The 113,120-nt window shown below is 64.5% G+C and carries 108 protein-coding genes, 1 tRNA gene and 1 riboswitch (2 of these 110 running past the window's edge); of the genes, 36 read left to right on the top strand and 73 right to left on the bottom strand.

From position 1 onward, the window contains the following. The 3 genes from AC1ROB_RS05470 to AC1ROB_RS05460 all read right to left on the bottom strand — a co-directional run. Nucleotides 1-1,713 carry the 5' portion of a branched-chain amino acid ABC transporter ATP-binding protein/permease gene (locus AC1ROB_RS05470; RefSeq protein WP_492973319.1) on the bottom strand. It extends 765 nt beyond the left edge of the window, so the window shows 1,713 of its 2,478 coding nt (coding positions 1-1,713); the start codon lies at nt 1,711-1,713; the stop codon falls past the left edge of the window. Between the two features lie 4 nt (nt 1,714-1,717). Beyond that, nucleotides 1,718-2,590: a branched-chain amino acid ABC transporter permease gene (locus tag AC1ROB_RS05465; RefSeq protein WP_492973320.1), complete on the bottom strand. Its 873-nt coding sequence runs from the start codon at nt 2,588-2,590 to the stop codon at nt 1,718-1,720. A 72-nt stretch (nt 2,591-2,662) separates the two neighbouring features. Continuing rightward, nucleotides 2,663-3,877 (bottom strand): ABC transporter substrate-binding protein, encoded by a 1,215-nt coding sequence (locus AC1ROB_RS05460; RefSeq protein ID WP_492973321.1) that lies wholly within the window; start codon nt 3,875-3,877, stop codon nt 2,663-2,665. A gap of 263 nt (nt 3,878-4,140) precedes the next feature. Between AC1ROB_RS05460 and AC1ROB_RS05455 the strand changes: the two genes are divergently transcribed. Beyond that, nucleotides 4,141-4,569, top strand: coding sequence for a nuclear transport factor 2-like protein (locus tag AC1ROB_RS05455; RefSeq protein WP_492973322.1), 429 nt, complete (start codon nt 4,141-4,143; stop codon nt 4,567-4,569). A gap of 4 nt (nt 4,570-4,573) precedes the next feature. Here AC1ROB_RS05455 and AC1ROB_RS05450 read toward each other — a convergent pair whose 3' ends face one another. Then, a complete protein-coding gene (locus AC1ROB_RS05450) occupies nt 4,574-5,269 on the bottom strand; it encodes a GntR family transcriptional regulator (RefSeq protein ID WP_492973323.1) in 696 nt (231 codons plus the stop codon). A 122-nt stretch (nt 5,270-5,391) separates the two neighbouring features. Continuing rightward, complete coding sequence (locus AC1ROB_RS05445) at nt 5,392-5,892, bottom strand: GNAT family N-acetyltransferase (protein WP_492973324.1); 501 nt, start codon at nt 5,890-5,892, stop codon at nt 5,392-5,394. Between the two features lie 79 nt (nt 5,893-5,971). Here AC1ROB_RS05445 and AC1ROB_RS05440 point away from each other — a divergent pair, with 79 nt between their 5' ends. Then, nucleotides 5,972-6,751: a COG3650 family protein gene (locus AC1ROB_RS05440; RefSeq protein ID WP_492973325.1), complete on the top strand. Its 780-nt coding sequence runs from the start codon at nt 5,972-5,974 to the stop codon at nt 6,749-6,751. 46 nt (nt 6,752-6,797) lie between these two features. Then, entirely contained in the window at nt 6,798-7,508 is a 711-nt protein-coding gene (locus AC1ROB_RS05435; RefSeq protein WP_492973326.1) for an RluA family pseudouridine synthase, read from the top strand. Here the strand turns inward: AC1ROB_RS05435 and AC1ROB_RS05430 are convergent. Genes AC1ROB_RS05430 through AC1ROB_RS05420 form a run of 3 tightly spaced genes read right to left on the bottom strand, consistent with a single transcriptional unit; the run spans nt 7,486 to nt 10,020 of the window. Further along, nucleotides 7,486-7,611, bottom strand: a complete 126-nt coding sequence (locus AC1ROB_RS05430; protein ID WP_492973327.1) for a DUF2474 family protein — start codon at nt 7,609-7,611, stop codon at nt 7,486-7,488. The genes AC1ROB_RS05435 and AC1ROB_RS05430 overlap by 23 nt on opposite strands. Beyond that, complete coding sequence (gene cydB / locus AC1ROB_RS05425) at nt 7,595-8,602, bottom strand: cytochrome d ubiquinol oxidase subunit II (protein WP_492973328.1); 1,008 nt, start codon at nt 8,600-8,602, stop codon at nt 7,595-7,597. Before cydB ends, AC1ROB_RS05430 begins: the two co-directional genes overlap by 17 nt. After that, a complete protein-coding gene (locus AC1ROB_RS05420; RefSeq protein WP_492973329.1) occupies nt 8,599-10,020 on the bottom strand; it encodes a cytochrome ubiquinol oxidase subunit I in 1,422 nt (473 codons plus the stop codon). Before AC1ROB_RS05420 ends, cydB begins: the two co-directional genes overlap by 4 nt. A gap of 262 nt (nt 10,021-10,282) precedes the next feature. Between AC1ROB_RS05420 and AC1ROB_RS05415 the strand changes: the two genes are divergently transcribed. Together AC1ROB_RS05415 and AC1ROB_RS05410 are read left to right on the top strand one after the other, a co-directional pair. Continuing rightward, nucleotides 10,283-11,716 (top strand): DHA2 family efflux MFS transporter permease subunit, encoded by a 1,434-nt coding sequence (locus tag AC1ROB_RS05415; protein ID WP_492973330.1) that lies wholly within the window; start codon nt 10,283-10,285, stop codon nt 11,714-11,716. A 3-nt stretch (nt 11,717-11,719) separates the two neighbouring features. Next, complete coding sequence (locus AC1ROB_RS05410) at nt 11,720-12,523, top strand: hypothetical protein (RefSeq protein WP_492973331.1); 804 nt, start codon at nt 11,720-11,722, stop codon at nt 12,521-12,523. Here the strand turns inward: AC1ROB_RS05410 and AC1ROB_RS05405 are convergent. Then, nucleotides 12,520-13,263, bottom strand: coding sequence for an SDR family oxidoreductase (locus tag AC1ROB_RS05405; protein WP_492973332.1), 744 nt, complete (start codon nt 13,261-13,263; stop codon nt 12,520-12,522). The two genes, AC1ROB_RS05410 and AC1ROB_RS05405, sit on opposite strands and share 4 nt — an antisense overlap. A 109-nt stretch (nt 13,264-13,372) precedes the next feature. Between AC1ROB_RS05405 and AC1ROB_RS05400 the strand changes: the two genes are divergently transcribed. Both AC1ROB_RS05400 and AC1ROB_RS05395 read left to right on the top strand, forming a co-directional pair. Further along, a complete protein-coding gene (locus AC1ROB_RS05400) occupies nt 13,373-14,287 on the top strand; it encodes a LysR family transcriptional regulator (RefSeq protein ID WP_492973333.1) in 915 nt (304 codons plus the stop codon). A gap of 102 nt (nt 14,288-14,389) precedes the next feature. Beyond that, the gene (locus AC1ROB_RS05395) at nt 14,390-15,544 is read left to right on the top strand and encodes an aminotransferase (protein WP_492973334.1); all 1,155 of its coding nucleotides are present in this window, start codon (nt 14,390-14,392) and stop codon (nt 15,542-15,544) included. Nucleotides 15,545-15,595: 51 nt separating this feature from the next. Here the strand turns inward: AC1ROB_RS05395 and AC1ROB_RS05390 are convergent, their stop codons facing one another. The 5 genes from AC1ROB_RS05390 to AC1ROB_RS05370 all read right to left on the bottom strand — a co-directional run bounded on the left by AC1ROB_RS05390 (nt 15,596) and on the right by AC1ROB_RS05370 (nt 21,102). Further along, nucleotides 15,596-16,108: a 6,7-dimethyl-8-ribityllumazine synthase gene (locus AC1ROB_RS05390; RefSeq protein WP_492973335.1), complete on the bottom strand. Its 513-nt coding sequence runs from the start codon at nt 16,106-16,108 to the stop codon at nt 15,596-15,598. Between the two features lie 100 nt (nt 16,109-16,208). Then, a riboswitch (FMN riboswitch) is annotated at nt 16,209-16,369 on the bottom strand. Between the two features lie 103 nt (nt 16,370-16,472). After that, nucleotides 16,473-17,585: an NADH:flavin oxidoreductase/NADH oxidase gene (locus AC1ROB_RS05385; RefSeq protein WP_492973336.1), complete on the bottom strand. Its 1,113-nt coding sequence runs from the start codon at nt 17,583-17,585 to the stop codon at nt 16,473-16,475. A 60-nt stretch (nt 17,586-17,645) separates the two neighbouring features. After that, a complete protein-coding gene (locus tag AC1ROB_RS05380; protein ID WP_492973337.1) occupies nt 17,646-18,272 on the bottom strand; it encodes a TIGR02466 family protein in 627 nt (208 codons plus the stop codon). Further along, nucleotides 18,272-19,711 (bottom strand): glutamine synthetase family protein, encoded by a 1,440-nt coding sequence (locus AC1ROB_RS05375; protein ID WP_492973338.1) that lies wholly within the window; start codon nt 19,709-19,711, stop codon nt 18,272-18,274. The genes AC1ROB_RS05380 and AC1ROB_RS05375 overlap by 1 nt, the downstream gene beginning before the upstream one ends. Nucleotides 19,712-19,770: 59 nt before the next feature. Beyond that, nucleotides 19,771-21,102: an aromatic ring-hydroxylating dioxygenase subunit alpha gene (locus AC1ROB_RS05370; protein WP_492973339.1), complete on the bottom strand. Its 1,332-nt coding sequence runs from the start codon at nt 21,100-21,102 to the stop codon at nt 19,771-19,773. A gap of 114 nt (nt 21,103-21,216) precedes the next feature. On the opposite strand from AC1ROB_RS05370, the gene AC1ROB_RS05365 reads away from it, so the two are divergent. Continuing rightward, complete coding sequence (locus tag AC1ROB_RS05365; RefSeq protein ID WP_492973340.1) at nt 21,217-22,005, top strand: IclR family transcriptional regulator domain-containing protein; 789 nt, start codon at nt 21,217-21,219, stop codon at nt 22,003-22,005. Here AC1ROB_RS05365 and AC1ROB_RS05360 read toward each other — a convergent pair. Further along, nucleotides 22,002-22,496 carry an aromatic-ring-hydroxylating dioxygenase subunit beta gene (locus AC1ROB_RS05360; protein WP_492973341.1) on the bottom strand — a complete coding sequence of 165 codons (495 nt, stop codon included), beginning with the start codon at nt 22,494-22,496 and terminating at the stop codon, nt 22,002-22,004. The two genes, AC1ROB_RS05365 and AC1ROB_RS05360, sit on opposite strands and share 4 nt — an antisense overlap. Nucleotides 22,497-22,498: 2 nt before the next feature. Further along, complete coding sequence (locus AC1ROB_RS05355) at nt 22,499-23,776, bottom strand: aromatic ring-hydroxylating dioxygenase subunit alpha (protein ID WP_492973342.1); 1,278 nt, start codon at nt 23,774-23,776, stop codon at nt 22,499-22,501. 143 nt (nt 23,777-23,919) lie between these two features. Between AC1ROB_RS05355 and AC1ROB_RS05350 the strand changes: the two genes are divergently transcribed. Both AC1ROB_RS05350 and AC1ROB_RS05345 read left to right on the top strand, forming a co-directional pair. Beyond that, nucleotides 23,920-25,590, top strand: coding sequence for a long-chain fatty acid--CoA ligase (locus tag AC1ROB_RS05350; RefSeq protein ID WP_492973343.1), 1,671 nt, complete (start codon nt 23,920-23,922; stop codon nt 25,588-25,590). A gap of 189 nt (nt 25,591-25,779) precedes the next feature. Then, the gene (locus AC1ROB_RS05345; RefSeq protein ID WP_492973344.1) at nt 25,780-27,504 is read left to right on the top strand and encodes an MFS transporter; all 1,725 of its coding nucleotides are present in this window, start codon (nt 25,780-25,782) and stop codon (nt 27,502-27,504) included. A 116-nt stretch (nt 27,505-27,620) separates the two neighbouring features. Here the strand turns inward: AC1ROB_RS05345 and AC1ROB_RS05340 are convergent, their stop codons facing one another. After that, on the bottom strand, nt 27,621-29,204 hold the full coding sequence (locus AC1ROB_RS05340; RefSeq protein WP_492973345.1) for an ABC transporter substrate-binding protein: 1,584 nt from the start codon (nt 29,202-29,204) through the stop codon (nt 27,621-27,623). 115 nt (nt 29,205-29,319) lie between these two features. Here AC1ROB_RS05340 and AC1ROB_RS05335 point away from each other — a divergent pair, with 115 nt between their 5' ends. Continuing rightward, complete coding sequence (locus AC1ROB_RS05335; protein ID WP_492973346.1) at nt 29,320-30,825, top strand: M20 family metallopeptidase; 1,506 nt, start codon at nt 29,320-29,322, stop codon at nt 30,823-30,825. Here the strand turns inward: AC1ROB_RS05335 and AC1ROB_RS05330 are convergent. The 10 genes from AC1ROB_RS05330 to AC1ROB_RS05285 form a co-directional block, all read right to left on the bottom strand. After that, nucleotides 30,822-31,628 carry an aspartate dehydrogenase gene (locus AC1ROB_RS05330; protein WP_492973347.1) on the bottom strand — a complete coding sequence of 269 codons (807 nt, stop codon included), beginning with the start codon at nt 31,626-31,628 and terminating at the stop codon, nt 30,822-30,824. The genes AC1ROB_RS05335 and AC1ROB_RS05330 overlap by 4 nt on opposite strands. Beyond that, nucleotides 31,625-33,463, bottom strand: a complete 1,839-nt coding sequence (recQ, locus tag AC1ROB_RS05325) for a DNA helicase RecQ (protein ID WP_492973348.1) — start codon at nt 33,461-33,463, stop codon at nt 31,625-31,627. Before recQ ends, AC1ROB_RS05330 begins: the two co-directional genes overlap by 4 nt. Before the next feature lie 66 nt (nt 33,464-33,529). Then, nucleotides 33,530-34,540 (bottom strand): alpha/beta fold hydrolase, encoded by a 1,011-nt coding sequence (locus AC1ROB_RS05320; protein ID WP_492973349.1) that lies wholly within the window; start codon nt 34,538-34,540, stop codon nt 33,530-33,532. Further along, nucleotides 34,540-35,358: an isocitrate lyase/PEP mutase family protein gene (locus AC1ROB_RS05315; RefSeq protein ID WP_492973350.1), complete on the bottom strand. Its 819-nt coding sequence runs from the start codon at nt 35,356-35,358 to the stop codon at nt 34,540-34,542. Before AC1ROB_RS05315 ends, AC1ROB_RS05320 begins: the two co-directional genes overlap by 1 nt. 35 nt (nt 35,359-35,393) lie before the next feature. After that, a complete protein-coding gene (locus AC1ROB_RS05310) occupies nt 35,394-36,458 on the bottom strand; it encodes a TauD/TfdA family dioxygenase (RefSeq protein WP_492973351.1) in 1,065 nt (354 codons plus the stop codon). A 107-nt stretch (nt 36,459-36,565) separates the two neighbouring features. Next, the gene (gene hydA / locus AC1ROB_RS05305) at nt 36,566-37,987 is read right to left on the bottom strand and encodes a dihydropyrimidinase (RefSeq protein ID WP_492973352.1); all 1,422 of its coding nucleotides are present in this window, start codon (nt 37,985-37,987) and stop codon (nt 36,566-36,568) included. A gap of 14 nt (nt 37,988-38,001) precedes the next feature. Continuing rightward, nucleotides 38,002-38,706 (bottom strand): GntR family transcriptional regulator, encoded by a 705-nt coding sequence (locus AC1ROB_RS05300; RefSeq protein WP_492973353.1) that lies wholly within the window; start codon nt 38,704-38,706, stop codon nt 38,002-38,004. 7 nt (nt 38,707-38,713) lie between these two features. Next, nucleotides 38,714-39,409 carry an amino acid ABC transporter permease gene (locus tag AC1ROB_RS05295; protein WP_492973354.1) on the bottom strand — a complete coding sequence of 232 codons (696 nt, stop codon included), beginning with the start codon at nt 39,407-39,409 and terminating at the stop codon, nt 38,714-38,716. Nucleotides 39,410-39,481: 72 nt separating this feature from the next. Next, the gene (locus tag AC1ROB_RS05290) at nt 39,482-40,306 is read right to left on the bottom strand and encodes an ABC transporter substrate-binding protein (protein ID WP_492973355.1); all 825 of its coding nucleotides are present in this window, start codon (nt 40,304-40,306) and stop codon (nt 39,482-39,484) included. 52 nt (nt 40,307-40,358) lie between these two features. Next, nucleotides 40,359-41,273 carry a dihydrodipicolinate synthase family protein gene (locus tag AC1ROB_RS05285; protein ID WP_492973356.1) on the bottom strand — a complete coding sequence of 305 codons (915 nt, stop codon included), beginning with the start codon at nt 41,271-41,273 and terminating at the stop codon, nt 40,359-40,361. A gap of 126 nt (nt 41,274-41,399) precedes the next feature. On the opposite strand from AC1ROB_RS05285, the gene AC1ROB_RS05280 reads away from it, so the two are divergent. Genes AC1ROB_RS05280 through AC1ROB_RS05260 form a run of 5 tightly spaced genes read left to right on the top strand, consistent with a single transcriptional unit; the run spans nt 41,400 to nt 48,130 of the window. Next, nucleotides 41,400-44,342 carry an FAD-dependent oxidoreductase gene (locus AC1ROB_RS05280; RefSeq protein WP_492973357.1) on the top strand — a complete coding sequence of 981 codons (2,943 nt, stop codon included), beginning with the start codon at nt 41,400-41,402 and terminating at the stop codon, nt 44,340-44,342. A 9-nt stretch (nt 44,343-44,351) separates the two neighbouring features. Further along, nucleotides 44,352-45,080 (top strand): amino acid ABC transporter ATP-binding protein, encoded by a 729-nt coding sequence (locus AC1ROB_RS05275; protein ID WP_492973358.1) that lies wholly within the window; start codon nt 44,352-44,354, stop codon nt 45,078-45,080. Between the two features lie 2 nt (nt 45,081-45,082). Further along, nucleotides 45,083-46,117, top strand: coding sequence for a phosphotriesterase family protein (locus AC1ROB_RS05270; RefSeq protein WP_492973359.1), 1,035 nt, complete (start codon nt 45,083-45,085; stop codon nt 46,115-46,117). Continuing rightward, the gene (locus AC1ROB_RS05265) at nt 46,114-46,785 is read left to right on the top strand and encodes a GntR family transcriptional regulator (protein WP_492973360.1); all 672 of its coding nucleotides are present in this window, start codon (nt 46,114-46,116) and stop codon (nt 46,783-46,785) included. Before AC1ROB_RS05270 ends, AC1ROB_RS05265 begins: the two co-directional genes overlap by 4 nt. A gap of 31 nt (nt 46,786-46,816) precedes the next feature. Continuing rightward, nucleotides 46,817-48,130, top strand: a complete 1,314-nt coding sequence (locus AC1ROB_RS05260; RefSeq protein ID WP_492973361.1) for a M20 family metallopeptidase — start codon at nt 46,817-46,819, stop codon at nt 48,128-48,130. Between the two features lie 15 nt (nt 48,131-48,145). Here the strand turns inward: AC1ROB_RS05260 and AC1ROB_RS05255 are convergent, their stop codons facing one another. From AC1ROB_RS05255 to AC1ROB_RS05190, 14 genes are all read right to left on the bottom strand, one after another. After that, a complete protein-coding gene (locus AC1ROB_RS05255) occupies nt 48,146-49,051 on the bottom strand; it encodes a carbohydrate ABC transporter permease (protein ID WP_492973362.1) in 906 nt (301 codons plus the stop codon). Then, on the bottom strand, nt 49,044-50,006 hold the full coding sequence (locus AC1ROB_RS05250) for a carbohydrate ABC transporter permease (RefSeq protein ID WP_492973363.1): 963 nt from the start codon (nt 50,004-50,006) through the stop codon (nt 49,044-49,046). The genes AC1ROB_RS05255 and AC1ROB_RS05250 overlap by 8 nt, the downstream gene beginning before the upstream one ends. A 72-nt stretch (nt 50,007-50,078) precedes the next feature. Next, a complete protein-coding gene (locus AC1ROB_RS05245; protein ID WP_492973364.1) occupies nt 50,079-51,311 on the bottom strand; it encodes an ABC transporter substrate-binding protein in 1,233 nt (410 codons plus the stop codon). Nucleotides 51,312-51,405: 94 nt separating this feature from the next. Continuing rightward, nucleotides 51,406-52,464 (bottom strand): ABC transporter ATP-binding protein, encoded by a 1,059-nt coding sequence (locus AC1ROB_RS05240; protein WP_492973365.1) that lies wholly within the window; start codon nt 52,462-52,464, stop codon nt 51,406-51,408. A 564-nt stretch (nt 52,465-53,028) separates the two neighbouring features. Beyond that, the gene (locus AC1ROB_RS05235; RefSeq protein ID WP_492973366.1) at nt 53,029-53,697 is read right to left on the bottom strand and encodes an aspartate/glutamate racemase family protein; all 669 of its coding nucleotides are present in this window, start codon (nt 53,695-53,697) and stop codon (nt 53,029-53,031) included. Beyond that, nucleotides 53,684-54,484 (bottom strand): ABC transporter permease, encoded by an 801-nt coding sequence (locus AC1ROB_RS05230; protein ID WP_492973367.1) that lies wholly within the window; start codon nt 54,482-54,484, stop codon nt 53,684-53,686. Before AC1ROB_RS05230 ends, AC1ROB_RS05235 begins: the two co-directional genes overlap by 14 nt. Continuing rightward, entirely contained in the window at nt 54,477-55,325 is an 849-nt protein-coding gene (locus AC1ROB_RS05225) for an ABC transporter permease (RefSeq protein WP_492973368.1), read from the bottom strand. Before AC1ROB_RS05225 ends, AC1ROB_RS05230 begins: the two co-directional genes overlap by 8 nt. Before the next feature lie 2 nt (nt 55,326-55,327). Continuing rightward, complete coding sequence (locus tag AC1ROB_RS05220) at nt 55,328-56,368, bottom strand: extracellular solute-binding protein (protein WP_492973369.1); 1,041 nt, start codon at nt 56,366-56,368, stop codon at nt 55,328-55,330. A gap of 26 nt (nt 56,369-56,394) precedes the next feature. Beyond that, entirely contained in the window at nt 56,395-57,504 is a 1,110-nt protein-coding gene (locus AC1ROB_RS05215; protein ID WP_492973370.1) for an ABC transporter ATP-binding protein, read from the bottom strand. Beyond that, nucleotides 57,501-59,003 (bottom strand): amidohydrolase family protein, encoded by a 1,503-nt coding sequence (locus AC1ROB_RS05210; protein WP_492973371.1) that lies wholly within the window; start codon nt 59,001-59,003, stop codon nt 57,501-57,503. The genes AC1ROB_RS05215 and AC1ROB_RS05210 overlap by 4 nt, the downstream gene beginning before the upstream one ends. A 64-nt stretch (nt 59,004-59,067) precedes the next feature. Next, a complete protein-coding gene (locus AC1ROB_RS05205; protein ID WP_492973372.1) occupies nt 59,068-60,078 on the bottom strand; it encodes an isopenicillin N synthase family dioxygenase in 1,011 nt (336 codons plus the stop codon). After that, nucleotides 60,075-61,007, bottom strand: coding sequence for a polysaccharide deacetylase family protein (locus AC1ROB_RS05200; protein ID WP_492973373.1), 933 nt, complete (start codon nt 61,005-61,007; stop codon nt 60,075-60,077). The genes AC1ROB_RS05205 and AC1ROB_RS05200 overlap by 4 nt, the downstream gene beginning before the upstream one ends. Nucleotides 61,008-61,011: 4 nt before the next feature. Next, nucleotides 61,012-61,908 carry a phytanoyl-CoA dioxygenase family protein gene (locus AC1ROB_RS05195; protein ID WP_492973374.1) on the bottom strand — a complete coding sequence of 299 codons (897 nt, stop codon included), beginning with the start codon at nt 61,906-61,908 and terminating at the stop codon, nt 61,012-61,014. Continuing rightward, nucleotides 61,901-62,992 (bottom strand): ring-opening amidohydrolase, encoded by a 1,092-nt coding sequence (locus AC1ROB_RS05190; RefSeq protein WP_492973375.1) that lies wholly within the window; start codon nt 62,990-62,992, stop codon nt 61,901-61,903. The genes AC1ROB_RS05195 and AC1ROB_RS05190 overlap by 8 nt, the downstream gene beginning before the upstream one ends. Before the next feature lie 326 nt (nt 62,993-63,318). Here AC1ROB_RS05190 and AC1ROB_RS05185 point away from each other — a divergent pair, with 326 nt between their 5' ends. Together AC1ROB_RS05185 and AC1ROB_RS05180 are read left to right on the top strand one after the other, a co-directional pair. After that, on the top strand, nt 63,319-64,608 hold the full coding sequence (locus tag AC1ROB_RS05185) for a Zn-dependent hydrolase (RefSeq protein WP_492973376.1): 1,290 nt from the start codon (nt 63,319-63,321) through the stop codon (nt 64,606-64,608). After that, a complete protein-coding gene (locus AC1ROB_RS05180; protein WP_492973377.1) occupies nt 64,595-65,371 on the top strand; it encodes a GntR family transcriptional regulator in 777 nt (258 codons plus the stop codon). The genes AC1ROB_RS05185 and AC1ROB_RS05180 overlap by 14 nt, the downstream gene beginning before the upstream one ends. Before the next feature lie 155 nt (nt 65,372-65,526). On the opposite strand, the gene AC1ROB_RS05175 is transcribed toward AC1ROB_RS05180, so the two are convergent. Then, nucleotides 65,527-65,617 (bottom strand) — tRNA-Ser (locus AC1ROB_RS05175). Nucleotides 65,618-65,708: 91 nt separating this feature from the next. On the opposite strand from AC1ROB_RS05175, the gene AC1ROB_RS05170 reads away from it, so the two are divergent. Then, nucleotides 65,709-66,026, top strand: coding sequence for a hypothetical protein (locus AC1ROB_RS05170; protein WP_492973378.1), 318 nt, complete (start codon nt 65,709-65,711; stop codon nt 66,024-66,026). A 39-nt stretch (nt 66,027-66,065) separates the two neighbouring features. Here AC1ROB_RS05170 and lepA read toward each other — a convergent pair whose 3' ends face one another. The 3 genes from lepA to AC1ROB_RS05155 form a co-directional block, all read right to left on the bottom strand. Continuing rightward, entirely contained in the window at nt 66,066-67,868 is a 1,803-nt protein-coding gene (gene lepA / locus AC1ROB_RS05165; RefSeq protein ID WP_492973379.1) for a translation elongation factor 4, read from the bottom strand. 15 nt (nt 67,869-67,883) lie between these two features. Then, nucleotides 67,884-68,363, bottom strand: coding sequence for a PaaI family thioesterase (locus AC1ROB_RS05160; protein ID WP_492973380.1), 480 nt, complete (start codon nt 68,361-68,363; stop codon nt 67,884-67,886). A gap of 399 nt (nt 68,364-68,762) precedes the next feature. Then, on the bottom strand, nt 68,763-68,993 hold the full coding sequence (locus AC1ROB_RS05155; RefSeq protein ID WP_492973381.1) for a DUF3606 domain-containing protein: 231 nt from the start codon (nt 68,991-68,993) through the stop codon (nt 68,763-68,765). Nucleotides 68,994-69,113: 120 nt separating this feature from the next. Between AC1ROB_RS05155 and AC1ROB_RS05150 the strand changes: the two genes are divergently transcribed. Next, a complete protein-coding gene (locus AC1ROB_RS05150) occupies nt 69,114-70,226 on the top strand; it encodes a sensor histidine kinase (protein WP_492973382.1) in 1,113 nt (370 codons plus the stop codon). Nucleotides 70,227-70,311: 85 nt separating this feature from the next. Here the strand turns inward: AC1ROB_RS05150 and AC1ROB_RS05145 are convergent, their stop codons facing one another. Continuing rightward, the gene (locus AC1ROB_RS05145; protein WP_492973383.1) at nt 70,312-71,382 is read right to left on the bottom strand and encodes a tartrate dehydrogenase; all 1,071 of its coding nucleotides are present in this window, start codon (nt 71,380-71,382) and stop codon (nt 70,312-70,314) included. 55 nt (nt 71,383-71,437) lie between these two features. Then, a complete protein-coding gene (locus AC1ROB_RS05140; protein WP_492973384.1) occupies nt 71,438-72,418 on the bottom strand; it encodes a tripartite tricarboxylate transporter substrate-binding protein in 981 nt (326 codons plus the stop codon). A 214-nt stretch (nt 72,419-72,632) separates the two neighbouring features. Here AC1ROB_RS05140 and AC1ROB_RS05135 point away from each other — a divergent pair, with 214 nt between their 5' ends. Both AC1ROB_RS05135 and AC1ROB_RS05130 read left to right on the top strand, forming a co-directional pair. After that, the gene (locus AC1ROB_RS05135; RefSeq protein WP_492973385.1) at nt 72,633-73,835 is read left to right on the top strand and encodes an aromatic ring-hydroxylating oxygenase subunit alpha; all 1,203 of its coding nucleotides are present in this window, start codon (nt 72,633-72,635) and stop codon (nt 73,833-73,835) included. Between the two features lie 41 nt (nt 73,836-73,876). Continuing rightward, the gene (locus AC1ROB_RS05130; protein WP_492973386.1) at nt 73,877-74,818 is read left to right on the top strand and encodes a glycosyltransferase family 2 protein; all 942 of its coding nucleotides are present in this window, start codon (nt 73,877-73,879) and stop codon (nt 74,816-74,818) included. Here AC1ROB_RS05130 and AC1ROB_RS05125 read toward each other — a convergent pair. From AC1ROB_RS05125 to rpmI, 5 genes are all read right to left on the bottom strand, one after another. Then, nucleotides 74,815-76,536 (bottom strand): carbamoyltransferase C-terminal domain-containing protein, encoded by a 1,722-nt coding sequence (locus AC1ROB_RS05125; protein ID WP_492973387.1) that lies wholly within the window; start codon nt 76,534-76,536, stop codon nt 74,815-74,817. The genes AC1ROB_RS05130 and AC1ROB_RS05125 overlap by 4 nt on opposite strands. Nucleotides 76,537-76,558: 22 nt before the next feature. Then, nucleotides 76,559-78,967: a phenylalanine--tRNA ligase subunit beta gene (gene pheT, locus AC1ROB_RS05120; protein WP_492973388.1), complete on the bottom strand. Its 2,409-nt coding sequence runs from the start codon at nt 78,965-78,967 to the stop codon at nt 76,559-76,561. Next, the gene (pheS, locus tag AC1ROB_RS05115; RefSeq protein ID WP_492973389.1) at nt 78,964-80,046 is read right to left on the bottom strand and encodes a phenylalanine--tRNA ligase subunit alpha; all 1,083 of its coding nucleotides are present in this window, start codon (nt 80,044-80,046) and stop codon (nt 78,964-78,966) included. Before pheS ends, pheT begins: the two co-directional genes overlap by 4 nt. Before the next feature lie 116 nt (nt 80,047-80,162). Next, nucleotides 80,163-80,531, bottom strand: coding sequence for a 50S ribosomal protein L20 (rplT, locus tag AC1ROB_RS05110; RefSeq protein WP_492973390.1), 369 nt, complete (start codon nt 80,529-80,531; stop codon nt 80,163-80,165). A gap of 17 nt (nt 80,532-80,548) precedes the next feature. Next, entirely contained in the window at nt 80,549-80,749 is a 201-nt protein-coding gene (gene rpmI, locus AC1ROB_RS05105) for a 50S ribosomal protein L35 (protein WP_144068321.1), read from the bottom strand. Between the two features lie 683 nt (nt 80,750-81,432). Between rpmI and AC1ROB_RS05100 the strand changes: the two genes are divergently transcribed. Continuing rightward, nucleotides 81,433-82,188 (top strand): DEAD/DEAH box helicase, encoded by a 756-nt coding sequence (locus AC1ROB_RS05100; RefSeq protein ID WP_492973391.1) that lies wholly within the window; start codon nt 81,433-81,435, stop codon nt 82,186-82,188. Between the two features lie 203 nt (nt 82,189-82,391). Beyond that, nucleotides 82,392-83,330 (top strand): class I SAM-dependent methyltransferase, encoded by a 939-nt coding sequence (locus tag AC1ROB_RS05095; protein WP_492973392.1) that lies wholly within the window; start codon nt 82,392-82,394, stop codon nt 83,328-83,330. On the opposite strand, the gene AC1ROB_RS05090 is transcribed toward AC1ROB_RS05095, so the two are convergent. From AC1ROB_RS05090 to AC1ROB_RS05010, 17 genes are all read right to left on the bottom strand, one after another. Next, entirely contained in the window at nt 83,327-83,596 is a 270-nt protein-coding gene (locus AC1ROB_RS05090; protein ID WP_492973393.1) for a hypothetical protein, read from the bottom strand. The genes AC1ROB_RS05095 and AC1ROB_RS05090 overlap by 4 nt on opposite strands. Before the next feature lie 88 nt (nt 83,597-83,684). Next, on the bottom strand, nt 83,685-84,488 hold the full coding sequence (locus AC1ROB_RS05085; protein WP_492973394.1) for a metal-dependent hydrolase: 804 nt from the start codon (nt 84,486-84,488) through the stop codon (nt 83,685-83,687). Nucleotides 84,489-84,515: 27 nt separating this feature from the next. Beyond that, a complete protein-coding gene (locus AC1ROB_RS05080; protein WP_492973395.1) occupies nt 84,516-85,487 on the bottom strand; it encodes a Bug family tripartite tricarboxylate transporter substrate binding protein in 972 nt (323 codons plus the stop codon). A 222-nt stretch (nt 85,488-85,709) separates the two neighbouring features. Further along, on the bottom strand, nt 85,710-86,195 hold the full coding sequence (locus AC1ROB_RS05075; RefSeq protein WP_492973396.1) for a F0F1 ATP synthase subunit B family protein: 486 nt from the start codon (nt 86,193-86,195) through the stop codon (nt 85,710-85,712). An 18-nt stretch (nt 86,196-86,213) separates the two neighbouring features. Continuing rightward, the gene (locus AC1ROB_RS05070) at nt 86,214-86,708 is read right to left on the bottom strand and encodes a F0F1 ATP synthase subunit B family protein (RefSeq protein WP_492973397.1); all 495 of its coding nucleotides are present in this window, start codon (nt 86,706-86,708) and stop codon (nt 86,214-86,216) included. A gap of 5 nt (nt 86,709-86,713) precedes the next feature. Further along, nucleotides 86,714-86,938: a F0F1 ATP synthase subunit C gene (locus AC1ROB_RS05065; RefSeq protein WP_341978682.1), complete on the bottom strand. Its 225-nt coding sequence runs from the start codon at nt 86,936-86,938 to the stop codon at nt 86,714-86,716. Between the two features lie 55 nt (nt 86,939-86,993). Then, entirely contained in the window at nt 86,994-87,752 is a 759-nt protein-coding gene (locus AC1ROB_RS05060) for a F0F1 ATP synthase subunit A (RefSeq protein WP_492973398.1), read from the bottom strand. Between the two features lies 1 nt (nt 87,753). After that, nucleotides 87,754-88,137, bottom strand: coding sequence for an AtpZ/AtpI family protein (locus tag AC1ROB_RS05055; RefSeq protein WP_492973399.1), 384 nt, complete (start codon nt 88,135-88,137; stop codon nt 87,754-87,756). A gap of 253 nt (nt 88,138-88,390) precedes the next feature. Then, nucleotides 88,391-89,020, bottom strand: coding sequence for a PAS domain-containing protein (locus AC1ROB_RS05050; protein WP_492973400.1), 630 nt, complete (start codon nt 89,018-89,020; stop codon nt 88,391-88,393). Nucleotides 89,021-89,106: 86 nt separating this feature from the next. Beyond that, nucleotides 89,107-89,703: a PAS domain-containing protein gene (locus AC1ROB_RS05045; protein WP_492973401.1), complete on the bottom strand. Its 597-nt coding sequence runs from the start codon at nt 89,701-89,703 to the stop codon at nt 89,107-89,109. 118 nt (nt 89,704-89,821) lie between these two features. After that, a complete protein-coding gene (locus AC1ROB_RS05040) occupies nt 89,822-90,580 on the bottom strand; it encodes a HesA/MoeB/ThiF family protein (protein WP_492973402.1) in 759 nt (252 codons plus the stop codon). Between the two features lie 5 nt (nt 90,581-90,585). Then, the gene (cysK, locus tag AC1ROB_RS05035) at nt 90,586-91,566 is read right to left on the bottom strand and encodes a cysteine synthase A (RefSeq protein ID WP_492973403.1); all 981 of its coding nucleotides are present in this window, start codon (nt 91,564-91,566) and stop codon (nt 90,586-90,588) included. A gap of 120 nt (nt 91,567-91,686) precedes the next feature. Further along, a complete protein-coding gene (locus tag AC1ROB_RS05030) occupies nt 91,687-92,139 on the bottom strand; it encodes an RrF2 family transcriptional regulator (RefSeq protein WP_492973404.1) in 453 nt (150 codons plus the stop codon). A 4-nt stretch (nt 92,140-92,143) separates the two neighbouring features. Beyond that, entirely contained in the window at nt 92,144-92,629 is a 486-nt protein-coding gene (gene dut / locus AC1ROB_RS05025; protein ID WP_492973405.1) for a dUTP diphosphatase, read from the bottom strand. Further along, complete coding sequence (gene coaBC / locus AC1ROB_RS05020) at nt 92,629-93,927, bottom strand: bifunctional phosphopantothenoylcysteine decarboxylase/phosphopantothenate--cysteine ligase CoaBC (protein WP_492973406.1); 1,299 nt, start codon at nt 93,925-93,927, stop codon at nt 92,629-92,631. Before coaBC ends, dut begins: the two co-directional genes overlap by 1 nt. Before the next feature lie 110 nt (nt 93,928-94,037). Continuing rightward, nucleotides 94,038-94,778, bottom strand: coding sequence for an SDR family NAD(P)-dependent oxidoreductase (locus AC1ROB_RS05015; RefSeq protein WP_492973407.1), 741 nt, complete (start codon nt 94,776-94,778; stop codon nt 94,038-94,040). 99 nt (nt 94,779-94,877) lie between these two features. Further along, nucleotides 94,878-97,193 carry a fused MFS/spermidine synthase gene (locus tag AC1ROB_RS05010; RefSeq protein ID WP_492973408.1) on the bottom strand — a complete coding sequence of 772 codons (2,316 nt, stop codon included), beginning with the start codon at nt 97,191-97,193 and terminating at the stop codon, nt 94,878-94,880. Between the two features lie 174 nt (nt 97,194-97,367). Here AC1ROB_RS05010 and AC1ROB_RS05005 point away from each other — a divergent pair, with 174 nt between their 5' ends. From AC1ROB_RS05005 to AC1ROB_RS04975, 7 genes are all read left to right on the top strand, one after another. Beyond that, nucleotides 97,368-98,489 (top strand): carboxylate-amine ligase, encoded by a 1,122-nt coding sequence (locus tag AC1ROB_RS05005; RefSeq protein ID WP_492973409.1) that lies wholly within the window; start codon nt 97,368-97,370, stop codon nt 98,487-98,489. A gap of 42 nt (nt 98,490-98,531) precedes the next feature. Further along, nucleotides 98,532-98,810 (top strand): RNA-binding S4 domain-containing protein, encoded by a 279-nt coding sequence (locus tag AC1ROB_RS05000; RefSeq protein WP_492973410.1) that lies wholly within the window; start codon nt 98,532-98,534, stop codon nt 98,808-98,810. A 137-nt stretch (nt 98,811-98,947) separates the two neighbouring features. Beyond that, complete coding sequence (gene fdxA, locus AC1ROB_RS04995; RefSeq protein ID WP_492973411.1) at nt 98,948-99,289, top strand: ferredoxin FdxA; 342 nt, start codon at nt 98,948-98,950, stop codon at nt 99,287-99,289. A gap of 889 nt (nt 99,290-100,178) precedes the next feature. Further along, nucleotides 100,179-100,697: a CarD family transcriptional regulator gene (locus AC1ROB_RS04990; RefSeq protein WP_492973650.1), complete on the top strand. Its 519-nt coding sequence runs from the start codon at nt 100,179-100,181 to the stop codon at nt 100,695-100,697. A 247-nt stretch (nt 100,698-100,944) separates the two neighbouring features. Further along, nucleotides 100,945-101,721, top strand: coding sequence for a hypothetical protein (locus AC1ROB_RS04985; RefSeq protein WP_492973412.1), 777 nt, complete (start codon nt 100,945-100,947; stop codon nt 101,719-101,721). Between the two features lie 59 nt (nt 101,722-101,780). Continuing rightward, nucleotides 101,781-102,386 carry a PAS domain-containing protein gene (locus tag AC1ROB_RS04980; RefSeq protein WP_492973413.1) on the top strand — a complete coding sequence of 202 codons (606 nt, stop codon included), beginning with the start codon at nt 101,781-101,783 and terminating at the stop codon, nt 102,384-102,386. Nucleotides 102,387-102,460: 74 nt separating this feature from the next. Next, nucleotides 102,461-103,339 carry an RNA polymerase factor sigma-32 gene (locus AC1ROB_RS04975; protein WP_492973414.1) on the top strand — a complete coding sequence of 293 codons (879 nt, stop codon included), beginning with the start codon at nt 102,461-102,463 and terminating at the stop codon, nt 103,337-103,339. A gap of 7 nt (nt 103,340-103,346) precedes the next feature. Here AC1ROB_RS04975 and AC1ROB_RS04970 read toward each other — a convergent pair whose 3' ends face one another. Both AC1ROB_RS04970 and AC1ROB_RS04965 read right to left on the bottom strand, forming a co-directional pair. Beyond that, on the bottom strand, nt 103,347-104,804 hold the full coding sequence (locus AC1ROB_RS04970; RefSeq protein ID WP_492973415.1) for a M48 family metalloprotease: 1,458 nt from the start codon (nt 104,802-104,804) through the stop codon (nt 103,347-103,349). Nucleotides 104,805-104,826: 22 nt separating this feature from the next. Further along, complete coding sequence (locus tag AC1ROB_RS04965) at nt 104,827-105,654, bottom strand: crotonase/enoyl-CoA hydratase family protein (protein WP_492973416.1); 828 nt, start codon at nt 105,652-105,654, stop codon at nt 104,827-104,829. A 127-nt stretch (nt 105,655-105,781) separates the two neighbouring features. Between AC1ROB_RS04965 and rnhB the strand changes: the two genes are divergently transcribed. The 3 genes from rnhB (at nt 105,782) to AC1ROB_RS04950 (ending at nt 108,953) form a co-directional block, all read left to right on the top strand. Beyond that, on the top strand, nt 105,782-106,423 hold the full coding sequence (gene rnhB / locus AC1ROB_RS04960) for a ribonuclease HII (protein ID WP_492973417.1): 642 nt from the start codon (nt 105,782-105,784) through the stop codon (nt 106,421-106,423). A gap of 276 nt (nt 106,424-106,699) precedes the next feature. Then, nucleotides 106,700-107,728 (top strand): site-specific DNA-methyltransferase, encoded by a 1,029-nt coding sequence (locus tag AC1ROB_RS04955; RefSeq protein WP_492973651.1) that lies wholly within the window; start codon nt 106,700-106,702, stop codon nt 107,726-107,728. A 172-nt stretch (nt 107,729-107,900) separates the two neighbouring features. Continuing rightward, entirely contained in the window at nt 107,901-108,953 is a 1,053-nt protein-coding gene (locus AC1ROB_RS04950; RefSeq protein ID WP_492999397.1) for a PAS domain-containing protein, read from the top strand. Between the two features lie 12 nt (nt 108,954-108,965). Here AC1ROB_RS04950 and AC1ROB_RS04945 read toward each other — a convergent pair whose 3' ends face one another. Together AC1ROB_RS04945 and AC1ROB_RS04940 are read right to left on the bottom strand one after the other, a co-directional pair. After that, nucleotides 108,966-109,409, bottom strand: a complete 444-nt coding sequence (locus AC1ROB_RS04945; RefSeq protein WP_492973419.1) for a DUF3237 domain-containing protein — start codon at nt 109,407-109,409, stop codon at nt 108,966-108,968. A gap of 10 nt (nt 109,410-109,419) precedes the next feature. Next, the gene (locus AC1ROB_RS04940) at nt 109,420-109,884 is read right to left on the bottom strand and encodes a MarR family winged helix-turn-helix transcriptional regulator (protein WP_492973420.1); all 465 of its coding nucleotides are present in this window, start codon (nt 109,882-109,884) and stop codon (nt 109,420-109,422) included. 98 nt (nt 109,885-109,982) lie between these two features. Here AC1ROB_RS04940 and fabF point away from each other — a divergent pair, with 98 nt between their 5' ends. Continuing rightward, entirely contained in the window at nt 109,983-111,245 is a 1,263-nt protein-coding gene (fabF, locus tag AC1ROB_RS04935; RefSeq protein WP_492973421.1) for a beta-ketoacyl-ACP synthase II, read from the top strand. Between the two features lie 121 nt (nt 111,246-111,366). Then, a protein-coding gene (locus AC1ROB_RS04930; protein WP_492973422.1) for a PAS domain-containing sensor histidine kinase crosses the window boundary here: on the top strand, nt 111,367-113,120 show its 5' portion. It continues 73 nt past the right edge of the window; only the first 1,754 of its 1,827 coding nucleotides appear in the window; its start codon is at nt 111,367-111,369; its stop codon lies off the right edge, out of view.

Raw genomic sequence — 113,120 nt, 5'->3', positions numbered from 1 at the left:
GCCACCGAGATAGGCCTTGATAACAGCCGGATTCTGCCGCACATCCGCCGGCGTGCCAGCCGCAATAGGCGTGCCGGCATCGAGCACCACGACATGGTCGGAAATGCCCATCACCAGCGTCATGTCATGCTCGACCAGGATCACGGCGATGCCGAGATCGGCGATGCGGCGCAAAAGCAGGCTGAGACTGTCCTTGTCGCCGCGCATCAAGCCGGCGGCGGGTTCGTCCAGCAGCAGCACGCGCGGCTGCGTGGCCAGCGCGCGAGCAATCTCGACCAGACGGCGATCCACATGGGGTAGCGCGGAAGCCAGCCGCGCCACCGGGCCGGTATAGCCGACGAAGGCCAGCAGCGCCTCGGCGACTGCGGCTTCATCCCCGGCCTTGCTACGGCCGAGCAGGATGCCGAGCCGGCCACGCCGCAGCGCGATGCGGATATTGTCGAGTACGCTCAGATCGCCGAACAGCTGCGTGGTCTGGTAGGTGCGGGCGATGCCGGCCCGCCCGATGGCCCAGGCCGGCCGACCGGCGAGATCGTCTTCCAGCCGGATGCTACCGTGATCGGGTCTGTAGAAGCCGCCGATCATGTTCAGCACGGTGGTCTTGCCGGCGCCGTTCGGGCCGATCACGGCGGTGACCTTGCCCGTTTCGGCCGCAAAGCCGACGCCATGGGCGGCGCGGATACCGCCGAAACTGATGCTGAGACCTTCAACGATCAGCGGCAGTGCCGAGGCCGGCTTCAGCCATGCGGCCAGATCGATGCCGTCATTCTGCGCCACGCGCGGATCTTCGCGACGGAACCGCGCCACCAGGCTGCCGATGATGCCGCGCGGCGCGGCCCAGAGCACGACGAGCAGCAGGATGCCGAAGAACAGCAGCCGGTATTCGGCAAAATCCGACAGCAGTTCAGGCAGACCTACGGCAACGATAGCGCCCAGCAGGGGCCCGAAGACCGAGCCGGCGCCGCCGATGATCACGGCAAGCAGGAACAGGATCGACTGGAAAAAGGGAAACGAGCTAGGTGCGATGAACATCATCAGCGGCGAGAACAGCGCGCCGGCCAGGCTGGTCAGCGCGGCCGACATCGCGAAGGCCGTCACCTTGATCACCACCGGATTGAGACCCAGCGACTGCGCCGCGACTTCCGAGTCACGCACCGCCCGCATCCCCAGGCCCCAGGCGCTGACACTGAGCCGGTGATAGAGCGCAAAAGCAAAGCCGGCGAGCAACACAGCAAAGATCGCCATCTCGCGCTCGCCAAACGAAATGCCACCGAGCGCCGGCGGCAGGATGCCCATCAGGCCGTTCGAGCCACCGGTCAGTTCGCGCCACTCCACCGCGCCATGCTCGATGATAAAGGCAAAGGCGATGGTGACCATCGCCAGATAGGGCCCCTTCACCCGCAGCGCCGGCAGTGCCAGCAAGAAACCGACCGCGCCGCCAAGCAAGCCGGCAGCAGGAAAAGCCAGCCAGAAGCTGATGCCCTTCAGGCTGAGCACCGCCGTCGTGTAAGCGCCGATGGCGTAGAAGCCGACATGACCGAGCGAGACCTGGCCGGTGAGGCCGAGCAGGATATTGAGGCCGACACCGACGGTGGCCGTCATCGCCACCAGGGCAAGGACCAGCAACATGTAACCCTGGGCACTGCCCGACAGCAGGATGCCAAGCGCGGTGAGCAGCAGGATGGCAATGGGTATGATGGGACGCGAGGTCATGGCGTCACACCTTCTTGACGCCGGCGCGGCCGAGCAGGCCGTTGGGCAGCAGCGCCAGCGCGACGATGACAATGGCAAAGCTCAGAATCTGCGTATAGACCGAACCGAGCGAGACGGTGATGGTGGCTTCCATCAGGCCGAAGACCAGGCCAGCCAGCATGACACCCCAGGCCGAGGTCATGCCGCCGAGAATGGCAACGGCAAAGGCCTTGATACCGAACAGCGTGCCCATGTCGGAATGCACGGCATAGAGCGGCGCGATCAGCAGGCCGGCGATGGCGGCGAACAGCGCCGAGACAGCAAAGGAGCCGGCAATGGCGCCGCGCACATTGATACCCATCAGGCGTGCGGCATCGGCATTCTGCACCACCGCCAGCAGTGCCTTGCCGTGCCTGGTACGCTGCATCAGCTGCTGCAGTGCCACAGCCATGGCGAGACCGACCACGGGAATCACCAGCTGCAGCGGATAGACGCCGGCACCGAAAATCTCCACCGGCTTTGTGGCCAGGGCGGAGGGAAAGCTGCGCGGCTCCTTGCCGTAGGTGAACAGCACGATGTTATCGAGGATGATGCCGCCGGCGACCGTGGCCATCAACCAAGCATTCGAACCGCGTTCGGCAAAGGGGCGCACTAGAAAGCGCTCGACCACCAGGCCGAAGATGGCGCAGAGCAGCAGGCTCAGGCCGATCGCCACCGGCATGGGCCAGCCATAGCGCACGCCGAAGACATAGCCGAGCACGGCACCCAGCATGACGACACTGCCCTGACTGAAATTCACGGTGTTGGAAACGGTATAGGTGACGTGATAGCCGAGCGCGATCAGGCCGTACATGGAGCCCAGACCGAGGCCGGAAATAATGGCGGACGTTACAAGCATGGCGGTTGATCCCGCTCTGGCATGAGAATCGAAAACCGGGCCGGTTTTACAACCGGCCCGGCGGAAACGGACTCAGTTGGTCAGCGGCAGGATTTCCGGGCCGACGAAGCGGGTGAAGATGTAGTCCTTCGGGCCGAGCGCATCCTGGTTGTCGGTCGAGAAGGGCTTGAAGTAGCTCTTGATCAGGCCGTCATACTTATCGATGGCGTAGAAGCCGTGACGGACCTTCGGGCCTTCGGTGCTGCCGGCCTTGGTGATCGCCAGGGCACTCAGATGCAGGGCATCATAGGCATTGGCAATGCCGACCGCCGGCGTCACATCGGCGGTGCTCTGGATTTCCGGGAACTTCTTCTTCAGGGCGGCGAAGACCTGCTCGCCCTTGGGCGACAGCTTGCCCGAGAAGCTGAAGGTCTGGATGAAATGCACCTTGGGCGCGCTGGCACCGGCCAGCTCGTTGAAGCGGCCGCCGGCCGGGCCCCAATGCGAGACGATCGGCACATCCCAGCCCATACGATCGAGCGACTTCACCACGATGGAGGACGGCGCCACGTTGCCGACCATGAACAGCACATCGGCGCCGGCCGCCTTCAGTCGGGTCAGCTGCGGCACCACATCGACATCGGGATCGTTGAACTTCTCGATCCCGGCATATTTCATGTTCATGCCGGCCAGGGCCTTCTTCAGGCCGGCCTCGTTCGACTCGCCCCAGGAATTGTTGATCAGGATCATGCCCGGGGTTTTGGACTTGTATTTGGCGACCGCGTAATCGACCAGCGCCTGGTCGACGATCTCGTCGACGGCAGAGACGCGGAAGGCGTAGTTTTCGGGCGCGCCATTGCGGGTGATCGGCGTGCCGGCCGCCCAGACGCCCATGAAGGGCACCTTTTCGGCATTGATGAAGGGCACGATGGCCATCGAGACCGGCGTGTCGAGACCGCCGAACAGCACGGCCACCTTCTCACGCTGCACCAGTTCGCGCGCCGCCAGCAGGCCCTTGCCCGGGTTGCTCTCGTCGTCGCGCCGCACCAGTTCCAGTTTCTTGCCGAGCACGCCGCCCTTGGCATTCACCTCGTCGATGGCGATGGTCAGGCCGCGGGTGATCGCCTCGCCCGACTTGGCCGACTGACCCGAAAGGGCTGCGACCAGGCCGATCTTGATGCTGTCCTGGGCGACGGCCGGGAGCGGCGCGGCCATGACCGCAAGGCCAAGGGCTGCGACGGTGCCGAGCGCCAGACGCCGGGTGAGCATCATGGACGTGAAAGGTTTGGAGCGGAGCGGTGCGGACATGCGGAGCCTCCCGGGCTGAGTTTGATCCGCCTTGATGTTCGCAAGGCACATGCCAGAATTTAAGCTATTGATTTTAATTGGTAATTTAATTAGCCGGCACTCCGCTGGCTAAATTGTATGCAATCCTCAACAATTGGCGCGCAAATTGTATTCAATTTTTGGTGACAATCCTCGCGCAGGCGTGATTTGCTGGGTTTTAAAGCCCGGCATCGCTCTTGCTAGACAGGGACATCCGTCGCGTTTTCGCCAGTCAGGAGTCGATCATGACCGCAATGCCCGCCGCTGCCTCCGCCTTTGCCGGCCTGACCGGCGAAGCTGAGATTGTCCGCCTGTTCCTCGAGGCCAGCATGGTGCCTGATCCGGAAACCGCGCAGCGCTACATCGCGCCAGAGCTGGTGATCACTTTCACCGGCGGCCGCAAATACAGCCATCCGCGCGAAACCGCGGCCTTCAATGCCAAACGCTACAAATGGGTGAAGAAGGCGATGGAGCGGTTCGACGTGGCGCCGGGCGCACAGGAAACCATTGTCTACAGCATCGGCACGCTGTATGGCGAATGGCATGACGGCACGCCCTTCGAAGGCAACCGCTATGTCGACCGCTTCGTGGTGCGGCAGGGCAAGATCGTGAAGATGGATGTGTGGAACGATTCCGCTGAACGCCTGTTGATCCGCAACAACCTCGACCTGTAACCGCTCAGAGGTGATCCAGCCCGTGATGTTCGACCAGATCGAGCAGCAGGCGGCTCGCACGCTGGCGATGGATGCGATGCAGCCGATGCGCGGTATCGCCATCGCGCCGCCGGATCGCCGCCACCACGGCGGCATGCTCGTCATTGGAGACCGAAGGCTTGGGCCGCAAATGCAGCGTGGCCATGCGGGCGCGATGCGACTGGTCGCGGATCGCATCCACCATGCCGATCAGACGCTGGTTGCCAGCCATCTCGACCAGGGCGCGGTGGAAGCAGGCATCGCCGGCCGCCCAGGCCTCCAGGTCATCGGCCTGCAGAGCCGCTGCCATGCCTGACAGCAGACGATCCAGTTCGGTGCCCTCGGCCGTCGTCAGACCGCGCCGCGCCAGGATATCCACGGCGGTCGCTTCCAGGCCAGCGAGCAGATCGTAGATCTCGCGCAGGTCGGCCGCTGACATCGGCAGCACGCGCATGCCATGGCGCGGCCGTACTTCGACCATGCCATCCTGCGCCAGACGGATCAGCGCCTCGCGCACCGGCGTGCGGCTCATGCCCAGCAGCAGGGCGATTTCCTGTTCCAGGGCCTGGGTGCCCGGCGGCAGCTCGTTGTCGAGGATGCGGCGCTTGAGTTCGTCATAGGCCCGGCGCGTCTGCGATGGACGCGCGCCGGCTACCTGCCCATTGGCGGTCATGGTCTGCATGCTGGTATTTCCCCCGTGGCTGGCCGGCCCGTTTTTTTATGGGTCCGATCCTGCGCTGGAGGAAACATAGCGGAAGCCCGGCGTGGCCGGGCGCTAAATTTTTGTAAACACCCGCCGGTGGGTCAGGCCGCCGGGCGGCTCATATAGAGCACCGGCAAGGCGGTGTCGCCGGCCGGCATGCTGCCGCTCGCTTCGGCCCGGTAGCCGAGTTTTTCATACAGTGGCACAGCATTGATATTGGCGCGCACATAGAGATGCGGATAACCGACGGCGGCGGCGGCCGCCTCGGCAGCACGCACCAGGGCCGTGGCCAGGCCTTTACGGGCCCAGTCCGGATGCACGAAGACCTTGCGGATACGCGCGGTCTGCGGGCGGTCGGTCATCGCCAGCCAGCCGGCGGTCGCCACCAGCATCCCCTGCCCGTCGCGCGCCAGGATCAGATGCGACCGCAGGACATCCTCGGCATAGGCCGGGGCAGCGATCAGGGCCTCATGGGCCGCGATCTGCGCCGCGTCATGCTGGCTGGCCGCCAGGATGCGGAAGGCCATGGCATGCAGGCGGCGCACGGCCGGCAGATCGTCCGGCGTGCAGGGATACAGGGTGACATCGGCAGGCAGCGTCATGGAACCAAAACCTAGAAAACCGCGTTTTAATCTGCAAGGCAGCCACATGGCGGCCCTATTTGTTTGTCTGGATGCCTGCATGAAACATGGACTGCTGTTCCTGGCGCCGGCCCTGCTGCTGGCGGCCTGCTCCGCGACGACGACACCTGGCCAGATCGTGCTCACCCGCCAGAGTCGCGAGGCGCAGGACTGGGGCCGCTTCCTGCCTGATCTTTATCGCGGGGTGAGCGCCTGTCTGGCGGCGCATCCGGCGCAGCCCGCCTTTGCCATTGAGGCCGTGCCACAGAACCACGGCATGGTGCTGGTGCGCCTGCAGGGCGCCGATGGCAGCCGCGCGGATTGCAGCGCGGGCATCAGCGGCAGTCCGGCCCCGAAGCTGACCCCTGCCACGACCGAGGCGGCCCAGGGTCCATCCTTCACGCCGGCAACGATGCCCGAGCCGTTCCTGCGCTGTGGCAAGCCCGAACCGGTGCTGAGCGGCAACGGCCGCCTCCTCGGCTGGCTCACCTATATCAACCGCGACTGCCCGCCGGAAATCGCCGCCGCCGATAGCAGCTGGCGCGCCTTCGGCAACGAACCCTACTGGAGCCTGCGCATCGCCGGCGAGGATGTGATCTTCGACCGCCTGGGCGACGTGCCGCAGCGCTATGCCGCCAAACCGGCATCGGCCGGCGACAAACGGATGACCTGGGTGCTGGATTCAGCCGAGGGCGGCGCCCGCGACGGCCTAGAAGTGGTGATCCGCGAAACCGACTGCGGCGACAGCATGGCCTCGCGACGCTATCCCTACAGCGCCGAGGTGACCTTCCAGGGCCGCTCCTTCCGCGGCTGCGCCGAGAAGACTGCGGCCATCCCCTGATGCATCGGCCTTGACCTGCGGCAGCATCTGAGTCACCCCTGCGCCAATGAATGCCGCCGACTTGGAACAGCGCCTGCTGTATCGCGATGCCCTGATGCTGGTGCTGGACAAGCCCGCCGGCCTGCCGGTGCATGCCGGGCCGGGCGGCGGCGACAATCTGGAACGCTATTTCGACCATCTGCGCTTCGGCCTGCCGCGGCCACCGGCACTGGCGCATCGGCTGGATCGCGACACCTCGGGCTGCCTGGTGCTTGGCCGCCATCCGAAAGCCCTGCGCAAGCTGGGCAAGCTGTTCCAGGACGGCCGGGTGGAGAAGATCTACTGGGCGATCGTGCGCGGGACGCCGGAAAGTCCGGAAGGCCGCGTCGATGCCGCCCTGCGTAAGCTGAGCACCAAGAACGGCGGTTGGCATATGGCCGTGGCGCCAGCCGACGATCCGCAGGCCCAGAGCGCCATCACCGATTATCGCCTGCTCGGCAAATCATCCGACGGGCTGAGCTGGATCGAATGCCGGCCGCGCACCGGGCGCACGCATCAGATCCGCGTGCATATGGCAGCGCTCGGCTGTCCACTGGTCGGCGACACGCAATATGGCACTCATGCCGCCGATCGCGAGACCGTGCTGCATTTGCAGAGTCGCGGTATCAGCCTGCCGCTCTATCCCTCGCGCGATCCCGTCAGCGTCACGGCGCCGCCGCCGCCGCATATGCGCACCGCACTGAAAGATTGCGGCTTTACGTTTTCAACGCCAGCTTGATCGCATAGCCCACGGCGGCGACGCTGAGCACCCCGGCCGCCCACAGGCCGACGAACCAAAGCAGACGCTGCCAGACCGGTTTGCGGTCAGTGATAGTGGGCATGGCGATCCACCTTGCCGCGGAAAACCCAGTAGGCATAGGCCGTGTAGCCGAGAATGATCGGCAGTAGGATGACGGCACCGACCAGCAGGAAGCCGAGCGAAACATCGGGCGCCGCCGCGTCGTAGAAGGTGATTGATGGCGGCACCATCAGCGGCCAGAAACTGATGCCAAGGCCGATATAGGACAGCACGAAAAGCGCCAGTCCCGCCAGGAAGGGCGTCTTCTCGCGGCGATGGTCGTGCAGGCCGCGCCACAGGATGCCGGCGGTGATCAGGACCAGGACCGGCATCGGTGCCGCGATAATGACATTCGGCCAGGTGAACCAGCGGGCGAGGAACTGGGCATCCAGGAACGGCGTCCACAAGCTGACCAGGCCAATCATCGCCACCAGAAGAATGCTCAGGCGGCGACCGTAAAGATAGCAGCGGTCCTGCAGGCTGCCATCGGTCTTGATGATGAGCCAGCAGGCGCCGAGCAGCATGTAGCCGATCACCAGCGCAGCGCCGGTGAGCAGGCTGAAGGGGGTGAGCCAGTCCCACCAGCCGCCGGCATAGGCGCGACCGCTGACCTTGATGCCCTGGATCAGACCGCCCAGGGCAATGCCCTGCATCAGCGTCGCAACGAACGAACCAAGCGCGAAACTCCAGTCCCAGACCGGCTTCCAGCGCACCGTGCGCCACCGGAATTCAAACGCCACGCCGCGGAAGATCAGGCCGAGCAGCATGGCGGTGAGCGGCGCATAGAGGGCGGGCAGGATCAGCGCATAGGCCAGCGGGAATGCTGCGAGCAGTCCGCCGCCGCCGAGCACCAGCCAGGTCTCGTTGCCATCCCAGACCGGCGCGACGGAGTTCATCATCACGTCGCGGTCTTTCTCGTCCTTGAACAGCGGGAACAGGATGCCGATGCCCAGATCGAAGCCGTCGAGGATCACATAGGCCAGCACGGCGAAGGCGATCAGTCCGGCCCAGACCAGCGGAAGATCGAGGGTCATGGTGCGTCTCCCCTGGTCATCATGGCCGGCCCCGGCATGATGCCGGCCGTGCGCAACGGCGCTTCCAAAGCCGGCTCGTCGGGCCCGTCCGATCCCGGCGTCTTGCCCATCATGCGCAGGATGTAGAAGGTGCCGGCGCCGAAGACGATGAAATACACCACGATGAAGGCGATCAGCGACGCGCTGACGCCCGGCAGGCCGATGGGCGAGACGCTGTCCACTGTCCGCAGCAGGCCGTAGATCGTATAGGGCTGCCGCCCGACTTCCGTGGTCACCCAGCCGGCCAGCACCGCGATGAAGCCGCTCGGCCCCATGACGACGGCAACACGATGCAGCAGCGGCGTCGCGTAGATGCGACCGCCCAAACGCAGCACAAGACTGGCAAAGCCAATCAGCATCATCAGCAGACCCAGACCGACCATGATGCGGAAACTCCAGAACACCACCGGCGCCGGCGGCCATTCCTCGCGCGGAAAAGCCTTCAGGCCTTTCAGCTCGCCATCAGGGTCATGGGTGAGGATCAGGCTGCCGAGTTTCGGGATGCCGATGGCGTATTTCGTCTCGCCGGCCTCGTTGTCGGGCAGGCCGAACAGGTAGAGCGGCGCGCCTTTCTGCGTCTCGTAATGGCCTTCCATCGCCGCGACCTTGGCCGGCTGATGCTTCAGCGTGTTCAAGCCATGCAGGTCACCGACGAAAATCTGGATCGGCGCAACGATCACGGCCATCCACATGGCCATCGAGAACATCACGCGCGCCCCCGGATTGCTATTGGCATTGCTTTTGTCGCGCAGCAGATGCCAGGCGCCCACGGCGCCAACCACGAAAGCAGTGGTGATATAGGCCGCCAGCACCATATGCACCAGGCGATAGGGGAAGGACGGATTGAAGATCACGGCAAACCAGTCTTCCGGCACGAACTGGCCGTTCGGTGCGATGGCATAACCGGCCGGTGTCTGCATCCAGCTGTTCACCGCCAGGATCCAGAAAGCCGAGAGGAAGGTGCCGAAGGCCACCATGGCCGTGGCGAACATGTGCAGGCCCCTGCCGACACGGTTCATACCGAACAGCATGACGCCGAGGAAGCCGGCCTCAAGGAAGAAGGCCGACATCACCTCGTAGCCCATCAACGGGCCGATGACAGGTCCGGCCTTATCGGAGAAGACCGACCAGTTGGTGCCGAACTGGTAGCTCATCACCAGGCCGGAGACGACGCCCATACCGAAGCTGACGGCAAATATCTTCAGCCAGAAACGGAAGACCTGCAGATAGACCTCCCTCTTCGTCACCAGCCACAGCGCCTCCAGCACAGCGAGATAACTCGCCAGACCAATGGTGAAGGCGGGGAAAATGATGTGGAAGGAAACAGTGAAGGCGAATTGCAGTCGCGCCAGGAAGACGGGATCGAGCAGGGCTTGCATCGGCAGTTCCTCCGCGGGGCATGCTAGGACCGTTTCCCGCTTGTCCAAAGCAAAACCGCAACTCCGTCCTGGGTCAATCGCATGTTGCAGGCGCGAATTGCCGCATTGGGGCAACGCGCCGCAGGGTTTGGACATCGTGCCGCATGGCGTTCTACCCATGGATCATGCGACCCTTGCGACCTTTGCAACGTTCAACATACTGGCGACTCGCTATAGTGGCGTGTCGCTGCCGATTCACCCCTCCCGCCCCGCATCCGTCCTTATGCTGATTCCGCTGATCGTCGCCTGCGCGCTGTTCATGGAGAACCTGGATTCCAGCGTGCTCGCCACCGCGCTGCCCAGCATCGCGGCATCGCTTGGCGAGAGTCCGCTCAAACTCAACCTGGCGATCACCTCCTATCTTTTCAGCCTCGCGGTCTTCATCCCGGTCAGCGGCTGGGTCGCCGACCGCTTCGGCGCCCGCACCGTCTTCCGCCTCGCCATCCTGGTCTTCACCATCGGGTCTTTGCTCTGCGGTCTGGCCGACAGTTTCTGGACCCTGGTCGGTGCCCGCGTGCTGCAGGGCCTGGGCGGTGCCATGATGGTGCCGGTCGGGCGCCTGGTGATGCTGCGCTCGATTCCGAAATCCGAACTGGTGCGCGCGATTGCCTGGCTGACCGTGCCGGCCTTGATCGGCCCGGTGATCGGCCCACCGCTCGGCGGCTTCCTCACCACCTACCTGTCCTGGCGCTGGATTTTCTGGATCAACCTGCCCATCGGCATCCTCGGCATGGTGTTGGTGACGCTCTACATCCCCAATGTGCGCGAGAAGAGCGTGCCGCCGCTCGACTGGCGCGGCTTCCTGCTGTCGGCTATCGGTCTCTGCGGTCTGGTCTTCGGCTTCGAGACCATCGGCCGCGACCTGCTGCCCAACGGCGTCGTCATCGGCCTTCTGGTCATTGGTGCGCTGGGCATCGGCTTCTATATCCGTCATGCTCGCCGCCATCCGCATCCGGTGATCGACCTCAAGCTGCTCAAGGTGCCAACCTTCCGGCTCGGCATGATCGGTGCCTTCCTCTTTCGCATCGGCGTCGGCGCCCTGCCCTTCCTGCTGCCGCTGATGTTGCAGCTCGGCTTCGGTCTCTCCGCATTCGAGTCCGGCATGATCACCTTTGCTTCGGCTGCCGGCGCGCTGACCATGAAGATGGCGGCTGGCCCGATCCTGCGCCGCATCGGTTTCCGCCGTGTGCTGATCGGCAATGCCATCCTGAGCGGCGGCTTCATCCTGATCTGCGGTTTCTTCCGCCCGGATACGCCGCATATGCTGATCCTTGGCCTGTTGCTGCTCGGCGGTTTTTTCCGCTCGCTGCAGTTCACCGCCAGCAACACGCTCACCATTGCCGACATCGACAATGAAAGGATGAGCCGCGCCACCAGCTTCACGTCGATGATGCAGCAGCTCTCGCTTTCGGCTGGTGTCGCCGTCGGCGCCATGGTGCTGCATGCCACGGTGGCCTGGAGCGGCGGCATGGACCAGATCACCGCCACCAGCTTCACCCCGGCCTTCCTCACTGTCGGCCTCACGGCGATGCTGGCGGCCTTTGCCTTCCTGCGCCTGCCGGCCGATGCCGGTTCGGAGGTCAGCGGTCATCGCCTGGTGGCGCCGACCCAGCGCCTCAGCCAGGGCACGCCGCCGATGCCGGGCGACAAGCCTTAGATCATGGACAGCCTGGATTTCACCCTTCTGGCCATTGCCGCACGCGGCCTGGCCACGGCCGGATTCGTCGGCGGCGTGGTTGCGCTGATGGAGCGCAGCTCGCCCTTCATCGGCGGCATTGTCCTGGCGCTGCCCATTGTCACCGCGCCGGCCTATTTCTTCCTGATCCTGCATGAGCCTGCCGGCTTCGTGCCGCAGGCCGCGCTTGGCAGCCTCGCCACCATCGGCGCCGTGCTGCTGTTCCTGGTGGCGGTGATCGCGCTGCTGCCTCGCGTAACGATGCCGCTGGCGCTGCTGGGTGGCCTGGGCCTCTGGTTCGCCACCGGACTGCTGATCCGCGCACTCCCCGCGGCCTTGCCGCTGTCGCTGGCCGTGCTGATTGTCTGCGGCATCATCGCCTGGCTGGCCGGACGGCGTGTGCCGATGACAGCGCCTGCGGCACGCAGCCGTTCGCCGTTTTACGAGATCGTGCTGCGTGGGGCAGCCGCCGGCTGCCTGGTCGCCGTGCTGAGCGGCGTGGCGCATCTGCTGGGCCCGAAAGTGGCCGGTATCTTCGCCTCTTTCCCGGTAGCCTTGCTGGCGGTGTGCTGGTTCCTGCCGCGCCGCCTGAATCGCGCCGGCATCCGCGCCGGACTGCGCGCCACCCAGATCGGTATGGCCAGTCATATCCCGTTTTTCTGCAGCCTGACGCTGCTCGGACCGCAGATCGGTCTGATGCCGGCCTTCATCGCCGGCCTCATCGGTTCGCTGGCGGTTGCGGTGGCGCTGGCGCTGCTGCGCCAGCGCCACCTGGATAAATCGGCCTAGACCACACCGCCATTGGCGCGCAGCACCTGGCCGTTGACCCAGCCACCGGGGCCGGCAAGGAAGGCAACCGTATTGGCGATGTCGTCCGGCTGACCCAGCCGTTCCAGCGGCGCCATGCGGGCCAGTTGCGCCACGCGTTCCTCGCTCTTACCGGTGAAGAACAGTTCGGTCGCCACCGGACCCGGCGCCACCGTATTGACGGTGATATGGCGGCCGCGCAGTTCCTGCGCGAGGAATGCGCTCAACGTTTCGACAGCGGCCTTGGTCGCCGCATAGGGGCCGTAGCCCGGCAGCCGCAGGCCGATCACACTGGAGGACAGAGTAATGATACGGCCGCCATCGCGCAGGCGTTTTGCCGCCTCGCGCAGCACATAGAATGCGCCCTTCACGTTGACGTTGAGCAGGCGGTCGAACTCTTCATCGGTGGTATCGGCGATCTTCGGCAACGCGCCGTCCATTACACCGGCATTGGCGACCACAATATCGACGCCGCTGAAGGCCTGCTCGGCCGCATCGAACAGCCCGCAGATAGCCGTCGGGTCGGACACATCGGCTTTTACAGCGATGGCACGACCGCCCGCATCGGCGATCTTCGCCACCAGCGCCTCGGCGTCGGCCGCGCGGCTGGCGTAATTGATCACCACGGCATGGCCCTGGGCAGCCAGGGTTTCGGCGATGGCGGCGCCGATACCGCGCGAGGCACCGGTGACGAGGGCGACCTTGAGGGGGGAAGCGGTCATGAATGAGCTCCTGAAACGATGGGGAAGACGCCCTTTCATATGCCTTTGGAATATTTGGAATAAATATGTATTTATTGCCATTATTATTCAAAGTATATAAACAATAGCCATGGATCGCCTGGATGCCATGCGCCTTTACACCCGGATCGTCGAGCTGGGCAGTTTCACGGCTGCCGCCGAGGATCAACAGCTACCGCGCGCCACAGTCACCCATGCGATCAAGCAACTGGAAGCCCGGCTGAATGTGCGGCTGCTGGAGCGCACCACCCGCAGCGTGCGCACCACGCTAGACGGCGAAGCCTATTATCAGCGCTGCCTGCGCCTGCTGGCCGATGTGGACGAGACCGAGGCGGTGTTCAGCCAGACGGCGGCCAATCCGCGCGGCGTGCTGCGCGCCGCCCTACAGGGCACGCTGGCGCGGGCCTTCATCCTGCCGGCACTGCCCGACTTCTTCGCCTGCTATCCCGATATCCGGCTTGAACTCGGTTTCGGTGACCGCCCGGTGGATCTGGTCCGCGAGGGCGTGGACTGCGCCGTGCGCAGCGGCCCGCTGCCTGATTCCAGTCTGGTTGCGCGCCGCATCGTTACGCTGGAGCAGGTGACTATCGCCAGTGCCACCTATCTTGAACGCCATGGCGAGCCGCAGCGGCCTGAAGACCTTCACAACGGCCATCACGCCGTCAGCTATATGTCGATGGTGAGCGGTCGTCATGAGTCGCTGGATTTCACCATCGACGGCGAAAACCGCGAATTCATGCTGCCCAACATGCTGGCCGTGAATGACGCCGATGCCTATATCGCCGCCTGCCGCGCCGGGCTCGGCATCATCCAGGTGCCGCGCTATCACATCCTGGACGAACTGGCCGCCGGCAGCCTGCGCGAAATCCTCGCGCCGTGGCGGCTGCCGCCGATGCAGGTGGCTGTGGTCTATCCGGCGCATCGCCAACTGTCGCCGCGCCTGCGCGTGTTTGTCGATTTCCTGGCCGAACTCTTCCGCAAGGCCGAGGCACAGGGCCGGCTTTAACACCCGTTTTAACCCGGCAGCCCTGTTGCGCCACGGGCCGTCATGCTAAGCCAGCCACGCCTTATGATGGCGATTTCACGCGACTTTACCGGACTTTCCGTCATGAACCCGATCTTCGCCGACGCGCCCACCACCATCTTCGAGACCATGTCGCGGCTGGCCATACAGCACAGCGCAATCAACCTCGGCCAGGGCTTCCCCGACGATCCCGGCCCCGAGGATGTGCGGCAGAAAGCCGCCGATGCGGTGATGACCGGCTGGAACCAGTATCCGCCGATGATGGGCCTGCCCGAGCTGCGCCAAGCCGTCGCCGCGCATTACAAGCGCTTCCACCAGCTCGACCTCGACTGGCAGTCGGAAGTGATGATCACGTCGGGCGCCACCGAGGCCCTGGCCGGCGCCCTGATGGCGCTGATCGAGCCGGGCGACGAAGTGGTGCTGTTCCAGCCACTGTACGATGCCTATCTGCCGCTGGTGCTGCGGGCCGGCGGCGTGCCGAAATTCGTGACCCTGCGTCCGCCGCACTGGCGCCTGGACGAAGCCTCATTGCAGGCGGTGTTTTCTCCGAAGACCAAGGCGGTGATTTTCAACAACCCGCTCAATCCGACCGCCACGGTCTTCCCGCGCGAGGATCTGGAACTGCTTGGCCGCTATCTGGTGAAATACAATGCGATAGCGATTTGCGATGAGGTCTGGGAGCATGTGCTGTTCGACGGCCTGCAACATCAGCCTTTGATGGCACTGCCCGGCCTGCGCGAGCGCTGCGTCAAGATCGGCTCGGCCGGCAAGATCTTCTCTCTCACGGGCTGGAAGGTCGGTTTCGTCTGCGCCGCGCCGGCGATCATGAAGGTGCTGGCCAAGGCGCATCAGTACATCACCTTCACCACGCCGCCGAACCTGCAGGCTGCTGTTGCCTATGGCCTGGGCAAGCAGGATGACTATTTCCTCAGCATGCGCCGCGACCTCGCCGCTGCCCGCGACCGCTTCACGGCCGGTCTGACACAAATCGGCCTGACTGTGCTGCCGAGCAAGGCGACCTATTTCCTCAATGTCGACCTTTCGACGGTATCGAACGACATCGACGATGCCGCCTTCTGCCTGCGCATGGTGGAAGAGGCCAAAGTGGCGGCGATCCCGGTCAGCGCCTTCTATGCCGCCGACCATGTGCGCAGCGTGGTGCGCTTCTGCTTCGCCAAGACCTACGACAAGCTGGACGGCGCCGTTGAGCGCCTGGCCGACTTCGTCAAGCGCGGCTGACATTCTAAATGTGTCATGGCCGGGCTTGTCCCGGCCATGACATCGTGGTTGTTAAGCCGCCTTCTGCAGCGCCGTCATATTCCGTAGCGTTGCGGCGCAGGCCTGCGCCACCTCGCGGCCCTTCACCTTGAAATGCTCCTGGAAGAACTGCCGATGCTCGTCATGCTCGTGGAAGTGATGCGGCGTCAGCACGCAACTCAGGACCGGCACTTCGGTTTCGAGCTGCACCTGCATCAGGCCGTCGATCACCGCCGATGACACGAAGTCATGGCGGTAGATGCCGCCATTGACCACGAAGCCGGCGGCAACGATGGCGTGATAGCGGCCGGTCTTGGCCAACAGCTTGGCCTGCAGCGGGATTTCGAACACACCCGGCAGCTCGAAACGATCGATGCTGCCCTGGCGCAGGCCGGCTTTCGCCATCTCGGGGAGGAAGGCCTCCCAGGCATTGTCGACAATGTCGCGATGCCAGCTGGCCTGGACGAAGGCGATGCGCCGGGCCTCGCGGCCGATGCTGTCGAGACGGATATCGGGTGTGGTGGTCTGTTCTAGGCTCTGATTCATGGGGGCGTCCTTTCATGCCTTGCCTGAATCAGGGCGCACGGCAACGGATACACACCGACGCGCACGACAGGAGTCGCACGCGCAAAGGCGCGTTTCCGTGGACCGCTCTCTTCCATCCGGACTGTAACCGTCGGCTTCGGCCTTGCACCGAATCTGCTGGACCCTCATGGCCGAATGGAAGCCACGAGGCGCTCGCGGGCTCGCCTCCAACATCGGAGGCATACCGCCGGTGGGGACTTTCACCCCGCCCTGAGAACGTGGCGCACCGGACCATCCGGTGCGTCAGGATCATGGATAAGACGAAGTCGCCCGGCCGTCCAGCCCGGGATTGCTGCCGTACAAGATTGTCGTGACCGCCGTTACGTCAGCGACCGGCCTTGAGCACGACCTCGCGCGGCGTGTCGGCCCCGCGCACCCGGCCGCGCAGGTATTGCGGGGCGACATGAACGCCGCCGCCGAGCCGGTCGGCCGCGCGCCAGGCCCAATAGGGATCGTTGAGCAGCCCGCGGCCCATCGCCACCAGATCGGCCCGGCCATCCTTCACGATGGCCTCGGCCTGCTCGGGCTCGGTGATTAGGCCGACCGTCATGGTGACGATACCGGTGGCCTGCTTCACGGCCTCGGCGAAATGCACCTGATAACCCGGACCGGTAGCGATCTTCTGCTGCGACGATACACCGCCGGAGCTGACATCGACAAAATCGGCGCCAAGCGCCTTCAGCCGCGCCGCATAGGCAATGGCATCGGCAATCTCGAGACCGGCGCCCGCCACCCAGTCGCTGCCGGTGATCCGCATGCCGAGCGGCTTGTGCGCCGGCCAGACCGCGCGCACCGCTTCAAAAATCTCCAGCGGGAAGCGCATGCGATTTTCCAGGCTGCCGCCGTAAGCATCCGTGCGCGTGTTGGAGACCGGCGAAACAAACTGGTGCAGCAGGTAGCCGTGGGCGCCATGCAGCTCGATCAGATCAACGCCGGCGCGATCGGCGCGCTGTGCGGCGTCGACGAAGTCGCGCTTCACCCGCGCCAAGCCTTCATCATCCAGCGCCTGCGGCACATGCCAGCCCTCGGCCTGCGGCAACGCACTCGGTGCTTCCGTCTGCCAGGCCAGCGGGCCCTGCAGTGCCTGACCGCCGCGCCAAGGCAGATCGGCCGAGGCCTTGCGACCGGCATGGGCCAGCTGGATTCCGAAGGGCGTCGGCCCGAACTGCTTCACATCTGCCGCGATCTCGGCAAGGCGGGCTTCCTGCACGGCATTGTAAAGCCCCAGGCAGCCCGGCGTGATGCGGCCCTGCGCGCTCACATGGGTCGCCTCGGTGATGATAAGGCCGAGACCGGCCGTACCATAACGGCCCAGATGCGTGCGGTGCCAGGTATTCGGCACACCGTCGATGGCGCTGTACTGGCACATCGGCGACAGCACGATGCGGTTGGGCAGCGTCACAGAGCGGAGCTGCAGCGGTTCGAACAGGACTGACATGGGATGTGGTCTTCGAGCTGGTTGCGATGCCCGATCAGGATGGCGCGACGGCCGACCAAATCAAGTCCTGGCAGACCATGCATAGTTGAAACTGACCGAAATACGCTCCTGCACCGTGAAACTGGCCGGCACTTCATGGCGCAGCCAGCTTTCGAACAGCACCACCTGTCCGGCTTTCGCCTTCACGCTGACATGGAGCTGCTCGCGCGGGGGCAGCTCGGCGCGGCGCGGCGGCGCAGCCATGAAGCGATCCAGCCGAGGATCCTCAAATTTGATTGCGGCGGCGCCGCGCGGCACCTGCACATAGTATGTACCGCTGATGAAACTGAGCGGATGCAGATGCAGGCCATGTGTCACCGCACCGGCCATCATGTTGACCCAGCAATCGGTCATCTGCAGCTTGCGGCCGCGCAGATCGTAGCCCAGCGCCACCGCATAGGCCTTCACCTGCGGATTGAGAGCCTTTTCCAGTGCGGCAAAGGTCGACGAGATGCGATGCAACTGATCGTGACTGCCATAGGAGGTATAACCGCCGGGATAATGCTTGGCGCTCCAGCGCTGGCCGGTCTTGTCGGCCAGACGCAGGGAATCGCAGACATCGATCAGGTCGCGATTGAAGCCCTCGATGCCCTTTTTCTTCAGGGCCGTCACTTCGATGCGGGTAGGAAACAGACTGAGCATGGTCATCAGAACAGCTCGAAATATTCGCGATGCTCCCACTCGCTCACTTCGAGCTGGTAGCGGGCGATCTCGGCTTCCTTGATATGGATGAAATAGTCGACGAAGGTGTCGCCGAAACCGGCGCGATAGCAGGCATTATCCTTCAGCGCCCCTAGCGCCGCCTCCAGCGACCGCGGCAGCATCGGCGCCGGCGTCTCATAGGGCGCGTCGGCCGAAGGCGGCGGCGTCAGGCCGCGCTGGATGCCATCCAGGCCGGCGAGCAACTGCGAGCCGAGATAAAGATACGGATTGGCAGCCGGTTCACCCAGCCGGTTCTCGATACGGCTGGCCGGGTCGCCTTTGGCGCCCAGCACGCGACACATCACGCCGCGATTGTCCTTGCCCCAGATGGCGCGGTCGGGCGCCAGCGAATACGGCCGATAGCGGCGATAGGCATTGATGGTGGGCGCGGCAAAGGCGGCCGAGGCCGGCGCCTGGGCCAGCAGGCCGGCGAGGTAATGCTGGCCCAGCGGCGACAGCGGTTCGCCATCCCGCAGCGGGATGAAAGCGTTCTTGCCGATCTTGTGATCGGTCAGCGACTGATGCAGATGCCAGCCGGATGAGAAGATATTCGGCAGCTTCGGCCGGCACATGAAGGTGATGTGATAGCCATGGCGGCGCGCGATCTGCTTGGCCGCCGAGCGGAACAGCACCATGGTATCGGCCGAAGCCATGTTGGTGCCCGGCTGGAAGGTGAATTCACACTGGCTGGGGCCGAACTCGACCTCCAGCGAGCGCAGCGGCAAGCCGAGCGCCTGTACATCCTTGCGCAGGATTTCGTAGAAGTCGTCATACTGGTCGTAACGCTGCTCAGTCAGATACTGGTAGCCCTGGGTAAGCAGGCTGACGCTCGGCGGTGTACCCGGCTGGCCGGCATCTTCTGGCCGCAGGTTTGGATTCTCCAGCTTGAAGACATGGAATTCGACTTCCAGGCCCGCGACATAATCATAGCCGGCCTCGTTCATTTTACGCAGCGCGTTGCGATAGAGCTGCCGCGTGGAGAACGGCACCGGGCGGCCATCGGCGAAATAGAGATCGCAGAGCATCCAGCCGGTATGCGGCGCCCAGGGCAGAACCTTAAACGTGGTCGGATCGGCCACTATCAATACATCGGCCGCACCCTGCATCTCCGGGAGACCGAAACCGCCGCCCTTGGTGAAGACCGGAAACACCGTGCGATGCGAGGTGTCCTTCGCCAGCAGCGTCGTGGTGAAACCGACGCCGCTGCGCATGGCACTGCCAAGCTCCTCGGCCACCACGGTCTTGCCGCGCAGGATGCCATGCTGGTCGGCGAAGGAGAGCCGGATCACACCCAGGCCGCGCTCGGCGACCTCTTTCTCCACGGCCTTGGCTGCGTTCTGCTGCTCCGGCGTCCACAGGCCGTACTGGTCGACAAAACGCTCCACGAAAAATCCCCCGAAAGACGGCCGATCTTATTCCGCAGCCCCGTTACTCAGCAGCCCCGTTACTCAGCGGCCATGGGCGCAGGCGCCTGCCACGGGGCGCCGGCGCGTTTGCGCGCATCGGCCTCGCGCCAGTATGCCTGCCACGTACCCGTCGGGGCAATGCCGTCGATGGTGACAGGGCCGCGAATGGCCCTGGCCGCCGTCGCATCCAGCACCATCAGCGGCGGCTCGTTGCCCGATTCCGCCTGATCGATCGCTTTCATCAGCATCGAGCGATAGTTGATGATCGCCTTGTCGGTGCTGCCCAGATGCTCGCGCGTGCGATCCTGGATCGGCCCCTGGCCTTCGATGGCCCACTGGTCATGCACGTTGATGTCGTTGCCCATGCCGGTATAGGTCTGGGTCTTCTGTTCCAGCGCATCGAAGCCATAGTTGTTGGCCTTGTTCTTGCGCGGGATGTAGTCGGGCAGCGTGTACAGTTCCAGCCGCTGGGCGCGCATCTGCTGCTTGTCGACCGGCGTGGTGAAGCTGGTGAAGATCGCATACCAGTAGCAGTTCACGTCATCGATCGGGATATGCCACTGGGTGATGGTCATCTCAGCCGAGAGCGGAATATTGAAGGCCTGCGGGAACAGCAGGTTGGTGACGCGCACATGGGTGCTGCTGTCGCTGATCTGGCGCAAGGCCGTCAGCCGCATGCCGTAATCGGTACGCTCCACCTCGATTTGCGGGCATTCGAATTCGCGCAGCACCTTGGTCATCGGCATGTCGGAATCCGCCGAATTGGCGCGGAACTGGCGGCCATAATTGCCGTCCGCCTCCTCATCCTCGAAGAAGCGGTGCAGGAAGGAGGCATGAGCGGGATCGATGCCGACTTCCAGCGCCTGCAGCCAGTTGCAGGCAATATGCCCCTTGAAGGCGAAGACATGGCTGTCGGGCGCGACGAAGCAGTCGAGGTCGGAGAAGGCCGGCGGCTCGCCCTCACCCAGATACGCAAACAGGATGCCGCTGCGCAGCACTACGGGATAGCTTTTCTGTTTGATGTGCTGGCAGAGCTTGCTGCCGGCCGGCTCGGCCGGGGTCTGCAGGCACTGACCGGTGACATCGAACAGCCAGCCGTGGAAAGGACAGCGCAGGCCGCCGTCTTCCGGGCGGCCGAAGGCAAGATCGGCACCCCTGTGAGGACAGTCGCGATCCAGCAGGCCGTAGCGGCCTTGTTCATCGCGGAAGAGCACAAAGTCCTGGCCTAGCAGCTTCACCGGCTTCACCGGGCGGATGTCTTCCAGCTCCTCCACCAACGCCACCGGCTGCCAGTAGCGGCGCAGCAGCTTGCCGGCCGGCTGGTCGGCGCCGACGCGGGTCATGCGCATATTCTGCTCGTGCGTGGTCATGGCGGGCATCCCTCGAATTGCCTTGACGGGCCCTCCCACAGGCCCGAAAATGTCCGACTAGCGAACATATGTGCGATTTTAAACCTGTCCGCCGCTAACGGCAACGAGAAAACCATGACCCGCCTGCGTGCCATCGATGCCGAAAAACGCCAGCAAAGCGGTCGCAGCCCGGATTTCCTGGAGGCCCTGGCCCGTGGCATGAGCGTGCTGACAGCCTTCGATGGTAAAAACCCACAGATGTCGCTGAGTGACGTGGCCAAACGCGTCGATCTGCCGCGCGCCACCGTGCGCCGCGCGCTCTACACGCTGGGAGAACTCGGCTATCTGGAAACCGACGGCCGACTGTTCCGCCTGACCCCGCAGGTGCTGCGGCTGGCCGGCGCCTATCTTGGGTCTGCCGGGAATACGGAAGCCTTGCAGACCGCCTGCGATACGCTTTGTCTGCAGCTTGACGAAGCCTGCTCAGCCGCCGTGCTGGATGGCGCCCATGCCGTAATGGTCGCCCATGCCTCGCCGCCGCGCTTTCTCTCCTCCGCGCCCGGCCCCGGCTTCCGCGTGCCGGCTTTCTGCTCGGCTTTGGGCCGCGTGCTGCTGAGCGCGCGCGCCGATGTCGAGATGAAAAGCCTGGGCGTGCAGGCACTGACATCGAAGACCGTCACAGATCCTAAAGAACTGGCGCTGCTGATCCAGAAAGCGGCCAAGGACGGCCATGCGCTGTCGGACCAGGAAGCCGAACTGGGCTTCCGTTCGCTGGCCGTGCCGGTGCGGCGTTTCGATGGCCGCGTGGTGGCGGCGCTCAACATCGGCATCCGCATTGAAAGCGCCAGCCCAAAGCAGATGCGCGACAGTTTCCTGCCGGCACTGCTGTCGGCTGCCGAGGGCCTGAAGGATCGCGTGGTTTAAATCGGGTAGATCAGGGAATTGAGGATCAGCTCGCTGTCGAAGACGCAAACGCGCTCCTTCAGCTTCAACTCACTGCCGACGCGCGTCATCTGGTCGATATACCGGCCCACATTGTAAACCTCGGAAATCGAACCGGGCTTGGTGCGGAAGACGGAGTAATTCGCTGTGGCGCGGATCGTCTGTCCATCGTCACTCAGCACCTGCGCCACGCCGATCACATGGCGCTGATAGTAAGGCGCATGGAACAGGGTGTTGGTGATGCCATAGGCGCGATCGCGCAGCATCGCCTGGCTTTCCAGCGCCATGATACTGAGCGGCAGACCGGCATCGTAATTCTCACGCGGCACGATACGGTAATAGCAGTCTTCGGTGAACAGGCCGACCCAGGCGTCGTAGTCGCCACGGTCCAGAATATCGCCATAGGCGGTATTGAACTGGTCGACCCGGTACTGGGCTTCCAGGATCGACAGAGCGATGGGATTGGGACGCATTGCTAAAGCTCCATCACCTTGCGCCAGTAACCGTACATGCCGCGAATCAGTGTTTCCGTCACCATATGACCGGTCGGCGCCACGCCGCGGCCGTCCAGCTCGCAGATGGTGCTGCCATCGGCGCCTTTCTGGCGGAAGCCATCCTGCGAAAATTCGATCACTTCACCATCGTCAGCTGACACGAATCCGGCGGGGCCGAACAGATTGGCCTGGCGCAGACGCCGCCGCGTCATCTCTTCGGTGTCGTCCTCGAAACCGAAATGGGTCCAGACGAAATCGAAGGCATCGGGCCCTGATGGCACGATATGACGGGTGGACAGCGAATTGACCTGCTGCTGGATGATCACGCTGGGGAACAGCGTGATCATGGTGACCGTCGGACCCTTCCACCAGGACTCCGGCACGACATCCAGAAGGCGCATGTCATTCAGCGCCATGTCTTTCTTGAAGCTGGTGACGCCCTCGGTAACGGCCTTCGCCTCGCCGCCGGCATTGCGCTGGGAAATCATCACCGCGTGGCGGCCTTCGGCGTCCATGACCATGCGCGACTGCTGATCGGCCCGCCACAAGCCAAACGTGACGAACCAGGTGTGCAGGAGACCCGGATGATAAGGATCCTTGATATTCTCCATCATCAGCTTCCAGTTGCCCGGAATACGCTGGCGGCTGGTGCCCAGCAGGGTGAGCTTTCGGCCATCGAAGATGCGGTTGAGCCAGGGCAACACGTCAGGCCCGATATAATCCTCGAAGCTCGGCGCATCCTGATCGAAGCTGGCGAAGACCAAGCCATTATAGGTCTCGACCTTCAGCTTGGATAAGCCATGCTGCTTGAGGTCGAAATCGGCCGGCATGCCGCCCTGGACTTCACCATCGTCCTTCTTCACGCCCTGGCGGAAGGGCAGACCGGCAAGATCGCCATTCAGCTTGTAGGTCCACTGGTGATAGGGGCAGACGAAGCTGCGCGCATTGCCGCGCGGCTTCTGGCAGAACCGCACGCCGCGATGGGCGCAGCGGTTCTCCACGACGTTCAGGCTGCCGTCACGATCCCGCACCACGATCACCGAGCGTTCGCCCACCCAGGAGAGCTTATAATCGCCCGGCTTGGGCAGCTCCGCTTCCAGCGCGACATAGCACCAGTGGCCGCCACCGTGGAAAAACCGCTCGATCTCACGGCGATAGACTGCCTGATCGGTGTAGGCCCAGAACGGAATCCGGCTTGAGCCCGCATCGGTCCATTGCGGCAGACCGTCGGTCGACAGTTGGGGCGAAGCAAAATTCATTTCCGAATCCTCCCGACACGGATTTATTTGCATTTGCAAATACTATCCACCCGGCTCGGCCGAAGGTCAACAAACTTCCCTTGGGGCACAATTGAATCCCGGACCGAAAGGCCGGAGCATGGCTGGCATAACGGAGGAAACCGATGTTCGACCGGCACTATGCCGTCTGGCCCAAGGGCGTGCCCAAGCACCTGACCCTGCCGGCGACCAGCCTGTACGAGAATCTGGAGCTGTCAGCCCGGCGCTATCCGGATAAGACGGCTATCCTCTATTACGGCTCGGCCCTGACCTATGCGCAGCTGAAAGATCAGGTCGACCGCCTCGCCGGCTACCTGGCGCAGCGCTGCGGCATCCAACGCGCCGATCGCGTGCTGCTCTACATGCAGAACAGCCCGCAATATGTGATCGCCTATTACGCCATCCAGCGCCTGACCGCCGTGGTGGTGCCGGTCAATCCGATGAGCAAGACGGAAGAGCTGCGCCATATCGTCCACGATACCGGCGCCACCACCGTGCTCTGCGGCCAGGACATCGCGCCGTTTGCGCAGGCGCTGCTTGGCACCGGTCTGCAGCATGCGGTTGTTGCCGCCTATTCCGATTACGTGACCGCGCCCACCGATCTGGTGCTGCCCGATGTGGTGGCAGCGCCCCGCATGGCAATACACCAGGGCATCCTGTGGCATGACGCACTGGCACAGGACCTGAAAGCCGGCCCACATGTCGCCGCCCCCGAAGACTGGTGCGTGCTGCCCTATTCCTCTGGCACCACAGGCGCACCGAAAGGCTGCCTGCACAGCATCCGCGGCGTGACGGCCACGCTGTTCGGCTCGATCGCCTGGAATCCCGCCTCGCCCGAATCCGTGCAACTGGTCACCCTGCCGCTGTTCCATGTCACCGGCATGCAGAATTCGATGAATGCGCCGATCTTCAATGGCGCCACACTGGTGATGATGACACGCTGGGACCGCAAGGTGGCCGCCGAACTGATCCGGCGCCATCGCGTGACGCACTGGCGCAACATCACCACCATGTGCATCGACTTCCTGTCCGATCCCGAGGCGGCGGCCTGGGACCTCTCGTCGCTGGCCGGGATCGGCGGCGGCGGCGCCCCGATGCCCATGGCCATTGCCGCCAAGCTCAAAGATCTGACCGGACTCGATTACATCGAAGGCTACGGCCTTTCTGAGACCATTGCCGCCACGCATATCAATCCGGTGGGCAACCCGAAGCCGCAATGCCTCGGCATACCCGTCTTCGATGTCGATTCGCGCATCATCGATCCGGACACGCTGGCCGAACTGGGCCCGAACGAGACCGGTGAGATCGTCATCGCCGGCCCGCAGGTTTTCCTCGGCTACTGGAATCGTCCGGAAGAAACCGCACAGGTCTTCTTCGAGCGCGATGGCAAGCGGTTCTTCCGTACCGGTGACCTCGGCTATTACGACGACGAGGGCTTCTTCTTCCTGGTCGACCGGCTGAAACGCATGATCAACGCCTCAGGCTACAAGGTCTGGCCCACCGAGATCGAAGCCATGATGTATGCTCATCCGGATATCCGCGAGGTCTGCATCATTGCGACCGGCGATCCACGCCGTGGCGAAACGGTCAAAGCCGTGATCGTGCCGAAGGAAAACGCCGGGACCATGACCCCGGACAGCGTCCAGGCCTGGTGCCGCGAGCGCATGGCTGCCTACAAGGTACCGCGCGTGGTGACCTTCGCCGACAGCCTGCCGAAATCGGCCACCGGCAAGATCATGTGGCGGGTGCTGCAGGACCAGGAACGCGCGACCGCCAAGCCCGACGCCGCCGACTGACCCATTTATCCGATCGAACCGCCACTCCACCCTAAACAGCCGCCAGTATTGCTGCGCTGCACCTTCGACTAAAGGAGGGGGGTACTTTGGACCTTGGTCTACGCCCTTCTACCGCCTCGATAATTTATGATTCCCCATCGGATCGCATCACAAAACGCGACCGTTTTCAGATGAGGGAAGGAACGCTTCATGAGCGCCAATATCGCAGCGGCAGGCGATCGTCGCCGGCCGATGACCAAGGATGAGAAGCGAGTCATTCTCGCCTCCTCCGCCGGTACCATCTTCGAATGGTACGATTTCTATCTTTACGGTTCGCTGGCCGCCGTGATCGGCGCACAGTTCTTCTCGGCATTCCCGGAAGCAACGCGCAACGTCTTCGCGCTGCTCGCCTTCGCCGCCGGCTTCCTGGTGCGTCCGTTCGGCGCGCTGGTCTTCGGCCGTCTCGGCGATCTGGTCGGCCGCAAGTATACCTTCCTTATGACCATCCTGATCATGGGCACCTCCACCTTCCTGGTGGGCCTGCTGCCCGGCTACAACACCATCGGCTGGGCCGCTCCGATCATTCTGATCGCGCTGCGCATGCTGCAAGGCCTGGCGCTCGGTGGCGAATATGGCGGTGCGGTGGTCTACGTGGCGGAACATGCCCCGCAGGATCGTCGCGGCTACTTCACCAGCTGGATTCAGACCACGGCCACGCTCGGCCTGCTGATGTCGCTACTGGTCATTCTGGCCACCCGCAACTATCTCGGCGAAAAGGAATTCGCCGAATGGGGCTGGCGCGTACCGTTCCTGCTCTCGATCATCCTGCTGATCATCTCGGTCTATATCCGGATGCAGATGGAAGAGAGCCCGGCCTTCAAGAAGATGAAGGACGAAGGCAAGCAGTCGAAGGCGCCGCTGTCCGAAGCCTTCGGCCAGTGGAAGAACGCCAAGTTTGCCGTCCTCGCCCTGCTCGGCCTCACCGCCGGCCAGGCCGTGGTCTGGTACACGGGCCAGTTCTACGCGCTGTTCTTCATCCAGAACGTCCTGCGCGTCGATCTGCTCACCTCGAACGTGCTGATCGCCTGGTCGCTCATCATCGGCACCGCCGGCTTCATCTTCTTCGGCTCGCTGTCTGATCGCATCGGCCGTAAGGTGATCATCCTCGGTGGCTGCCTGGTTGCGGCTATTACCTACTTCCCGGTCTTCAAGTACATCACCGAGACCGCGAACCCGGCCCTCCACAAGGCGCATCAGAGCACCGAAGTGGTGGTCATCACCGATACGAAGACCTGCTCGTTCCAGTTCAACCCGACGGGCACCTCGAAGTTCACCAGCCCCTGCGATATCGCGAAAGCTCAGCTCGCGCGTAGCTCGGTGAACTACAAGACCGAAGACAAGCCGGGTGCAACTGACACCATCGTCCGCATCGCCGGTAAGGAGATCCCGTCCTATGACGCCTCCAAGCTGACGGGCGACGCGGTGCGCACCACCCCGGCGGCCTTCGTCAAGTCGGTCAACGACGCGCTCGGCGCTGGCGGTTACCCGGTTCCGGGTGCGGCCAACCCCGAGATCGTCAAGGTCAGCGGGTTCTTCGACATCTTCCGGGCCCAGCCGTTCAAGCTGGTCGTCGTGCTGACCTTCCTGGTCATCCTGGTCACGGCGGTGTACGGCCCGATTGCCGCGGCGCTGGTCGAACTGTTCCCGACCCGCATCCGCTACACCGGCATGTCGCTGCCTTACCATATCGGTAACGGCTGGTTCGGCGGTCTGCTGCCGGCATCGGCCTTCGCGATGAGCGCGGAGACGGGCGATATCTACTTCGGTCTGTGGTACCCGATCGTGATCGCGGTCGGCACCCTGATCATCGGCTCGCTCTTCGTTCCGGAAAACCGGAACAAAGACATCTTCGCCGAAGACTACAAGTCAGCCTGACGGCTGGCTGTTACAGGAAAGGCGCCGGGGCAACCCGGCGCCTTTTTTGTTGCCTGTGTCGTGGCCGCAAAAAATCCGGCCGGCAGAGCCGGCCGGGGTCCATGCATACCAGCAGGCTACTTCGCCGGCTTGATGAAGTCGGCGCGCACCATCTGGTCGTTGCGGCCCGAATAGCTGACGGTCTTCTTCATCGCCCAGGCCGACTGCTCGTAATGCAGCGGCAGCAGGCCGTAATCCTCAACCACCATCTTGCTGGCTTCCTGCAGCAGGGCACTGCGCTTGGCATCATCCACCGTGCCCATGGCCTGTTCCAGCTTGGCATCCATTGCCGGATTGGAATAGCGACCCTTGTTGGTGGTGCCCATGCCCTTTTCACGATTGGGCGTGGCCACCAGCGAGCGCAGCGCGTTGCTCATTTCCTGCGACGACCAGCCCGCCATATAGGCGCTGTATTTCAACTCGTCACGGTTCTTGAAGAAAACCGGCGGTACGGCACTGTCCACCTTGGTCTTCACGCCGGCCCGGGTCCACATCGCGGCAATGGCCTGCGCCACCTTGATGTCGTTGATGTAGCGACCATTCGGCGTCCCCAGCGAGATGCCGAAGCCGTCAGGATAGCCGGCTTCGGCCAGCAGGGCCTTGGCTTTGTTCAGGTCATACTTGTCCGGCTTGGAATCCTGCCGCGTGCCAAACATCGGGAAAGGCAGGAAGTCGCCGGCTGGAATGGCCAGGCCTTCCATGATGCGCGACGAGATCGCATCGCGGTCGATCGCCAGCGAAAGTGCCTGGCGCACCCGCTTGTCTTTCAGCGGATTCTTGCCGTTGGTGCCCTCGATGCCGATGCTGGGCTCGCCCACATGATCGACATGGATGTAGATGATGCGGTTGGACACGGCCTGGCTGACATTCAGCTTCGGGTCCTTTTTCAGCTTCTCGATATCGTCGGTCGGCGGATCCTCGATCAGATCGACGTCACCGGCCAGCATCGACGCGGTGCGGGCGGCCGAATTCGACATCGGCCGGAAAGTTACGGTCTTCCAGTGCGGCTTCGGACCCCAATAGGCGTCGTTGCGTTCCAGCACCAGCTGATTGCCGCGCTTCCATTCGACAAATTTGAACGGACCGGTGCCGATCAGGCCCTGGCCCTGGTTGAGCGACTCTGACGTCACGCCCTCGGCCACCTCGGTCTTGGCCATCTTTTTCGGCATGATGGTCATCTGCGACACGTCAATCGGCAATGCCGGCGCCGGGCCATCGGTCTTGATGCGCAGGGTCAGCGGATCGACAATCTCGTAACCGGCGATCTGCCGGGTGTAGACCGTATAGGGCGACGGGCTGTTCGGCACCTTGGCGGCGCGCTGGAAGGTGTAGACCACGTCTTCGGCGGTAAACGGCGAGCCGTCGGAGAATTTCACATTCGGCCGCAGTTTGAATTCCCAGGTGGTATCGTCGAGCGGCTTCCATGAGGTCGCCAGGCCCGGATAGAGCACACCCTTCTCATCCGACATGACGAGCGCATCATGGATATGGAACGCGATCTGCAGGTTCGGCGTCAGCGCGTGGTATTGCGGATCGAGTGAGCTGGGCTCGGTCTTCAATCCGATCTTGAGTTCCTGCGCCATCACCGGCTGCGCCAGCGTGAGCAGCGCCGCCAGACCGACCAGAGCCGTTGTGCCAAGTACCGTTCGTTTGAGTGCCATCGCCGTCAATCCCCGTTCGTTTGCAGATAAGCGTTATGTGTCGTGCTTCTTACGAGCCGTCCGGATTTAGAGTAGAAGAAAGCCGCCGACCCTGAAAAGCCAAAACGGAAGTCTCATGCAGGATATTGCCCGTATTAACGCCCTGATCGATGCCAAGGCCGCGGCCGGTCTGACTCTAAGCGATACGGTCTGGGATCTGGCCGAACTGCGCTATCAGGAACACGGCGCTGTATCCGCGCAGATCGCTCTGCTGGAGCAGGAAGGCTTCCGGATCACCCGCGATGTCGCCGGCATTCCCACCGCTTTCATGGCGGAGGCAGGCCATGATACCGGCGGCGGCAATGGTCCGCTAATTGGTTTGCTGGGCGAATACGATGCCCTCTCCGGCCTTGGCCAGGTGTCGGGCGTGACCGAGCGCAAGCCCAGCAGCCAGGCCAATGGTCAGGGCTGCGGCCATAATCTTTTGGGTGCCGGTGCTGTGCTCGCCGCCATCGCGGTGAAGGACTATCTGACGGAGCACAAGATTCCGGGCCGCGTGCGCTATTACGGCTGCCCGGCAGAAGAAGGCGGCTCGGGCAAGACCTTCATGGCCCGTGGTGGGCTATTCAAAGACCTGGATGCCGCGATCTGCTGGCATCCGGGCAATTTCTGGGGCGTCATGTCCGTCAACAGCCTGGCCAATATCCAGGCCTATTTCCGCTTCTCAGGCCGTGCCGCCCATGCGGCAAGCGCGCCGCATCTGGGCCGCAGCGCGCTGGATGCCGTCGAGCTGATGAATGTCGGCGTCAACTACATGCGCGAACATATGCCGTCGAATACGCGCGTGCATTACGCCGTCACCGATACCGGCGGCATCTCGCCCAACGTGGTGCAGGCCAGGGCGGAGGTGCTGTACCTGGTGCGCGGTCCGTCGGTGACCGAGGCCACGAAGCTGTTCGAGCGCGTGAAGAAGATTGCCGAGGGTGCGGCGCTGATGACCGAGACCCAGGCTTTTGTCGATTTCGACAAGGCCTGTTCGGAAGTGTTGCCCAACACCGCGCTGGAATGGGCCATGCACCGTAACATCCAGAAACTCGGCCCGGTGCAGTTCGACGACGCCGATCGTGCCTTCGCCGAGCAGATGCGCAAGAACGCACTGACGCCGGAAGATGTGTTCTCGTCCTTGCGCAGCGTGGGCGAGCCCACCTCTTACGACAAACCGCTGCATGACGGCATCCTGCCCTTCGACGGTACGCCGCGGCAGCTCTACGGCTCCACCGATGTGGGCGATGTCAGCTGGCTGACACCCACCGTTCAATGCTGGGGGCCGTGCTTTGCGGTGGGAACACCCGGCCATTCCTGGCAGCTGGTAGCCCAGGGCAAACAGCCGGCCGCCCATAAGGCCATGGTGGCCGCCGCCAAGGCGATGGCCGCCACCGCCATCGACGCTCTGACCGACGAGGACCTGCTGAAAGACGCGCGCGCCGAATGGGAAAAGCGCACCAACAACCAACCCTATCAGTGCCCGATTCCGCCTTTGGTAGAATTGCCGTTCGAGCGCAAGAACAAGGCCGGCGTGCTGCTGGGCGGTGGCGCCTCGCCGTTCACGGCCGCGCCACTGACCCGTGCCAAGCCGGTTTAGGCAAAGGTCAGCAGCGCATGGCGATTGGCCAGCGCAGCCAGAACGCTCATGCCGGTGATCGCCGAGGTCTTTGGGTTGGCATCGCTGCTGCGCCCGGCGACGATCACGGTGAGATGCGAACTGTCGCTCTCGGCCTCGATGCGGCCGGTATTGCCAAGCGCAGACGGATCGGCCACCAGTCGGACCTCGGTGCGATCCAGCCCCAGACCGGCCAGCGCCACGGTGGCGGCGAGGTTGGCGTTCTTCGGATAGGTTAGCGCCGCCTCGCGCGCACTACCGCTGAAGATCACCGTGGGTACGGCCAAAGACGCCAGATCGAAGGCCGCTTCGGCCGGCGTGCCCATCCAGGCTTGTGGCGGCTTGGTGGATGAATAGGTCACGCGATGCAGCCCGTCCGGTCTCATCGCCAGCAGACCATCGAGGCCGGCAATCGCACCGACCGGAATCACCAGCCGGCCGCCGCTAGCTTTTGCAGCCTGTTGCAGGCGGTCGCGGAAACCGTCATCGGCCAGCGCGCCGGTGGAAATGACAAACATCTCGCAGCCCTGCCGCAACACGGCCTCGGCGCAATCCACCACTGCCGGCTGGCCGGCGGTTTCCACCACGATATCCGGCTTCGTAGCCAGGAAGGCCGACAGGTCGTCGGTGACTGTCAGCTGCGGCCAGGCGGTGCGCACCTCGGTCAGCTGGCGCGTCCGCACCAGCAAGGCAGTCAGGCGATAGCCCTCAAGCGGTGCCGTCAGCCACGCTGCCAGGATCGACTGCCCGATGCCACCGAAGCCGATCAGGCCGATGGCCTTCATGCCGCGCGGTGCTCAGGCGCATGAGCCAGCACCACATCGAGGAATGCCTGGCCGAAGCGTTCCAGTTTGGCCTGGCCGATGCCGTGGATATCTGTGAGGCGATAGAGCGTGGCCGGCCGCTTGACCGCCAGTTCCAGCAGCGTGCGGTCGGAAAAGATCACATAGGCCGGCTGCTGCAGTTCGGTGGCGAGTTGGCGCCGCAGGTCCTTCAGCGCGGCGAGCAGGATCTGGTCCTCATGCCCCAGCGTGATTTCCGCCGCCGAAGACGAGCGGCCGCGCTGGCTGCGGCCGCGCTTGCCGCTGACCGCCTCAACGCGCAGCTCGACGCGGTTCTGGCCTTTCAGCACAGCGCGGCCGGCATCGGTGAGGAACCAGCTGCCATGGCCGGCGATATCCAGATCGACCAGGCCGGCACCATAAAGCTGACGGAAGATCGAGCGCCAGGCATTGGCATCGCGATCCTTGCCGATGCCGAAGGTGGGCAGGCGATCATGCTCATTGCGCAGGATGGCGTCGGTCTTGTTGCCGATCAGGATCTGCACCAGATGCTCGGTGCCGTAGCGCTGGCCGGTGCGCATCATGGCCGACATCGCCTTCTGGGCCTCGATGGTGCCGTCGAAGCGCGCCACGCCGTCCTGGCAAAGGTCGCAATGGCCGCAGGGCTCGGACTTTTCGCCAAAATAGGCCAGCAGGGTCTGGCGGCGGCAGCGCGGCGATTCACATAGCGCCACCAGGGCATTGAAGCGCTGGCGTTCGATGCGCTTGCGCTCGTCGGACGTCTCGCCCTCCTCGATCTGCATGCGACGGAAGCGCATATCGTCGAGGCCATAGAGCGTCAGCGTCTCGGCCGGCAAACCATCGCGACCGGCACGACCGATTTCCTGGTAATAGGCCTCCACATTGCGCGGCAGGTCGGCATGGCAGACATAGCGCACATCAGGCTTGTCGATGCCCATGCCGAAGGCGACAGTCGCCACCATCACCACGCCATCGTCGCGCAGGAAGGTGTCCTGGTTGCGGTCGCGCAGGCGCTGCTCCATGCCGGCATGATAGGCCAGGGCATTATGGCCCATATCCTTCAGCCCGGCCGCCATCTCCTCGGTGCGCTTGCGAGAGGAGCAGTAGACGATGCCGCTCAAGCCCCGCCGTGCCGCAATGAACTCGCCGATCTGGGTGCGCGCACTGGCCTTGGGCAGCATCATCAGATGCAGGTTGGGCCGGTCGAAACTGCGGATGAACTCGCGCGGGCGCTCGACAAACAGTTTGGCGATGATATCGGCCCGCGTCGGCGCATCGGCCGTGGCGGTCAGGGCAATGGTGGTGATATTGCCAAGCTCGGCACGGATATTGCCAAGACTTAAGTATTCCGGGCGGAAATCGTGGCCCCATTGCGACACGCAATGAGCTTCGTCGATCGCCAGCAGTTTCGAGTTGCTCCGCTGCAGCAGCGCCACCGTATCGGACCGCACCAGCCGCTCGGGCGCCACATAGAGCAGGCGCAGGCTGCCGTCGCGAAGCTCGCGGTGGATACGACGGTATTCGGCCTCATCGATGGATGAGTTGAGCGCCGCGGCATTGACGCCAAAGCCCTGCAGCTGGCGCACCTGGTCGCGCATCAGCGCGATCAGCGGCGACACCACGATGGCCAGGCCGCCGGTGAGAATGGCCGGCAGCTGGTAGCAGAGCGATTTGCCCGAGCCGGTCGGCATCACCGCCAGCACATTCTCGCCGTCCAGCAGTGCCTGCACGATCTCGGCCTGCCCGGCGCGAAAGCGCTCGAAGCCGAAAACCCTGTGCAGGGTATCCTGTGCCGCGTCCAGAGAGGAAGATGTCATGCCGATTCGCTATCCTGCATTCTGGATAGCAAAGCGCCGGCTGGATAGCAAAGCGCTGAGTAGCAGTCAGCCCAGCCAGCGGCGAACCTGCGCCTTCAGATAGGCGATATCCTCGGGGTTCTGCACCGGATTGCCGGCACGATGGCCCCAGATGCTGGGAATGGGACTCAATTCCGCCTGCGCCAGATATGGCAGTTCAGCGGCGTTATCGGCGACACGGAAATACAGATCGGTCTCGCCCGGCATCAGCAGCACTCTGGCACGGATGGCGCCCAGCGCCTTGTGCAGGTCGCGGTTGTAAAGCGGATTGTCGCTGATATCGCCGGCGAACCAGGTGCGGAGTTGGGCATAGAGATCGGCGGCCGGGCGCAGGCCATAACGCTCTTCCCAGCCGGTGCGCAGATAGGTTTCCAGATCGGGTGCGCCCAGGGCAGTGAGATGCAGGTTGGCGCGATAGAAATCCTGGCTCAGCGCCCAGCCGGCATAGATGCGGCCAAAGGCGCGAATGGCGGCTTTCGGTTCGGCCGAAAAGCGGCCATGACCGATATGCTCGGGCGCCGCCTCCAGCGTGGCCATCAGGCTGGTGAGGAAAATCTGGTTATGCACCGCCGTGCGGGCACTGCCGCAATTGACGATGATCGCCTGCATCGCATCGGGGAAGTTGGCGGCCCAGTGATAGGCCTGCTGCGCCCCCATCGACCAGCCGTAAACGGCATGTAGCGTTTCGATGCCGAACTGCTGCTGCAGGAAGCGGCGCTGGGCCTGCACATTGTCCCAGGCGGTGACCAGATGCGGATAGTCCGGTGTGTTGGACGGGCTGGAGGACAGCCCGTTGCCGAACATGTCAGGGATGACAATGAACCAGCGCGTCGGATCGAGGATACCGTCCGGACCGATCAGCCATTCCAGATCGGGATGCCGCGCCGAATAGCTGGTCGGATAGAGCACCACATTGTCACGGGCCGGCGAGAGCACACCATGGGTTTTCCAGCTGATGAAGGCGCTCTTGATGGTTTCACCGGACTGGACCTTCAGATCGCCGAGATCGAAGCGGCCGGACTGGGTAGGCCAGGTCATTACTGTTTCCCCTTGAAGAGCGAATTGAGTTCGATGCCCGGCATGGCACGGCCGAAGCCGGCGAAACTGCCAGCCTCGGCAATCTCCTTCGCCACCCGCATCACCTCGCCATAGGCCGCGCGCGCCAGCGAACCGCCGACGCTGATGCGGCGCACGCCGAGTTTCGCCGCCTGCTCCACTGTATGGCCCATGGTCAGCAGGTTCACCGGCTTGCCGCCGGCGGCCTGCACCACGGCCGCAATCTGTGCCTCGTCCTTGACGCCCGGCGCGTAAAGACAATCGGCCCCGGCCACCGCAAAGGCCTTGAGGCGCTTTACTGTCTCGTCCAGATCGGGACGGCCGACGAAAAAGCCTTCGCTGCGCGCGGTGAGAAGTATCCCGCTGCCACTTCTGTCGATGGCGGCCCGGGCCGCAGCGATGCGCTTCACGGCGAGATCGAAGTCATAGAGCGGCTGCGCCTTGTTGCCGGTCGAATCTTCAATCGAAAGCCCGGCAATACCGGTCTCTATGGCCAGGGTCACACTGGCCGCCACGCCATCGGGGTCATCGGCGAACCCGTTCTCGAAATCGGCATTGACCGGGATATCGGTGGCTGCCGTCAGCAGCTTCAGATGTGCCAGCACATCGGCACGCTCGACCTTATTATCTGACCGCGCCATCGACCAGGCCATGCCGGCGCTGCTTGATGCCAGCGCCTTGAATCCCAGGCTCTGCAGCATCACCGCGCTGCCGGCGTCGAAGGGGTTGGGAATGACGAAACAGCCGGACTCGTGCAGACGGCGGAAGGTGGCGCATTTTTCGGCGGCACTGACAGGCATGGAATCCTCCCTGAGGTGACGGCCCTTTATCTGGGTCAGATCGCTTCGTAGGGTACCGTCAGCTGCGTACCCGGCACAATGATGCCGCCCCGGTCGCCCGGCGTGACGCTGCCGAAACGCTGGGCATAAGCGGGCGGCAATGGCCGCGCCTCTTTCGGGGCCAGCCAGAGGCGCAGCAAGTGGCGACGCCGGGCCGGCTCGGCCCAGTCGTCGAAGGCCGTGCGGTCATGCAGCAGGGCATGGTTGTTCACCAACTGCACATCGCCGGGCTGCAGTTCCATATGGAAGTTCAGCGCCGGATCGTTGGCCAGCGCATCGAACAGATCATAGGCCTCGACCTGGGCCGGCGTCAGCGGCGGCACCTCGGCGAAGCGGCGGGCCGATTCGATATACTGGCGCTGGTAGATCGCCGAGAGATAGCCTTCATGCCAGTTGTAGGTCGGAATGGTAAAATACGGCTTCTCGCCCACCGGCACCTCGCCACGACGATCGGTCTCGATCGGATCGAACAGCAAAGCGGCCAGATCAGGCCGGCGCCGACGCATCTCGTTGAAGATGGTGACCGAGCTGACCAGCGCCGAATGGCCGCCGGATTTCGCCACCTGCAAACAGAGCAGACCGACAATGTCGCAGGAGTCGGTATGGAAGGTCTGGCGCTCGTGGGTCTGGTAGATCCGCACATTCGGATCGTTGCTGCTCAGGCCCATATCCTTCACATGGCCAAGCACATGGCCGCGGGCATTCTGAGAGCGCGCGCTGCCCAGATGACAGCCGATGCCAAGAAAGGCAATCGCCGCCTCGCGCAGGCTCCAGCGCTGCACCGGCAGGCCGCGCAGCAGTGCGAAGCCGCGGCCGTCCATGACCTCATGCCGCAGGTTGGCCAGACGCGGTCCGAGCGTCGGCAACGGAAAGCGCGCCGGCGCGAGCGCGGCGGCGTTGCAGTGCGGATCGGCGGCCAGCGGCTTGAGCGCGGCCTCGACTTCGGCAATTTCGGCCGGCGTGAAATGCCCGAGCCAGGAGCCATCGCGCAGCATGGCGGGCCCGTACCAGGCCGAGGCATCGGTGATTTCCGGCGGCAGGGCCGGTGCGCTGGCGATCATGATGATATTCCGTGAGACTGATGACTTAGGCAGTCAGGAAAATACATCAGGAACCGGGCCACCGCACAACCGCCACAACTGAAGCGATCGAAAATCCTCCGGACGGATCAGGCCGCCGCCTTCGGCTTGGCCATATCCGGCAGGTCGCAGGGCAGGAATTCACCGCGGCCCTCGGCGGCAACGAACTTGCCCTTCTCCACCACCACGTCGCCGCGCGACAGCACGGTCTCCGGCCAACCCGTGACCTCCAGCCCCTCATAGGGCGTGTAGTCGACATTATGATGCAGCATGCTGTTGGTGATGGTCACCTGGCGTTCGGGATCGTAGATCACGATATCGGCGTCAGCCCCGATGGCCAGCGTCCCCTTGCGCGGATAGAGGCCATACATTTTGGCCGGATTGGTGGCGGTCAGCTCGACAAAGCGCTGCAGGCTGATGCGGCCCTTCTTCACGCCTTCGGAGAACAGGATGGGCAGTCGGGTCTCGACGCCGGGAATGCCGTTCGGCACCCAGTTGAACGGCGTCTTGTCGCCGCGGATCATCTTGCCTTTCGGGTCGTTGTAGCGAAACGGCGCGTGGTCCGACGACAGGATCTGGAATACGCCGCTGGCCAGACCGTCCCAGATTGCCGCCTGGTTGGCCTTGTCGCGCGGCGGCGGGCTGCAGATGCATTTCGCGCCCTCGAAGCCATGGCCGTGCAGGTCATGCTCGGTCAGCACCAAGTACTGCGGGCAGGTCTCGGCATAAATCTTCATGCCGCGGCCCTGGGCCCAGTGAATCTGCTCGACCGCTTCGCGGCCCGAGACATGCACGATCAGGATCGGCACATCGGCCAGTTCAGCCATGGTGATGGCGCGATGGGTTGCCTCGCGCTCTACGGCCATCGGCCGCGAGGTGGCGTGATAGCGCGGTTCGGTATGACCCTCCGCCAGCAGCTTGTCGGTCAGCCAGCTGATGAAATCGGCATTCTCGGCATGAATCATTGCCATGGCGCCGTCGCGCCGCGCCACGGTCAGCAGATCGAGCACCTGGCGGTCGTTCAGCTTCATGTCGTCATAGGTCATGTAGATCTTGAACGACGTATAGCCGTCGCGAATCAGGGCCGGCAGATCCTGGCCGATCAGCTGCTCGGTCGGATCGCTGACGATCAGGTGGAAGGCATAATCGATAAAGGCCTTGCCGGTGGCGCGGCGATGGTAGTCGGCCACGGCGTCGCGCAGCGGCTGGCCCTTAAACTGGATGGCGAAGGGAATGATCGTGGTGGTGCCGCCGCAGGCCGCCGAACGCGTGCCAGTATAGAAGTCGTCGGCCAGCACCGAGCCGTCGCTGGTTGGCTGATCGAAATGGCAATGGCCATCGACACCACCCGGCAGCACCAGCCGGCCGGTCGCATCGATATCGGTCTTCCCCGGCGGCAGGGTCGCGGCAATGGCAGCAACCTTGCCGTTTGCAATACCGAGGTCGGCCTTGAAGACATCGGTTGCCGTGACCAGGGTGCCATTGCGGATAACGGTATCGAACTGCTGCATTGCGATCTCCTGCTTTACCTGTAATAGCCGTCAGGGTTGGCCTCTGCGGCAATCGAACGCCGGACCTCGTCCTGCAGATTGCGCAGATGAGCCAGCATGGCGGCTTTGGCCGCTTGCACATCGCGGCGCTCGGCAGCCTCCAGAATGGCCAGATGCTCCTCGTCGATTTCGGTCTTGCGATGGAAGGCGCTGGACAGGCGGAACAGGCGGGCGACCACGCGCATTTCGGTAATCATGCGGGCCAGTGTCGCCTGCCCGGCCAGCCGGGCGAAGAAGGAATGAAACCGGTTGTCGTTCTGCCAGTGCGCCATGTCGTCGGCGTCGTCAGCCTGCGTGATCGCAAACAGCCCACGACGCAGCTCGACCAGGTCGGCATCGCTGATCAGCGGCATGGCTTTTTCGATGGCGAGGCATTCCAGCACCTCGCGCAACTGCATGCATTCGAAGAATTCACGGATCGAGACGGCACGCACGCGATAGGCGCGATCGCTGGCGCGTTCCAGCAGACCTTCGCCGACCAGCCGCACCAGAGCCTCGCGCATCGGTGTCCGCGAGACCTGCAGCCGTTCGGCCAGCCGTCCCTCGGGCAGTTCGGCGCCGCCCGGAATCTGGCGACTGAGGATCAGCTCCCGCAGATGTTCGTAGGTCTGGTCTCCGAGATTGACGGCCTTGCCGCTCGCCAGGTCAATCGTCGGTGCAGACCGGACCAGGGCGCTCATGGCCGCCTCAATGTGCTTCGGCGATACTGACCGTCTTGTAGGCGCGGCCGAAGCGGTTTTCGATGCGGCGCTGGATGATATCCCAGACCGATGTCATGAGCAGGTAGTAGAGCGCCGCAACCGTGAACAGCTCCAGCACTAGGAATTTCTCCTGGATCAGTATCTGCGTGCTGCGCAGCAGTTCTTCCATCGAGATCACCGAGGTGACGGAGGTAGTCTTGAGCAGGCCATTGACGCTGTTGCCCAGGGCCGGGATGACGATGCGCAGAGCCTGCGGCAGCACGATATAGATCATCACCTGCGCCGAATTGAGGCCAAGCGCACGACCGGCGTTGCTCTGGCCGGCGGCAACACCAAGGATGCCGCCACGAATGATTTCCGACAGATAGGCGGCTTCGTTGAGAATCAGGCCAACCAGGGCCGATTCAATCACCGAAAGCTTGATGCCGATCTGCGGCAGGCCGGTATAGATGATGATCAACTGCACCAGCAGCGGCGTGCCGCGAAAGATCCAGATATAGCCCTGTGCCAGAACCGACATCCAGCGATACGGCGACAGACGCAGCAGCGCCAGCAGGCATCCGACCACCAGCCCGCCGGCAATCGCCGCGAGCGTCAGCCACAGGGTGGTGACTGCACCCTTCAGCAGATAGCCGTTGAAAAGGTATTCGTAAAAGCCTTCCCAGTGCCAGCCCTTGCCCATCTCGATGCCTTCCGTTTACGCGCGATAAAAGTGGCGGTGGCGCAGCTTCCTGCGCCACCGCCGGTCGTCATCTTACATGCTGGGGCCTTTGACGGCGAAGGGCTCGGTATTGGCCAGCAGGCCATATTCGGCCATCAGCTTGGCATAGGAGCCGTCCTTCATCATGTCATTCAGCACCTTCACGACGGCTGCGCTCAGCGCCGTGCTCTTCATCGCCAGCGATACCGGCGTCGGGAACATGCCGTGCAGGGCACGATCGAACTCGCCGCGCTTGGCATATTCCGCCGCCGTCGGGTCGATCGAGACGGTCGCCTCGGTCTGGCCGGCGCGCAGGGCCTGATAGGCCGTGGCGAAGTTGTCGAAGGTGCGGATGGTGATCGGCTTCAGACCCTTGTCGGTCAACGACTTGTCGAGCTCCTTCAGCTTGCGCTCTTCGAAGCCGCCAAGCTCCACGCCAACCGCACGGCCAGCCAGGTCTTCCGGCTTGGCGATCTTGAGCGGGTTGCCCTTGGCCACCGAGATGCTGATCGCCTGCGATTCATAGTTGATCATCTGCATCATCTTGGCGCGCTCTTCGGTCCAGAAGATGCCGGTGTTGATGATATCCCAGCGGCCGGCCTGCAGGCCGGGGATCATCGCCGAGAACTCGATGCGGATATATTCCGGCTTCAGGCAGAGCCGCTTGGCGACCTCTTCGCCCAGCGTCACGCGCATGCCCTTCAGCGCACCGGTGGAATCGACGAACTGCATCGGCGGCAGGGTCGGATTGGTGGACATCACCAGCGTGCCGGGCTTGACCAGCTCGGAATCCGCCACGGCGGGTTTGCACGACTGTGCATAGGCCGGTAGCGCGAATGCCACCAGTCCGGCGGCAAGCAAGATCTTCGGAAACGTCATGATAGCTCTCCTGTGTCGATATGCATGAACCTGACTCCCACCCTTCCCAGCGCTAGGCCGCGGCGTTCGACCTTGCGTCCAGAGAATTGAGCAACCCGAGCGCCGCCATATCGGCGCGCAAAGCTTCGATATCGGCTGCAGGCAGCGGCAGGCGCGGCGCGCGCGGCTGGCCTACCGGCAATCCCATCATGTCGAGACCGGCCTTGGAGGCAGCGACATAGCGATGCCCGCCAACCCAGCGGACGATCGGCAGGATCTTCCGGTAGAGCGCCAGCGCCGCATCCTTGTCGCTGTGATCGGCAACCAGCTCGAATAATTTTGCCGAATCGTGCGGCAGCAGATTGGAGCAGACCGCCACCCAGCCCTGTGCGCCGAGCCAGAAGGACTCATAGCCCAGGATGCCGGCAAAGACGGTCATACGGTCGCCGCAGAGTTCGATGATGTCGCGCACGCGCGTCACCTCGAGCGTCGATTCCTTGATGTAGAGCACGTTGTCGATCTGGCTGAGCCGGGCCACGATCGGCGGCGTCAGGTCGACATTTGCGGTGGCGGGATTGTTGTAGATCATCACCGGCAGCGAGATCGCCTCGCCGATCCGGCGGTAATGCTCGAACAACTCATCCGGTGTCGGGCTGCTGTAATAGGGCGGGATCACCATGATGCCGTCGGCGCCGAGACGTTCGGCTTCCTTGGCATATTCGACGCCGTCGCGGGTCCATTCGGCGCCGGTGCCGATCAGCACCGGCACGCGGCCCGCGGCTTCCTTCACGCAGACCTCGATCACCTGCTGGCGCTCATCGCGGGTCATGGAAAGGAACTCGCCAGTGCTGCCAAGCGGAATCAGGCCGTGGATGCCCTGTTCGATCTGCCAGTTCACCAGCCGCTTGAGGGCGGGAACATCCACCGCGCTGCCATCGGCGGTGAAGGGGGTAATCATAACGGTGTATGTGCCACGAAACGGCTTCATCGGAGTCACCAGGGAACTGTCTAAAAAATAGCCTTGCCTTTATACTGATTGTATACTAAGCGTATACAAGCGTCCAGTGCAATTTTATGTCCCCTGATGCCCGCCGACGATAATACTGTTTCGCCCATGCGCCTCCGACATCCCGCCATCCGGCCCAGCGGCGAAGCTGTTCAGATTGTTTATGACAATCAGAGTGTTACAGCCCTGCCGGGGGAGACCATTGCGGCCGCCCTGGCCGCCAGCGGGATGGCGGCCTTCCGCCATGACCGGGCGGGCCGGCAGCGCGGCCTCTATTGCGGCATGGGTGCCTGCTTCGACTGCCTGGTCACCGTGGATGGCCGGGCGAACCAGCGCGCCTGCCTGACCAAGGTGGCGGCCGGCCAGGTGATCCGCTCGGCCATGCCCTCGGGCCGCCCCGACGACCAGCTCAGTCCTCTGACGCCCGCGCCAACAACCACTGCGCCGACCGAGCAAACCGTCGATGTGCTGGTGATCGGCGCCGGACCGGCCGGGCTCTCGGCCGCCAGGGCGGCGGCCGAACGCGGTGCGCGCGTCACCGTGCTGGACGAACGTCCGCAGAGCGGCGGCCAGTTCTACAAACCGCTGGCGCCGTCACATCACACCGAGACGCCGACCGACCGGCAGTTCCGCGCCGGCCTTGCCCTCACCGCCGCGACGCGCGCCGCCGGCGTCACCATCGTGCAGGAAGCCAGCGTCTGGGGCGCCTACAGTGCCGGCGAGGTCTCCGCCGTCGTGGATGGCGCCGCCATCGTCTACCGGCCGAAGCAGCTGATCCTCGCCCCCGGCGCCTATGAACGGCCGGCCCCATTCGCGGGTTGGACGCTGTCCGGCGTGATGACCACCGGCGCGGCGCAGACGCTGGCACGCGCCTATCGCGTGGCCCCGGGCCAGCGTGTCGTCATCGCCGGCAACGGGCCGCTGAACCTGCAGCTCGCCTGCGAGTTGATCGATGGTGGCGTCGAAGTGGTCGCCGTCCTGGAAAGCGCGCCGCGTCCTGCCCCGCGCCAGTGGCGCGCCATGCTGAGCGCGCTGCGCACCGCGCCCGACCTGATCGGCGACGGCCTGCGCTATCTGTGGAAACTGAAGCGCGCCGGCGTGCCGGTTCTGTGGTCGCGCGCCGTACTCTCGGCTCATGGCGATAGGCGGCTGCAAAGCCTGCGCCATGCGCCGCTGGATGCCGACGGCCGTCTGCGCAGCGAACAGGCGATCGAGATTCCCGCCGATACGCTTTGCCTCGGCTATGGCTTCATACCCTCCACCGAGATCGCCCGCGCACTTGGCTGCACGCATACTCTGGTCGACCGCCATCTCGGCTACCTCGCCACCGAGACCGCAACGGATGGTGCCACCAGCCTGCCCGGTGTCTTCGTGGTTGGTGACGGCGCTGATCTCGGCGGCAGCCGCGTGGCCCTGGCGCGCGGCACGCTGGCCGGCGTCGCCGCCGCCACGGCACTGGGGCTGCCCGATACCGATCCGCAACAAACCATCCAGGCCCAGGAGGACTTTCTGCGCGCGCAGGATTTCCAGGCTGCACTCTGGTCGATCTACCAGGCGCCGCCGGTGCATCTGGATCAGGTGGCTGACACGGCTTTGCTCTGCCGCTGCGAAGAGGTCAGCTTCGGCCAGGTGCGCGCCGTGATCGCCGCCGGCCATGACACGCTGGGCGCGCTGAAACGTAACACCCGCCTCGGCATGGGCCGCTGCCAGGGCCGCTACTGTTCGGCCACCGCCACCCTGTTGTTGGAACAGAAGACCGGCCGCCCACGCGCGGTCGAGCAGTATCTGGCCCCACGCCTGCCGGCCAAGCCGGCGCCCGCCGGTGCCTTCGCCTTCGAGAAGCCCGAATGGGGTGGCCACCAGCGTGCGATCACGCCCAATCTGGCGCGCGCCACCGAGACGACCATGCTGCCCGAGCAGCAGGCGGATATCCTGGTGATCGGTGGCGGCGTGGTCGGCGCCTGCCTGGCCTATTATCTGTCGCAGGCCGGGCAGGATGTGCTGGTGGTCGAGCGCGACGATGCCAACATGCAGGCTTCGGGCGCCAATGCCGGCAGCCTACATGTGCAGCTGCTATCCTTCGATTTCGGCGCCAAGGCCGAGGCCGGCGGTGGACCTGCGGCCGCCACCCTGCCGCTGGGCCCGCTGTCGGTGGCTTTGTGGCAGGACCTGCAGCGCGACTGCGGCGAGGATTTCGAGGTTCGTATCACCGGCGGCCTGATGGTGGCCGACAGCGATGCCGGCATGGATTTCCTGAAGGCCAAGGCGGCACTGGAAAAGCGCTACGGCATCGAGAATGAGATCATCGGCGGCAACGAACTGCGCCGGCTGGCCCCCGCCCTGTCGGACAAGCTGATCGGCGCCGAACTGGCCCCGCAGGAAGGCAAGATCAATCCGCTGCGCGCCACCTATGCCGTGCTGGAAAAGGCCAGACAGCAGGGCGCGCGATTCCAGCGCGGCACCAATGTTACCGCCATCGGTCGCGATGGTGCCGGCTGGCTGGTCCAGACCACACGCGGCCGCATCCGTGCCGGCCGCATCATCAATGCCAGCGGCCCATGGTCGCGCGAGACCGGCCGGCTGGTCGGTATCGACGTGCCGGTGCACAGCGCGCCCTTGCAGATGATCGTCACCGAACCGGCACCGCCGCTGGTCGGCCATCTGGTCGCCCATGCCGACCGCCATCTCAGCCTGAAGCAGGTATCGACCGGCGGCCTGGTGATCGGCGGCGCCTGGACCGCCAGCTTCGACGAGACGCGACGCTTCAATACCGTCAACCGCGCCAGCATCGAAGGCAATCTCTGGGTGGCCAACCATGTGCTGCCGCAGATGAGCGGCCTGCATGTGGTGCGCGCCTGGGCCGGCATGAACATCAATATCGACGGCGCGCCGATCATCGGCCCCGTGCCCGGTCTGCCCGGCTTTTTCAACACCGTGACCTCGAACGGCTACACGCTGGCGCCCGTGGTTGCGCGCCTGACCGCCGACATGCTGCTGCACGGCCGCACCGAGATCGATGTCACGCCCTTCCTGATTGACCGTTTTGCATAGAGGTACCCCATGATCGAGATCCAGAATGTCAGCAAGACCTATGGCACCTTTCAGGTCCTGAAAGACTGCACGGCCTCGGTGCGCAAGGGCGAAGTGGTGGTGATCTGCGGTCCCTCCGGCTCAGGCAAATCCACCCTGATCAAATGCGTCAACGGCCTGGAACCTTTCGAGCAGGGCAAGATATCGGTGGATGGCATCGATGTCGGCGCGACGGCTACGAACATGCCGGCCCTGCGCGCCAAGATCGGCATGGTGTTCCAGAATTTCGAACTGTTCCCCCATCTCACCATCCTGCAAAACCTGACGCTGTCGCAACGCAAGGTGCTGAAGCGCTCGGGCTCGGAAGCGGAAGACAAGGCGATTGCGCTGCTCGAACGCGTCGGCCTGAAGAACCAGGCACAGAAATTCCCCGGCCAGCTGTCCGGTGGCCAGCAGCAGCGCGTCGCCATTGCCCGCGCCCTCGCCATGGATCCGATCGCCATGCTGTTCGACGAGCCGACCTCGGCGCTGGATCCGGAGATGATCAACGAGGTTCTGGACGTGATGGTGGAGCTGGCGCAGGACGGCATGACTATGCTCTGTGTCACCCATGAGATGGGCTTCGCCAAGAAGGTGGCGCATAAGGTGATCTTCATGGATCATGGCCATATCATCGAAGATTGCTCGAAGCAGGAGTTCTTCGACACCCAGCGCTCCGAGCGCGCCCAGCAGTTCCTCGCCAAGATCCTGCATCACTGACCATGACCGGCAGCAGCGGCTATGCACAGACTGTGACCGGGCCGATCCCGGCCGCGGCGCTTGGCCGGACGCTGATGCATGAACATATCCTGTGCGATCTGCGCGATCCGCTGCGGCGACGCAAGCCGGCAGCCTGGCCGCCGATCACCATGGAGAACCGCTTCGAGATCGACTATTTCCAGAACCGGCATCAGGACAACATGCTGCTGGACGAGGACGATGTGGCGCTGGCGGAACTGCAGCGGTTCCACACCGATGGCGGCCGCTGCATTGTCGAACTGAGCACCGGCGGATTGTCGCCGCAGCCCGACCGGCTGGCCGCGCTGTCACAGGCCAGCGGCGTGCATATCGTCATGGGCGCTGGCTTCTATACCCAGCCCTACCTCGATCCGGCCACCGCGCAGGCGCCGGTCGAGGACCTGGAGCAGCAGATCGCGGCCCAGATCGACGGGCCGGGGGTACGCGCCGGCATCATCGGCGAACTGGGCTGTTCCTGGCCGCTGCAGGACAGCGAGATGCGCGTGCTGGCAGCTGCGGCCCGGGTACAGCGCCGCACCGGGATTGCCATCAGCATCCATCCCGGCCGCCACACCGACGCGCCAGAACAGATCGCCGATATCATGCTGGCCCAGGGCGCCGATCCGGCACGCACCGTGCTGTGTCATATGGACCGCACACTATCTGACCCAGATCGCATGCTGGCACTGCTCAACCGAGGCTTTGTGCTGGAATGGGACTTTTTCGGCATCGAGACCTCGCAATACTGGATGGGCGAGTACGACCTGCCGACCGACTATATGCGGCTCGACTTGATTCGCCGCCTGATCGGCCAGGGCCATCTGCAGCGAATCGCCATATCGCAGGATATCTGCATCCGCACCCGCCTCACCCGCTATGGCGGCCATGGTTACGGTCATATCCTGCGACACGTGGTTCCGATGATGGCCCGACGCGGCTACACTGAGCCGGAGATCGAGCAGATTCTGTCCCACACCCCCGCCCGTCTGCTCGGCTACCGATCTGGACCCGACGCATGAGCAAAGACCCAATTCCCCTGCAGGCTGCCGCGACCGGCGGCATGAACCTGTCCAACATGGCCTACCGGGCCATCATGGACATGATCCTCGACCGCCGCATCACCAGCGGCGAAGTGATCATCGAGGATCGCCTGGCCAGCGCGCTGAGCATTTCCCGCACGCCGATCCGCGAAGCGCTGGTGCGGCTGGAAAGCGAGGGGCTGGTCCGCAAGGAAGCCAACCGTCCCTATCGCGTCCGCCAGGTCACCAACCGCGAATACTTCCAGAGCATGCGCCTGCGCGAGATTCTGGAAGGCGAGGCGATTGCCAGCGCCGTCGAAAAGATCGACCCGGCCCGCCTGCAGAAGATCAAGGACGAGATGCTGCGGCTCCGCGACGAGCCGAAAATCCGCGTCGAGGACCACTGGGCGGCAGACGAAGAGCTGCACACCATGATCGCCGATGGTTCGGGCAATGCGGTGATGGCGCAGATCATCCGCGATCTGCGCGTGACCACCCGCATGTTCGAACTGTCGGGCCTGCCATCGCGGATTCGCCCGGATTCCGATGAGCATCTGACCATTATCGCGGCGCTGGAAAGCCGCGAGGCGACCGCCGCCCGCGCAGCCATGGAACAGCATATCCGCAGCCTCGCCACCGATGTTCTGAACGAGATCGCCAAGGGCTAGCCAGCCCGCTGCATGAAAGGCCAGGTTCGTCTTGGAATCGACCACCGCCGGAAGCCTGACCGAAGCGATTGCCGCCACGGCCGACCGCGAATCTGCAACGACCCTGGCATTCCTGCAGGACCTCATCCGCCTCGCGCGCCAGGGCGAGGATGCCATCCAGGACCATATCGCCGCTGCTTTGCGCGACCTGGGCTGCCGGATCGAGGAGTTGCGCTACCGCCCCGCCGAGGTGCCCCTGATCGAGGAATTCGCCGTCGGCCACGCGATTCCGCCGCGCGAACGCCGCAGTGTGATCGGCATCCTGCCCGGCACCGGCACGGGCCGCAGCCTGATGCTGTTTGCGCATCCCGACCCCGAGCCGCTGACCGGTCTGGATCGCTGGCAACGCGATGCCTTTGCCGCCACGGTGGAAGCCGGGCGGCTTTACGGCTGGGGCGCCGCCGATGACCTGGCCGGCATCGCCATGATGGTGCAGGGTCTGCGCATTGCGCTTGCGGCCGGCATCCGGCCGGACGGTACCCTCACGCTGGCCAGCACGCCGAGCAAGCAGCATGCCCGTGGTGTGGCCGCGGTGCTGCATGGCGGTTACAGCGCCGATGCCGCCCTGTATCTGCACCCGGCCGAATCCGGCGTGGGCATGCAGGAGATCAAGGCCTTTGCGCCCGGCCAGCTGGAATTCCGCATCACCATTGCCGGGCGCCTGCCGGAGACGCAGGAGCCGGCGCATACCGCCTTCGCTCATCTGGCCATCAACCCGCTCGACAAGGCCTGGCTGGTTTGCGAAGCCCTGCGCGACCTTGACCGGACGCGCGGCGAGCGGGTGCGGCACCCGGCGCTGCAGGCTGCCATCGGCCGGTCCACCAACCTGCAGATCTCCAATATCCAGTGCGGCGACCCGTCGCGCCTCAGCCGCCTCGACAGCTTCTGCACGATCGGCTGCGCCCTGTCCTTCCCGCCGCCCGAACGCCTCGATGCCGTGAAGGGGGAGGTCGAGGCCGCCATCCACCGGGCGGCCGCCGCCGATACCTGGCTCAGCGCCCATCCGCCGCAGATCGAATGGATCGCCGGCGTCGGCGCGGCGGAGACCGCGCCCGACGATCCGCTCTATGCGCTTGTTGCCGACGCAGTAACGGCAACCACGGGACTGGTGCCGCGGGTCAATCCGCTGCACACCGCCAGCGACATCCGCAATCCCATCATCCAGAAGGGCATGCCCACGGTCGGCCTGGGGCCGCTCTGCGGCAGCCTGACCATGGCCGGTGCCCAGGACGAATGGGTCGATGTCGCCGATTTCCAGCGCGCCGTCCGCGTGACGGCAACCGTTATCGCACGCTGGTCGCGCTGACCCTGCGGCCGCGCCCTATTCCTTCACGGCGCCGGTCATCGCCGAGACGTAATGCTCGACGAAGAAGGCATAGAGAATAACCAATGGCAGCGACCCGACCAGGGCGCCAGCCATCAGCGAGCCCCAGCGATAGATATCGCCATCGACGAATTCGTTGACGATGGCCACCGGTACCGTCTTGTTGGTCACCGACTGCAGGAAGGTGAGCGCATAGATGAACTCGTTCCAGCATAGCGTGAAGCAGAAGATGAAGGCCGAGATCAGGCCGGGTATCGAAAGCGGCAGGACGATCTTGGTCAGAATCTGCCAGCGCGACGCGCCGTCGATCAGCGCGCATTCCTCCAGCTCAAACGGGATGGTTTTGAAATAGCCCATCAGCAGCCAGGTGGAAAACGGGATCAGGATCGTCGGGTAGACGAGGATCAGCGCCAGCGGGCTGTCGAACAGACCATACTGGAACACCACCGTGGCCAGCGGAATGAACAGGATCGAGGGCGGCACCAGATAAGCGAGGAAGATCAGCCCGCCGACGGTCTGCGCGCCCCGGAAACGCAGGCGCACGATGGCATAGGCGGCCAGGACACTGGCGATCAGCGATAATGCGGTCGCGCCGGCGGCGACATACATCGTGTTCCATAGCCATCGCGGATAATTGGACTCGAACAGAAGTTTCTTGATGTGCTGGAATGTCGGCTCCCAGGTCCAGAACGGGCTGACCCGCTCCATGTCCAGCAGCTGTTCGTTCGGCTTGATGGAGGTGAGCGCCATCCAATAGAACGGAAACAGGAGAATCACCAGGAACAGACCCAGCGGCAGGTATAGCGTCACCAGCCGCCGCGGTATGGATTCCAGATAGCTCATGCCCTCGGAGTGGTCGTTCGCCGCCACGCTGGCTGCACCCGTTGCCCTGATGTCAGTCATTGTCGGACCCCTGCTGCCATTTCCGCCTTTGGAGGCCGAACCACGAAATCATGATCGCGCCGAGCAGGAACGGAATCATCGCCGTGGCAATGGCCGCGCCTTCGCCAAGCTGCCCCGCTATGATGCCACGCTGATAGGACAGGGTGGCCATCAGATGGGTCGCGTTCACCGGACCGCCGCGGGTCATGGCCCAGATCAGCTGGAAGTCGGTGAAGGTGAAGAGCACCGAGAATGTCATCACGACAGCGATGATCGGCGTCAGCAGCGGATAGGTGATGTGGCGGAAGCGCTGCCAGGGCGTGGCGCCATCCAGCGTCGCAGCTTCATAGAGCGACGGCGAAACCGTCTGCAGGCCGGCAAGCAGGGTGATGGCGACAAAAGGCACGCCGCGCCAGATATTGGCGAAGATGGTGGACCAGCGCGCATTCCAGGGATCGCCGAGGAAATCGATATTGGTCGTAATCAGGCCCAGCTTCTTCAGCGACCAGGAGAGGATGGAGAACTGCGAATCGTAGATCCACCAGAAGGCGATGGCCGACAGCACCGTGGGCACGATGAATGGGATCAGCACGGCGGCGCGGATCAGAGCCTTGAAGGGGATATGCTTGTTCAGCAGCAGCGCCAGGTAGAGGCCGGCGACGAATTTCACCGCACTGGCAACGATGGTATAGAGCAGCGTGTTGAAGACGGAGAGCCAGAAGGTCGAATCGCCCTGCAGCCACTCGTAGTTCTCAAGACCGATGAACACACCGCCCCGGCCGATCTTGGTGTCGGTAAACGACAGCCACACGCCGAGGCCCAGCGGGTAAGCGAGGAACAGCACCAGAATCCCCAGTGCCGGCAGCATGAACCAGTAGCCGAGCCAGGTCCGGTTCGACTTGAGCTGGCTCCAGGCGCTGACCTCCATCTTCTGTGGCGGGCGCCGGACCATCGGTTTATTGATCACATCAACCATGCGTTTCCCGATCAAGTGCCGTGCTGGAAAAGAGAGAACCACGGGCAGGGTGCTGCCCGTGGTTCATGCTCCTCAACGATAGATTCGCTTGGCCTGCCGTTCGGCGACGGCAATGGCGCCCTTGATATCCTCGCGACCGGTTGCGTAATTCGCAAACATGTCGACGACGATGAAATCGGCAACCACAGCCGCCGCTTTCTCGCCAAGAGAGCCAAGCCCACCGGGCGTCAGCGTCCGCTTCGACACGTCGCGATACGGCGTGCGCTTGGGATCCGACGTCCAGACCGGGTTGCTGTCATAGGCGTTGAGGAAGTGCGACAGATACCCCTGCGCCGCCTCGACCCACGGATTGAAGTTCTCCGCCTCCAGCATGAACGCCGTAAAGGCCTTACAGGCCTGCGGCGCCTTGGTGAAGTTGAAGGTCAGGATCGGGAAGGCCAGATGCAGTTCAGTCGGCTTGCCGACCGGGCCGACCGGCATATAGGCATGATTCATGTCATCGGCGACGGCCTTGTTTTCCTTCTGGGCCGCCACATAGACCGAAATGCCGTTCGAGGTGAGATGCAGATCGCCGGACACGAAGATCTTGTTGTTCGACGAGTCATTCCACGACGCGGTGCCGGGAATGAAGTTCTCATACAGCGCCTTCACAAACTCCAGCGCCTTCGCGGTCTCGGGCGAATTGATGATAACCTTGTCATCCTTGTCGACCATATTGCCGCCATGCGACCACAGCGCCCAGTGCAGCCAGGTGTTGGCATCGCCCGAGGCATGACCAAGCGCGAAACCGGCCGGCGTGTTGTTCTTCTTGAGCGCCTTAACCAGCTCAAGGAAGCTGGCGGTGTCTTTCGGGAATTCCTTGAAACCTGCCTTCTCCATCGAGGAGATGCGGTAGTTCATCAGGCCGCCCGTGGTTGCCACCGGAATGCCGATCCACTTGCCGCCGGACTTGCCATACATTTCCGCCGCTGGCGTCCAGCCGCCGTATTTCTTGCCGAGATAGTCGGCAACGTCGGTCTGGTCTAGGCATTTCTGCGGGAAAAGATGCGGCAGCGAATACAGACCCCAGACCATGTCGAGGCCCTGGCCGGTATTCGCCACCACCGAGGCTTTCGGCTGGATGTCGTCGAACGACTCGTTCACGACATTCACCTCGACCCCTGTCGCGGCCTTGAAGGCGCTCACCATCTTCATGAAGGCGGCATCTTCGGCTTCAACGAAACGGCGCCAGCGCATCAGGTTGAGCTTGGCGCCGGCTTCGGGTTTCCAGGGCGCGGTCTGCGCCCAGGCTTTGGCCCAATCCATGAACGCGCTGCTGCTGAGCATGGCCGCAGCCGCGGATCCTTGAACGAATGTACGACGAGTAATGTCTTTCATCAGTCGCTTCCTCCGTTGATTATCAGGCGTTCAGCCTTTTTCCAGTCGACGCGTCAAACAGGTGGGCAAGCCCTGGGTTGGGTTTGAGCCGGATCTTGTCGCCCGGTCTGAATTTGTGGCGTTCGTGAAATACGGCGATGACATCGTCGCCACCAAGCCGGGCAGCAACCATGATTTCGGATCCGGTCGGCTCGACGACCCGCACTTCGGCTTCCGCGCCATCATCGGCGAGGGCGAAATGCTCGGGGCGGATGCCATAAACCGCCGGACGCCCGGCAGACCCCGCAGGTGCGTTCGACAGCGGCAGATGCAGACCGCCATCGCTCTCGAAACTGCCGCCATTGATCTTGCCGCGCACGAAATTCATCGCCGGAGAGCCGATGAAGCCGGCGACGAACTGGTTGTCCGGCCTGTCGTAAAGATCGAGCGGCGCGCCGATCTGTTCGACGCGGCCGTCATGCATGACCACGATCTTGTCGGCCATGGTCATGGCCTCGACCTGGTCATGCGTCACATAGACGGTGGTGGTCTTGAGCCGCTGGTGCAGCTCCTTGATCTCGGTGCGCATGGCCACACGCAGCTTGGCATCAAGATTTGACAGCGGCTCGTCGAACAGAAAGACCTGCGGATCGCGCACAATGGCGCGGCCCATGGCCACGCGCTGCCTCTGGCCACCGGAAAGCTGGCGCGGATAGCGGGCGAGCAGCGGCGTCAGGCCGAGGATGGCGGCTGCCTGATGGACGCGCTGGTCGATTTCGCTTTTTTCGGCGCCACGCAGCATCATGGAAAAGGCCATGTTGGCTTCCACGGTCATGTGGGGATAGAGCGCGTAGTTCTGGAACACCATGGCGACGTCGCGCTCTTTCGGCGGAACGTTGTTGACCACATGGTCGCCAATTGAAATCTCACCACCCGTAATGTTTTCGAGCCCGGCGATCATTCTCAGCAGCGTGGATTTGCCGCAGCCTGAAGGCCCGACGAGCACGACGAATTCGCCATCGGGGATATCGACCGAGATGCCGTGCAACACATGCGTCGCGCCGAACGCCTTCCGGACGTCGCGGCAGAATACACCGGCCATTATGGCTCTCCTCCCTATATCTGATATATTTGTTAGGAGGCATCCTATAGCCGGCGCCGCACCACCAGCAAGCGAGGAAGCGGCACACCAGACCTTCGCCGCATGCCGGCCAGGTTTACCTGCAGCGTGAAAATTGCAGCGCGATCAGGCTTTTTGTCCGCGTCGCTGCACCGCGATGGTGGACCAAACCTGCCGCAGGCGCGAACGGCGCCGTGCGGCGCTCCGTTTAGTAAAACGGGTCAGCGCGTCTGGAGGTTTAGTAAACTGCTTGCGCGGCATGCTGCATTGCAATTGCGCGTATCATCCCGGTGCGTATTGTTCGCGCACGCACACGGACGCGCCTGCAGCAGCCAGTCTGTTCGTTCCCGGTGTCAGATCTCAGGTTAATTGAGAACAAAGCGGCTGATTCCCACGAGCCACACCGGGAATATTGATAAGGCATACCTCTATTGTCTGAGTAGATATCGCTAAATAACTAGAGATATTGAGGATTCCCGCCGCCCTCTGGGATTACGGTCTGAACTGTGAGACGGCACCCAGCCCGCCTGGTGGCCATGCCTGTGGTCACTCACCCAAGGCCTGTATGAGGGCGGCTTCAACACTGCCTATGACAGAGACGCCGGCTGCCACATCCAAGCTGGCCGTCAGGCCGCCAAGCCCTGCCCCACCAATGACGATAACGTCGGCATCATCATGGTGCCGGCAATCCGCAACAGCCTGATTCAGCGCCCCGATGGCAAGATTCGGCTGCTCGGCGATGATAGTGCCAGTGGTATCGATGGTGCGAATGCCGGCCAGGACCATGTCACCCTGCCGCAAGAGCGGCGCCACCATCGGCGGCAGCAGATCACGCCATTGCGCACCGGCGGTCACGATCCCCAGCCGCCGACCGTGGCGGCCTGCCGCCAGCAACGAGGCTCCGAGCAGGCTGCAGACCGGAACATCCATCATCTGCCGTACCGCCGCGACCCCAAGCTCGGCAAAACAGCCCATGACGATGGCATCAAACGTTTTACCTTGGTCGATGCACAGGTTACGCACCATCGCGATTGCGGCTGCCTCCCCGGCCCGCATGATCTGCGGGTCACCCAGATATGCCGGTCCGCCAATGGCAGTCTCGACATGAACGGTCGCTCGACCGGCAAGGATCGCATCGGCGACCTCGCGCAGCCGCTGGCTGACTGCGGCAGAGCTGTTCGGATTGACGATCAGAAGACGCTTAGCGCGGGACATGACCCAGCATGCGGCGGTCCAGCACCAGGATGACCACCAGGGTGATGGCGACGATAATGCCCGAGACCGAGGCCACGCGCACATCCAGGTTGGAGTCGAGCAGAATCCACAGGTTAACCGGCAGGGTCTCGACCCGCGGATCCGACAGCATCAGCGAAACCGGCACATGGTCGATGGAACTCAGGAAGGCGATCACCGCGCCACCCAGCAGACCAGGCCGGATCAGCGGCAGCGTGACATTGAAGAAGGTGAATATCCGGCTCGCTCCCAGGCTGGCCGAACAGTCGAGCAGGACCGGATTCAGCTGCTGCACCGCGGCCGAGACCATGCGGATGACAAAGGGTGTAACGATCACCGTATGGCCGATAGCCAGACTCCACAACGCGGGCCGCAGGCCCAGCAGTGAGAGCAGCAGCAGCAGCGCCAGGCCGAGCGACATGGCCGGGAAGACCATTGGCGACATGAACAGCGAATCGAGCGCCACCGCCCAGGCCGATTTGCGCCCCGCGATGGCAAGCGCGGCCAGGGTGCCGAGCGTGGTGGAGGCCAGCGTGGAGATCAGCGCCACCTGCAGGCTGATCCAGGCCGAAGTGGCGATCTGCGGTGAATTCTCGAACAGCTCGATATACCAGCGCACCGACCAGGAGCGCGGCGGGAACCGCAACAGGAAATCGCCCGTAAACGACATGACCAGAATCACCAGCGTAGGCGCGACCAGCAGGATCACCGACGCCGCGGCCAAAAGGCCGACCACGGTTTCATAGCTCAGGTTCCGCAGTTTAAGCATCCATGCCCCGCAGGTATTTGCGCGAGTATCGGTTCATCGCGAATACGATGGCCAGGATGGCGATAGCAAAGACGATGGAGAGCGCCGCCGCGGCATTCCATTTCTGCACGCCGATCGCCTGCTGGTAGATCAGCAGCGGCATGAAGATCTGGCGGCCGCCGCCGACCAGGGTCTGGCTGACAAAGGCGGTGGACGATCCGGCAAAGGTGAGCAGAAAGCCGGCGATGGCGCCGGGCAGCGACAGCGGCAGGATCACGGTGCGGAAAATGTAGAACCGGCTGGCACCCAGCCCTTCGGCCGCCTTCACCAGGTTGTCGTTGATGCGCGCCAGAGAGGCGTTGATCGGCAGCGCCATCAGCGGCAGGAAAATCTGCACCAGCGCCACGATCAGGCCGGTGCGGGTGTAGAGCATGCGCAGCGGCTCCTCGATCCAGCCAATGCTCATCAGCGAAATGTTGATGACGCCTTCGCGGCCCAGGATGATCATCCAGGCAAAGGTGCGCACCACCGTGTTGGTCAGCATCGGCAGCAGGATCAGGAACACGATGATGGCCCGGCCGCGCGGACCACAGCGCATGAACAGCAGGCCGATCGGATAGGCCGCCAGCATGGTGGCAAAGGACACCTGCAGGCCCAGCACCAGAGTGTCGGACAGGATCCCCAGATTGAAGCCATTGGTCAGCGCCGCAACGTAATGCGCCAGGGTGAAATCGAAACCTCTGGTCGATGCCGACAGGCTGATGATGACCAGGATACCCACCGGTACCAGATAGGCGACAGTGAAAAGCAGCGCGAGCGGCGCAGCCGAGAGATATCCCGATGCCGTGCCGCTCGCGCGCATGATCAGACCCGGATTTCCTGGTTGAACCGTTCGACCCAGGCCGGGCGGCTGGCGATGAACTTGGTCCAGTCGAGGAAGATGCCGCGCTTCAGCACATCACCGACGGTGGCACCGACATCGCGGTTGAAGCCGGTGAGCGCAACTTTCGGGTTGGCCGGCATCATGATCCAGGGCGCCGCTTCCAGCTGGGCCTGCACGACGGGATCGATCAGCAGGTCGATCACCTTCTGCGCCAGCTCGGGGTTGCGGGAATTCTTGATCACCGAAGCCGTCACCGTCTGCAGCGGCAGGCCGCTGGACGGCACGGCAAAGGCGATATCGGCACCACGCGCCTTCAGGGCGGCGACATTGTTGAAGAAGTTCGGCGCGATATCGACCTGACCCTGGCTGAGCGCCGTGGTGAGGGCGCCCGGGTTGGGCGGAATGGCGCCGACATTGGCCACCAGTTCCTTCAGCGCGGCGAAACCCGGCTCGACATTGGTCTCCGAGCCGCCGCGCAGCTTGGCCACCTCGATCAGGAAGGTGGTGCCCAGCGTGGAGGCCGGACCGACGATGCCGACGCGGCCTTTGTATTCGGGGTTCCACAGGTCGTTCCACGAGGTCGGCGGGGTTTTGATCTTCTTCGGGTTATAGGCAATGCCGATGGAGGTCAGCGCCATCGCCGGGCCGAAGCCGTCCGGGTCGCGAAGATTGGCCGGCATGTCGGCATAGTTGGGACTGTCCTTCTCGAGGAATTTCTCGAGCAGTCCGTCCTGCTTGGCCGTGATGATCGGTCCGTTGTCCCAGATCGCGACGTCGAAGGGCGGGTTGCTGCGCGAGGCCTGGATGCGACCGATCAGGTCGGTATTCAGCATCGGCGAGAAGGCCGAGGTGGCGCCGAACTTCTGCCGGATCTGCGGCCCGACAACGGCCTTGAAGCCCTCGTCGACACTGCCCGGGTAAGTGGCGATGAAGACCTCTTTCGACTGCGCCATGGCGGGAAATGCCCCGGCCATGGCACTGCCGGCGAGTATGCCAAGCATGGTACGGCGATCGATCTGCATGTGGTGTCCCCTTCTTGCCTGTCTGGTTAGTGGTCTGCGGAGGTGGATCGGGTGCCGGCGGAGTAGATCGTGCAGGCGGCCGGATCGCGGATCGCCATATGGACCAGCTCGCCCGCCGTGTTGCGGATGCCGCCGCGCTGATGCGGCTGGGTGAACTTGAGCACGGTGCCGGTTGCAGTCTCGGCTTCGATCACATCCATGGAGCCGAGCGGCAGCACCTGACGCACGGTGGCGGTGAACAGGCCGCCGGCGGCGTCGGTCAGGCGCAGGTTTTCCGGCCGCACCGACAGGTAGACGGCGCTGCCCGGCGCCAACTCCTTGTCGCTGGGAACCGTGCAGGCGGCGCCGGTATCGAGTGTGAGGCCGATGCTGTCGCCGTCGCGGCTGCGCAGGGTGGCACGCAGCAGGTTGGCATGGCCGAGGAACTGGTTGACGAACAGCGTGCGTGGCCGGTCATAGAGATCGGCCGGACTGCCGAGCTGCTCGATGCGGCCCTGGTTCAGCACAACGACCTGGTCTGCCATCGACAGCGCCTCTTCCTGGTCGTGGGTCACCAGGATGGACGTCACGCCGGTTCGCTGCAGCAGTGCCTTCACCTCGATCTGCATGTCGAGCCGCAGGCTCTTGTCCAGCGCCGAGAAAGGTTCATCCAGCAGCACGATCTTGGGTTCGACCGCAAGCGCGCGCGCCAGTGCGATGCGCTGCTGCTGGCCGCCCGACAGCTCGCCGGGCAGGCGATTGCCGAATTTCTCCATCTGCACCAGCCGCAGCATCTCGGCGGTGCGCTCGGCCACGACAGCCGCGGGCTGGCCACGGGCGCGCAGGCCATAGCCGACATTCCGGGTGACGCTCATATGCGGAAACAGCGCATAATTCTGGAACACGATACCGATGCTGCGTTCCGCCGCGGCCATATCGTCGATGGGCGCGCCGTCCACCAGGATCGATCCGGCCGTCTGGCGGATGAAGCCGGCGATCACCCGCAACAGCGTGGTCTTGCCGCAGCCCGATGGACCCAGCAATGCCGTGAGACTACCTGGCGGAATGTCGAGCGAAATCTCGGTCAGCGCCGGCACGCCCGCATAGGCATGCGAGACGCGCGACACGGTGAGCTGGTGACCGCGTGTCGCCGTCATGGCACGCCTCCGGTGGCGGCGATGTTGTTGCCGGTCACCATGGCCGCGTAATAGTCATGGGCGATCGGACAGCTCAGGGATTTGAGGTACACCGCCTCGATGGCATTCTTGAACGGCGCGGTGTCGACCTGCGACGAAGTCAGCTGATCGATCAGTTCCGCATGGGCGGCCTGCGCTTCCCGCAGGATCGCTGTCTCGTCGATAGTGGTCAGCCGACCGTCGCGCATCACGATCTGGCCATCCACCATGGACAGGGCAAGATTGCTGCCGCGCTCGGCATAGACGATCTGGCGCACCGGGTCGTTCAGCGGCGTGAAGGTTGTGGAATCCAGGCGGTAGCCGACGAGATCGGCCTTCATGCCGACGGCAATGCGCCCGATCTCCTTGCCCATGCCGAGCGCCGCCGCGCCGCCTTCGGTGGAGGCGCGCAGGATTTCCGCCGCGGTCAGCCACTGCTTCATGTCCGGACTGGCCAGGTTGGGCAGCACGGCACCTATGCCCATGGCGTTCAGCATGTTGACGCCGAATGGCAGGCCGACGCCGTCGGTGCCCATGCTGACATTGATCCCGGCATCCAGGCAGGCGCGCACCGGCGCGATGCCAGCGCCGATGATGGCGTTGCTCCAGGGATTATACTGCACGGTGGCGTCAAGATCGGCGATCAGGGCGATGTCGCGTTTCGACAGCCAGACGCCATGGATCAGCGTGGTATCCGGCTTGATGAAACCGATCTCCGCCATATGGGCGACCATCGACTTGCCGTAGAATTCATGGCCCGTCACGATCTGCATGCGGGTTTCCTGGCAATGCGTCATCACCGGCAGGGCCAGATCGTCGGCCAGCCGGCGGCAGCGCCGCAGGAAATCATCGGTGCAGCGATGCGGCGCCGATGGCGCCACCAGCACGCCGACGCGCGACGAGGCCGGATGGTGGCTGCCGGCCAGATCAGTCACCAGATCCAGCAGGGTTTGGGCCTGCGGCCGCGGCAGGGCCCGCAGTTCGGCCAGCAGCTCCGCCGGGAAGCACTCGTCGAGATAGGGATAGCTGTCGACCACGGCGCGGTCGATCATGCTGAAACCGACCAGCGCCCGCACGCCGGTATCCGCATAGGCCTGCAGCGCCGCGTCCACATGCTCGCGCGAGAAGGTCTGGCCCAGCGACAGGTCGTCCACCAAGGTGGTGACGCCGGTGCGCAATGACTCGATGGCGCCGATCATGGTGCGCAGATACATCTGCCGCGGCGTGATCTGCACCGGGCGCCGCGGCCGGATCAGCGCCATGGCCACTTCCATGGTCAGGTTTTCCAGGCAGCCCTTCAGGTAATGATCCCAGGAATGCAGGTGACCGTTGACCAGGCCGGGGGCCAGCAGCAGGCGAGTTGCATCGACCACCGTGTCGGCGGCCGTGGCCGGCACCGTGCCGGCCGGCTCGATGGCGGCAATGCGGCCATCCCTGATCACCAGGTCGGCGTGCCGTGCCGCACTGCGGCTGTCCGGCAATACCTGCGCTCCTGAAAGTACCGTCACTGTCACTGCGTCAGCCCTCCGGGCATGGCATATCCCATCACGAGGCGATGGCTTCGATCTTCACGTTATTGGCCTTGGCGAATTTCAAGCGCTTGTGCTCACCCGAGGTGATCGGCGCATGGCGCGCCTTGCCACCCTCAGGCTGGCAGCTTGGGATGCATTCGATCACCGCGTCGTAATTGGGCTGATGGAAGAAGGCGATCGACAGGCGGCGCGAGCCCGAGCGGCGGTCGACCGGCGGATTGACCACGCGATGCAGGGTGGAGACCCAGCGGTCGTTGGTCCATTGCGCCATCAGGTCGCCGATGTTGATCATGAAGCCGCCGGGCGGAATCGCCGCATCGATCCAGTCGCCGTCGCGGGTGCGCACCTGCAGACCGCCCGGAGAATCATCGCCGCGCAGGATGGTCAGCGCGCCATAGTCGGAATGCGCGCCGGCCCGCAGTTGCCCCGGCTGCGGCGGGGTCGGCTGATCGGGATAATTCTGCGCCCGCAACAGGCTGATGCATTTGTCGGTCTTGTCGGCGAACCAGGATTCCGGCAGATCCAGCGCCACGGCGAAGATACGCATGATGTCATCGGCCAGCCGGTGCATCGTGCGGAAATACGATATCCAGGCGGTGCGCAATTCCTCGGGCCGGTCGGGCCAGATATTGGGCAGGAAATGCGGATAGGATTTCGGCCCGACGTAATCCGGATCGGCCGGCAGGTCGACCGGTCCGATGGCAAAGGTCTCCTTCAGGTCGAAGGGCGCCGATACATCGAGGCTGTAGGCCAGCGATTCGCGGCCGACGGCGTTGTAGCCGCGGCTGGCCTCCGGCGACGGGCGCTTGACCAGATCCTTTTCATCGAAGGACAGATCGAAGAAACGATAGGCTGCGTCATAGGCAGACTTGTAGGCGCTGTCCGGAACACCGTGACCGGTGATGGCGAAAAAGCCGATGCTCTCGTTGGCAGAAGCAATGGCGGCGGCGACCCGCGCCTTGTCTGCGGCCGATCCGTTCAGGAAGCCCGAGATATCCACCGTGGGAATGCTCTGCCTGTTCATGCGGATTCCTCCATGACGGGGTGCGCCTGCGCCGGGAACTGTTCGGCCCAGAGCGTCGCCAGATCGATGCGGCGCGGCACCCAGACCTGGTCGCCGTAGCTGTCGAGCAACTGCAGGATTCGGCGAAAAGCAGCAAACCGCGCCGGCCGGCCGATGATGCGCAGGTGGAAGCCGATATTGAGCAGCTTCGGACGCCCGGCCACGCCTTCGGCCAGCAGGACTTCGATGGCGTCCTTCACATAGGCCACCATCTCATCGGCAAGCACGAAGCCGTTCGGATGGAAGAATTTCATGTCATTGGTGTCGAAGGCGTAGGGCACCACCAGCAGCGGTCGCGCCGGATTGGCGGCGTCCCAGTAAGGCAGGTCGTCATCCAGTCCGTTGCTGGTATAGGTGAAGCCCAGCTCGCGCAGGATGTCGCGCGTCCAGCGGCTTTCGCTGCCGCGGCAGAAGAACCCGGCCGGCCGTTCGCCGGTGGCCAGCCGGATCACCTCGACGCAGCGCCTGAGGTCGGCGCGCTCGGCCTCCGGGCTGTCATAATGGGCATGCGGCAGCCAGCGCCAGCCATGGCAGGCGGTCTCATGCCCGGCGGCCACGATGCGGCGCGCGATGTCGGGCGAGCGCTCGACGGCACGGCCGCACATGTAAAACGTGGCGGGCCGGCCATGGGCTTTCAGCGCCTCCAGCACCCGCCAGATGCCTGCGCGCATGCCATAGGCGAAAATCTGCTCGGTGCCCTGGTCCCAGCGACCCTCCGGCACCACGCTGGCCACTTCGGAGATGCGCTCGCTGCTGGCATCGCCATCGCCGGCTGCCAGTTCGGCGCCTTCTTCGAAATTTACCACCAGCGACACCGCCAGGCGGGCGCCATTCGGCAACTGCACCGCAGGCGGTTCGGAGCCGTAACCGTGAAGGTCGCGTGCGGTCACCGGTTCATCCATTCTTTGCATTGTCGGCGCGGAAGAAGCGCTTGCTGAACTGCTGCTGCAGGTCATAGATCATGCCCTTGGTCTGGCGCGGATAGGGCATGCGGATCGGCGTATCCGACAGGCGCGGCCACTGGCTGGACCGGCCACGCACCATGCGGCTTTCATACTCGTCCCAGTCCACGCCGTAGAACAGCGGCCAGGCGTCGGCGGCGGCATATTCGAAGAACAGGATGCGGCGCGATCCCGTGCTGGTGTTGTGGCCGGAGCCGTGGATGATCAGCGGGTGGTGGATCGACATTGCACCGGGCGGGCCGATCAGGGTTTCCGCCGCCGTCGTGTCGATCCTCTCCGCGTCCGTATCGATAGCGCCGAAGAAATAACCGCCGTGATGATGGTCGCGCAGTCCGGTCCGGTGCGTGCCGGTCAGCAGATGCAGCGGGCCATTCTCTGTGGTGCAGGCGTCGATGGCGATGGAGACGAAGGCCATCGACGGATTGGTGTGGGGCACGAAAGCCCAGTCCTGGTGCCATTCCAGCGGCGATCCGACGGACGGCATCTTCACGTTGATCTTGGAATGATGCAGCCGGATATCGGGACCGATCAGGTCTTCAACGATATCGAGGATTTCCGGCGCCCGCGCCAGTTCGGCAAAGAAGGGGCTGATCTCGTGCGGACGCTTGATGCGCTGGATCACGGCCTGGCCGTTCAGCTTCTCCGGCTCGAAATCGTAATGGGCGTCGCCCGGCCCGCGCCCCTCGCCGCCAGCCATCAGCGCGTCGGCCGCCTCGCGCATGCGCGCAACCGTTGCGGCCGAGAGCTGATCCTGCAGGATCAGGCAGCCATTGGTTTCGAATGTCTGGCGATAGCCGGTGGCGTTTTTGACAGCAGCAGCCTCAGGCATTGCTTGCCTCCCTTGAGAAAACCGCCAGCACCCCTCCCCCTTCGGGACCCTGGTGCTCGGCCCCGCCAGCGCAGAAGACGCGCGTGTTGCCGAGCAGGCTGGACAACATGCCGCCGACGGCGGCGCGCACATGGCGTGGCGGCTGGATATCGCTGTCGCGCCAGATTACGTGGCGACGGCCGCGGATGACCTCGGCGGCCGGCGGATCACCCTTGAACAGCACGCCATCGATGCGCGCGCTTTCCGCGGCCAGCAGTTGCGGGTCCGGTGCAAAGCCCAGCCGGCGCAACAGACCGGTCGCCGATTTCAGGTCGATCAGGTCGTGCAGCGCGGTGGCGCCGACGCGATGCGGGCCGACCCAGCCCGTTGCATGGCCGAACACGATGATATCGCAGCGCATGTCGGTATTGCCCGGCGTCACGATGGCGCGGCTGGTCTGCAGGCTGCCGTCATCCAGCGCAGCATCGGTCAGACCCGCCATATCGACCTCGCCAAGGGCAGCGGCCACGCCGATGGCGCAGGCTGCCCGGGTCAGCGGCTTGGAGGCATGCGGCCGCACGGCCCGCACCGCGACCTTGCGGCCTGCGGCATCGGCAATAGCGGCATCGGTGAGCAGGGCGGCCTTGATCTGCACAAAGGCCACGTCGGCCGCCGTCATGCCGGCATCCTGCATGGCCGTCTCAATTGCCTCAGCCGTTGCCCGCACCTGGGCCAGCGTGCCGATCTCTTCCGGCGCCAGCAGACGGGTGCGCGCATGGCCGACAGCCAGCGCACGCGTATCGCCCGCCGACGCATTCTGCACGCTGCGTCGCTGCACGACGATGTAATGCGGCGACAGCACACCCTCGCAGCCGCCCGAGGCGATCAGCACCGGCGCCACGCCGTAACGCGAGAAAATACCCTGCAACGTCATCGCCGCCACATCGCGGCTGAAGTCATTGTCCTGGCCGTTGCCTTCAGTCTTCACGTAGACGCAGACCACCGCAGCCGGATCGATCCGGCCCTCGGCAATGGCTACGGTGAGCGCCGACATATCCGCCGGCGCGGTCATCCCGAAACTGAACACTTCCCCCAGACGCGACATCGCGGCCCTCCGGAGGGACCGCCCTCCGCAGGGTCAAATTGCAACCGCCGTGCCAGATCCGGGGCGATGGCGGGAAATGTCGGGAAGTCCCTGATTTACGGGAGTATTCGGACGATCCGGCCGACAGCGCTCAACGGGCGGCCCAGACCCGTCCAGCCCAATATGTGCACATTCGTCATTCAGATGTGCACATATTTGCGACACGGATTGTGCCGCCGAATGCGCCAGCCTTGCCAAATCATGGAGAAATCCGCGTGCCTTCGGCGGCATGGAGATTGCAACGCCCGGTATATGGAAATGATGCAGCAGGACGCGACGGACGCGACATGAGCACCAGCGGATTGGACGCAGACCTTGCGACGGAGACCGCGCTTGCGGCGACGCTGTTTGACGAGCTCCGCGCCGGATCGCGCAGCCGGCTGGGTGTCACCCGCGCCTCCTATGGCGAGGGCGAGCAGATGGCTCATGATCTGATGAGCCGGCTGGGAGAGACCCTGCATCTGGAGCAGCGCATTGATGCGGCCGGCAATCTGTACCTGACGCTGCCCGGTCGCGACCGCAGCCTGCCGGCCATCATGACCGGTTCGCATCTTGATTCCGTGCCCGAAGGCGGCAATTACGACGGCGCCGCCGGCGTGGTCGCCGGCATGGCGATGCTGGCGCGCTGGCGCCGCGCCGGCCGGCAGCCACGGCGCGACATCACCGTGATGGGGGTACGCGCCGAAGAGCTGTCGTGGTTCCCCGCGCCTTATATCGGCAGCCGTGCCGCATTCGGCCTGCTGGAGCCCGCAGCCCTCGATGCCTGCCGCCGGCCGGATACCGGAAAGACCTTGGCCGAGCATATGGCGCTGGCCGGTTTCGCGCCCGACCGCATCCGGGCCGGCGAACCGCAGATCGACCCCGATCGCGTGCACTGCTTTCTCGAACTGCATATCGAACAGGGTCCCGTGCTGGTCCAGCGCGCGCTGCCCGTCGGCATCGTCACCGGCATCCGCGGCAACCTGCGCTATCGCCATTGCCGCATCACCGGGCGTTACGGCCATGCCGGGGCGGAGCCGCGCGAGAGCCGCCAGGATGCCCTGCTGGCCGGCGTGGACTTCATCCACCGCCTGGAGGCGCTGTGGCTTGAACATGAACAGGATGGCAGGGACCTGGTCTGCACGGTCGGCCAGTTCCACACCGATACGGCCGTGCATACCATGACCAAGATTCCCGGCGAGCTGTGGTTCACCATGGACATCCGCAGCGAAGACAATGACGTGCTGCTCGCCATCGACCGGCGCCTGCGCGCCCATGCCGACGAGATCGGCCGGCAGCGGCGCGTGCAGATCGAGCTTGGCGCCTATACCAATGCACTGCCCGGACCGATTGACCCGACGCACTTGCACAGACTGACCGGTCTGGCTAAGACCTTGTCAATTCCCGCCATGACCATGGCCAGCGGCGCCGGCCACGATGCGGCGGTTTTCGGCAACAAGGGCATTCCGACAGCCATGATCTTCATCCGCAACGCGCATGGCAGCCACAATCCGGACGAAGCCATGGAGATGGCGGATTTCGCCCAGGGCCTGAAGCTTCTGGTGGCCGCCGTGGAGGATATCGATGCCGCCGTCTAAGACCAAGCGTACTGCGGCCGAACCGAAGAAAAAGGGCGACGTCGATACCGACGAGGCGATCTACAACGCCATCCGCCAGGCCATGCTGATGGGCAAGCTGCCGGCCGGACTAAATCTTCAGGAGCCAACGCTGGCGCGGGCGCTGGGAGTCAGCCGCGAACGCGTGCGCAAGGCGTTGCATCGCCTGGCGCATGAGCGCTGGCTCGACATGATTCCCAATCGCGGCACCTTCGTGCCGACGCCGACGATCGAGGAACTGCACAACATCTACGAGGCCCGCAAGATCCTGGAGGTCGGCATCGCCAACAAACTGGCGGCGCGGCGCGCCTTCATCGATACCGAGCGCCTGACCCAGCATGTGGCGGCCGAGAAAAAGGCGATCAAGACCGACGACCGCGGCCGGTTGTTCAAGCTGTCGGCCGAATTCCACTTCCTGCTGGCGGAGCTGAGCGGCAACGACCAGCTCGTCGACATGCTGCGCGGCCTGTTGACCCGCTCCTCGCTACACTTCTCGCTGTTCGCGCCCAAACGCCTGCATAACTGCGCCGGTCCTCACGAACATGAGAATATCGCGGACGCCGTGCTCAAAGGCGATGCCGCCCGTGCCGCGAAGCTGATGCTGGATCATCTGGTCGGGCTGGAGACGATGCTGTCGGTGCGCGACCGGGTCGACAACTTCACCAGCCTGGAAGATGTGTTCCGCTGCACGCCGGTGGCCAAATCACCGCTCGCCGGGAAAAAGCCGACCCGGGAGCGGGCCTGAGAAAGTGCGCGTTGTTCCGCAGGCCCTAGCGCGAAGCGCGGCAGCAAGACTCACCCATGGCCAGAATGCATGGTCGGAATTGCCAGCTAATATGGGAAATTGCCAACTAACGTGGTAGCCGACAGAAGAGGCGGCCCTGCGGCGGGGCGGCCAGGTGGCGGAGAGAGTGGGATTCGAACCCACGATACCCTTTTGAGGTATACACACTTTCCAGGCGTGCGCCTTCGACCGCTCGGCCATCTCTCCAGCGGCCGGCACTATACCCGCCGCGAGCGAATTTGCAATCGGCCCGGCCTTGGGCTTAACATGCTGTCACGACAGGCGGATTCAGGGGGAAATGGCCGTGCTGCTGGGACGCATTCTGGGCTGGTTGCTGCTGGCGCTGGCGCTGCTGGCGCTGGGCGGCGACGGCCTGCGCTGGCTGGAAACCGGCCGCTTCGGCTTTATCGCCATCGGCGACTTCTGGCGCCGCCTGGATGCCGGCAGCCTGGAGGTTCTGCAAAGCTGGACGCCGCCGGCGGTCTGGGACCCGGCGGTGGTCACCCTGCTGGGCTGGCCCGCCGCCGTGGTGTTCGGCGCGCTGGGCCTGCTGCTGCTGATCGTGTTCCAGAGCCGCACGCCGAAACGCCGGCAGCGCTTCGGGGCCCTGGCTTAAAGTATCAGTCCGAAATCTTGAGCGCGGCCCCTTCGGACGTCAGTCCGAAATCTTGAGCGCGGCAATGAAGGCTTCCTGCGGGATTTCCACATTGCCGACATTGCGCATGCGCTTCTTGCCCTCTTTCTGCTTCTCCAGCAGCTTGCGCTTGCGGCTGATGTCGCCGCCGTAGCACTTGGCCAGCACGTCCTTGCGCAGCGCCGAGATATCCTCGCGCGCCACGATACGCCCGCCGATGGCGGCCTGGATGGCGATCTTGAACATCTGGCGCGGGATCAACTCTTTCAGCCGCTCGCAGAGCTGGCGGCCGCGGGTCTCGGCGCGGCCCGCATAGACGATGCTGGCCAGCGCGTCGACATTCTCGGCATTCACCAGGATGGTCATCTTCACCAGGTTGCCGGCCTCGTAGCCGTCCATCTGGTAATCGAAGCTGGCATAGCCGCGGCTGATCGATTTGAGGCGGTCGTAGAAATCGAACACCACTTCGTTCAGCGGCAGGCGATAGACCACCATGGCGCGGTTGCCGGCATAGGTGAGTTCGACCTGGCGGCCGCGCTTCTCTTCGCAGAGCTTCAGGATGGCGCCGAGATATTCGTCGGGCACCATCACGGTGGCCTTGATCCACGGCTCGTCGATATGGTCGATCAGCATCGGATCGGGCATGTCGGCGGGGTTATGCACCTCTTCCATCGAGCCGTCGGTCTTGTAGACGTGATAGATCACGCTGGGCGCCGTGGTGATGAGATCGAGGTTGAACTCGCGCTCCAGGCGCTCCTGGATGATTTCCAGATGCAGCAGCCCTAAGAAGCCGCAGCGGAAGCCGAAGCCTAATGCTGCCGAGCTTTCCATCTCGAAATGGAAGCTGGCGTCGTTGAGCCGCAGCTTGCCCAGGCTTTCGCGCAGTTCCGGGAAGGCGCCGGCATCGATCGGGTAAAGACCGCAGAACACCACCGGGATCGACGGCTTGAAGCCCGGCAGCGCCGTCTCGGCCTGGCGCCGGTCCTCGGTGATGGTGTCGCCGACCGAGGTATCGGCCACTTCCTTGATCGCGGCCGTGAAGAAGCCCATTTCGCCGGGGCCAAGCTCGTCGACCATGACCTTCTTCGGCGTGGTGACGCCGACGCGCTCGACCGGATGCACGGCGCCCGACGACATGAACTTGATTTTCATGCCCTTCTTGATGACGCCATCGATGACGCGGAACAGCACGACGACGCCGAGATAGGCATCGTACCAGCTGTCGACCAGCAGCGCTTTCAGCGGCGCTTCGCGGTCGCCCTTGGGCGCCGGCAGGCGGGTGACCAGCGCTTCCAGCACCAGGTCGATGCCGATGCCGGTCTTGGCCGAGATCGGCACGGCGTCGCTGGCATCGAGGCCGATCACATCTTCGATCTGCTGCTTGACGCGGTCGACATCGGCGGCCGGCAGATCGACCTTGTTGAGCACCGGCACGATCTCGTGCTTGGCATCGAGCGCCTGGTACACATTCGCCAAAGTCTGCGCTTCGACGCCCTGGGAGGCATCGACCACCAGCAGCGAGCCTTCGCAGGCGGCGAGCGAGCGGCTGACCTCGTAGGCGAAGTCGACATGGCCGGGCGTGTCCATCAGATTGAGGACGTAATCCTTGCCGTCTTTCGCATGATAGTTCAGGCGCACCGTCTGCGCCTTGATGGTGATGCCGCGTTCTTTCTCGATATCCATGCTGTCGAGAATCTGCTCGCTCATCTCGCGCTTCTCGAGACCGCCGCAGGCCTCGATCAGGCGGTCGGCCAGGGTCGACTTGCCGTGGTCGATATGGGCGATGATCGAGAAGTTTCGGATCAGGGAAAGATCAGTGGCCACGATGTCTATCTATGCTCAGCGGAACAGGCTCATGAGGTCGCTTTCGCGCGCCTCGCGGGCCGGAATCTTCATGATGCCGCTGGCGCGCAGGCAGGGCGCACCATCGGCGGTGATCAGCGTCTCGACGAAGCTGAGATTGCGGGTCTGGCGCAGCAGGCGGCCCTTGCCTTCGACCCAGGCGCCCAGCGGCGCCGGCCCGACATAGTCGCCCGCCAGGTTCACGGTGGGCAGGAATTTGCGGCCACCGGCAGAGGCCGAGGCGGCCAGGCCGAGCACCATATCGGCAAAGGTCATCAGCATGCCGCCATGGCAGATCTGCATCGGATTGCAGTGGCGCTGTTCTACGCGGAAACCCAGCACCGGCACGGCGGTGCCGTCGGTGTCTTCCAGCCGGCCCCAGAGCGGGCCGTTCACCGCCAGGAATCCCATGAAGTTGAGTTCCTTCATGCCGGGCGGAATGGCAGCAGCAGCGGGGGATTCGGGGGCGGCGCTCATGGGCCGGGGTTGTAGCATCCGGGGGCGGCAGCGGCAACGCGGGTCTGTTGCGCCGCAAAGCGCCGGCGGCCTTAGGATTCTCAGGCGGTTAGCACGGCTGAAACCCTGCAACCCTGACAACGCGCGCCTTCTTGAGCCAAAGTGGACCAAACTTTGCCAAACCTGGCCAGCGCGACGCCATTTCGGACCATCCTGAGCCATTTCGCGCCATCCTGAGCCCAGGGAGTATTCGGTAACCAGGGCATGTTCAGTAACCGGCTCTGCGGTCGCCATGAGACGATGCACGGGAAAACGGATTCACGATGGACAACAGCAGAGACCCGGCCGGAAAGACCGGTCGAGTCATAAGAACATTATAGGAACAAATGATCGAAATGTCAAACCGGCGCTGTCGCCGGTTCAGTGCGGCCGACCCAGCTCCTGCTCCACCGCATGGGTCGAGCCGCCGACCCGGTCGACCGCCTCGCGCAGCCGGTCGGGGGTGACGGTGAAATGCCGGCACCAGTAGCGCACCTCCAGATCGGCCTCGAGATTGACCCGGGCCGGATCGGGCGGCGTGAAATCCTTGCGCAGGTCGGTCATGGGATGCCCCTCCTCTGCCGTGGCGATGCGGGATTCAACAGCAGCCATACACGGCGGTTCCATCAAGCGAAGCCTGGCCATGGCGCGGCGCCACACGAATCCCGCGCCCCTGCTGACCCGGCCCGCCAGACCTGTTATGACCGGCGCTACAGGATGGGACATCGCGGCATGACCACCGACGCCAATACGCCGCCAGAGACTGACGCCAAGCCGCTGGAACAGCTGCTGGAGACGCCGCATCTGGCCGATGTGCTGGAAAGCGACCGCTTCAGGCAGTTTCTCGACCATATCCCGTTTGCGATCGTCGTTTCGGAACTGCAGCCATCCGAGCAGGTCACCTATGCCAATATCGAATTCGAACGCCTGACCGGCCGGCCGGCGGCGCAGGTCAGCGGCAAGAGCTGGGACAGCGTTGTCGATATCGCCATTGCCGAAGACGGCACGCGCAAGCTGAGCGACGTGATTGCCGAGGAAGACGACTATATCGGCACCTTCCAGATCGCGCGCCCCGACGCGCCGGTTGCCGTCGATGCCTGGTCGAACGTCATCCTGGATGACGATGGCACGCCGATCTTCCGCCTGCTGGGCCTGGCCGAAATCGGCACCCGCGATAAAGCCGGCGCGGATGACCTGGAGCAGCGCATCCGCGAGAAAGACACGCTGCTGCGCGAATTGCAGCATCGCGTCAAAAACAATCTGCAGATGATCACCGCGCTAATCCGCATGGAAACCCGCAACCTGCCAGAGGGCGCGACCGGCGAACGGTTCGACCGGCTGGCCGGCCGGGTCGATTCCCTGGCTCTGCTCTACCGCTCGATGTCGGATGAGTCGTTTGGCGAGACGGTCGATCTCGGCGTCTATCTCAGCCAGATCGCCGCCGCCGTGATGCGCGCCCATGCGGTGGAAGGCATCCGGCTCGATCTCAAGGTCGACACCTGGCCGGTCTCGATCAATGTGGCGATGCCGGCCGGGCTGGTGGTCAACGAGCTGCTCACCAATGCGCTGAAACACGCCTTTGCCGGCCGCGATGGCGGCACGGTAACGCTGCACAGCCTGGTGGACGGCAAGGGCTGCCGCGTCGTGGTCGCCGATGACGGCATCGGCCTGAACAGCCCCACGGACTGGCCCAGGCAGGGCAAACTCAGCGCCCTGATCGTGCGCTCGCTGCGGCAGAATGTGGGGGCGCGCCTGGACGTCGTCTCCTCGCCCGGCAAAGGCATGCGCGTGACGATCTTTTTCGCCCGCGCCGATGCGGCGCCGGAAGCCGAAAGCCAGGCCTGAAGCGGCCGGCTTGCGCCGGCCGGCACTATTTCAGTCGACGTCAGGATTCCCGCTTTCGCGGGAATGACACTGCATGCTGGGCGCTTCAGCCCTTGGCCACGGCCTCGGCAATCGCCTTGCCGACATCCTGCGTATTCGCCTGGCCGCCCATATCGGGTGTGCGCGGCCCGGCTTCCAGCACATCCTCGATGGCCTTCATCACCGCATCGGCCGCGTCCTTGTGGCCGAGATGCTCGAGCATCATGGCGCCGCACCAGATCTGGCCGACCGGATTGGCGATGCCCTTGCCGGCGATATCCGGCGCCGAACCATGCACCGGCTCGAACAGCGAGGGGAATTTGCGCTCCGGATTGAGATTGGCCGAAGGAGCAATACCGATGGTGCCGGTGCAGGCCGGACCCAGATCGGAAAGAATGTCGCCGAACAGGTTGGAGCCGACCACGACATCGAACCAGTCCGGGTGCTGCACGAAATGCGCGGTGAGGATGTCGATATGGTACTGGTCGACCTTCAGGCCCGGATAGCCCTTCTTCATCTCGGCCACGCGCTCGTCCCAGTAGGGCATGGTGATCGAGATGCCGTTCGACTTGGTGGCCGAGGTGAGATGCTTCTTCGGCCGGCTCTGCGCCAGCTCGAAGGCGAATTTGAGAATGCGGTCGGTGCCGATGCGGCTGAGGATGGTTTCCTGCACCACAAATTCGCGCTCGGTGCCATGGAACATGCGGCCGCCGATCGAGGAATACTCGCCCTCGGTATTCTCGCGTACGACCCAGAAGTCGATATCGCCGACCTTGCGGTTGGCCAGCGGCGAGGGAATGCCCGGCATCAGGCGGACGGGGCGCAGGTTGACATACTGGTCGAATTCGCGGCGCCACTGGATCAGCGAGCCCCAGAGCGAAATGTGATCGGGGACTTTCTCGGGCCAGCCGACCGCACCGAAGAAGATGGCGTCATGGCCGCCGATCTTCTGCTTCCAGTCATCCGGCATCATCTTGCCGTGCTTGAGATAGTAATCGACGCTCCAGTCGAAATGGTCGAACTGGAAATCGATGCTGAAGCGGCGGGCGGCGGCATCCATCACCCGCAGGCCCTCGGGCACCACTTCCTTGCCGATACCGTCGCCGGGGATGGTGGCGATCCTGTGTTTCTTGGCCATTTTTATACGCGTCCTTTTTTTGCAGACTGGGGAGACTTAAACAGATTAGCGCCGGTCAGTCAGCATACTGGCCGGCGGCATTGATCAGCGGCGCCCATTTGGCGATTTCCGCCTCCAGATGCGCCTTCAGCGCCTGCGGCGTCGCGCGCGCATCCGAGGCCACCGTGGTGTTGATATCGGCGAAGCGCTTGACGATCTCGGCATCCTTCAGCAACGCACGGGACGCCGCGGCCAGCCGCTGCACGATGGCGTCGGGCGTACCCTTCGGCGCATAGAGCGCATGCCAGACATTGACCTCGAAGCCCTTGAGGCCAGCCTCGTCGGCGGTGGCGAGGTCAGGCAGGTCGGCCAGGCGCTCCTTGGTGGTGATGGCATAGGCCTTCACCTTCTTGGCCTTGATCTGGCCGGTGGTGTTGGTGGCCTGGTCGCAGGTCATGTCGAGCTGCTTGCCCAGGATATCCTGCATGATCGGCGCATTGCCGCGATAGCCGACGGTGTTGAGCTGCACATTCATGGCCGACATCATCAGCATGCCGCAGAGATGCGAGGCGGCGCCGATGCCGGCATTGCCATAGGAGACCTTGTCCTTCTCCTTCTGCAGATGCGCGATCAGCTCCGGCAGCGTGTTCGGCGGAAAGTCCTCGCGCGCGATGATGGTCATCGCCGAATCGGTGAGCAGCGCGATCGGCGCAAACGAGGTCTTGGTGTCGTAGGGCAGCTTGCGATACAGCGTGGCCGCCGTGGAGATGCCGACATGATGCACCAGCAGGGTATGGCCATCGGGCTCGGCGGTGGCGACGCGGTTGGCGCCGATGGTGCCGCCGGCGCCGGTGGCATTCTCGACCAGCACGGTGTGGTTGTTGAGCTGGCGCGACAGGCCCAGCGCGGTGAGGCGCGCCACCGTGTCGGTCGGGCCGCCGGCGGCATAGGGCACGACGACGGTGATCGGCTTGGTCGGCCAGTTCTGCGCTGCAGCATGGCCGGCAATCAGAACGAGGGCTGCCGCAAGAGCGGCCCCAGGAGCAATTGAACGCATGGTTTCCTCCGGATTTTCTTTTGGTCTTATAGGGCATTGACCCTACAGCGACGGCACCCCGTAACGCCAATGCTGCTGCGGCCTTGGTTGATGCCGAGCGGGCATAAGGCGGCAGAATGACAGGGCGGCGCTGCCGTTACGACAGTCTTGCATTTCGCCGCCGCTGTGTTTCCCTGACATCAAACAGAAACGTCACGGGAGTGAAAACGTCGGGATGGACTACGCCCCGCATCTGGCCCAGTTCCGCCGCCTGCTCGCCATGGTCGACCAGCCCGACATGGCCTGCACCGACCGGCTGCCCGACCGACCCTTCCATATCGCGCCCGAGGTCTATGCCGGGGCGGACCGCTATGCCCGCGAGATCGCGACCGTGTTCCGCCGCGCGCCGCTGGTGCTGGGCCATGCCGCCATGCTGCCCAAGCCCGGCGATACGCTGGTACTCGACATCATCGGCCAGCCGCTGCTGCTGGCCCGCGGCCGCGACATGCAGATCCGCGGCTTCCTCAATGTCTGCCGCCATCGCGGCACGCGGCTTTGTAATAATACGGAGACTGGCATCGCCAAACGCAGCCAGTTCACCTGCCCCTACCATAACTGGACCTACGGTCTTGATGGAGCGCTCAAACACGTTCCTCTCGAAGAGGGCTTCCCCGGCTTGGACAAGGCGCAATATGGCCTGACGCCGATCCAGCTGGATGTGCGCGAGGGCGTGATTTTCGGCCTTGTCGATCCGGAGGCGCCGCCGCTGGCGATCGATCCCTTCCTGGCCGGCATGGAACAGGACCTGGCCGTGCATGGCTTTGGCAGCATGCAGGTGTTCGCCCGCGCGCTGACCCGGCGCAAGTGCAACTGGAAACTGGTGATGGACGCCTTCCTGGAGGCCTATCACGTGGTGCGGCTGCACAAGACCACGCTGGCCGGCTTCTTCCGCGACAATGCCGCGGTGCTGGACCATCTGGGGCCGCATCTGCGCACGCTGCTTCCTCGTACGGAGTTTTCGGAGGTGCCGACCTTGCCGGAAAGCGCCTGGGACGAGCGCCGGCACAGCACCTTTGCCTATATGCTCTGGCCCAACACGATCCTGGTGCTGAGCCCGGATTACACCAGCCTGCTCAGCCTGTATCCCACCGCCGTGGACGAGGTGCTGTTCAGCCATACCATGCTGGTGCCACATCACCCGCGCGACGACAAGGAACGCGAGCACTGGCAGCGCAGCTTCGACCTGATCGAGGGCGGCGTGTTCCAGGCCGAGGACCTCCATATCTCCGAGCAGGCGCAGATCGGCATGACGTCGGGCGCCAACAAGACCATGCTCTATGGCAAGCTGGAGATCGGCATCCGCGCCCTGCATGAGGAGCTGGACCGCTGGACCGGCCTGACCAGCGTCACGGATATTAGTGTGACGGACGCGACCTAGGCGGCGTTGCGCCGCTTTGGCGGCCTGCGTATGCTCCGCCGATGTCTGGCGTTTCCTATATCCTCACCGTCTACAACAAGGCCCCGTACCTGCCGGGCGTGATCGCCGGGCTGGCAGCGCAGCAGGGCGATTTCGCCCGCGAGTTCATTTTCGTCGATGACGGCTCGACCGACGGCTCGCCCGAGCTGATCGAAAGCCTGACCGCCGGCTGGGGCAATGTGCAGGTGCTGCGCCGCGCCAATGGCGGCCCGGGCGCCGCCACCAATGCCGCCGCCGCAGCGGCGAAGCATGACTTCCTGAAGATCGTCGATGGCGACGACATCCTGGTGCCGCAGGCCGGCGCCTGGCTGCTGCAGGCCCTGCAGGCGACGCCCAGCGCGGCGATGGCCTATGGCACCGGCGTGGAATACCAGGTCGGCGCACCGGTCGTCTGGCCGACCGCCGATGACGCCATGCCGCCCAGCCGGGTGGTAGAGGATCCGCTGTCGATGCTGATCCGCAATTCCTTCATCTGCCCCAGCTTCATGATGATGCCGCGCGCGCTTTATGGCCGCGCCGGCGGCTGCGCCGTCAACAGCATCACCCAGGACTATTCACTGCAGATCAAGGTGGCGGCGTTCGGCCGCTTCGTCGAACTGGCGGCGCCGGTGGCGCTGACACCGGCCGTCGCGCCGGGCCGGCTGTCGGCCCAGGTGCCGCGCGTGCTGCACGACGTCAATCTGACCCTGCTGGATATCCTGCGCGACAACCCGCAGCTCACCCCGGCGCAGCGCCGGCTGGCGGTGAAGCGCGCCACCGGCCGCGCGCTGCGCTATCGCCGCCGCCATGCCACCGATACGCCGCTGTGGCAGAGCTGGCTGCGCTATCTGCAGGCGCGGCTGCCGCTGCCGGTGAACGAGGCGGCGCTGATCGCCGGCGGCCTGAAGGATTTCGGCGTGCCGAGCCAGATCGACGGCTTCCGCCTCTACAAGGGCTATACTTAAGCCGTCTTGCCGGGCTGCCAGACGGCGCTTTCGCTGACCACGTAATCGATGCGGCCTTCCTTCAACGCGCGCAGGCATTCCGCCGGCGTGTTGATGATCGGCTCTTCATGCACGTTGAAGCTGGTGTTGATCAGCACCGGCACGCCCGACAGTTCGGCATAGGCGGTGAGGATGTCGTAATAGAGCGGGTTGTCCTGGCGGCGGATCACCTGCGGCCGGGCGGTGCCATCCACATGCACCACCGCGGGGATGCGGTCGATCCATTCCTCCTGCACCTGGCAGGTGATGGTCATGAAGCGCGCGGCATAGAGCGACTGCGGCGGCAGCTTGAAGATGCGGGTGGCATCCACGTCGCGCACCACCGGCGCAAACGGCATGAATTCCGAGCGGTCGAGGCGCTCGTTGAGCGTCTGGTTGATCTCGGCCTTCAGCGGCGCGCCCATGATGGTGCGGGCGCCGAGCGCGCGCGGACCATATTCCATGCCCTTGGTATAGATCGCCACCACCTTGCCGGCATTGAGCAAAGCCGCGGCGGCCTGCACCGGCTCGCTGCTGACCAGTTCCGCACCGGCGCCGCCGAGCACCGGATCGATATCGAAACTGTAGTCGCGGCCGAGATACACATCGTCGAGCCGGTAGCGCTTCGACAGCCAGGTCTCCAGCCCGTCGCGCTCCAGCAGATGCTGCAGCACGCCGCCGGCCGCCAGGCCCTGGTCGCTCATTGCCGGATAGATGAAGACCTCATCCACCGGCAGTTCCTCGGCCAGGCGCTGGTTCAGCTTCACATTGGCGAACACGCCGCCCGAGAGGCCGAGTTTGCGCATGTCGTGCTTTTTCAGCAGCCGGCGGATCGACTCGGTGATGAAATCCTCCAGCACCTTCTGCACCGAGGCCGCGACGATCTCGCGCGGATGGCCTTCGGCCCAGCCGAAAATCCAGCGCCGCATTTCCGGATAGGACGCGAAATCGCTGTCGATGCGGCCATCGTCATCGATGCGGAAATGCGAGGCGAGCGCCGAGGCCAGCGCCGGTTCGCCGAGTGCGGCCAGGCCGGTGAGCTTGCCTTCATGCTTGTTGATGCGGAAGCCGAGCGCCTGGGTGGCATAGCCATAGGCCAGACCGAGCGAATCGATCTTCAGCTTTTCGGTCAGGCCTTCATCGCCGCCATAGAGCGTGGCCAGACGGCCGTATTTGAGGATGCGGTGGCTGTACTGCACATTGTCGCCGCCGCCATCGGCGGTATAGAGCAGCGCGTCCTGCCAGTCGGTATGGAACAGCGTCGCCAGCGCATGCGATTCATGGTGGTTGTAGAAGGTCAGCGGAATATTGCTGTTGCAGCCGAGGTCGCGCAGGAAGGCGGCGCTGTTGAACATGGCGGCGCTGTCGGTGCGGCCGTAGCGCACGCATTCGCGCTCCATGCTCTTGTGCTTTTCCAGGCCGACGGCCTCGCGCACGCGGTTTTCCACCAGGCGCGGCAGCGGGAAATGCTGGAAATAGCGGCTGGGGAAGGGCCCGCGCGACAGCGCCACGGCACCGATATGCTCCATGCCGATGCCGGCAATCCCCAGGCATTCGGCAATCGCTTCGATGGGAATGCGGCCGCCGTCGATCTTGCGGCGGGTGAAGCGTTCCAGCGCCACCGAGGCGACCATGCGGTAATCGTCGAACAGCACGGCGCAGGCGTCGTGGTAGCCCGAATGGATGCCCAGGATATACATGCCTTTACCCGTTCCTTCTGCGCTACGCGCGCAGGCTCGCGCCGCAGGCCTTTTCGGCCGCAGCGACGATCTTCTTGCCCACGGCCTCGATCTCCGCATCGGTCAGCGTCTGCTGCTGCGGTTCGAGGCGCACACTGATGGCCAGCGATTTCCTGCCTTCGGGAATCCCCGGACCGGCAAAGACATCGAAGACCGCGACGCGGCTGATCAATGCCTTGTCGGCGCCGCGCACGGCTTTCAGCAACGTATCGGCCGGCATGGCGGCATCGACGATGAAGGCGAAGTCGCGTTCCACCGCCTGCAGTTCCGACAGCTTCAGGGCCGGCTTGGTACGGACGCCGGGCTTGGCGCGGCTGGCCGGGATGCGGTCGAGATAAACCTCGAAGCCGACGAGAGGCCCCTTCACATCCAGCGCATTCAGCGCGCGCGGATGCAGTTCGCCAAACGCCGCCAGCACGGTCTTGGGGCCGAGGCGCAAGGTGCCCGAACGGCCCGGATGGTACCAGTCGGGCGCGCCATCCATGACCATCAGCGGCGCGGTATCGACACCGGCAGCAGCGAGCGCAGCCAGCGCATCGGCCTTGGCGTCATAGGCATCGACATTGCGCGGACGCTCGCGCCAGTGGCGCGGGCCGGTCTGGCCGCGCCGGATACCGGCGGCGACCATGGCCTGGCCGTCCATGTCGGGGCTGGCATATTGCGGCCCGATCTCGAACAGCGGCACATCCATGGTGCCGCGATCCATGTTGCGTTTTGCCGCCGCGATCAGCCCCGGCAGGATCGAGGGCCGCATCGCCGCCATATCGGCGCTGATCGGGTTGATCAGCAGCAGACTGGCCTGCCCGCCGCCGAAGACTTCGGCTTCCGCGGTCTTGATGAAGGAATAGGTGACGGCTTCGACCAGGCCGCGCGCGGCCAGCGCGCGCTTGGCCATGCGCACGCGGCGCTGCGACGCGGTAAGCGCCGGCGCCGGCACGGCACGCAGCGGCGGCAGCGGTTCGGCCGGGATCGCGTCGAAGCCATGAAGCCGCGCGATTTCCTCGACCAGATCGGCCTCGCCATCAATATCGGGACGCCAGGACGGCACATCAACCGACAGCACATCGCCCTTTGCCGTGACGGTGAAGCCGAGCGATTCCAGGATCTGCGTCTGCACGGCGACCGGCAGGTCGAAACCGACCAGGCCAAGCAGGCGCGTGGGGCGCAGCGTCACGGTCTTCTTCCAATCGGGCTCGGCGCCCGCCACCACGATCTCGGAGGCTTCGCCGCCGCAGAGATCGAGGATCATCTGCGTGCCGACATCGACGCCACCCCGCACGAAGGCCGGATCGACGGTGCGCTCGAAGCGGTGGCGCGCATCGGAATGGATGCCGAGCTTGCGGCCGGTGGTGGCGGTGCGCAGCGGATCGAACCAGGCGCTCTCGATGAAGACTTCGGTGGTCTCGAACGAGCAGCCGGAATGTTCGCCACCCATCACGCCGCCGAGGCCTTCGGGGCCGGCATCGTCGGCAATGACAGTGATGGTGTCATCCAGCGCATATTCCTTGCCGTCCAGGGCCAGCAACTTCTCGCCGGTCTTCGCCAGACGCGCCGTGATGTTGCCGGTGACCTTTGCCGCATCGAAGACATGCAGCGGACGGCCGAGATCGTAGGTGAAGAAATTGGTGATATCGACCAAGGCAGAAATGGGACGGAGCCCGATGGCCTTCAGACGCTGCTGCAGCCAGGCGGGAGAAGGCCCGTTCTTCACGCCGCGGATATGACGGCCGGTGAAGACCGGGCAGGCCTTCTCGGCACCGGCCGGGAAATCGAGCGACACGCCAATCGGGCTTTTATAGGCACCCGGGATCGACGGCAGGACCAGCGGCTTCAGCCTGCCCAGGCCGGCCGCGGCGAGATCGCGGGCGATACCGCGGATGCCAAGGCAGTCGCCGCGATTGGGCGTCAGCTTGATCTCGATCACCGGATCATCGAGGCCGAAGACCTTGGCCATCGGCGCGCCGAGCGGTGTGTCGAGCGGCAGATCGATGATGCCGGTGTGTTCGTCGGTGAGGCCCATCTCGCGTTCGGAGCAGAGCATGCCGTTGGAGGCGACGCCGCGGATAGTGGCGGCCTTGAGCAGCAACTGCGTGCCCGGCACCGTAGAACCAACAGGCGCGAAAATGCCCTTCATGCCGGCGCGCGCATTGGGTGCGCCGCAGACGACCTGGAAGGTTTCGATGCCGGTATAGACTTCGCAGACCCGCAGCTTGTCGGCATTGGGATGCGGTTCGGCCTTCTTCACCTCGGCGACGATGAAAGGCGCGAAGACGGCGGCGCGATCCTCGATGCCCTCCACTTCCAGGCCGATGCTGGTCAGCTTGGCGGCGATCTGGTCGAGCGAAGCCGTGGTGTCGAGATGGGTTTTGAGCCAGGCGAGCGTGAACTTCATCGGGCGACTCCCTGGCCCAGCGTGGGCAGGTCGAGCGGCACGAAGCCGTAATGCTTGAGCCAGCGCAGATCGGCGTCGAAGAAGCCGCGCAGATCGGGAATGCCGTATTTCAGCATGGCGATGCGGTCGATGCCCATGCCGAAGGCGAAGCCCTGCCATTCATTGGGATCGAGGCCGCAATGCTGCAGCACCTTCGGATTGACCATGCCGGAGCCGAGGATTTCGAGCCAGTCGTCGCCCTCGCCCACGCGCAGCACGCCGCCCTCGCGCGAGCAGTTGATGTCGACTTCCGCCGACGGCTCGGTGAAGGGGAAATAGCTGGGGCGGAAGCGCATCTTCACCTTGTCGGTCTCGAAGAAGGCCTTGCAGAATTCGGTCAGCACGCCTTTCAGATGGCCCATATGGGTGGCGCGGTCGATCACCAGACCCTCCACCTGATGGAACATCGGCGTATGGGTCATGTCGTAGTCGCTGCGATAGGTGCGGCCCGGCACGATGATGCGATAGGGCGGCGGACCGCCCTGCATGGTGCGCACCTGCACCGGCGAGGTATGCGTGCGCAGCACCATCTGTTCGCCGTCCTGGCGCTGCGGCAGATAGAAGGTGTCCTGCATCTGACGCGCCGGATGCTCGGCCGGCATGTTCAGTGCCGTGAAATTGTGGAAGTCGTCCTCGATATCCGGACCTTCGGCAATGCTGAAGCCCATCGCGGCGAAGATCTCGGTGATCTCGTCGATCACCTGGCTGACCGGATGAATGCGGCCCTGCTGCTCGGACCCGTCGTTGAGCGGCAGCGTCATATCCAGCGTTTCCGCCTTCAGCCGCGCATCGATCGCCGCATCGCCCAGCGTGACCTTGCGCGTCTCGATGGCGGCGGTGAGCCGATCCTTCACTTCATTCAGCTGCGTGGCGCGCGCCTTGCGGTCGTCGGGCGCGAGCGCGCCGAGTTCCTTCATGGCGGCCGAGAGCCAGCCCTTCTTGCCGAGCACGGCAAGGCGGGCGTCTTCGAGCGCATCCAGGCTCTGCGCGGCGGTGACGGCGCTTTCGGTTTCAGCGGCCAGTCGGGCGATCTCGGTCATCGTTCCTCAGGATTCTTTAAGCAGCAAGAAGATCGAAGCAGGCAAAACAAAGGGGGCCGTGATGACGGCCCCCTTCGCAAACGGTTCGCTTTGAATAACTGGCGAGTGCGGGCCGATCAGGCCGCCGCGGCAGGCAGGGCCGCTTTGGCCTGCGCCACCAGGGCGTTGAAGGACTCGGGCTCGTGCACCGCGAGATCAGCAAGAACCTTGCGGTCGATCTCGATGCCGGCGAGCGCGAGGCCGTTGATAAATCGGCCGTAGGTCAGACCCTGTTCGCGGGCCGCAGCGTTGATGCGCTGGATCCAGAGCGAGCGGAAATTGCGCTTCTTGGCGCGACGGTCGCGGAACGCATACTGCAGTCCCTTTTCGACCTTCTCGATCGCGACGCGGAAGACGGTGGAATTGCGACCCCGATAGCCTTTGGCGGCCTTCAGGACCTTCTTGTGGCGGGCATGGGCGGTAACGCCGCGCTTAACTCGTGACATATCAGTCTCTCCTCAGCTCAGGCGTTTGGCAGGTAGTTCTTGATGATCTTGCGCGCATCGCCTTCGAACACCACGGCGGTGCCGCGATGATTCCGGATCTGCTTGTTGGTGCGCTTGATCATGCCGTGACGCTTGCCCGCATGGGCCCGCTTCACCTTGCCGGTCGCCGTGAGCTTGAAGCGCTTCTTGGCCGAGCTCTTGGTCTTCAACTTGGGCATTTCATAACCTCCGAAGGTATGGAGTGATCTTCAAGGCGAACTCGGCAGCCCTTCAGCCGGAACGCCCGATACGAGGGGCGGTTTGTAGCGACCCCGCCGGCGCTTGGCAAGCCGCTTTGCCCGGCTTTTGCGAGGGATTTCAGGGCCCCGGCCGCGCCGGCCCGACCCTGGCCCGGGCCGCCGGCCGCCGGGCTGGCGCCGCCCGGCCGGACTCCGCCCCGCCGCGGGCGGATGATCCCGTTTTGCCCCTGCCGACACCCCCGCCGAGTCGCCCTCCGGACCCTGCAGAATACCCGCCAAGGGCGAAATACAGACGCGGTTCGCGTGTAGACAAAAGAGCCTTGCGATAAACACAAAACCGTTATGATAGCCTTGAATAACAAAAGGGTTTTACCCATATGACCGATAGAGGGCAGGCCCGGAAAATCAGCAGTTTCCACCCGCTGAACGTGATTGTCGCACCATGAGGTTTCGCGCTTGCAAAACAGGGAACGGCCGCTAGTATCACGCGGGTTCGCGGTACCCCCGCCGGACGCCGCCGTACCAACCCTGGCTTCCGTGACAAGCCCTACGCCTCGCCGCCGCGCCAACCGCGCTGCCGGACGCGGTGGATTTGTCGCCCAAGACTGGATTGCCGTCGTTACGTCCCGGATGAACCCTCACCGCGTGACCAAAGATTGCAGATGATGTTGAACACCGTCCAATTCTCGCAGCTCGACCTCGTTGAACCCATCCAGCGTGCGCTGACGGCTGAAAAGCATGTCGCGCCGACGCCGATCCAGGCGAAAGCGATTCCGCATCTTCTGCAGGGCCGCGACCTGCTGGGCCAGGCCGAAGCCGGCGCCGGCAAGACCGTCGCCTTTACCCTGCCGATCCTGCAGCATCTCTCCATCGACCGTCATCCGGCCGGCCCGCGCAAGGCCCGCGCTCTGATCCTGACGACGTCGCGCGAGCGCGTGCAGCATATCCAGGAAAGCTTCCGCGCTTATGGCCGCTTCGTGCGCCTGAGCCAGGCCACCGTTTATGAAGGCCCCGGCAAGGCGGCCCAGGCCCAGGCGATGAGCCGCGGCATCGACATCCTGATCGGCACGCCCGGTCGCGTCGTCGAGTTGATCAATGCCGGCCAGCTTGAGCTGAACAAGCTCGAGATCATGGTGCTGGACGAGACCGACCGCATGCTGGAACTCGGCGTGACCAACGAGCTGCGCGCCATCTTCGAGGCCGCGCCGACCGAGCGCCAGACCATCGTCTTCGCCACCACGCTGCCGGCCGAGATCAAGCAGCTGGCCGATAACCTGCTGACCGATCCGGTCACGGTGCTGACCAATCCGCCGGCCCCGCGCCTGATCAACACCGCCCAGTCGGCCCGCATCCGCGACACCGAAGCCCGGCGCCGGGTGCGCGACCTGCTGCCCGAACGGATGGCCGGCCGGCGCTAAGCGCCGCAATCCATTACCAAAAATCTACCTGCCTGCAGCGCCCGCCTTACCAGCGGGCGCTTGCTTATGGGCAAACCATGCGCCAGATTTATCCACAGGCAGCCCCGCCACGGGCCGTCAGCTGTGCCCGGCGGCCAGAAACGGTTTATCAACCAGGCCGCTGTTACAGACGTATGACGTCAAGACCTTTGGATACGGCGTTGGTGACGAAGGACAATATCGAACAGCCCGAGGACATGTCCTGGCGCGACAAGCTGCGCGCCTGGTGGCATGGCGACGACTATGCCCTGCAGCATGTCGTGCAGGACTACACCACCCGGCCGGCCGAAGTGCCGGTCGAGGTGGACGAGACGCCGAAGGAAATTCCCAGCATCGAGAAATGGACGGCGCGCCGCCTGCAGGTGGCGCAGAAGCTGTTCGGCGAGGGCTTCAACACGCCCGGCGGCGAAGAGCTGATGAAGCCGCTGACCGCGCCGCTCGGCCTCAATCCCAATATGTCGATCACCGAACTGGGCTGCGGCATGGGCGGCATGACCCGGCTGATGGCGCGCGACAACCTGTGGATCGACGCCTACGAGCCTGACACGGACCTGGCTGACCAGGCGATCAACCTGGCGAAAAGCCAGGGCGTGAAACAGCGCACCAATATCAAAACCACGGCGCTCGACAGCCTGCAGTTCAAGCGCAAGAGCATCGACGTCTTCCTGTCGAAGGACGGGCTGATGAGCGTGCAGGACAAACGCCTGCTGCTGGCCAAGATCCGCGCCGCGATGAAGCCGAACGGCCAGCTGATGTTCACCGACTTCCTGCTCACCGGCTCGCCGGAAAGCCGCGTCTATGAAGTCTGGTGGGACCGCGAGCCGGTGAAGCCGCATCTGCTGACGCCGGAAGGCCTGCAGGCCGAGCTGGAAAGCCTGAACTTCATCATCTGTTACATGGAAGACGTCACCGAGGAGCTGAAGCGCGCGGTGATCGAATCCTTCGGCCGCTATGCCGAGGAAGTGAAGCTGCGCGGCAAGGCGGTCGACGAGAACGAGCGCGAATGGGCAATCACCGAGGGCGAGCATTGGGCAATCCGGCTCAGCGCCATGGATGCCAATGTGATCCGGCAGTACCGCATCTTCTGCCGCGTGGTCGACTAGGCCGGCTTTTTCAGTATCAGCCAGACGGCCACGGCCGCCGGCAATCCGAACACCACCAGATGCACCAGCAATTCGGCCTGTACCGAATAGCCGGCCTGCGTCACGCCGATATAACCATTGTAGAATGACACCGCCGCCCAGACCGGCAGGAAGACGCGCGGCCCGTTCAACACGGGCCGGCCGGCACGGCGGTTGACCAGGCGCGCGATCAACCAGAGCGCGGCCAGCACGGCAAAGCCGATCACCGTCATCTTCAACATATGCATGGCCACCCCCCTTTGATGCCGGACCAGTCTACAACGAAAAAGGGCCGCATCACTGCGGCCTTCGCTGTGGAAAGGAGGGTCCTGCGCCCTAGAACTTCACCGCTTCGCCTGGCTGCAGGCTGATCACCTTGGTCGAACTGCGGCCCAGGGCGGCGATGAATTCCTCCGGCGTGCCTTTTCCAAGTGGATTGGCACCGTAATGCATCGGGATGGCGTATTTCGGCTTGAGGTAGTCCCGGATCGCCAGCGCCGCGCCCTGCGGGTCCATGGTGAAGTTGCCGCCGATCGGGATCAGCACCAGATCCGGCTTGTAGCGCTCGGCGATCAGCTTCAGGTCGCCGAACACGTCGGTATCGCCCATGTGATAGATCTTGAAGCCGTTCTCCATCTCCAGCACATAGCCGACCGGCTCGCCGCCGTAATGGCTATGCGACTTGCCGGCCTCGTCGCGATGCACATAGACCGAGGAATGCTCGGCATGGGTCGCCGTCACCTTGATGCCGGGCACCGGCTGCACCGTGCCGCCCTTGTTGAAGCGCGGCAGCTTGTCGGGCGGCAGTACGCCGAGCGTGGTCAGCACCTGGTTCAGGTCGCCCGGCGCGTACATCGGGATGTTGTTCAGCTTCGCCAGTTCCGGCGCATCGGCAATATGGTCGCCATGACCATGGGTGACGAACAGCGCATCGACCTTGCCAAGCGATGCCGGATCCTTGAAACCGGCCGGCGTCTTGGGGTTGGCGCGCAGCCAGGGATCGACCACGATCACCTTGCCGCCCGGGCTGGTGATGCGGAAGGCGGCCTGGCCGAGCCAGAGCACATCCGTCTTGCCGTCCTGCGCCGCCGCATGGCCGGCGACCAGCAGCAGCATGATGGCGCCCAGAAAACCTCGCATGTTTTACTCCCTGACTGATGTGGTGGATTAGTCGATCTGTACGGCGGCGGCCTTGAGGATCGGCCGCCAGCGTGCGATTTCGCTGACAATCATCTGACCGAAGCGATCCGGCGTCAGCGGATCGGCTTCGGCGCCTTCCGATTCCAGGCGGGCGCGCATCTGCGGCGTTTCCATGGCCTGATTGATCACGGCATTCAGCCGGGCGACGATAGCGGCGGGCGTACCGGCCGGCGCCACGATGCCATACCACTGGTCGGCCTCGAATCCCGGATAGCCGCTTTCCGCCACCGTAGGCAGATCGGGATAAGCCGTCATGCGCCTGGCGCTGGAAACGGCCAGGGCGCGCAGGCGGCCGCCGCGCACATGTGCCACCAGCGCCGTTGCACCGGTGAAGCCAAGCTGGATTTCGCCTGACAGCAGATCGGTGACGAAGGGCGCCGTGCCCTTGTAGGGCACATGCACCATGTCGGTGCCGGTGACATGCTTCAGATATTCGGTGGTGATATGCGCTGCAGAGCCGTTGCCGCCGGAGCCATAGGCGAGACTGCCGGGTTTGGCCTTCGCGGCAGCCACCAGTTCGGCCAGACTGCTGACCGGGTTTTTCGCATTCACCACCAGGATATTCGGCACCCGCGCCACGAAAGCGACCGGCGTGAAGCTTTTCACCGGATCGTATTGCAGCTTTGGATAGAGCGAAGGATTGATCGCCAGCGTGCCGATATGGCCCATCAGCAGCGTGTAGCCATCGGCGGGCGCACGCGCCACGGCTTCGGCGCCCAGGCTGCCGCCGGCGCCGGCGCGATTATCGACGATCACGCTCTGGCCCAGAGCCGACTGCAGGCGCGTGCCGATTTCACGTGCCAGGATGTCCGTGGTGCCGCCCGGCGTGAAAGGTACGACCAGGGTGATCGGCCGCTGCGGATAATCCTGTGCCTGTGCCGACAGCACCAGCATGATCAGCGCCAGGACGGCGCCAGCGAAACGCAACGATAGCGGCATAAGCTCTTGGCATCCGGCGGGCCGATGCCGCGGCCGGATGATCTCCTCCCTGATTCCTCTGTTATACGCAGAGTGCTGGGGCCGGACGGCATGAGGCAAATGACATTAATTGCTCGACCGATGAATGGGGCGCATGGATGCAGCGCCGACATCGCACCGGAGGGATAACGAAAAAGGGCCGCATCGCTGCGGCCCTTCTGAATCGTCGGATGGCGCTGTGGCTTACGCCAGCTTGGCCTTCACATCGCTGATGGCGCGATCGACCTGCGTGGCCGCCGCCGCACCCTGCAGCGACTGCGTCAGCACCTGGGCAGCGGCGGCAATCGCCACCTCCACCGCGGTGTCGCGCACATCCTGCAGCGCATGCTTTTCGGCCTGGGCGATCTTGGCCTCGGCCTGCTTGCGACGACGCTCGAGGCTGGTCTTCAGATCGGCCTCGGCCTGGGCCGCGATGGCCTTCGCCTCGGCCTGGGCCGCGGCGACGATCTCTTCGGCTTCGCGCAGCGCGTTGGCCTGCTTGCGCTGATACTCGGCAAACAGGGCCTGCGCATCCTTGTGCAGCTTCTCGGCCTCGTCCAGTTCCCGCTTGATGCGGACAGCGCGCTCGTCGAGCTGCTGCAGCACCTTGCCGGGCACCTTCAGATAGATGACCAGAGCCAGGAACAGGATCAGGGCGACCATCACCCAGAATGACGTATCGTGCAGCATGGCTGTGTCTCCGATCCGTCAGTTCTTCTTCGCGGCGAGCGCCTGCGCGACGGCGGCATTCACCGCGTCGTTGGCCGGCGCCGTGCCACTCAGGCGGGCGACAACATCGGAAGCCGCATCGACCGCAACCGCGCTGAGCGAGGCGAGCGCCTGCTGCTTGGCCGTGGCGATCCGGGCTTCCGCCGTCTTGGTCTGCTCGTTGATCTCGGCTTCCACCTTGGTGCGCAGGGCAGCGGCCTCGGCCGCCAGCTTGGCACGGGTGTCGCCGGCGATGCCCTGAGCCTTGGCGCGGGCCGTGGCCAGCGCCTGCTCATACTGGGCGATCGCAGCTTCCGTCTCGGTCTTCAGCCGGGCAGCCTCTGCCAGATCGGTCTCGAGGCGCTTGGCGCGCCCCTCGACCACATCAGCCACGCGCGGCAGCGCCAGCTTTGCCATCAACAGATAGAGGATGACAAAGGTGATCGCCAGCCAGACGAGCTGGGGCAGGAAGGTGGCTGTTTCGAGCTGAGGCATTTAACTCAGACGAACAGGATCAGCAGTGCGATCAGCAGGGCGAAAATGCCGAGCGCTTCGGTCACGGCGAAGCCCAGCATCAGGTTGCCGAACAGCTTCGGAGCGGCGCCCGGGTTGCGGAGCGCGCCATTGAGGAAGTTCGCGAAGATCAGACCCACGCCGATCGCCGCGCCGCCCATGCCGATCGCCGCGATGCCGGCACCGATCATCTTTGCTGCAGCAAGATCCATGATACTCATCCTTCTTTCTAGGTTTGAACTGATAGGTTGAACTAAAGAACTGAACTCAGTGGTGTTCCATGTTGACCGCTTCGGCCAGGTAGAGGCAGGTCAGGATCGCGAAGACATAGGCCTGCAGGAACGCGATCAGGAATTCGAGCGCGGTCAAAGCCGTGACCATGATCAGCGGCAGGATGCCGCTGGCCGAGAGCACGCCGCCCATGCCGATCATCGAGATGATGAAGCCGGCGAAGACCTTCAGGGTGGTGTGGCCCGCCAGCATGTTGGCGCAGAGACGAAGCGACAGCGAGATCGGGCGCGAGAGATACGAGATGATCTCGATCGGCACGATGATCGGCGCCAGCCACATCGGCACGCCGGCCGGCATGAAATGGGTGAAGAAGTGGATGCCGTTGCGGGCAATGGCGATCAGCGTGATGGCCAGGAAGACGAAGATGGCCAGCGCGAAGGTGACGATGATGTGGCTGGTGACGGTGAAGCTGTAGGGCATCATGCCGAGCATGTTGCTGAACAGCACGAAGACGAACAGCGTGAAGATGAACGGGAAATACTGGCGGCCGTTGGGGCCGACATTCTCGCGCACCATATTCTCGACGAAGCCGTAGGTCAGTTCGGCCACCGACTGCAGACGGCCCGGCACCAGGCTCTTCTGGCGCATGCCGTAGATCATCAGGAACGCGGCGCAGACAACGGCCAGAACCATGAAGGCCGAAGCGTTGGTGAAGGAGAAGGCCTGCAACTGGCCGCCTTCACCGCAGAAGGCGATGCACTTGACCTTGAATTGATCGAGCGGGCTAGCAGCCACGTTATTCCCCTTCTGTCTTCTTCGCGTTGCCGGCGGCTTCCGCCTCCTGGCCGCGCTGCATGATCATCGCGGTGCGGATCGCCGACCACATGGCCGTGGCGACCCCCAACAGAATAAAACCGAGCAGACCCCACGGTGCGGTGCCCAACCAGCGGTCGAGCCACCAGCCGATGAAGAGCGACACGACCACCGCCGCGACCATCTCGATGGCCAGCGACCAGGCCTTGCCCACTGCACGCATGGCGCGGGGGTCGGCATCCGGACGGCGACCTGCCGCCTCGACTGCCTTCCGCTCGCGCACCGTTTCCAGACCCTCCCCCAGACGCGCCAGGGCAGGATCGGAGAGTCCGCTGCTCTCGGGAGGGGTCTTATCCTGTTCGGCCATGCACAAGGCTCCGGCGCCAGAAGAGAGAAACACCCCCAGAAAGCGCCGGCACCATAGGAACAGGGTGCTGGGGCGTCAAGCTGCGGCGGGGCCTCGACAGATTTGAGAATCGATTGCATCTGCCAAATCAACCCCTTTGCAACACTAGGGTTTTTCTGGGCTATTACCGAAAGCCGGCGGGCGCCGATTTCTGTTGGCCCGACCGCCGTCCCGGGCTGTGCAGACGCTGCGACAATCCGCCGCAGCACCAGACCTAGGGCTGTGCGGCCGGCAGATCGGCGCAGGGATAGAGGGTCACCTCGCCCTGGATGGCGGCGATATTGGCGATCTGCGGCTGCTGGCCGAGCTTGTACAGAGTGATCCCGAACACGCCATAGGGGCTGCCATCGGGATTGCACAGCGGCACGATCAGGCGTTCGGCGCTCTGCTCAAGCCGGCCGGGCGGGGCAATGCGCCGGCGGCTGGTCTGGATTGCCGGCAGCTCCAGCATCCGGCGGTACAGGGCCGGGACCCGGGCGGCCATGGCGGGCGGCATCAGTTCGCTGGTGCGGCGGCCGATCAGGCTGCGGCCCCAGGCCTGGTTGACCCGGTCGCCGGCCAGCGTGCAGAGGAAATCCTCCTCGCCGGGCAGATACTGGTAAATCCACACATGGGGCAGGCAGTCGCGGATCTGCGCCGGATCGATGGCGGCGCGCGGCGCCATCAGGGGATTGGGACTGCCGCTGCGGCCACCGGCCCAGTGCCGCAACAGGCGCAGGAAGCGCCCATCAGCAAAGGACGGCCACTGGCCCTTCGGCCCGGTGACGTCTTCGCGGACCTCGTCACCGGCCCCCGCCGGCGGGCCGGCATGCCGTGCCGTGACGGCCATTTCCTGAAACATCATCGCCCCCGCCTTTTGATTTTATCCCGCCATGAAACCACCGGCGCGGGTGCGGCCACAATAACCCCCGGGGGTGGGGCCAGGGCCGATCAGGATTCGGGCAGGGTCTGGGGCAGCGCGGCGCAGGGATAATAGACCACATGCCGCCCGACCTGGGGCGGATGCTCGGCCTGGGTGACCGGATCGAAGTGGTACAGCGACAGGCCGAAAATGCCATAGGGCCGGCCATCCGCGTCGCTGACCGGCACCACCAGGCGTTCGGCCGCCTTTTCCTGGCGGTCGGCCGGCGAAATACGGCGATGGCTGACATGCAGCGCCGGGGTCAGCACGATGCGGCGGTAAATCTCCTGGGCGACGGCGGCGCTGTCGGCGGGCATGAAATCCTGCGGCGTCTTGCCGATCAGGCTCTGGCCCCAAGCCTCGTTGACCCGCTCGCCGGCCAGGGTGCAGACGAAGCGGTCTGCCTCGGCGCGATACTGGAACAGCCAGACATCGGGCAGGCAGGATTTCAGCTCGATCGGATCGATCGCACTGCGCGGCATCATCGCGCCAAGTTTGCCGTCCGTCATGGGGCGGCGCTCGGCCCAGTGGCGCAGGAACAGAGTCAGCTGCGGATTGGCGAAAGATGGCCAAACGCCAGCCGGAGCGATATCACCGCTGGCTTCGGAGGAAGGGAATTGCTGCATCGCCGCTTATGCTAGGCGAGCGCCCCACGGCCGTCGAGGTACAGAAGCGGTAACGTGTCTCAACCGCAGGTGTGGCCCAGGAAAAAATTACGATGTGCCGCAGGTGCGGCACTGGGAATCAAGATGTGCCGCAGGTGCGGCACTGGGGATCGCGGCGCAGGCGGACGGTGCGGACATCGCCGCGCAGGGCGTCATAAAGCAACAAGCGGCCGGAAAGACTGTCGCCCAGAGCGAGGATTTCCTTGACCACTTCCAGCGCCTGCAGGCTGCCCATCACGCCGCCCAGCGCACCCAGCACGCCGGCTTCCGAACAGGCCGGCACGCTGCCCGGCGGCGGCGGCTCGGGGAAGACGCAGCGATAGCAGGGATGCGGCGCGCCCAGATGCGCCTTGAAGGTGGAAAGCTGGCCATCGAAGCGCAGCATCGCCGCCGTCACCAGCGTCTTCTTCAGGCGGTAGCAGGTGTCGTTGACCAGGAAACGCGTGTCGAAATTGTCGCTGCCATCGGCAACGATATCGTAGGCGCCGATCAGCGCATCGGCATTTTCCGGCGTCAGCCGTTCGGTATGCTCGACCACGCGCACATGCGGATTGAGCGACGCGATGGCCACCGCAGCGCTTTCGGTCTTGCGGCGGCCGATATCCTCGGTGCCATGCAGAACCTGACGCTGGAGATTCGACAGCGACACGGTGTCGTCATCGACGATGCCGAGCGTGCCGATGCCGGCCGCCGCCAGATACAGCAGCAATGGCGAGCCGAGGCCACCCGCGCCGATCACCAGCACGCGCGCGGTCTTCAGCGCCTGCTGCCCGGCGCCGCCGACCTCCGGCAGGATGATATGCCGTGAGTACCGCTCCAGCTCGTCCCTGCTGAACACGGCGCTTACAGGCCGTCGAACAGCGCCGTCGAGAGATAGCGTTCGGCAAAGGAGGGAATGATCACCACCACGGTCTTGCCTTCCATGCCCGGCCGTGTCGCCACTTCAAGACCGGCGGCAACGGCGGCACCCGACGAGATGCCGGCCGGAATGCCCTCCAGCCGGGCCAGGCGGCGCGAGGTCTCGAAGGCGGTTTCGTTGCCGATGGTGATGATCTCGTCGATCAGGCTGGTATCGAGATTGCCCGGGATGAAACCGGCGCCGATGCCCTGGATCTTGTGCGGGCCGGCCTTGCCGCCGGAAATCACCGGGCTGTCTTCCGGTTCCACCGCGACGATGCGCACGCCCGGCTTCTTCTGCTTTAGCACGCTGCCGACGCCGGTGAGCGTGCCGCCGGTGCCGACGCCGGAGATCACCACATCGACCTTGCCGGCCGTATCGACCCAGATTTCCTCTGCCGTCGTGCCGCGGTGGATTTCCGGATTGGCCGGATTCTCGAACTGCTGCGGCATCACGCTGCCGGGGATTTCCTTCAGCAGCTCGTCGGCACGGGCGAGCGCGCCCTTCATGCCCAGACCCGGCGGGGTGAGTTCGAGTTCCGCGCCGAGGAACTTGAGCATCTTGCGGCGCTCCATCGACATGCTTTCCGGCATGACGAGAATCAGGCGATAGCCCTTGGCGGCGGCGACGAAGGCGAGCGCAATACCGGTATTGCCCGAGGTCGGCTCGACGATGGTGGCGCCGGCCTTGAGCTTGCCCGAGCGTTCCATCGCCTCGATCATGGCGATGCCGATGCGGTCCTTCACCGAATTCAGCGGATTGAAGAATTCCAGCTTGGCCAGCAGCTCGGCCTTGCAGCCGGCCTCGCGGGCCAGGCGGTTGATGCGCACCAGCGGCGTGGCGCCGATGGTGTCGACGATCGAATCATAGACCTTGCCGCGCGGGGCATTGAAATGACGGATCGTGTTCGGCTTGGACTCGGTCATGATTCCTCCGGATTTTTTCACCGTCATGCCGGGCTTGATCCGGCATCCCATTTTCCTGCATGAAAAGAAAATGGGATTCCCGCCAAGAAGATTTCCCTGGGCGGGAATGACGAGCAAGGGTCAGATGGCGAAATTGTCGGCGCCTTCCAGCGCCGCGGCAAAGCCGCTGGTCTCGGCCCGGCTGCACAGGTCTTCCAGCGTGATGGTGTCGATCCGGGCCAACACGATGGCCTGGCATTCCTCCCAGATCGGCTGCACCGTGCGCTTGCCCAGCTCGGACCCGGCGGAGAAATCCTCCTCGCCTTCGGCATCCAGCTCGGACACGATACGCACCACCTCGCCCACCGTGATGCGGCGCCGTTCGCGCGCCAGCGTATAGCCGCCGCGCGGACCACGCACACCCTTGAGCACGCCATTGCGCACCAGATGCTGCATCACCTGTTCGAGATAGCGCTGCGGCACATTCTGCCGCGCGGCGATATCCTTGGACTGCACCGGCTCGGGACGCGCATGGAAGGCGATATCGACCACCGCTTCCAGCGCATGCATGGTGCGCCGCGTACACTTCAACATGCGTTCAGTCTCCTGCTGCTGTTTTGGGCGTTGCCACGCCGGTCGAACCGAAGCCGCCGGCGCCGCGCTGGGTCTCGGGCAGTTCCGCCACCGGCACCCATTCGGCCCGGCTGTAGGCGGCGATCACCATCTGCGCGATGCGCTCGCCGCGATTGATGGTGAACGGCGCGCTGCCGTGATTGATCAGGATGATGCCGACCTCGCCGCGATAATCGGCATCGATGGTGCCGGGCGAATTGAGCACGGTGACGCCCTGCTTGAGCGCCAGGCCCGAGCGCGGCCGCACCTGGGCTTCAAAACCCGGCGGCACCGCGATGCTCAAGCCCGTCGGCACCAGCCTGCGCTCGCCCGGCTGCAGCACCACCGGCTCGGCGATGGCCGCCAGCAGATCGAGGCCGGCGGCATCTTCGGTGGCATAGGCCGGCAGCGGCAGGCCTTCGGCATGCGGCAACTGCCTGATCGGTACATGCAGGGGAACAGGACGCGTCATCACGAACCTTTCTTGAGCGGTACGGCTTTGGATTTTTCCGGGCCGGCAAAATGCTGGGCAATCCGGGCGGCGAGCCGGGCGGCGACCTCGGCCTTGGTCAGGCGCGGCCAGTCCTCGACGGCACTGGCGGTCACCAGATGCACGGTGTTGCTGTCGCCGCCGAAGGTGCCGGTGGCTTCCGACACATCGTTGGCGAGAATCCAGTCGCAGCCTTTCGCCGCCAGCTTCTTCTGCGCATGGGCGACCACGGTTTCGGTCTCGGCGGCGAAACCGACCACCAGCGCCGGACGGCGCTTTTTATCCGTGGTGCTGATGGCGCGCAGGATATCGGGGTTCTCGGCGAGTTTGAGCACCGGCGGCAGGTCGCCGCTCTTTTTCATTTTCTGCGGCGCTTCCACCGCCACGCGCCAGTCGGCGACAGCGGCGGCAAACACGGCGATATCAACGGGAAGGTCGAGGAAGCAGGCGGAGAACATGTCGCGCGCCGCTTCCACATGCACGGTCTTCACGCCCGGCGGATCGGGCAGGGTCACCGGCCCCGTCACCAGGGTCACATCGGCGCCGCGCGCCGCCAGTGCCGCGGCAATCGCATGGCCCTGCTTGCCCGAGGAGCGATTGGCGATGTAGCGCACCGGATCGATGGCCTCGTGCGTGGGACCCGAGGTGACAATCGCCTTGCGGCCTTTCAGGTCCTGCTGCAGCGGCTGCACGGTGCTGGCAGGCGGCTGCACCAGCAGCAGATGTTTGGGCAGCGGCTTGCCGAACTGCGCCTCGATGGCGGCGACGATCTCCAAAGGCTCGGCCATGCGCCCCGGTCCGAATTCGCCACAGGCCATCTCGCCATCATTGGGCCCGATGAAGGCGACACCGTCGGCTTTCAGCTGTGCGACATTGCGCTGGGTGGCCGGGTGATACCACATGCGCACATTCATCGCCGGCGCCACCAGCACCGGCTTGTCGGTGGCGAGCAGCAAAGTGGTGGCCATGTCATCGGCCAGACCGGCTGCCATGCGGGCGAGGATATTGGCGGTGGCCGGCGCGACCACGACAAGATCCGCGTCGCGCGACAGTTCGATATGGCCCATCTCGGCTTCGTCGGTCAGCGAGAAGAGATCGTCGGAAACCTTCTCGCCGCTGAGTGAGGAGACGCTTAAGGGGGTGACGAACTGCGCGGCCGACCTGGTCATGGCGCAGCGGACGGAGGCGCCACGCTCCCGCAGGCGCCGGATCAGGTCCAGCGCCTTATAGGCGGCAATACCGCCCGAAATCACCAGCAGAATACGCTTACCCTTGAGCACAGTTTCCTCGGTTTTCTGATAAAAACCATTCGGAATCGGCCATATTACGTGGCTGATATGTGCTTAAAGGTAATCCCCGGACCCGGAAAGCACAAGTCCTGAGGGGACTTTTAAACGTGCTGGCCGCCGTTGATGTGGATTTCGGCGCCGTTCACATAGGACGAGGTCTGGGTGCAGAGGAAATAGATGGTCGAGGCCACCTCTTCCGGCTTGCCCAGGCGATGCATGGGAATGTCGCGCCGCACGATCTCGTCGGTGCCGGGCGAGAGGATCGCGGTATCGATCTCACCGGGCGCGATGGCGTTGACCCGCACGTTATGCGGACCGAACTCGCTGGCCATCTCGCGGGTCAGCGCCGCCAGCGCGGCCTTCGAAGTGGCATAGGCCATGCCGGCGAAGGGATGCACGCGGCTGCCGGCAATCGAGGTGACATTGACGATCGAGCCCTGGGCCGCCTTCAGCTCGTGGAACAGGCCCTGGCCCAGCAGCGCCACCGAGAAGAGATTGACGTTGTAGACATGCATCAGCGTCTTCAGATCGGTATCGAGCACGCCGAGCCGCGAGCCGCCCGGACCCTTGGGCGAGATGGCGGCATTGTTGACCAGCGCATCGAGCTTGCCATCGGGCAGCCGGGTCTTGAGATCGGCGATCATCGCCGGCAGTTTTTCGATGTCGTTCAGATCCATCTGCACATGGCTCTCGGCGCCGCCCTCCCAGGGGCAATGTTCCGAGAAGGGATGCCGCGACACGGTGAAGACCCGCCAGCCGGCAGCCGAGAAGCGCTTCACGGTGGCATGGCCGATGCCGCGGCTGGCGCCGGTGAGGATGAGAGTGCGTTGACGATCCGACATGGGGTGAGAACCTATCGCAACGATATGGGCGGCGCCAGCGGCGCTGTCCCCGTCTCACACGAATTCCCCGCTTGATTCCTGTGCCTGCCGACAGGTGCTTCAGATTCCCGGTTTCGGCGCCGTTACCGTGGCCGCGCCCAGGCGGTTGTTGATGTAATATTCATCACGCGGAAACAGGTCGGCATTCAGCAGGGTGGCGCTGCCGCCCGGCTGGGCCGGGCTGTGCAGGATGGCATCGCGGAACAGGCGGTCGGCCGACGCTGTGTCGATGCCGGCGGCGGCGAAATGGCGCTGCGTCGCCGGCAGCGCGAACAGCCGCGCCAGCCGGCCGTGATCGAGCTGCACCGGATGGCGCGATCCGATCAGCACCGGAAAGGGCTGCAGCATCGTCACATGCGGGAAGACGGCGCTGAAGGTGGCGACGCTGCGCGCCGTCGGTCCCCATTGCACATAGATGCCGTCGTCATCCAGCGCGGCCAGCACCAGCTGCATGAATTCCTGCGAATAGAGCAGGCCGCTATGGGAGGACTCGGGCAGGATCGCATCGGCCTGGATCACATCGTAGCGGCGGTCGGCGGCGAAGATGGCGCGGCGGCCGTCGCCGACCACGAATTCATAGCGCGGATCCCTGAGCAGCCCGGCAATGGCGGAATCCGGTTCGCGCGCGGCGAAGGCCCGCAGCACCTCGAAGACCGGTCCGACCAGTTCCACCACGCGCACGCGCTGGGTCGCCGGATTGACGCCGGCCGCAAACGGCGTGCCGCCGCTGCCCGAGCCGATCACCAGCACATCTTCGGGTGCGGGATGCAGCAGCGGCCCGACCGCGCCGAGGAAGGCATGCTCGATCAGGAAGGGCCATTTCGACTGGGTGAAGCCCTGGATGAAAAACGGACTGGCGCTGCCATCGTCGCTGAGACGGAACAGCGCCAACCCTGAGCGGTCCTCCGCCACCAGGATGTCGTGATGCGCGGCGGCCTGATGCAGGCGCGCCCAGAATTGCGCATTGCCGGGGAAGGCAGCGATCACCGCCGCCAGCACCGCCGCGAGCGCCGCCGCGCCGCGCCAGGCGCGCGACTGGTTTTCACGCCAGGCCGCATAGCTCCAGTACAGCAGCAGCGCGACCGCGAGCAGCGCCACCAGTTTCAGGCTGCCGGCGGTGCCGAGCCAGTGCAGGGCGGCAAGGCCGGTGGCCAGACTGCCGGCCGCGTTGCCAAGGATATTCGCCACCTGGACAGCGGCGACGCGCCAACCGAGACGGCTCAGGTCGGTCTGCACCGCCTGCTGCGCCAGCGGGAAGGAGATGCCGAGCAGTAGTGACGGCGGCGCCACCAGCAGCACGGTGACGCCCAGCGCCATCAGCAGCGGCGTGCCGTAATGGCGCGTGGTCTCGGCCGCCAGCAGACCTTCCCACCAGCCGGCGCCGGCCAGCCAGTAGACGCCCCAGATCGAGGCCAGGGCATAGAGCGTGGCAAAGGCCTGCACGGCGAAGAAAGCCGCGCGCGTGTCGCGCAGTTTTTTGAGCCAGACCGCACCGATCACCATGCCGAGGCCATCGGCGAGCAGGAAGCTGCCGAGAATGGTGGCGAAGCTGTAAGCGGTGTATTGCGCGATCACGCCGGCGACGCGGACCCAGAGGATTTCCAGCGCAACGATCGCAAAGCCCGAGACGAACACCAACACCGCCCAGGTGGCGAAGCCGAAACTGCCGGCGGCGGCAGCGGGCTGCGGCGCTTCCACCGGCGCCTGCTGCGGGGCCGCGGTCGCATCGCCGCGCCACAGCAGCAGGCCGATGGCGGCGGCGACAAGATTGAACAGGGCGGCGATGCGCAGGGAATTCTCGTAGCCCAGCGTGCCGATCAGCCACCAGCCGCCGAGCAGCGCGCCAAGGCCGGCGCCCAGCGTGTTGAGGCCGTAGAGCCAGCCGATGCGCGGCGCAGCATCGGCCAGCGAATGGATCGCCGCCTTGGCCAGCAGCGGCAGCGAGGCGCCCATCAGCATGGTGGGGATCAGAATGCCAGCGAAGCAGACCGCGAAGATGCCCCAGCGGCTGGGCACCATTGGACCGATCACCTGCACGACGAAATCATAGAGGAAGGCGCGGCTGCCGAGCGCAAACACGCCGATGCCGATCTCGCAGAGCACGAAGCCGATCAGCGCGGCGCGCATGCTGAAGCGGTCGGTCACCGCACCCGAGGCCAGGCTGCCGAGCCCGAGACCGAGCAGGAAGGCGCCGACCACCAGCGCTGCGGTGACAGCATCCGAGCCCGCAAAAAGCCCGAGCATGCGCTGCCAGACGATCTGGTCGATCAGCGCCGCAAAGCCAGACAGGAAGAAGGCGACACATAACGCCAGAAAGGACACCCGCGTCAGAAACGCCACCGGGCGCGCGGATGCGCCAACGCCTGCCTGCACCATTTTTGGTTCCCCCACTGCTGTCCGATTTTGTACAGGGCCGCCCTGCCCGCACGCCAGCAGAAATGTATGCAGTCGGCCATTTGTGGCGGTGCGGCGGGATTTTTTTCGTCGCCCCGCCGTTTTACCAGCCCGCCCCGGCCCTTCGCCGGATCAGCGGCGCGTCAGGGAGCTTGTATGAATTCCGCCTACACCATCGGTATCGAAGAAGAGTATTTCCTGGCCCATGCCGAGAGCAAGAATGCCGTCTCGCGCATGCCGAAGGCGCTGATCCGGCGGGCCCGCAGCCTGCTGGGCGACCAGGTGACGCCGGAACTGCTGCAGTCGCAGATCGAAGTGGTGACGCCGGTCTGCCACTCGCTGGACGAGGCGCGCCAGCATCTGCGCGGCTATCGCGCCGCCCTGAAGCAGACGACGCGGGAGTTCGGCCTGGAATTCTTTGCCGCCGGCACGCACCCGCTGGCGGAATGGAACGAGCAGACGCCGACCGACAAGCCGCGCTATCACAAGCTGGCCGACGACCTGAAATTCCTCGCCATGCGCAACATGATGTGCGGCATGCATATCCATGTGGAAGTGACCGACCCGCATGAGCGCATCGACGTGATGAACCGCGTGCTGCCCTTCCTGCCGATCCTGCTGGCGCTCAGCACGTCATCGCCGTTCTGGCGCAAGCATGCCACCGGCCTGATGGGCTATCGCCTGGCGGCCTATGACGAGCTGCCGCGCACCGGCATGCCAGATTTTTTCGCCAGCCTGGAGGATTACGACACGCTGATCGGCACCATGGTGCAGGCCGGCGTGATCGAGGATGCCAGCCATGTCTGGTGGACGATCCGGCCCTCCGTGCGTTTCCCGACGCTGGAGCTGCGCATCGGCGATTCCTGCACCCATGTGGAAGACACGCTGTGCATCGCCGCGCTGTATCGCTGCCTGGTGCGTGCGCTGCGCCGTCGCAAGGACATCAACAGCGTATGGCGCAATCATACCCGCGTGCTGATCGAGGAGAACCGCTGGCGCGCCCAGCGCTATGGCACCACCGAAGGCCAGATCGATTTCGAACAGAAGCGCCTGGTGCCGTTTCCCGAGGTGATCGAGGCGCTGCTGGCGCTGGTGGCCGAGGATGCCGAGGCGCTCGGCTGCATGGCGGAAGTGCAGCATGCGCGCACCATCCTGACGCGCGGCACCTCGGCGGCCGAGCAGATGGCGCTGTATCGGCGCGCGCGGGCCGAGGGCGCCAGCCGGGTGGCGGCGCTGCGTCGCGTGATCGGCTGGCTGGTGGAGACGACGGTCGCCTGACATGGCTGTCGCCTGACGCCGGCCGCATTATAATGACGGGCCATGAACGACGATTCCGATCCCGTTGACGCCCTGCGTCTCGACAAATGGCTGTGGCTGACCCGGTTCTGCAAGACCCGCGCGATCGCGCAGAAGCTGGCGGGCAAGGGCCGCATCCGCATCAACGGCCGTCCGGTCGACAAGCCCCATGCGCTGGTGCGGGTGAACGACATCATCACCCTGCCATTGCCGGCCGCAGTCAAAGTGCTGAAGGTGCGGCAGCTGCCCGAGCGGCGCGGTCCGGCGCCGGAAGCCCAGGCGACCTATGAACTGATCCCGTAAAGCCCGGTTGACGGGGAACTGTTAGTATACGAATAATTGACCCGGATTGGCCCCTGTGCTACCCGACGGGCCGCCGCTGCCCCATATCAGCGGCCCAGACGCCACCAACCAGCCTTTTCGATCCCAGGGTTTCGCCGATGACCTACGTCGTGACCGAGAGTTGTATCAAGTGCAAGTACATGGATTGCGTCGAGGTTTGCCCCGTCGACTGCTTCTATGTCGGCGAGAACATGCTGGTGATCAATCCGGACGAATGCATCGACTGCGGCGTCTGCGAGCCGGAATGCCCGGCTGAGGCGATCCTGCCCGACACCGACAACCGGGCCGAGCAGTGGGTCGAGATGAACCGGGACTATGCCGCCAAGTGGCCCAACATCACGCGCAAGGGCGATGCCCCGGCCGATGCCGATGCCTGGAAGGGCGTCGAGAACAAGTTCAAAGAGCATTTCGACCCGAACCCGGGCAGCGGCAATAAATAATCCGGGCCGGACTCCGATCCGCGCTGCATCGCGGAAAAGCCCGGTTTTTCCGCATCTGCCGACAGCCGAGACCCATCATGGGGCCGCATCTTCGCTGTCATTAGCCCTTAACCTGTGGTATTATCGTAACCGAACAATAACCACGCCCGCCGAACATAGGTGGACGGACGGACGGCTTCCGGACTGCATGGATTCCTAGGGTGTGAGTGACATCCTGCAGCTTTGAGTTGCGTTCGCGTGATGGGTTTCGACCAATGCCATCTCTTTGCAGGGTCCTCGCGGGCCTGGATGGCATTCTATTCGGTTGGCGCCTGACGCGGGTTTGGATTGTTGGACGAGATCGAGCGAGGGTGGTTCAGTGACGAAAGCCCCAGTGAAAAAGAGCAAGGCCCCCGCCAAGGCGGTGCCTGCAAAGGCCGCCAAACCGGCGCCGGCCCGTGCGGCCAGCACCAAGAAGCCGGCGACCAAGCAGTCGGCCAAGGCCCCGGCCAAGCCCGCCGCCAAGGCCAAGGTTGCGCCCAAGCCGCCGGTGAAGGCCGCCGCCAAGCCGGCGCCCAAGCCCGTGCCGAAGGCTGCCGCGAAGCCCGCCCTCAAGGCGGCTGCACCGAAATCCGTCGCCCCGGCCAAGCCGGCCGCGAAAGCTGCGCCCGCTCCGGCGCCGAAGAAACCCGAGACCAAGCCGGCCGCCAAGGCCGCCCCCGCTGCTGCGCCCGGCAAGGCTGCAACGGCCAAGGGCGGCAAGGCTGCCGCTGCCGTAGCGCCTGCCCCCGTCAAGCCCACCGGCCCCGTCCGCGTGCTGGCGGTATCGGCCGCGCCGACCCGCCCGCTGCCGCAGCCGGTGCGTCCGGCCAGCGCCGAGCCGAAGCAGCCGCCGCAGCCCAACAAGATGATGCAACTGAAACCTGTTCCGACCAAGGTGAAGGTCGATTTCGCCGCCGGCGATCATGTGGTCTATCCGACCCATGGCGTTGGCAAGATTTTGCGTATCGAGCGCCAGATGATTGCCGGCTTCGAGCTGGATTTGATGGTGGTGGAATTCGAACGCGACAAGATGACCGTGCGCGTGCCGCTTTCGAAGGTGAACTCCGTTGGCATCCGCAAGCTCAGCTCGCCGCAGAAGATGCGCACCGCGCTGGACACCCTGAAGGGTCGCGCCCGCGTCAAGCGCGCCATGTGGAGCCGCCGCGCCCAGGAATACGAGGCCAAGATCAATTCCGGCGACCCGGTCTCGATCGCCGAAGTGGTGCGCGACCTGCACCGCAATGCCGGCCAGCCCGACCAGAGCTATTCCGAGCGGCAGATCTATGAATCCGCCATGGACCGTCTGATCCGCGAACTGGCCGCCGTCGAACGGATCGACGAGGATTCGGCCGTGAAGAAGCTGGAAAAGATTCTGAAGGTGGCCTGACGGCGCCCTCTGACCGAGGCGCGAAAAGGTCACACCGCTTTTCGCCTCTGTGTTGATGTTTTGACTTCGCTTTAGCGGACGGGTCCGGTAGCCTCGGTTGCCGGACCCGTTTTTCATTGGCCGATTCGTTATCGACTTGTCCGCGCCGCATCTGACTGCTCCCACCGCCCCGGTTGCTGCTCCGGCAGCCTCCCCTGCGCCTGCCGCAGCACCATCTGCCGCAGCTCCGGCGGCCGAAGTCTTCTCCGTGCTGGGCCAGGCGCATCGCGTCTGGGCCGTGGCCGCCATCCATGCCGAAGCCGCCCGCCTGCGCGAAGCCCATGACGAGCTGGCCGCCCGCCTGCTGCCCGGCGACCGCCTGGTCTATCTGGGCAACATGATCGGCCATGGCGCCGCCGTGGTCGAAACCATGGACGAGCTGCTGAGCTTCCGCCGCGACTTCCTCTGCATGCCCGGCGCCATTCCCGAAGACATCGCGTATTTACGCGGCGCGCAGGAAGAGATGTGGCGCAAGCTGTTGCAGATCCAGTTCGCCCCCGGCCCGGGCGAAGTGTTTGGCTGGATGCTGCGCCACGGCCTGGAGCCGGTGCTGCGCGGCTATGGCGTCGATCCCAAACAGGTGCCTGGCATCCTGCGCGAAGGCGCGCTGGGCATCAGCCGCTGGACCAACTCCTTACGCGCCGCGATCCGCCGGCATCCGGGCCATGACGAGCTGTTCAGCAGTTTCCGCCGCGCCGCCTATACCCGGGGCGGCGAGCTGCTGTTCGTGCATGCCGGCATCGATCCCGCCGTGCCGCTGTCGGCGCAATCGGATCACCTGTGGTGGGGCTCGCCGGTCTTTCGCGGCTTAAGCCAGCCCTATGCCGGGTTCCGCCGCGTGGTCAGCGGCGGCAATCCGCGCGGCGAAGGCGCCCATCTGGATGCTTTCACCTGCTGTCTCGACGGCGGCGCCGGCTTCGGCGGTCCGCTCAATGTCGCCTGCTTCTCGCTGGATGGCGCCATCGTCGAGAGTTTCGCCATCTGAACTTTTCTTCACGCCGGTTTAACCTGCTGACGGTTGCGCCGGAGCAGCGCGTCGCTACCATGCCGGCCATGTCCCTGCCCGCCATGGAGCAGCTGGTCGATCTGATGCTTGCCGACCGGCAACCCGATCTCAAAGCCTATTTCGACGCCCATGGGGCGCGCCTGGAACATCTGATCTGGTCCCCAACCACAGCGGTTACCGAAAGCGCACCTATGCGCTTTATAATCGACTACTGGGAGCGGATGCAGAAAGACGCCCGGGGCATCCCGCTGGCCAGCGCCGTGTCGCCCTTCGAACTGAAGCCGGCCCTGGGCCATGTGGTGCTGATCGACGTGCTGGACGAGGGCTGGGATGGCCGCTTCCGCGTCTATGGCACCAAGGTGGCCGAAACCTATGGCCGCGACATGACCGGCCGGCTGATTTCCGAGATCGACGGCGGCAATTATGTCTCGGTCTTCTTCCGCGCCCTCTACCGCGCGGCCTGGCTGCGGCGCCTGCCGCTCTATACCCAGCATTTCCCGCCGCCGCATGTGGCGGTGGAATCCTGGCAGCGCGTCGCCCTGCCGCTGGCCGGCCCTGACGGCGCCGTCTGCCGCTTTCTCGCCTGCAATATCGCCGGCCCCTGGCGCCCGCCGGTGCGGCCGGCCGTCAATCCGGCGCCCTGATCCGGTCTTTCGCTGCCGCAGCGTGATCCGTCGGACCCGGCCCTGCGTAGATAAGGCAGACCTGCGAGGCTGCCATGACGCCCGACCGCACCGCCGCCACCCCCGAGGCTTCCGACCGCGCCTTTGTCCGGCGCGCCATGCGCCTGCCGCTGCTGGGCCCGGACGAGGAAGTTGCCCTGGCCCGGCGCTGGCGCGAGCACCAGGACCAGACCGCCATGCACCGGCTGGTCGCCCCGCATATGCGCATGGTGATCGCCACCGCGGTGCGTTTCCGCCATTACGGCCTGCCGGTGAGCGACCTGATCCAGGAAGGCAATCTGGGCCTGATGCAGGCGGCCGCGCGTTTCGAGCCGGGCCGCGAGGTGCGCTTCTCGACCTATGCGGCCTGGTGGATCCGCGCCGCGATCCAGGATTTCGTGCTGCGCAACTGGTCGATCGTGCGCACCGGCACGACCGCGGCGCATAAGTCGCTGTTCTTCAACCTGCGTCGCCTGCGCGCCCGCATCGAGCGCGGCGGCAGCGAGACGCTGACCGCCGAGGGCCGCACGCAACTGGCGCGGCAGCTCAATGTGAACGAGAGCGATGTGCTGCATATGGAAAGCCGGCTGGCGGCCGGCGACCGCTCGCTGAACGCCGTGATCGGCGAGGATGGCGAGAGCAGCTGGCAGGACCTGCTGCCCGACGAACGCCCGGACCCGGAAACCGTGTCGATGACGCAGCATGACAGCGCATTGAAGCGACGCTGGCTCGGCGAGGCGCTGGCGGCGCTGCCCGAGCGCGAGCGCCGCATTCTGCAGGCGCGCTTTTTCACCGACCAGGCCATCACGCTGGAACGCATCGGCGTGCATATGGGTATTTCCAAGGAGCGCGTGCGCCAACTGGAGCACCAGGCGCTGACGCGGCTGCGCCGGCGCCTGAGCGACACACCCGGCCTGCAGGCAGAATTGCGCTAGGGCGGCGTCACTCCACTGTCTTGAAGCGCTCGCCCGGCTTGGGCTGTTCGCCGGGCTGCAGGGCATTCAGCAGCCGCAGCTCTTCCGCCGCATACTGGCCGAGCGGCGCGGTCTTGGCGTAGGTCTCAACCGTATCGCCGCTACCCACCTTCACGACCTTTACACGCACCGGCCTGGTCGCCTTGACCTCGTCATCGCTCAGGTACTTCGTTGTGTTGACGCTGCGGATCACGGTCTGCTCGATTTTCCCAAGTCCGCCAGCGGGCGCAAGAATCACGAAGCGCATAATATTGCCGGTGGGGAATGAGACAGCCACGAAGCGGGCATCGGCAGAGCCGCCGCTTTTCTGCTGGATCCGCGTCGAACCGGTGGCGGCCGGCATGCCGTTCACCTTGATGGCTTCGGCATTGCTCAGACGCAGATTGGGCACCCAGACCCGGGTGAGATAATCGAGCGGATTGCGACCGGCTTGCGCTTTCTGCTTGTCGCCCTCGATATCGAACTGCATCTGGCCACCCGCACCTTTAGCCACCACGGCATTACTGGTGTTGACGATGCGCCAGCCATCGGGGGCAGAGAAGCTGACCCGAAGATCAGGATGGGTGAAGTTGGTGCCGCGCACCACGCCTTCCTTCGGGTCGTCGCCGTAGATCATGCCGTCGATGCGCTCCAGATATTCGTCACGGCGATAGACCGGGCTGTTGGGATATTCCTTCGCCGCCGCCATCGCCTCTTTCACGCGCTGCGGCCCGCCCGGATGCGTGGCGAAGAGATCATTCATGCGATCCTTGCCGGCAGCGCCGGCCTTCTTGCTTTCCAGGTCGCTGTAGTTGCTGAGCGACTGCAGGAAGGCCGCCTGGGCATCAGGCGCATAACCGACGCGCGCCAGCATCTTGACGCCCAGCGTATCGGCCTCCAGCTCGTTCTCGCGACTGAAGCTGGCGAGATAGGCGCCACCACCGACCTGACCGACCTGACCGATCAGGTCGCCCGCGCCGGAACCCAGAAACAGCGAACCGAGGATCGAGGCGCCGGCAACGCCGAGATTGGTAAAGATCGACTTGTCGTAACGTTTTTCCGAATGCTGGGCGATCACATGGCCGATTTCATGGCCGAGCACGCCAGCCGCTTCCGCCTCGCTGTTGGCCAGCGCCAAGGTGCCGCGTGTGATGTAGACATAGCCACCGGGCAACGCAAAGGCGTTGACGACCGGCGAGTTCAGCACAGTGAAGGTGAAGCTGCTGGCCGGCTGGCCCGACTGGCCGGCGATGCGCCCGGCAATGCCGGCGACGTAGGCGCCGATATTGGGATCCTCATAAACGCCGCCGAATTCCTTGAGGATTTTCGGATGCTCTTCCTTGCCCACCTTCCGGGCTTCGTCGGGTGACATGAAGATTTGTGCCGGCGCCGGCGTTGCGGCCAGCAATGCCAAGGTGGTGGCGAGAGCGAAGATGGAATGGCGCATGATTCTGATTCCCTGACAATCTTCAGCGGCCGACAAAGCGCGCAGCACGGCGTTCGACAAAACTGGCAACCCCTTCTTTAACGTCCGCGCTGGCCATCAGGTTGCGTTGCGTCGGGCTGAAATCGGCCACGGCCGCCGCCGGGCCGTCTTCCACCGCCAGGCGCGCATTGCGCAACGTAGCCGAAACCGCGAGCGGCGCCTGGGCGGCGATGCGTTCCGCTACTTTGATCGCTTCCGCCAGCTGGCCGCCCGGCTCGGTGACTTCCTGCACGAAACCGAGCCGCAGCGCCGTCGCCACATCGAATTCATCGCCGGTCAGCAGATAGCGCATGGCATTGCCCCAGCCGGCGCGTTCGACCATGCGGATGGTGGCGCCGCCGGTGGCCATGATACCACGCTTCACTTCCAGCTGGCTGAAGCGGCAGTCGCTGGCGGCCACCACCAGATCGGCGGCCAGCATCAGCTCGATGCCGATTGTATAGGTGATGCCCTGAACAGCAGCCACCACCGGCTTGGTGCGGAAGGGCGCGATGTTGTTGCAGGGATCGATCTGGCCCGGTTCGACCAGCAGGTTCTTCTCGCCCATCAGCGGCGCCACCTTCGGCAGATCGAGCCCGGCGGTGAAATGCGGGCCTTCGGCATAGAGCACGGCGACGCGCGCATCGGCATCGCGCTCGAAAGCGGTGTAGGCCACCGCCAGCTCTTTCAGCATCTTTGGCGTGAAGCCGTTCATCTTGGCCGGCCGGTTCAGGCCGATCAGGAAAATGTCGCCGTCGCGGCGGGTCAGAATCTCCCCGTCAGGATCGGCCGGGGCGGGCGCGGCGGGCGGCATACTCGTCTGGGCACTCATGTCTGGGCTTCCTCAGCGCGGTTGTCCCGAGTTTTTCACAGGCGGCAGGATGGGGGCAAGACGGCCGGGCCGGTGCATTCTATACTGCCGCTTCATGGCAGAAGCTGGGCAGTTTCGAGGGGCGGCCGTGCCGGATTTCACGTTTGAGCTGAAGATTGCCGGTCCCGATGGCGGACTGGTCTGCGGCGTCGACGAAGCCGGCCGCGGCCCTTTGGCCGGGCCCGTGGTGGCCGCCGCCGTGATCCTGGACCGCCGCCGACGGCCCAAGGGTCTCGATGATTCCAAGAAGCTGAGCATCGAAAAGCGCGATCTGCTGTTCGAGCGGCTGATGGAGCATGCCCGCGCCGGCCAGGCGCATATCGGCATCGGCGCGGCATCCGTGGCGGAAATCGGCCGGCTGAATATCTTTCACGCCACCATGCTGGCCATGTGCCGCGCTGTCGCGGCTTTGCGCATCGTTCCGCATCACGCCCTGATCGATGGCAATCACTGTCCGAAGCAGCTCGTCTGTCCCGCCACCGCGGTGGTGGGCGGCGATGCCCTGAGCGTTTCGATCGCCGCCGCCTCGATCATCGCCAAGGTGACGCGCGACCGCGCCATGGCCAAGCTGCACCGGCGCTATCCGCACTATGGCTGGGACCGCAACATGGGCTACGGCACCCCTGCGCACCAAGCCGGACTGAAAATCGCCGGTGTCACAAAACACCACAGACTAGGTTTTGCGCCTGTAAGGGACCAACTGACTCTAGATTTAGTATTAACCAATTAAACACCTAAAGAATCTAATGACTTGCGGGTCTTTCTTGGGGATGATCCGCACATGGCGCCGACGTTCAACGACCCGACCAGCAAGTCCCGCAACAAGCCGGGGCTGCGCAAGGGCCATCTCAGTCTCGTCGGGGCCAACCCGGATGCCGGCCGCACCGCAACCGTGAGCCGGGCCAAGCCGCTGCTGGCCCGGGCGCCGAAGGCCGAACTGGCCCGGGCCCTGCCGCATCCCGACCTGCCGCTGGACAAGATCCTGCTCGGCGAATGCGTGGCGCAGATGAACGCCCTGCCGGCGGAATCGATCGACTGCATCTTCGCCGACCCGCCCTACAATCTGCAGCTCACCGGCGAGCTGCGCCGGCCGAATGACAGCGTGGTCGATGCCGTCGACGACGACTGGGACAAGTTCGCCTCCTTTGCCGAATACGACAAATTCTCGAAAGCCTGGCTGCAGGCCGCCCAGCGCCTGCTGAAGCCGAACGGCACCATCTGGGTGATCGGCAGCTACCACAACATCTTCCGCCTCGGCGCGCAGCTCCAGGACCTGGGCTTCTGGATGCTCAACGACGTGGTGTGGCGCAAGACCAACCCGATGCCGAATTTCCGCGGCAAGCGTTTCACCAATGCGCATGAGACGATGATCTGGTGCTCGAAGGACCAGAATGCGCGCGGCTATACCTTCAACTACGACGCCATGAAGGCGCTGAACGAAGACCTGCAGATGCGCTCGGACTGGCTGATCCCGATCTGCTCGGGCGGCGAACGCCTGCGCGGCGAGAATGGCAGCAAGACCCATCCGACGCAAAAGCCGGAAGCGCTGCTGCATCGCGTGCTGGTCGCCTCCACCAAGCCGGGCGACGTGATCCTCGATCCCTTCTTCGGGTCGGGCACCACCGGTGCCGTGGCCAAGCGGCTCGGCCGGCATTTCATCGGTATCGAGCGCGAAACCGCCTATGCCAAGGCGGCCGAGCGCCGCATCGCCACGGTGCAGCCGGCGGCCGCCGAAGATGTGGAAGTCACGCGTTCGAAGAAAGACGAGCCGCGCATCCCGTTTGGTTGGGTGGTGGAACGCGGCCTGCTGGAACCCGGCACCGTACTGGTCGATCCTTCGCGGCGGTTTTCCGCCAAGGTCCGCGCCGATGGCAGCCTCGCCACCGGCAATGCCAGCGGTTCGATCCACAAGATGGGCGCTCATGTGATGGGCGCCACTGCGTGCAATGGTTGGGTTTTCTGGCATATGCAGGTCGAGGGCAAACTCGTACCGATTGATGTGCTGCGCCAGAAGCTGCGCGCAGAGCTTGTGTGACTTTCGGCCAACCCTCGTCGTTTTCCACAATAATCGATCCACATTCCGGCCACGGCGCTGGCGAGCCCGCTTGAGCGGGTGATACCGTGCCGCCTGCGCGCTTCAGCTTGCGCGGATGGGGTCTAGGGTGGCGGATCAGGAAACAGTTCACGCTGCTTTGCTGCAGCGGCTGATGGAAGACGACGAGTCCCTGCTGGAAAGCCAGGACCCCGGCGTCGAAGCCATGCTGATCGAGCGGCTGTACCAGAACAGCTGGGCCACGCGCTACACGCCGATCCCGCTGCTGTTCGGCGCCTTCGTCATCTACAAGGACTATCTGAGCTGGTGGCATATCACCGGCCTGACCGCGCTGTATCTCGGCACCACTTTCTACATGGACCGCCTGCGCGATGCCTTCGCCGCCAGTCGCGACTCCTTCAACAACAAGACCGACTGGGGTCTGCGCTTTGCCATCGGCTGCAGCTTCACCGGCCTGACCTGGGGCCTGCTGGCCTGGTTCGCCTATCCGCCGGGCGACTTCGCCTTGCAGGCCGCGCTCTCCGTCGCCTGGTCCGGCCTCGCCACCGCCACGCTGAACACCCGCGCGGTGCATCTGCCGTCCTTCTACGCCTTCATGATCGCCATGTCGGCGCCGTTCTTTGCCCGCGGCTTCCTGTTCGGCGAGCCAAGCACGGTGATCATGGCGTTTTTCGGTGTCATCCTGCTGACTGCGATGTGCTTCTGCGCGCAGATCAACAGCAAGCGTGAGCGCATCAGCATGGCGCTGCGGCTGCGCCATGCCGAACTGATCACCGAACTGGATCGCGCGCGCGCCTCTGTGCAGACCAGCTACAGCGACATGGAAAGCCGGTATCGCTGCATGGCTGCCGATTTCGAGGCGATGCAGCGCCTGACCCGCGAGGGTTTCTGGGCCTGGGAGGCCGAAACCGGTCAAGTGGTCTGGTCGGACGAGACCTACCGGCTGCTGGGGCTGGCACCGCAATCCTGTCCGGCCGCCCTGGCCGCCTGGGTCGACCGCGTGCATCCCGATGACCGCGAGGCGGTGCGCAACCACTACCAGCGCCTGCGCCATGGCACGGCCTCGGCCGAGGTGCGCTTCCGCCTGGCCGGCAGCGAGGCCTGGCTGCAGGCGATCGGCGAAGCGGTGCTGAAGGACGATGGCGAGGTGCAGCGCATCCGCGGCATCCTGCGCAGCGAGCCGGAAGCGGCTGGCGCACAGGCCTGATCGACGCCCCATTCAGTCGACGGCGCAGACCTTGAGCAGGACGGCATCGGGACGGCGCTCGCCGATGCCGATGTGTAGTTTTTGCACCAGCCATTGCAGATCGGGCGCCGCGGTCTCGAAGCGCATCGCCGTACGCATGTAATAGGCCGATGGATCGACGGCTTCGCCGCGTGCCAGTTTCGCCATGACGTCGGCCGGGCCGATGCGCAGGCCACGGCTCCAGACCTCGACCTGCGCGCCGCTCGCCAGTTTCAGCATGTAGCGCGCATCCAGATCGGCGAGGCCGTCGGGGCGCAGCACCTGCCAGTCCGCGCCACCGGCCAGCACCTGGCCGGAAATTTTCCCGCTGACCGTGCCGCCGGTGATCGGCACGCAGCGCTTTTCGCCCGCGGCGTCGCGGCCGATGCTCTGCGGCGTTGCGACATGCACTTCCAGATCGAAAACCGGCGTCAGCATCGCTGTCCCCTCATTTCATGCGCGGCAGGATATCGTCGAGCCGGCGGTGCAGATCGGCGATCTGCGCCCTGCCGATCTTCTCGGTCAGCGCCGCCTGCGCCTGCTGCCAGACCGGCAGCGCCTTCTGGAACAGGCGGCGGCCTTCGGGCGTCAGGCGAATCTCGCGGCGCCGCCGGTCATCGGTGGCCGGCCGTTGGGTGATCAGGCCGCGCTGTTCCATCAGGCGCAGGTTGCGCGTCAGCGTGGTGGCATCGGCGTCCAGTTCGGCGGCCAGCGTACCCACCGCGTGACTGCCGTCGCGATAGAGCAGCGCCAGCGTGGCGAATTGCGGCATGGTCAGGTCAAGGCCGGCCAGGTGCTGGCCATAAACCTGCAGGCCCCGGCGTGTCGCCGCATGCAGGCGCAGCACGGTGCAGCCCTCCTCCAGCAACTGGCGGAAGGCGGCCTCGGGCGTGTCGCTGCGCTTGCGGCTCATGCCTTTTCAATACCCCTGCCGGCCGCCTCTTGCAAACCGCCGGTCGGGTTATTACCTGTACTTACATTATATGTATATACAGTTTTCAGGAGAAGGCCATGACACAGGTGGTGATTACCGGGATGGGGCTGGTCACGCCGCTGGGGGCCGGGGTGGAGACCAACTGGGCGCGCCTGACCGCCGGGCAGTCCGGTTTGCGTCGCATCACCGCCTTTGAAACCGGCGATCTGCCGGCGAAGGTCGCCGGTATCGTGCCCGATATCGCCGACGATCCGGCGGGCGGCTTCGATCCTGAAACCGCCGCGCCGGCAAAAGACCGTCGCAAGATGGATCGCTTTATCCATTTCGCCCTGGCCGCCGCCCATGAGGCCGTGACGCAATCCGGTTGGAGGCCGGCCGATGACGCGGCGCGCAGCCGCGCCGGCTGCATCATCGCCACCGGCATCGGCGGCTTTCCTGCCATTGCCGAAGCGACGCGGACGGTGGAGCGCGCCGGGCCGCGCAAACTGTCGCCCTTCGTCATCCCCTCCTTCCTCGGCAACCTGGCGGCCGGCCAGGTTTCGATCCGCTTCGGCCTGCAGGGTCCGCTCGGCTGCCCGGTCACGGCCTGTGCGGCCGGAGCCCAGGCGATCGGCGATGCCGCGCGGCTGATCCGTGCCGGCGATGCCGATGTGATGGTCGCCGGCGGCGCGGAAGCCTGCATCGACCGCGTCAGCTTTGCCGGCTTTGCGGCGGCCCGTGCGCTGGCCACGGCCCATAACGATGAACCGGAAAAGGCCTCGCGGCCCTTCGATGCCGATCGCGACGGCTTCGTCATGGGTGAAGGCGCCGGCATCCTGGTGCTGGAAAGCGAAGACCATGCCCGCGCCCGCGGCGCCACCATTCTCGGCCGTGTGCTCGGTTACGGCACTTCGGCCGATGCGCATCACATCACCGCGCCGCCCGATGACGGCGCCGGCGCGCGCCGCGCCATGCAGATCGCTCTGACACAGGCCGGACTGGAGCCTGCGCAGATCGGCTATATCAATGCCCATGCCACGGCGACGCCGGTGGGCGATGCCGCCGAGATCAGCGCGGTGAAGACGGTGTTCGCTGGCGCGCTGAACGGCCTGTCGATGTCCTCGACCAAATCGGCCATCGGCCATCTGCTCGGCGCCGCCGGCGCGGTGGAAGCCATCTATGCCCTGCTGGCAGTGCGCCACGGCCTGCTGCCGCCGACGCGCAACCTGGAGACGGCGGATGCGGCCTTTGCCGGCATCGATCTGGTGCCGCTGAAAGCCAAGGCAAAAGATATTGCCTATGCGATGTCGAATGCCTTCGGTTTCGGCGGCGTCAATGCCGCTCTGGTTGTCGGACGCTGACGACCCAGGTAGAAAATGGCGCCATCGCCATAAAAATTGGCCAAAATCCGCAACGGATACTGTTATTTGCCGGTCATCCCTCTAATCTCGCGGCGCGCCGCTGTTGCGAGACTGGAGTCATATGTCGGAATCAGAAGTTACGTCTGCAGCTGAATTCAAACGGCTGATCGACGAAACAGACGTTACCCCGAAGCCGGCCGAGCGCGCCCTGGTTGCGTCCGTCATGGCGCAGCGGCTGTTCCGCACCAGCCGCCCGACGCGCTACATGTCTTTCGTGTTCATGGCCGGGATGTTTGCGGCCTTCTGGGACAGCCTGCATGTCTGGGAAATGGCCGTCGCCTTTGCGCTGAATTTTTCCGGCACGCTGTGGTTCGACCATCTGCGGCGCGATTTCGCCGCCCGGCCCAATCCCTTTGCGCAACCCGACCGCTGGACCAGCCGCTTTGCGCTGGCTTCGACAATCACCGGCGCCAGCTGGGGGTTGCTCGGCTGGTTCGCCTATGTGCCGGATGCCTTCGAGACGCAGATTACCCTGGCCTTTGCATTCTGCGGACTGATGACCCTGAGCGTGCTGACCCGCCATACGCATCTGCCGTCCTATTACGCCTTCCTGACCATGACCATCGTGCCGCCCCTGCTGCGTTGCCTGATGGAAGGCAGTGCAGCATCGCTCACCATTGCTTTTTGCGGCGCTGTCTTTGTGCTTTTCACCTCGGTCTGGACCCACAACGCGAATGACAGGGAGCAGCGGGCGGCGATCCTGCATCTGCGCAATGCAGAGCTTCTGAAAGAAGTGGACAAGGCCCGTGCGATGGCGGAAGCCGCCCGCGACGTGGCAGAAGAGAATTACCGCCGCACGCTGGACTCCCTGCAGAACGCCCAGCGCATTGGCAATATCGGCAACTGGGACTGGGACCCGGTCAGCGGCAAGCTGTTCTGGTCCGACCAGTTCTACCGGGTCATCGGACTGTCCCCCGATGCCCTCGCGCCCAGCATCGAGGCTTTCCTGGCACAAATCCATCCGGAAGACCGCGACCGGATGGCGCAAAGCTTAGCCGGCATATATCCCGCTTCTTCGCAAAACACATTCGAGTTCCGCGTCGTGCCGGCGGAAGGCGAAACACGCACCCTTCTCGCCATCATGGAAACGGTTCAGGACGAGTCCGGCAAAGTTGTGAGGATGGCGGGCACCCTGTGCGACGTAACGCAACAGCGCCGATACGAAAACGCGTTGATAACGGCAAAAGCGGAAGCCGAACGCGCCAGCCTGGCGAAGACCAATTTCCTGGGCAACCTGAGCCATGAATTGCGAACCCCGCTGAACGCCGTGATCGGCTTCGCCGAAATGCTGACCCTGCCGCGGACCGGCGGCACCATCACGCACAAGGCAGAGGAATATGCCGGGCTTATTCTGAGGAGCAGCCGCGAACTGCTGGTGCTGATCGACGATCTGCTGGATATCGCGCAGATCGAATCCGGCCAGCTCGAGCTCAAGTCCGAAACCATCGACATGCCGGCCCTGATTGACGCGGTCGTGTCCGATGCGCAGCCTGCCCTGCAGAAGGCCGGGTGCCGTCTGGAAACACGCGTTACCGGACATCGCATCCAGGGCGATACCCGGCGCATCCATCAGATCGTAGCGACACTGCTTGTCGAAGCCATACGCCTGTCGCCACCGGGCAACAGCCTGCAGCTCGGCATGGAGCCCGAGGACACCATGCTGCGACTGACGCTGACCAGCCGGGCCGCACTACCCAACATCACCGAGGACACCAGTCTTCTGCACGGCTTCGAATCCCGCATTGCCTATCATGCCGGGGATCTCGGTCTGCATCTGGCACTGATGAAGGAGCTGGTGCGCCGCCATCGCGGCAA

It is taken from the genome of Ferrovibrio sp. GW821-FHT12F09, assembly GCF_058806775.1.
Note: the sequence above shows the minus strand (reverse complement) of the source record. Positions and strands in the feature narration are given on the sequence as shown.

Bases quoted from the DNA above. Each gene is read 5' to 3' on its own strand.
- AC1ROB_RS05465 (WP_492973320.1), bottom strand. From the start codon at position 2,590: ATGCTTGTAACGTCCGCCATTATTTCCGGCCTCGGTCTGGGCTCCATG.
- AC1ROB_RS05460 (WP_492973321.1), bottom strand. From the start codon at position 3,877: ATGTCCGCACCGCTCCGCTCCAAACCTTTCACGTCCATGATGCTCACC.
- AC1ROB_RS05455 (WP_492973322.1), top strand. From the start codon at position 4,141: ATGACCGCAATGCCCGCCGCTGCCTCCGCCTTTGCCGGCCTGACCGGC.
- AC1ROB_RS05450 (WP_492973323.1), bottom strand. From the start codon at position 5,269: ATGCAGACCATGACCGCCAATGGGCAGGTAGCCGGCGCGCGTCCATCG.
- AC1ROB_RS05445 (WP_492973324.1), bottom strand. From the start codon at position 5,892: ATGACGCTGCCTGCCGATGTCACCCTGTATCCCTGCACGCCGGACGAT.
- AC1ROB_RS05440 (WP_492973325.1), top strand. From the start codon at position 5,972: ATGAAACATGGACTGCTGTTCCTGGCGCCGGCCCTGCTGCTGGCGGCC.
- AC1ROB_RS05435 (WP_492973326.1), top strand. From the start codon at position 6,798: ATGAATGCCGCCGACTTGGAACAGCGCCTGCTGTATCGCGATGCCCTG.
- AC1ROB_RS05430 (WP_492973327.1), bottom strand. From the start codon at position 7,611: ATGCCCACTATCACTGACCGCAAACCGGTCTGGCAGCGTCTGCTTTGG.
- cydB (WP_492973328.1), bottom strand. From the start codon at position 8,602: ATGACCCTCGATCTTCCGCTGGTCTGGGCCGGACTGATCGCCTTCGCC.
- AC1ROB_RS05420 (WP_492973329.1), bottom strand. From the start codon at position 10,020: ATGCAAGCCCTGCTCGATCCCGTCTTCCTGGCGCGACTGCAATTCGCC.
- AC1ROB_RS05415 (WP_492973330.1), top strand. From the start codon at position 10,283: ATGCTGATTCCGCTGATCGTCGCCTGCGCGCTGTTCATGGAGAACCTG.
- AC1ROB_RS05410 (WP_492973331.1), top strand. From the start codon at position 11,720: ATGGACAGCCTGGATTTCACCCTTCTGGCCATTGCCGCACGCGGCCTG.
- AC1ROB_RS05405 (WP_492973332.1), bottom strand. From the start codon at position 13,263: ATGACCGCTTCCCCCCTCAAGGTCGCCCTCGTCACCGGTGCCTCGCGC.
- AC1ROB_RS05400 (WP_492973333.1), top strand. From the start codon at position 13,373: ATGGATCGCCTGGATGCCATGCGCCTTTACACCCGGATCGTCGAGCTG.
- AC1ROB_RS05395 (WP_492973334.1), top strand. From the start codon at position 14,390: ATGAACCCGATCTTCGCCGACGCGCCCACCACCATCTTCGAGACCATG.
- AC1ROB_RS05390 (WP_492973335.1), bottom strand. From the start codon at position 16,108: ATGAATCAGAGCCTAGAACAGACCACCACACCCGATATCCGTCTCGAC.
- AC1ROB_RS05385 (WP_492973336.1), bottom strand. From the start codon at position 17,585: ATGTCAGTCCTGTTCGAACCGCTGCAGCTCCGCTCTGTGACGCTGCCC.
- AC1ROB_RS05380 (WP_492973337.1), bottom strand. From the start codon at position 18,272: ATGACCATGCTCAGTCTGTTTCCTACCCGCATCGAAGTGACGGCCCTG.
- AC1ROB_RS05370 (WP_492973339.1), bottom strand. From the start codon at position 21,102: ATGACCACGCACGAGCAGAATATGCGCATGACCCGCGTCGGCGCCGAC.
- AC1ROB_RS05365 (WP_492973340.1), top strand. From the start codon at position 21,217: ATGACCCGCCTGCGTGCCATCGATGCCGAAAAACGCCAGCAAAGCGGT.
- AC1ROB_RS05360 (WP_492973341.1), bottom strand. From the start codon at position 22,496: ATGCGTCCCAATCCCATCGCTCTGTCGATCCTGGAAGCCCAGTACCGG.
- AC1ROB_RS05355 (WP_492973342.1), bottom strand. From the start codon at position 23,776: ATGAATTTTGCTTCGCCCCAACTGTCGACCGACGGTCTGCCGCAATGG.
- AC1ROB_RS05350 (WP_492973343.1), top strand. From the start codon at position 23,920: ATGTTCGACCGGCACTATGCCGTCTGGCCCAAGGGCGTGCCCAAGCAC.
- AC1ROB_RS05345 (WP_492973344.1), top strand. From the start codon at position 25,780: ATGAGCGCCAATATCGCAGCGGCAGGCGATCGTCGCCGGCCGATGACC.
- AC1ROB_RS05340 (WP_492973345.1), bottom strand. From the start codon at position 29,204: ATGGCACTCAAACGAACGGTACTTGGCACAACGGCTCTGGTCGGTCTG.
- AC1ROB_RS05335 (WP_492973346.1), top strand. From the start codon at position 29,320: ATGCAGGATATTGCCCGTATTAACGCCCTGATCGATGCCAAGGCCGCG.
- AC1ROB_RS05330 (WP_492973347.1), bottom strand. From the start codon at position 31,628: ATGAAGGCCATCGGCCTGATCGGCTTCGGTGGCATCGGGCAGTCGATC.
- recQ (WP_492973348.1), bottom strand. From the start codon at position 33,463: ATGACATCTTCCTCTCTGGACGCGGCACAGGATACCCTGCACAGGGTT.
- AC1ROB_RS05320 (WP_492973349.1), bottom strand. From the start codon at position 34,540: ATGACCTGGCCTACCCAGTCCGGCCGCTTCGATCTCGGCGATCTGAAG.
- AC1ROB_RS05315 (WP_492973350.1), bottom strand. From the start codon at position 35,358: ATGCCTGTCAGTGCCGCCGAAAAATGCGCCACCTTCCGCCGTCTGCAC.
- AC1ROB_RS05310 (WP_492973351.1), bottom strand. From the start codon at position 36,458: ATGATCGCCAGCGCACCGGCCCTGCCGCCGGAAATCACCGATGCCTCG.
- hydA (WP_492973352.1), bottom strand. From the start codon at position 37,987: ATGCAGCAGTTCGATACCGTTATCCGCAATGGCACCCTGGTCACGGCA.
- AC1ROB_RS05300 (WP_492973353.1), bottom strand. From the start codon at position 38,706: ATGAGCGCCCTGGTCCGGTCTGCACCGACGATTGACCTGGCGAGCGGC.
- AC1ROB_RS05295 (WP_492973354.1), bottom strand. From the start codon at position 39,409: ATGGGCAAGGGCTGGCACTGGGAAGGCTTTTACGAATACCTTTTCAAC.
- AC1ROB_RS05290 (WP_492973355.1), bottom strand. From the start codon at position 40,306: ATGACGTTTCCGAAGATCTTGCTTGCCGCCGGACTGGTGGCATTCGCG.
- AC1ROB_RS05285 (WP_492973356.1), bottom strand. From the start codon at position 41,273: ATGAAGCCGTTTCGTGGCACATACACCGTTATGATTACCCCCTTCACC.
- AC1ROB_RS05280 (WP_492973357.1), top strand. From the start codon at position 41,400: ATGCGCCTCCGACATCCCGCCATCCGGCCCAGCGGCGAAGCTGTTCAG.
- AC1ROB_RS05275 (WP_492973358.1), top strand. From the start codon at position 44,352: ATGATCGAGATCCAGAATGTCAGCAAGACCTATGGCACCTTTCAGGTC.
- AC1ROB_RS05270 (WP_492973359.1), top strand. From the start codon at position 45,083: ATGACCGGCAGCAGCGGCTATGCACAGACTGTGACCGGGCCGATCCCG.
- AC1ROB_RS05265 (WP_492973360.1), top strand. From the start codon at position 46,114: ATGAGCAAAGACCCAATTCCCCTGCAGGCTGCCGCGACCGGCGGCATG.
- AC1ROB_RS05255 (WP_492973362.1), bottom strand. From the start codon at position 49,051: ATGACTGACATCAGGGCAACGGGTGCAGCCAGCGTGGCGGCGAACGAC.
- AC1ROB_RS05250 (WP_492973363.1), bottom strand. From the start codon at position 50,006: ATGGTTGATGTGATCAATAAACCGATGGTCCGGCGCCCGCCACAGAAG.
- AC1ROB_RS05245 (WP_492973364.1), bottom strand. From the start codon at position 51,311: ATGGATTGGGCCAAAGCCTGGGCGCAGACCGCGCCCTGGAAACCCGAA.
- AC1ROB_RS05240 (WP_492973365.1), bottom strand. From the start codon at position 52,464: ATGGCCGGTGTATTCTGCCGCGACGTCCGGAAGGCGTTCGGCGCGACG.
- AC1ROB_RS05235 (WP_492973366.1), bottom strand. From the start codon at position 53,697: ATGTCCCGCGCTAAGCGTCTTCTGATCGTCAATCCGAACAGCTCTGCC.
- AC1ROB_RS05230 (WP_492973367.1), bottom strand. From the start codon at position 54,484: ATGCTTAAACTGCGGAACCTGAGCTATGAAACCGTGGTCGGCCTTTTG.
- AC1ROB_RS05225 (WP_492973368.1), bottom strand. From the start codon at position 55,325: ATGCGCGCGAGCGGCACGGCATCGGGATATCTCTCGGCTGCGCCGCTC.
- AC1ROB_RS05220 (WP_492973369.1), bottom strand. From the start codon at position 56,368: ATGCAGATCGATCGCCGTACCATGCTTGGCATACTCGCCGGCAGTGCC.
- AC1ROB_RS05215 (WP_492973370.1), bottom strand. From the start codon at position 57,504: ATGACGGCGACACGCGGTCACCAGCTCACCGTGTCGCGCGTCTCGCAT.
- AC1ROB_RS05205 (WP_492973372.1), bottom strand. From the start codon at position 60,078: ATGAACAGGCAGAGCATTCCCACGGTGGATATCTCGGGCTTCCTGAAC.
- AC1ROB_RS05195 (WP_492973374.1), bottom strand. From the start codon at position 61,908: ATGCCTGAGGCTGCTGCTGTCAAAAACGCCACCGGCTATCGCCAGACA.
- AC1ROB_RS05190 (WP_492973375.1), bottom strand. From the start codon at position 62,992: ATGTCGCGTCTGGGGGAAGTGTTCAGTTTCGGGATGACCGCGCCGGCG.
- AC1ROB_RS05185 (WP_492973376.1), top strand. From the start codon at position 63,319: ATGAGCACCAGCGGATTGGACGCAGACCTTGCGACGGAGACCGCGCTT.
- AC1ROB_RS05180 (WP_492973377.1), top strand. From the start codon at position 64,595: ATGCCGCCGTCTAAGACCAAGCGTACTGCGGCCGAACCGAAGAAAAAG.
- AC1ROB_RS05170 (WP_492973378.1), top strand. From the start codon at position 65,709: ATGGCCGTGCTGCTGGGACGCATTCTGGGCTGGTTGCTGCTGGCGCTG.
- AC1ROB_RS05160 (WP_492973380.1), bottom strand. From the start codon at position 68,363: ATGAGCGCCGCCCCCGAATCCCCCGCTGCTGCTGCCATTCCGCCCGGC.
- AC1ROB_RS05155 (WP_492973381.1), bottom strand. From the start codon at position 68,993: ATGGCTGCTGTTGAATCCCGCATCGCCACGGCAGAGGAGGGGCATCCC.
- AC1ROB_RS05150 (WP_492973382.1), top strand. From the start codon at position 69,114: ATGACCACCGACGCCAATACGCCGCCAGAGACTGACGCCAAGCCGCTG.
- AC1ROB_RS05145 (WP_492973383.1), bottom strand. From the start codon at position 71,382: ATGGCCAAGAAACACAGGATCGCCACCATCCCCGGCGACGGTATCGGC.
- AC1ROB_RS05140 (WP_492973384.1), bottom strand. From the start codon at position 72,418: ATGCGTTCAATTGCTCCTGGGGCCGCTCTTGCGGCAGCCCTCGTTCTG.
- AC1ROB_RS05135 (WP_492973385.1), top strand. From the start codon at position 72,633: ATGGACTACGCCCCGCATCTGGCCCAGTTCCGCCGCCTGCTCGCCATG.
- AC1ROB_RS05130 (WP_492973386.1), top strand. From the start codon at position 73,877: ATGTCTGGCGTTTCCTATATCCTCACCGTCTACAACAAGGCCCCGTAC.
- AC1ROB_RS05125 (WP_492973387.1), bottom strand. From the start codon at position 76,536: ATGTATATCCTGGGCATCCATTCGGGCTACCACGACGCCTGCGCCGTG.
- pheT (WP_492973388.1), bottom strand. From the start codon at position 78,967: ATGAAGTTCACGCTCGCCTGGCTCAAAACCCATCTCGACACCACGGCT.
- pheS (WP_492973389.1), bottom strand. From the start codon at position 80,046: ATGACCGAGATCGCCCGACTGGCCGCTGAAACCGAAAGCGCCGTCACC.
- rplT (WP_492973390.1), bottom strand. From the start codon at position 80,531: ATGTCACGAGTTAAGCGCGGCGTTACCGCCCATGCCCGCCACAAGAAG.
- rpmI (WP_144068321.1), bottom strand. From the start codon at position 80,749: ATGCCCAAGTTGAAGACCAAGAGCTCGGCCAAGAAGCGCTTCAAGCTC.
- AC1ROB_RS05100 (WP_492973391.1), top strand. From the start codon at position 81,433: ATGATGTTGAACACCGTCCAATTCTCGCAGCTCGACCTCGTTGAACCC.
- AC1ROB_RS05090 (WP_492973393.1), bottom strand. From the start codon at position 83,596: ATGCATATGTTGAAGATGACGGTGATCGGCTTTGCCGTGCTGGCCGCG.
- AC1ROB_RS05085 (WP_492973394.1), bottom strand. From the start codon at position 84,488: ATGCGAGGTTTTCTGGGCGCCATCATGCTGCTGCTGGTCGCCGGCCAT.
- AC1ROB_RS05080 (WP_492973395.1), bottom strand. From the start codon at position 85,487: ATGCCGCTATCGTTGCGTTTCGCTGGCGCCGTCCTGGCGCTGATCATG.
- AC1ROB_RS05075 (WP_492973396.1), bottom strand. From the start codon at position 86,195: ATGCTGCACGATACGTCATTCTGGGTGATGGTCGCCCTGATCCTGTTC.
- AC1ROB_RS05070 (WP_492973397.1), bottom strand. From the start codon at position 86,708: ATGCCTCAGCTCGAAACAGCCACCTTCCTGCCCCAGCTCGTCTGGCTG.
- AC1ROB_RS05065 (WP_341978682.1), bottom strand. From the start codon at position 86,938: ATGGATCTTGCTGCAGCAAAGATGATCGGTGCCGGCATCGCGGCGATC.
- AC1ROB_RS05055 (WP_492973399.1), bottom strand. From the start codon at position 88,137: ATGGCCGAACAGGATAAGACCCCTCCCGAGAGCAGCGGACTCTCCGAT.
- AC1ROB_RS05050 (WP_492973400.1), bottom strand. From the start codon at position 89,020: ATGATGTTTCAGGAAATGGCCGTCACGGCACGGCATGCCGGCCCGCCG.
- AC1ROB_RS05045 (WP_492973401.1), bottom strand. From the start codon at position 89,703: ATGCAGCAATTCCCTTCCTCCGAAGCCAGCGGTGATATCGCTCCGGCT.
- cysK (WP_492973403.1), bottom strand. From the start codon at position 91,566: ATGACCGAGTCCAAGCCGAACACGATCCGTCATTTCAATGCCCCGCGC.
- AC1ROB_RS05030 (WP_492973404.1), bottom strand. From the start codon at position 92,139: ATGTTGAAGTGTACGCGGCGCACCATGCATGCGCTGGAAGCGGTGGTC.
- dut (WP_492973405.1), bottom strand. From the start codon at position 92,629: ATGACGCGTCCTGTTCCCCTGCATGTACCGATCAGGCAGTTGCCGCAT.
- AC1ROB_RS05015 (WP_492973407.1), bottom strand. From the start codon at position 94,778: ATGTCGGATCGTCAACGCACTCTCATCCTCACCGGCGCCAGCCGCGGC.
- AC1ROB_RS05010 (WP_492973408.1), bottom strand. From the start codon at position 97,193: ATGGTGCAGGCAGGCGTTGGCGCATCCGCGCGCCCGGTGGCGTTTCTG.
- AC1ROB_RS05005 (WP_492973409.1), top strand. From the start codon at position 97,368: ATGAATTCCGCCTACACCATCGGTATCGAAGAAGAGTATTTCCTGGCC.
- AC1ROB_RS05000 (WP_492973410.1), top strand. From the start codon at position 98,532: ATGAACGACGATTCCGATCCCGTTGACGCCCTGCGTCTCGACAAATGG.
- fdxA (WP_492973411.1), top strand. From the start codon at position 98,948: ATGACCTACGTCGTGACCGAGAGTTGTATCAAGTGCAAGTACATGGAT.
- AC1ROB_RS04990 (WP_492973650.1), top strand. From the start codon at position 100,179: ATGCAACTGAAACCTGTTCCGACCAAGGTGAAGGTCGATTTCGCCGCC.
- AC1ROB_RS04980 (WP_492973413.1), top strand. From the start codon at position 101,781: ATGCCGGCCATGTCCCTGCCCGCCATGGAGCAGCTGGTCGATCTGATG.
- AC1ROB_RS04975 (WP_492973414.1), top strand. From the start codon at position 102,461: ATGACGCCCGACCGCACCGCCGCCACCCCCGAGGCTTCCGACCGCGCC.
- AC1ROB_RS04970 (WP_492973415.1), bottom strand. From the start codon at position 104,804: ATGCGCCATTCCATCTTCGCTCTCGCCACCACCTTGGCATTGCTGGCC.
- AC1ROB_RS04965 (WP_492973416.1), bottom strand. From the start codon at position 105,654: ATGAGTGCCCAGACGAGTATGCCGCCCGCCGCGCCCGCCCCGGCCGAT.
- AC1ROB_RS04955 (WP_492973651.1), top strand. From the start codon at position 106,700: ATGAACGCCCTGCCGGCGGAATCGATCGACTGCATCTTCGCCGACCCG.
- AC1ROB_RS04950 (WP_492999397.1), top strand. From the start codon at position 107,901: ATGGAAGACGACGAGTCCCTGCTGGAAAGCCAGGACCCCGGCGTCGAA.
- AC1ROB_RS04945 (WP_492973419.1), bottom strand. From the start codon at position 109,409: ATGCTGACGCCGGTTTTCGATCTGGAAGTGCATGTCGCAACGCCGCAG.
- AC1ROB_RS04940 (WP_492973420.1), bottom strand. From the start codon at position 109,884: ATGAGCCGCAAGCGCAGCGACACGCCCGAGGCCGCCTTCCGCCAGTTG.
- fabF (WP_492973421.1), top strand. From the start codon at position 109,983: ATGACACAGGTGGTGATTACCGGGATGGGGCTGGTCACGCCGCTGGGG.